Genomic DNA, 115,343 nt, shown 5'->3' with positions numbered 1-115,343 from the left:
TCCCACGGCGCTGGTCGAGGAGGCGGTCCGGCTCGGGCTCCACGGGCTCGCCCTCACCGACCACGACGGGTTCTACGGCGCGCCGCTGTTCGCCGAGGCGGCGCAGCTGGTCTCGACGGGCTCCACCACCGACGAAGCCCGGCTGCGGACGGTGTACGGCGCCGAGCTGTCGCTCGGGCTGACCGCGCCGCAGAACGGCGTGGCCGACCCGGAGGGCTCCCACCTGCTCGTGCTGGCGCGCGGGGTGGAGGGCTACCGCAGCCTCGCCGCGGCGATCACGGATGCCCAGCTGCGCGGCGACGAGAAGGGCCGGCCGGTCTACGACCTCGACGAGCTGGCCGAGTGTGCGGCCGGGAGCTGGCTGGTCCTCACCGGGTGCCGCAAGGGCCACGTCCGCCAGGCCCTCGCGAGCGGTGGTGCTCGTGCGGCCGCGGAGGCCCTCGGCGACCTCACCGACAGGTTCGGCGCGGAGAGCGTCGCCGTCGAGCTCACCGACCGCGGGCACCCGACCGACAGCCGCGACAACGACATCCTGGCCGCCCTCGCTGCCGAGCGGCGCCTCCCGACGGTCGCCACCGGCAACGTCCACTACGCCGGCCCCGACCGCCACTGGGTCGCCGACGCGATGGCGGCGGTCCGCGCCCGACGCTCGCTCCCCGAGATCGCCGGCTGGCTGCCCGCCGCCCCGGCTGCCCACCTCCGCTCCGGTGAGGAGATGGCCCGGCTCTTCGCCCGCTACCCCGGCGCCGTGGCGCGCAGCGTCGAGCTGGCAGAGGAGTGCGCGTTCGACCTGCAGAAGGCGCGGCCGCACCTGCCCAAGCGGGGCATCCCCGACGGCCACACCGCCGCCACCTGGCTCCGCACGCTGGTCGAGGAGGGCTTCACGGAGAGGTACGCCGCGGCGTACGCCCACGACCCCGACCACGTCGCCCGCGCCCGCACGCGGGTGGAGCACGAGCTCGACGTCATCATCCGCAAGGACTTCCCGGGCTACTTCGTGATCGTCCACGACATCGTCGCGTTCGCCCGGTCGCAGCAGATCCTCTGCCAGGGCCGGGGGAGCGCGGCGGCGAGTGCGGTCTGCTACGCGCTCGGGATCACCGCGATCGACCCGGTCTTCTACAACCTGCCGTTCGAGCGGTTCATCTCCGAGCACCGCGAGGAGGAGCCCGACATCGACGTGGACTTCGACTCCGACCGGCGTGAGGAGGTGATCCAGTGGGTCTACGACACCTACGGCCGCCGCAACGCCGCCCAGGTCGCCAACATCGTCGGCTACCGCCCGAAGATGGCGGTCCGCGACGCTGCCAAGGCGCTCGGCCACTCGCCCGGGCAGCAGGACGCCTGGTCGAAGCAGATCCAGAGCTACTCCGAGGTCGAGGCGCCGGACGACTCCGGCGTGCCCGAGCCGGTGCTCGAGCTGGCCCGGCAGCTCCACGGGGCGCCGCGCCACCTCGGCATCCACTCCGGCGGGATGATCCTGACCGAGGAGCCGATCGGCGAGGTCTGCCCCATCGAGCGCGCCCGGATGGACCGGCGGACCGTCCTGCAATGGGACAAGGACGGCTGCGAGTTCATGGGGCTGGTGAAGTTCGACCTGCTCGGGCTCGGGATGCTCGCGGCGCTCGACCACATGATGCGGATCACCGGTGAGCGGCTGGGCGAGCGGTGGGAGCTGGCCACCATCCCGAAGGAGGAGCCGGCGGTCTACGACATGCTCTGCCGGGCCGACTCGATCGGTGTCTTCCAGGTCGAGTCGCGCGCCCAGGTCGGCACCCTGCCGCGTCTCCAGCCGCGCTGCTTCTACGACCTCGCCATCGAGATCGCGCTCATCCGGCCCGGCCCGATCCAGGGCGGCGCCGTCCACCCCTACGTACGCCGGGCGACCGGCCGCGACCCGGTCACCTACGCCCACCCGCTGCTGATCCCGGTGCTGGAGCGCACCCGCGGCGTACCCCTCTTCCAGGAGCAGCTCATGGAGATGGGCCGGGTCCTCGGCGACTTCACCGCCGACGAGGCCGACCTGCTGCGCCGGGCGATGGGGTCCAAGCGCGGCATCGAGCGGATCGAGTCGCTCAAGGAGCGGCTCTTCCGCGGGATGGAGACGAAGGGGCTGGTCGGGGAGACCGCCCGTGCGGTCTACACCCAGATCCTCTCCTTCGCGAACTTCGGCTTCGCCGAGTCACACGCGCTCTCCTTCGCCAAGCTCGTCTACGCCTCCTCGTGGTTCAAGCTGCACTATCCCGGCGCCTTCCTCGCCGGGCTGCTGCGCGCCCAGCCGATGGGGTTCTACTCGCCGCAGTCGCTCACCCAGGACGCGATCCGCCACGGGGTCGAGGTGCGCCGCCCCGACCTGCTCCGCTCCGGCGCCACCGCCGACCTCGAGCCCGCATCGTCGCTCGAGCCCGCATCGTCGGTCGAGCCAGGACACGAAGTGGCCGGTGTCGAGACCACCACAGTCGGCAGGGACGCGTGCCTCCACGACGGTGAGCCGACCCCGTGGGTGCCCGGCACCCCCGACCCGACGCCGGAGCACCGCCGGGACACGCACCTCGCCGTACGCCTCGGGCTCGACTCGGTCCGCGGCATCGGGAAGGAGGTGGCCGAGCGGATCGTGGCGGCACGCGAGGAGCGCCCGTACGCCGACCAGCTCGACCTCTCCCGTCGCGCCGGGCTCGACCGGCGCCAGCTCGAGGCGCTCGCGACGGCCGGCGTACTCGACGACGCCTTCGGCCAGACCCGCCGCCAGGCGCTCTGGCTGGCGGGCTGGACCGAGACCGACGAGCAGCTCGAGGGGCTGCGTCCGGCCGGTCCCGCGCCGGAGCTGCCGGAGATGGACGCGGTGGAGACCACGCTGGCCGACCTGTGGGCGACCGGCGTGACGCCGGGGGAGCACCCGTTCTCCCACCTCCGCGCCACGCTCACCGCCGCAGGCATCCCGGCCGTCGGCGAGCTCCCCGACCTCGAGGCGGGCCGCCGCCTCACGGTCGCCGGGCTCGTCACCCATCGCCAGCGCCCGGGCACCGCCGGCGGCGCCACCTTCCTCAACCTCGAGGACGAGACCGGGATGGTCAACGTCATCTGTACCGCGGGCGTCTGGAAGCGCTATCGCAAGGTGGCGCTGTCGGCCTCGACGATGCTCGTTCGCGGCATCCTCGAGCGCAACGACGGCGTCACCAACCTCGTCGCCGACCGGCTCGCCACCCTCGACGAGGTCCACCCCGACGCCGCCCGCGCTCTCCAGGTCCGGCACCGCTCCCGCGACTTCCGCTGAGCCCGCGGACGTGCCCGGCGCCGCTCGCCCAAAGTGTCACGGTGACCGTTTGCGGCGTCGGTGACAGGGCGGAGCTGGGCGAGGGCCCGACCTGTCACCGACGGCCCGACCTGTCACCGTGACACTTTGGCGCCCGGCGGCGCTCGCGTCAGACTGGCGACGTGCCCTCGACGCTCCCTCCCGGTGACCCCGCGCCGCCCGACGGCGCGCTGCCGGAGCCGGCGTTGAGCGGCTTCGGTGAGAAGGGCTTCGGGTTCTACGTCCACGTGCCGTTCTGCACGGTCCGCTGCGGCTACTGCGACTTCAACACCTACACCGCGACCGAGCTCGGTCCCGGCGTGAGCCGGCAGACGTACGCCGAGCAGGCGATCGAGGAGGTCCGGATCGCGCGCAAGGTCCTCGGCGACGTCGAGCGGAGTGTCGACACGGTCTTCTTCGGCGGTGGTACGCCGACGCTCCTGCCGCCCGCCGACCTGACAGCGGTCGTCGGGGCGATCGAGGCGGAGTTCGGTCTGACGCCCGGCGCCGAGGTCACCACCGAGGCCAACCCCGACAGCGTCACGCTGCGCGACCTCGACGAGCTCCGGGCCGGCGGGCTGACCCGGCTCTCCTTCGGGATGCAGTCGGCCGTGCCCGCCGTACTCGCCACCCTCGATCGCACCCACGACCCCGACCGGGTCCCCGCGGTCGTCGAGTGGGCGCGCGCCGCCGGCTTCGAGCAGGTCTCCCTCGACCTGATCTACGGCACCCCGGGCGAGACGCTCGCGGACTGGCGGACCTCGCTCGACGCCGCGCTGGCCTGCGCGCCCGACCACCTCTCGGCGTACTCCCTCATCGTCGAGGACGGCACGGCCCTCGCCCGCCGGGTCCGCCGCGGCGAGCTGCCGATGCCGGACGAGGACGACCTGGCCGACAAGTACTCCGCCGCCGACGAGATCCTGCGCGACGCCGGCCTGGAGTGGTACGAGGTCTCCAACTGGGCGACCGACGAGGCCCACCGCTGCCGCCACAACCTGCTCTACTGGCGGGGAGGCGACTGGTGGGGCGTCGGACCCGGCGCCCACAGCCACGTCGGTGGCGTGCGGTGGTGGAACGTCAAGCACCCCGCGGCGTACGCCGACCGGATCCACGCCGGCCTCAGCCCCGCGCACGCGCGCGAGGTCCTCACCGCGGAGGACCGCCGCGTCGAGCGGGTCCTGCTCGAGCTGCGGCTGGCCGACGGCCTTCCGCTCGACGCCCTCGACGACGCCGGCCGGGCCGCCGTGCCCGAGCAGGTACGCCGCGGCCTCGTGACGCCGGCAGGAGACCGGCTGGCGCTCACCGACAGCGGCCGGCTCCTCGCCGACGCCGTCGTGCGCGACCTGCTGCCCTGAGTCGGGGGCCGGCGTCAGGGGAGAGTCAGGGCCGACCCCGATTGGGCGGGAGGCTGTGAGGCGGCAGAGTGGGAGCATGACCACCACCACGCTGTCCCGCCCGCGCCAGGGCCGCTGGATCGCCGGCGTCTGCGCCGGGCTCGGCCGCCGCTTCGGCCTCGACCCCAACGTCGTCCGGCTGATCTTCGCGCTCTCCTGCCTGCTGCCGGGGCCGCAGTTCATCGTCTACATCGCGCTCTGGATCATCATGCCGGAGGACGACCGCGGCTACTGATCGCTCCCGGGTCCTCAGTCGACCGTCACGAAGTCGATGAGCTCCTCGACCCGGCCGAGCAGGGCGGGGTCGAGGTCGTTGTAGGACGACACCTTCGACAGGATGTGCTTCCACGCCCGGGCGATGTCGGCCTGGTCGCGGTGGGGCCAGCCGAGGTGCTGGCAGACCCCCTTCTTCCACTCCACGTTGCGCGGGATGGTCGGCCACTCGCGCAGGCCGAGCCGCTCCGGCCTGACCGCCTGCCAGATGTCGATGAACGGGTGGCCGAGGATGAGCACGTGCCGGCCGACGGCCGAGCGACGGATCGACTCGGCGATCCGGGACTCCTTGGAGCCCCTGACGAGGTGGTCGACGAGGACGCCGACCTTCCGCTCCGGGCCCGGCTTGAAGGCGACCAGGTGGTCGGCGAGGTCGTCGACGCCGCCGAGGTACTCGACCACCACGCCCTCGATCCGCAGGTCGTCGCCCCAGACCTTCTCGACCAGCTCGGCGTCGTGGCGGCCCTCCACGAAGATGCGCGACGCCCGCGCCACCCGGGCGGGTGCGCCGTCCACCGCGATCGACCCCGACGCCGTACGCGTGGGCTTTGCGGGCGCCTTCCTCACGACCGGGGGAGTGAGGATGACCGGCCTCCCCTCGAGGAGGAAGCCGGGCCCGAGCGGGAACGTACGCCGCTTGTTGCGCCGGTCCTCGAGGGTGACGGTGTAGAGGTCGCGGTCGACCTTGACGATCTCGCCGACGAAGTCGGTCTCGACCTCCTCGACCACGGCGCCGTACTCCGCCGGCGTCTCCACCGCCCGGCCGCGCTTCGGCTTGCGCCAGTCGCCGGCGAGGACGTCGGACCCGTATCGATCAGCCATGGCGGCGATCTTCCCAGCAGCCCCGCGGATCACGCAGGCAACACGCTGGGCTCAGCAGAGGTCGCGGTGGAGCGCGCGGCGCAGCAGCTCGCCGAGCTGCTCCGGCGTCGTGGCGGTCGCCGGGAAGCGGAGCACGGTGCGGTTGCCGCCGTCGGCGGTGATCCACCGGACCTCGACGCTGCGCGCCGTCAGGTCGGCGAGGTGGACGGCGACGATCGAGCGGGGGCGTACGCCGACCCGCGACGCGACCGCGAGGCGCAGCTCGTCCTGGTGGTGGCCGTTGGCGTGGTCGAGCGAGCGCTGGAGGTAGCCCGGGTTGAGCAGCAGGCCGGGCGCGAGGAACTCCTCGACGGGTACGTCGACCCGCCCGTCGGCGCCGACGACGGCGACCCGGTCGAGGTCGACGCTCAGCCGGTCGCGGACCTCGTCGCAGCACTCGCAGGCCTCCCGTCCCTGGAGGCGGAGGCGTCCGGCGATGGCGAGGCTGGCCGCGCGCAGCGCGGACCTCGGCGCACCGAGGCCGCTGCTCACGGTGATCACGACCGGCAGCCCCTCCGACCCGGCCCGCGAGAGCGCGCCCCCCGGGCGGCAGGCGAAGGTCGGCACGCCGGCGAGGTCCTGCATCGGCAGCGTGGCGTCGTCGGCCAGCGGGTGGGCGACGCCCTCGACGACGAGGTCGACCTCGTCGGGACACGACAGGATGCTGCGGGCGAGCGTCGCGGGGGAGGTCAGGTCGGTCTCCGTGCCCTGCAGGCTCATGATCCCCTCCATCGGTTGATTAGGTGAGCCTAACCTAAACGCCATCGGCGGGCCTGACAAGAGCCCCGGGTGTCGCCTCGACCAGGTGCTCGCCCGGGCGAGTAGGATTGGCACTCGCGAGGAATGAGTGCCAGACGGGAGTGTGAGGCGACGGATGCAGAACGACCGCAGGCTCGCCGTGCTCCGGGCGATCGTCGAGGACTACGTCCGCACCGAGGAGCCGGTCGGGTCGAAGGCGCTCGTCGAGCGGCACGGCCTCGGGGTCTCGCCGGCGACGGTCCGCAACGACATGGCCGCGCTGGAGGACGAGGGCTACATCACTCAGCCCCACACCAGCGCGGGCCGGGTGCCGACCGACAAGGGCTACCGGCTCTTCGTCGACCGGCTCACGACGGTCAAGCCCATGAGCGCGGCGGAGAAGCGGGCGATCGCGAGCTTCCTCGACGGTGCGGTCGACCTCGACGACGTCGTCACCCGCTCCACCCGGCTGCTGTCGCAGCTGACCCGCCAGGTCGCCGTGGTGCAGTACCCCACCCTGAGCCGCTCCACCGTCCGCCACATCGAGCTCGTCGCGCTCGCCCCGACCCGGCTGCTGATGGTCCTCATCCTCAGCACCGGCCGCGTGGAGCAGCGGGTCGTGGAGCTGCCGGAGTCGATCACCGATGAGGCGCTCTTCGACCTCCGCTCCCGGATCAACGGCGCCGCCGGCGGACAGCAGATCAGTACGGCGGCGGACGAGCTCGCCCGCGTGGCGGAGCTGTTCACCGCGCCCGCCGAGCACGCCGACGGCGGTGTCACAGCGGCGGTCGTCGACGCGCTCGTGGAGGCGATGAGCGACCACCGCTCGGACGAGCGGGTCGCGGTCGGCGGCACGAGCAACCTCGCCCGCTTCGGTGACAGCTTCGACACCGCCGTACGCCCGCTCCTCGAGGCCCTCGAGGAGCACGTCGTCCTGCTCAAGCTGATGGGCGAGGCGACCGCGGGCGGTCTGGTGACCGTCCGGATCGGAGCGGAGGGCCCCTACCAGGAGCTCTCCTCGACGAGCGTCGTCGCGACCGGCTACGGCCCGGGTGACGAGGCGGTTGCCACACTGGGTGTGGTCGGCCCCACCCGCATGGACTACCCCGGATCCATGGCGGCGGTGCGCGCGGTTGCGCGCTACCTGTCGCGGATCCTCGACGAGGCCTGACCGCGACCCGGCCAGGCCCCACGAGACCCAGGAAGAGAAAACGTTGGACCCCTACGAGCTGCTCGGTGTCGACCGCGACGCCGACGACGCCGCGATCAAGAAGGCGTACCGCAAGCTGGCCCGCCAGTACCACCCTGACGTCAACCCGGACCCGGTGTCGCAGGAGCGGTTCAAGGAGATCTCGCACGCCTACGAGATCCTGAGCGACCCGCAGAAGCGGGCGGCGTACGACCGCGGCGGCGACCCGTTCGGGGGCGGCTTCGGGGCGCAGGGCGCCGGCTTCTCGTTCACCGACATCATGGACGCCTTCTTCGGCGGCGCGGCCGGGGGCGCCGCGAGCGGTCGCGGCCCGCGTCCGCGCGTACGCCGGGGCCAGGACGCGCTCATCCGGCTCGACGTCGACCTCGCCGAGGCGGCCTTCGGGGTCACCCGGGAGATCAAGGTCGACACCGCGGTCCTCTGCGAGACGTGCCACGGAGAGGGGACGGCGACCGGCAGCCACCCGGTGCCGTGCGAGACGTGCCACGGCGCCGGGGAGGTCGCCTACGTCCAGCGCTCGTTCCTGGGTGAGATCCGCACCCTGCGGCCGTGCGCGGCCTGCCGGGGGTTCGGCACGATCATCACCGACCCGTGCCGCGACTGCGGCGGCGACGGCCGGGTCCGCTCGCACCGCACGCTGACGGTCAAGATCCCCGCGGGGGTCGACAACGGCACCCGCGTCCAGCTCGCCGAGCAGGGCGAGGTCGGGCCGGGCGGCGGCCCCGCCGGCGACCTGTACGTCGAGATCCACGTCGCCAAGCACGAGACCTTCAGCCGGCAGGGCAACGACCTGCACTGCACGGTCACCGTGCCGATGACGGCCGCCGCGCTCGGGACCACCCTCACGCTGCCGACGCTCGAGGCGGACCTGGTCCGCGACAGCGAGCCGAAGACCGACCTCGAGACCACCTTCGACCTCGAGATCCGGCCCGGGACGCAGTCCGGCACCGAGCAGGTGCTGCGCGGGCGCGGGGTGCCCGGCCTGCGCGGCGGACGCGGCGACCTCATCGTCACGATCGCCGTCGAGACGCCCTCGAAGCTGGACCCGGAGCAGGAGGACCTGCTCCGCAGACTCGCGCAGCTGCGCGGCGAGGAGGCTCCGGAGGGCCAGCTCCGCGCCGCACCGAAGGGCGTCTTCGGGCGGCTGCGCGACGCCTTCAACGGGCACTGAGCGGGACGCCGTGTCGCTCCCGGTCCACCTCGTCCCCTCGCTCGCGGGCGTCGTCGCGGGTGACGACGTGACGGTCGAGGGGGACGAGGCCCACCACGCCGTCGCCGTACGCCGGCTGCGGGTCGGCGAGCAGGTCGTGCTGACCGACGGCGAAGGGCTGTCGGCGACCGGCGAGGTCGCCTCGACCGGCAAGCGGCTGATGACCGTGACGGTGTTCGAGACGCACCCCTCGGCGTATCCCCAGCCGGCGTTCACCGTCGTCCAGGCGCTCCCGAAGGGCGACCGCGGCGAGCTCGCCGTCGAGGTCCTGACCGAGATCGGCGTCGCCCGGATCGTGCCGTGGGCCGCCGCACGGTCGGTCGCGGTGTGGAAGGGCGAGCGGGCAGCGAAGTCGCTCGCCCGCTGGCGCGCCACCGCGCGCGAGGCCGCCAAGCAGGCCCGCCGGTCGTGGTTCCCCGGCGTCGACCCGCTCGCCTCGACGGCCGAGGTGACCGGGCTGGTCCGCGCGGCGGCCTCCGCCGTCGTGCTCCACGAGGAGGGCACCCTCCCGCTCGCCTCGGCCTCCCTGCCCGCCGAGGGCGAGGTCGTGGTCGTGGTCGGCCCGGAGGGCGGGCTCACCGACGAGGAGGTCGCCGGGTTCGAGGCGGCCGGCGCGCGCACCGTACGTCTCGGGGCCGAGGTGCTCCGCACCTCCACCGCCGGCCTCGCCGCCGTCGCCGCCCTCCTCTCCCGCACCGACCGCTGGGGCTAGAGACTCAGCAGGTGCTCCACGCGCGCGGTCTCCTCGGCGAGCTCCGCCTCCTCTGCGGGGGAGAGGTCGCGCAGCAGTCGCACGATCCGGACCCGGCCGTCGACCGCCTTCCAGATCCCCTCGAGACGGCCGTCGGCGAGAAGGACGTGGCCGCTGCCGCCGGCCGCACCCATCCAGGCCCGGCGTCCCTCCGGCGTGGTGACGCGGTCCTTGCCGGCGTGGGAGAGCCAGACGTTGTCGTAGGTCCCGAGGAGGCGCACCGGGGCGTGCTCCTCGCCGGTGGCCAGCGGCGCGTCGGGCACGTCGTAGAGGGTGCGCCCGCTCTCGTCCTCGCGTACGACGAGGTCGGGGATCTGCCTGACCAGCGGCGCGAGGCGGGTCACGCCCGACCAGGCCGTCAGGTCGGCCGCGGTCGCCGGCCCGAAGGCGCGGAGATAGCGGCGGACCAGGTCCGGCACGTGCGGCTCGGCCGTCGGACGGCCCAGCCAGCGGTCGACGTACTCGTAGACCACGCCGCCCGAGCTCTTCCAGGCCCCGCGCGGCGGCGCCTGGAGCAACGGCGCCAGCACCCGCGCCAGCTGGCCGAGCGCGCTCGGCCGGTGGCCGGGGAAGCGCTCGGCCAGGGCGTCGCCGAGGCGGCGTACGGGCGTGGGCCCGGTCAGCACGTCGGCCAGCGCTGCCCGGAACTCCTCCGGGTCGATGTCGCGGGCCTCGCCGATCGCCTGGCTCATCCGCCGCTCCCGCTGGCGCACCGGCTCGCACCAGACCGGCATGGTCAGCGCGTCGTCGGGCAGGTGCAGGTGGACGGTGTCGCGCAGGCTCAGGATCCGGACGAGGCGGCGCTCGTACAGGGCCTGGCTGACCGCGTACGGATCGAAGGAGGCGAGTCGCGCGGCGAGCGAGAGGTACGGCGACAGCGGCTCCTGCGCCTGCAGCCCGACCAGGTGGTGGGCGAGCGCCGGCGGGTCCAGGTCGGCCCGGGTCAGCAGGTGCTGGCGGAGGAGCAGGGTCCGGTTCAGCCGCCGGGCGGACAGCCGCTCACCCGCCATGCCCTACTTCACCGTGATGCTCTTGGTGTCCCTCGTCGGCCCGTGGCCCTCGGCTCCGGCCGAGGGGTCGTCGGTGGACGCGGTGAAGGTGTAGTCGCCGGGCGCGAGGCCGGAGAGGTCGATCGACGTCTTCCACGGATAGAGCTTGTCCAGCCAGCCGGTGGCCGTCGCGAAGCCCTTCTTGACGACCTTGCCGTCGCTGTCCTTCACCGTCCACGGCACTGTCGCCTCGGGCGAGCTGGCCAGGCCGCGGGCGGTGATCCTGCCGCTCACCGTGTCGCCCTGGGCGGGCGAGGTGACGTTGACGAGGGCGAGGACGTCCAGCTCGTCGACGGGCCGCAGCCCCTCGGCGGTGTTGACGCCGTACAGCCTCACCGGCTTGCCGTCGGCGACGACCCGGACCGGCGCGTCCTTCGTCTGCTGGACCGCCTCGAGGGTGTAGACCAGCTGCTCCACCGCGATCATCGCCTCGGGCCGGCTGAGACTGCCCGGCTCGGTCAGAGACCGGTCGGTCAGCGCGACGGTGAAGCCCTTCGACTCGTCGTAGCTGACGTCGCCGAAGGCGCCGGCGGCGTACGACGAGCGGTAGTCGGGGTCGGCCGGCTTGCCGCTCATCAGGGTCTGGACGGCGCCGTCGAGCGGGGCGTCGGAGGGCACCTCGGTGGTCTCGCGGAAGAGCCGCGGCCCCTGCGGGGTCTCGCCGACCCAGTACACCGGCACCGTGGCGCTCGGCTGGTCGGAGTCCGACGGTGCGGGCACGGGCGACCCGCTCGCGGTCAGGTCGGGGCTGCTCGCGGGGCTGTTTCCGGTGGAGCCGGAGGTGCTCGCGACCGGGTCGGAGGCGTTGGTGCTGCCTCCGCAGGCCGCGAGGGCGCCGAGCAGCCCGAGGGCCGAGACCGCGCCGGCGGCCAGGCGGAGTCGGCGGTTCTCCCTCTTCGCGTCGCTCATGTCTCCATCCTCACCATGACCGGGCGCCGAGTCGCGCCCCCACGCCGAGGGAGACGCCGCAGCCGGCGGCCACGTTGCACGACAGGGAATCTCAGGTGGGCGCAGGACGTTGGCCTGCGTAGCATGGAGAAGACCCACATCCACACTGAAAGGGCCCGTCCCCGGGCATCCATGACCGACCGCTCAGCCAACGAAGCCGTCAGCGACACCAGCACCCGCGACGGGAACCCTGTCACCAAGCACACGGTCGTGGTGCCGAACAGCGTGGACATGGTCAGCGTCCTCGGCCCGGCCGACGAGTTCCTCGGCATCATCGAGAGCCACTTCGACGCCGACGTCCACGTCCGCGGCAACCGGATCACGCTCCACGGCGCGCCCTCCGAGATCGCGCTCGTCGAGCGCCTCCTCGAGGAGCTCGTGCAGATCATCCGCACCGGCCAGGGCGTCAGCGGCGAGACCGTCGAGCGTGTCATCGGCATGCTCCGCGCCGAGACGACCGAGCGCCCGGCCGACGTGCTCTCGCTCAACATCCTCAGCAACCGCGGCCGCTCGATCCGGCCGAAGACGCTCAACCAGAAGCGGTACGTCGACGCGATCGACAAGCACACGATCACGTTCGGCATCGGCCCCGCCGGGACCGGCAAGACCTACCTCGCCGTCGCGAAGGCGGTCCAGGCGCTGCAGTCCAAGCAGGTCAGCCGGATCATCTTGTCCCGGCCCGCCGTCGAGGCGGGGGAGCGGCTCGGCTACCTGCCCGGCACGCTGACGGAGAAGATCGACCCCTATCTGCGGCCGCTCTACGACGCGCTCCACGACATGATGGACCCCGAGGTCATCCCCAAGCTGATGGCCGCCGGCACCATCGAGGTCGCGCCGCTCGCCTTCCTCCGCGGCCGGTCGCTCAACGACTCCTTCATCATCCTCGACGAGGCCCAGAACACCACGCCCGAGCAGATGAAGATGTTCCTCACCCGGCTCGGGTTCGGCTCCAAGATCGTGGTCACGGGCGACATCACCCAGACCGACCTGCCGAACGGACAGAAGTCCGGCCTGCGGGTCGTCGAGGGCATCCTCGACGAGGTCGAGGACATCAGCTTCAACCGGCTGACCAGCCACGACGTCGTACGCCACCGGCTGGTGGGCAGGATCGTCGCGGCGTACGACGAGTACGACGCGCGCGACCTCACCGTGGCCGACAAGCGGGCCGAGGGGCCCGACAAGCGGGCCGAGAGGCGGCCCGACAGGCGGGCCGAGAAGAGGGCGGACCAGTGAGCATCGAGGTGCTCAACGAGTCGGGCTCCGACGTCGACGTCGACCACCTCGCCAAGCTCGCCCGGTTCGTGATGGACCGGATGCGTGTCCACCCGCAGGCCGAGCTGTGCATCAAGGCCGTCGACGAGGACACCATCGCGCAGCTCAACGAGCAGTGGATGGAGAAGGCGGGCCCGACCGACGTGCTCGCCTTCCCGATGGACGAGCTGCGTCCCGGGCTGCTCGACGAGGAGCCGGAGGAGGGCGTCCTCGGGGACCTGATCCTCGCCCCGACGATCGCCGAGAAGCAGGGCGCGAGCGCCGGCCACGGCACGCTCGCCGAGATCGAGCTGCTCACCACCCACGGCATCCTCCATCTGCTCGGCTACGACCACGCCGAGCCGGATGACCACAAGGAGATGTTCGGCCTGCAGGCCGAGCTGCTCAAGGAGTGGGGCTCCGCGGCGAAGGCGCCTCAGTAGGCCCTGGCCGGGCCTTGGCCGAGGCTCCGTAACCGGCCCGACACGCCGTCGTACGCCGTCGGCGCGTCCGTTGCGGGAGGGTGGGACCCCCACCACCGCGCACCGAAGGAGCCGCCGATGTCGTCCGAGGCCAGCACCGTCACGATCGAGGACCAGCTCGACGCCACGTTCGCGGCGTACGTCGCGGCCGGCCAGGCGCCGGGCCTCGCCTACGGCATCGTCTCCGCCGACGGGCTGGCCCACGCGGCCGGGTTCGGTGTCGCCAACCCGGCCGGCGCGGAGCCGGGGGCGGACACGCCGTTCCCGATCGCGTCGATGTCGAAGAGCTTCTGCGCGGCCGCGGTGCTGCTCGCCCGCGACCGCGGCCTGCTCTCCCTCGACGACCCGATCACCGCGCACGTCCCCGAGTTCCGGGCGACCGGTGCGCCGGACGGCGAGGTCGACCCGCCGACGCTCCGCATGCTGCTCAGCATGTCGGGCGGCCTGACCGAGGACAACGCGTGGGTCGACCCGCAGATCGGGATGACCGAGGAGCAGCTGCTGACGCTGGTCGGCAAAGGGCTGCGCTACAGCCACACGCCCGGGACCGTCTACGAGTACTCCAACACCGGCTTCACCCTCGCCGGTCTCGCGCTGCAGCGCGTGACCGGGCGGCGCTACGAGGAGTTCGTCGCGACCGAGCTGCTCGCTCCGCTCGGTCTCACCTCGACCTGCTTCAGCCCGTCGGCGTACGACGACGGCGTACGCGCCGCCGGCTATTCGCTCGACGGCGACGACGCGTGGGTGCCCTACCCGGTCGCCGAGTCCGGCGCGTTCGCTGCGGCCGGCGGCATCGTGAGCACGGTGCGCGACCTAGCCGGCTGGGTGACCTGGCTGGGCGAGGCGTTCAGGCCGGGCCGTACGACGGGGACCGACGTGCTCAGCCGCGCCTCCCGGCGCGAGCTCCAGCGGCTCGAGACGATGGGCGCGCCGGCCCTCTCGCTGCGTCCCGACGGCGACTGGCGGCTCGCCGCCGGCGGCTACGCGCTCGGACTGCGGGTCGACCACGAGCTGCACCATGGACGGCTGGTCTCCCACGCGGGCGGCCTGCCCGGCTACAAGCTGTTCATGTGCTGGCACCCCGAGACCGGCCACGGTCTGGTGGTCCTCACGAACAGCCACCGGGGGGATCCGGTCACGCTCGCGCGCGAGGGCCTGCTCGGCCTTCTCCACGCCCGGCGGGCGCCGTCGCACACGGTGAGCCTGTGGCCGGAGACGGTCAAGGCACGGCTCGACGTCGAGGCGCTGGTCCGCGGCTGGGACGACGCCGCCGCGGCGAGGATCTTCGCGGCGAACGTCGACTTCGACCGGCCGCTCGCGCAGCGCCGCGCCGAGATCGAGCGCCTCGTCGAGGAGATCGGTCCGCTCCGCCCGCCGCGACCCGTCGACGAGGTCGTCTCCGCGGCCACCGCGGCCGACGTCACCTGGTCGATCCCGGGCGAGAACGGCGAGCTGCTCTGCATGGTCCACCTGACCCCGGTCGATCCGGCGCAGGTGCAGGAGCTCGTCGTACGCGCGGTGCCGTCGGGGACGCCCCGGAGCGCGGCGCCGACCGACATCGCGCCGTACCGCTCGGCGCTGGGGGAGGCCTACCTCACCGCCGCCACCAACGCGGCCGTGGTCGTACCGCCGCCGGCGTGACCGGCCGGAGGGGTCAGGAGCGCAGCGCGCCGGTCCCGAGCCCCTCGGTCCGCGGACCGTCGAGGCGGGGGATCGCTGCGAGCAGCCGCTTGGTGTAGTCGTCGTGCGGGTCGGCGAAGAGGTCGAGGCAGGGGCGCTCCTCGACGATCCGGCCGCGGTAGATGACGGCGACGCGGTCGCAGAGCGTGCGTACGACGGCGAGGTCGTGGGCGATGAACAGGATCGACAGGCCGAGGTCGGCCCGGAGGTCGGCGAGGAGGTTCACGATGCCCGCCTGCACCGAGACGTCGAGCGACGCGACCGCCTCGTCGGCGACGAGGAGCCGCGGCTCGACGGCCAGCGCCCGGGCGATGGCGATGCGCTGGCGCTGGCCGCCCGACATGCCCCCGGGGCGGGAGTCGAGGAGGCGCGGCGGAAGCTGCACGAGGTCCATCAGCTCCTCGCAGCGGGCAGCGAGCCGGTCCTTCGGCACGACCTTGTGCACCCGGAGCACCTCGGCAAGGGTCTGCCGGACGGTCATCCGCGGGTCGAGCGACGCGTACGGGTCCTGGAAGACGAGCTGCACGGCCCGCCGCTCCTGCTTGGTGCGGGTCGCGCGCAGCTCGCGGCGGTCGAAGACGATGCCGCCGGTGTGGTGCTCCTGCAGGCCACAGATGACCCGTGCCATGGTCGACTTGCCGGAGCCGGACTCGCCGACGAGCCCGACGATCTCGCCCCGTCCGACCGCGAGGGTCACCTCGTCCAGCGCCTTGATCACGGTGCCGCGGCGTCGGCCGCCGATCCGGAAGGTGACCGAGATGTCCGTCGCGGACAGGAGCGGGTCCGTCATGATGCCCCCTCCGAGACGGTTGCCGAGACCGGGTGGAGGCAGGCGACCTCCCACGACGCGCCGACCGGCGTACGCGCGATCGGCCCCTCGCGGCACTCCGGCGTGGCGTAGCCGCAGCGCGGCTCGAAGGGGCAGCCCGGCGGGCGGTCCACGACGGAGGTCGCGCTGCCCGGGATAGCCTCCAGCCGGCGTACCTCCCCGTCGATGCGGGGGGTCGCCTTGAGCAGCGCCTCGGTGTAGGGGTGGTGCGGATGGGCGAAGACCGCCTGCAGGTCGTCGGCGGTCTCCATCACGCGGCCTGCGTACAGCACCGTGAGCGAGTCGCAGAGCTGGGCGACCACGGCCAGATCGTGGGTGACGTAGAGCAGGCTGGCGCCGAGCTCGTCACGCAGGTGGGCGAAGAGCCGCAGGATCTGGGCCTGGACGGTCACGTCGAGCGCCGTCGTCGGCTCGTCGCAGAGGATCAGGCGCGGACGGCACGCGACGCCGGCGGCGATCATCACCCGTTGCCGCAGCCCGCCCGACAGCTGGAAGGGGTACGCGTCGAGGCGGGCGGCCGGCTGGTCGATCCCGACGAGCTCCATGAGATGGACGGCCTGGTCGCGCGCCTCGCGGCGCGAGAGCCGGCGGTGCCGGCGGTGCCGGCGGAGCGCGTCGTAGATCTGCTCGCCGACGCGCATGACGGGATTGAGCGCGACCGACGGCTCCTGGAAGATCATCGAGATCCCGGTGCCGCGCACCCGCCGCTGCCGCCTGCCGCCGTCCGCCAGGAGGTCCTCGCCCTCGAAGAGGATGCGTCCGCCGGTGACCCGCGCGCCGTGGGGGAGCAGGCCCATCACCGCCCGGAGGGTCAGGCTCTTGCCCGATCCGGACTCGCCGACGAGTCCGCGCGCCTCGCCCTCGGCGAGCGAGAACGACACACCGTCGAGCGCGGGGTACGGTCGGCCGCCGACGTCGACCGAGACCCGCAGGTCCTCGACGGAGAGGATGGGAGCGTCCACGGGCGTCACCTGTTGATCCGGAGGGCGTGGGCGAGGCCGTCGCCGACGAGCGAGAGGGCGAGGCTGGTCAGCACGACCGCTGCAGCAGGGATGAGGGTCAGCGAGTAGTAGCCGCCGGCCAGGAACTGCTGGCCGTTCGACATCATCCCGCCCCAGTCGGGCGTCGGCGGCACGATGCCGAGCCCGAAGTAGCTCAGCGTGACGATGACCCCGACGTTCATGACGATGTCGCTCATCGAGTAGACGATCGCCTGGGTGACGACGTTGGGCAGGACGTGGCGGAAGACCACCCGCGGGCCGCCGAGCCCGCTCGCCCGGCCGGCCTCGATGAACTCGCGGTTGCGCAGCACCAGCACCTCCGCTCTGACGATGCGGGCGTACGCCACCCAGCTCACGACGCTGATCGCGATGAAGATGCTCTGCCGGCCGCTGCCGAGGACGAAGACCAGGGCGATCACGAGGACGTAGAACGGGAACGCGACCACGATGTCGGCGATCCGCATCACGAGCATGTCCAGCCAGCCGCCGACGTACCCGCACACCGTGCCGATCAGCACCCCGCCGACGAACGGCACGAGGACGGCGATGAACGCGATCGAGAGGTCGACCCGGCCGCCGTACAGCAGGCGCGACCAGGTGTCGCGTCCGAGGTTGTCTGTCCCGAGGAGGTGCCCCGAGCCGGGTCCGAGGAGCGCCGAGGCGGGGTCCGTCTCGGCGGGGTCGTACGACGTGAGCAGCGGCGCGAGCGCCGCGAGCAGCACGATGACGCCCAGCAGCGCGCCGCCGACCCAGAGCTGCAGGTTGTGGCGGCGCAGGAACCCGGGCGCCCAGACGCGCGTCGGCAGGTCGATCGCCTCGGCGACCGGGATCGGCGTGCCGGTCACGATGGCCTCACTCTCGGGTCGAGGACGGCGTAGACGAGGTCGGTGACGAGGTAGACGAGCACGACGAGGACGGCGAAGCAGAGCGTGCAGGCCTGCACGACCGGGTAGTCGCGGTTCAGGATCGCGGTCATCAGCATCGAGCCCATCCCGGGCAGCGCGAAGACCTGCTCGACGACGAGCGTGCCGCCGGCGAGGGCGCCGACCTGGATGCCGAGGATGCTGATGCCCGCGATGCTGCTGTTGCGGACCACGTAGTGCAGCAGGATGCGCGCGCGGTCCAGCCCCTTCGCCCAGCCGAACGCGACGAACTCGCTGCGTGAGATCTCGACCATCGACGCGTTGAGGCTGCGCACGAGCAGCGGCACGATCCCGAGCGCGACGGTGACCGCCGGCAGGACGAGCGCCCACAGCCGGTGCGGGAAGCCCTCCGGGTAGCCGCCGGCGGGGAAGACCCGCGTGCGGAGGCCGAGGAAGAGGATGAGCATGCTGCCGATGAAGAACGTCGGCATCCCCTGCACGACCGCGTTGAACGCCCGCACGGCCGTCGCGGCGTACCCGCGCCTGCTGGCGGTGCTCAGGACCGAGAGCGGGACCGAGATCAGGACGGCGAGGACCGTGCCGAGGAGCATGAGCAGCAGCGTCACCGGCAGGCGTACGCCGAGCAGGTGCGTGATCGGGGAGCCGAAGTAGAGCGACGTGCCGAGATGGCCGGTCGCGGCGTCGCGCAGGAAGTGCAGGTACTGCGCGCCGAGGCTCTGGTCCAGCCCCCATTTGTGGCGGAGCGCGTCGACCGACTGCTGGCTGGCCCGGTCGCCGAGGAAGTCCCGGGCCGGGTCGCCGGGCGTCATGTGCATCAGGAAGAACGAGATGGTCACGACGCCGAGGACCACCGGGACCAGCAACAGCAGCCGGCGTACGACGTAGGCGGTCACGGGTGCCTCCCGACGGTCAGTGCTCGACCCACGTGTCCACGAGGTTGTAGTTGCCGGTGGGGTAGGGGTGGAAGTCGTGCACCTTGGCGCTGTAGGCGTAGACCGACGGCGAGTAGTAGAGCGCGACGTACGGCGTCGCCTCGTTGATCGCCTCCTGGATCTGGGAGTAGATCTTCTTGCGCGCCGCCTGGTCGCTCAGCGTGTCGGCCTTGTCGGCCAGCTTCTCGAGCTCGGCGTCCTTGTAGAACGTGTAGAGCGTGTTCGAGCCGCCGTTGTCGAGGCCGGCGAAGCGGATGATCTCGTCCGGGTCGACGATGTCGGTCGTCTGGTAGGTGAAGCCCATGTCGTAGTTGCCCGCGTGCTTGGCGTCGCTGACCGCGGACGGGTCGAGGGTCTGGAGCTTGACCGTGATCCCGAGCTTCTTGAGGGAGGCCTGGATGAGCTGGGCCGCGGCGATCTCGTCGGCGTCGCCGGAGCCGACCGTCAGCGTCGTGGTGAAGCCGTTCGGCACTGACGACTTGGCGAGCGTGGCCTTCGCCGCGTCCAGGTCGTACGCCGGCGGCTCGATCGAGTCGTCGTACGCCCATAGCGCGGGGGACATGTAGCCCTTCGCCGCTTCGCCGTGACCGAACTGGACGGTCTTGATCAGCGCGTCGCGGTCGATCGCCTGGGCGATCGCGAGTCGGACGTTGCGGTCGTCGAACGGCTTCCGCTTGGTGTTCATGATGAAGTAGTCGACCCGGCTGGACTCGAACGTGCCGACCTTGGTGTTGCCGGCGTCGAGCGCGCTGAGGCTGGAGTACGCCGGGAACTCGTCGACGTCGGCCTGTCCGCTCTGGACCTGCGTCGCGCGGGTGTTGGCGTCGGCGACGACCGTGAACGTCACCGAGTCGAGGTAGGGCTTTCCCGACTGCCAGTAGTGCGGGTTCTTCACCAGCTTGATCGACTCGCCCTTCACCCAGGATGACAGCATGAAGGGGCCGGTGCCGATCGGCTTCTTGTCGAACTCGGCCGCGGTCTTGCCGCCGTAGTCCTTTGGCACGATGGAGTTCCCGAACATCGCCAGGTCGGCGGGCAGCGGCGCCCACGGCTGCTTCGTGGTGATCACCACGGTGTCGTCGTCCGGGGTCGCGATGGACTTGATCACCTGGTTGATGAAGGAGACGTTGGCGTCGGGCTTCATCCCCTGCTCCAGGGAGAACTTCACGTCCGCGGAGGTGAGCGGCTTCCCGTTGGAGAACTCGACGCCCTTGCGGAGCTTGAACGTCCAGGAGAGCTTGTCGGCCGACTGCTTCCACGACGTCGCGAGTGACGCCTCGACGCCCTTGCCGTCCGAGGTCGGGACCAGGAGGGTGTCGTAGATCTCCTCCATCGTCCAGATCGAGGCGTTGTCGAACGGGCCGGTCGGGAGCAGGCTCTGGGTCTCGTCGGCCCGCGCGATCACCAGGTCGCCACCGGCCTGGGGCTCACCGGATCCCGATGACGAGCCCCCGCCGCCGCAGGCGGTCAGGGTGAGCATGAGCGCCGTGGCCGCCGCGGCCAGGACCGTCCTCGTCTTCATCTGTCGCTGCCCTCTTCCCGAAATCTGCGGTCTCCCCTGGGATGGCGAGACCTGGGCAGTCTGACCGTAGTGCGCGCGCGCCCCGTTGCCTGTTCTTTACGTCCGCGTTTCCCCCGGCCGGACGGCTCGGTGCTCCCGCTGCAGCGCCCCTACGATGGAGCGGATGACTGACAGCGAGCGCGGCCGCCGGGCGCCTACGGCGGAGGCCCGCCATGGATGACGCCAGGCTGCTGGTGACGGCGGTGGCGCTCGTCGTACTCGCCGGGCTCTTCTCGGCCGCCGACGCGGCGCTGAACTCGTTCTCCCGCGCCCGCGCGGAGGAGCTCGTGGAGGAGGGCCGGGCGGGCGCGAAGCGGCTGGTGACGCTGCTGGGCGACCCGGCGCGCTACCTCAACACGGTGCTGCTGCTGCGACTGCTGTGCGAGATCGGCGCGACGGTGCTCGTCGCGCTCTGGGTGTACGACGCGTACGACCGGCACTGGTGGCCGGCCGTCGCGACCACGATGGGCGTGATGATCGTGGTCTCGTTCGTCGTCATCGGCGTCTCGCCGCGCACGATCGGCCGTCAGCACCACGAGCGGGTGGCGCTGTGGTCGGCCGCGCCGATCGCCGCGATCACCGCCGTCCTCGGACCGATCCCGACGCTGCTGATCCTCGTCGGCAACGCGCTCACGCCGGGCAAGGGCTTCCGCGAGGGACCGTTCTCGACGGAGACCGAGCTGCGTGAGCTGGTCGACCTGGCCGAGGCCTCCTCGGTGATCGAGGCCGACGAGCGCCGGATGATCCACTCGGTCTTCGAGCTCGGCGACACCACGGCGCGCGAGGTGATGGTGCCGCGCGGCGACATCGTCTTCGTCGAGCGCCACAAGAACCTCCGCCAGACCCTCTCGCTCTTCCTCCGCTCAGGCTTCTCCCGCATCCCGGTCATCGACGACACCCTCGACAACGTCGTGGGCATGTCCTACCTCAAGGACCTCGTACGCCGCGACTTCGAGGCGCCCGACGTCGAGACGGTCCAGCGGGTCGACTCCCTGATGCGGCCGCCGATCTGGGTGCCGGAGTCCAAGCCGGTCGACGAGCTGCTCGCCGAGATGCAGCAGAACCGTCAGCACATCGCCGTCGTCGTCGACGAGTACGGCGGCACCGCCGGCCTCATCACCATCGAGGACATCCTCGAGGAGATCGTCGGCGAGATCACCGACGAGTACGACGTCGAGGACCGCGAGCCGCAGGAGCTCGAGGACGGCTCGTGGCGGGTGCCGTCGCGCTTCCTCGTCAGCGACCTCGAGGACGTCGTGGGGTTCGAGGTCGAGGAGGAGGACGTCGACTCGGTCGGCGGCCTGCTCGCCAAGCATCTCGGCCTCGTCCCGATCCCCGGGTCGGTCGTCGAGGCCCACGGCCTCCGCTTCGAGGCCGAGGAGACCGCCGGACGCCGCAACAAGATCGGCACCGTCCGCATCAGCCTGCTCCCGTCCGCGGCCGGCACTCATGCTCACGGCGCCGCTGAGGAGAATGGCCGCGACCGGGAGAAGGACCGCGAGAAGGACCGCGAGAAGGACCGCGAGAAGGAGAAGGATGCAGCCCGAGCTGACAGCTGAGGACCGCAAGCTGGTGACCCTGGCGCGCGCCACGCGCGCCCGCACCGGCGCGGCCGAGGGCGCCGCCGTGCGCGACCTCGACGGCCGGACGTACGCCGGCGCCACGGTGTCGCTGCCGAGCCTGGCCGTCTCGGCCGTCGGCGTCTGCGTCGCCATGGCCACCGCCTCGGGCTCGAAGGGCCTCGAGGCGGTCGTCGTCCTCGGCGACACGGGCCGGGTCTCCGAGGGCGACCTCGCGATCGTGCGCGACTTCGCCGGCGCCGGCGTACCCGTCCACGCCGGTGACGCCCGCGGCACCGTCACCGCCACGACGGAGTCCTGACCGAGATATCCGTTGACTTTCCCGCCGGGAAAGAGGAGTCTCACTTTCCAACTAGGAAAGTGAGGACGCCATGGCGGAGAGGATCGCTCCGGACGAGGCGCGCGAGGCGCTGGCGGCGGTGACGGGCGCGCGTGAGCGGATGGCCGCGGAGGTCGGCCTGCCGCGGCTCTACTGGTGGGGCATGGCCGCCGGCTGGCTGGTGCTCGGCGTGGCCGGTGACGTCGCTCCGGAGTGGCTCGCCGCCGTCGCGACACTGCTCTTCGGGGCCGGCCACTCGACGGTCGCGTCGCGCCTCCTCGACGGGCGGCAGCGCACGGGGGACGTCCGGGTGAGCGCGGCGGTCGCCGGTCGTCGTACGCCGCTCGTCGTGATCGGGATGCTCCTCGCCCTGGTCGCGCTCACCGTCGCCGCCGCCCTCGCACTGGACGCGGACGGCACCGGCCACCCGGCGATCTGGGCCGCCGCGATCATCGCGGTGCTCGTCGGGTTCGGCGGCCCCGAGATCCTGCGCGTGCTCCGCAGGGCCGTTCGGGCATGACGGCGGCGAGGTTCGACGAGCTCATCCACCCGAGCACCCGGCTCACGCTCGTCGCGACACTGGCCGCCGCCGACTGGGCCGAGTTCGGCTACCTGCGCGAACGGCTCAACCTCTCCGACTCGGCGCTCTCCAAGCAGCTCGCCACCCTCGAGGACGCCGGGTACGTCGCCACCGAGCGCCGCCTCGACGGCAGCCGCCACCGGCTGCGGGCTCGCCTGACCGATCGGGGCCGGGAGGCGTTCGAGGGCCACGTCGCAGCGCTGCGCCAGATCGTGGCCGGCGGCGACCCGGCCAAAGTGTCACCGTGACAGTTTGGAATTGTCACGGTGACACTTTGGCGCTCGGCCGTCCGACCCGCGCCGCCAGCGCTGAGCCGGCGGCTCATTCCAGCGGCAGCGTGCCGAGCTCGATGGTGACGTGGATGCCGTCGTCGTCGCGGTAGGCGGTCAGCCCGGTCATGGTCGCCATGTCGACCTTCTTGTCGCGCATGTGGGCCACGAGCTGGTCGATGGCGAGCGCGAGCCGGGCCTGGCTGACCGGCTTGCTCCGCCACTTCAGCTGGTTCTCGACGAAGTAGGGCGTGGCCTTCTCCGAGAGGGTGGCGACGGCGTCTCGGTGGGCAGCGCTGGACAAGGTGGGGCCTCCAGAGGCATGCGCAGGCTTGTGGTGGGGGTTCCGGAGACTACTCGCCGGTCACGCTCGGGGTCGGACCGCCCCCGAAACCCCGCGGACATCGATGGGGAGTACGTTGACGGTCGTGACAGACCGCTCCGCCTGGAAGCTGCACGAGGCCGCCGTCGCGCGGCTGAGGGCGTCGTACGCCGCGATCCCGGCGGGGGCTCCGGTCCGTCTCGCTAAGCGGACGACCAACCTCTTCCGCCCTCGTGCCGCGTCGACCGCGCCCGGCCTCGACGTGAGCGGCCTGAACGGCGTGATCGAGGTCGACCCGGTCGCCCGGACCGCCGATGTCCAGGGCATGTGCACCTACGAGGACCTCGTCGACGCGACCCTGCCCTCGGGCCTCATCCCGTACGTCGTCCCGCAGCTGCGCACCATCACGCTCGGCGGCGCCGTGACCGGCCTCGGCATCGAGTCGACCAGCTTCCGCAACGGCCTGCCCCACGAGTCGGTGCTCGAGATGGACGTCTTCACCGGCGCCGGCGAGGTCGTGACCACCCGGCCCGGCGACGACCTGTTCGACACCTTCCCGAACTCCTATGGCTCGCTCGGCTACGCCACCCGGTTGAAGATCAGGCTGGAGCCGGTGCCGAGCTACGTCGCGCTGCGCCACGTCCGTTTCGACGACCTCGGCGTCCTCGCCAAGACCATCGCCGACATCGTCGAGACCAAGGAGTACGACGGCACCCGGGTCGACGGGCTCGACGGCGTGGCGTTCGCGCCGGGGGAGTACTTCCTGACCCTCGCCACCTGGTCCGAGCAGGCAACCGACCCTGCCAGCGGCCAGGGCCCGAGCGACTACACCGGCCAGCAGGTCTACTACCGCTCGATCCAGGAGCGTGAGACCGACCTGCTCACGACCTACGATTACCTGTGGCGCTGGGACACCGACTGGTTCTGGTGCTCGCGCGCGTTCGGTGCCCAGAACCCGCTCCTGCGCCGAGTCTGGCCGCGGCGCTGGCGCCGCTCCGACGTCTACATGAAGCTCATCGCCCTCGATCGCCGACTCGACATCGCCGACCGGCTCGACCGGCGCGCCGGACGCCCGCTGCGCGAGCGCGTCATCCAGGACGTCGAGGTGCCGGTCGAGAACCTCCCGGCGTTCCTGGAGTGGTTCGACGACGAGGTCGGCATGCGGCCGGTGTGGCTCTGCCCACTCGTCTCGACCGGGGTCCCGACCGACGCCGCCGACGAGCCGCGGAAGTGGCCGTCGTACCCCCTCGAGCCGGGGAGGCTCTACGTCAACGCCGGATTCTGGGGGACCGTCCACGTCGGCCCCGAGGCGGTCGACGCCCCCAAGAACCGCGCGATCGAGCAGCGCGTCCACGAGCTCGGCGGCCACAAGTCCCTCTACTCCGAGGCCTTCTACGACCGCGAGACCTTCGACGACCTCTACGACGGTGCCAACCTGGCCGCCGTGAAGGCGACGTACGACCCCGACGACAGGCTGACGAGCCTCTACGACAAGGCGGTGAAGCGCCGGTGAGCACTCCGGACCACAAGCAGGGCATCGCAGGAACCATCGACTCGCTGTTCGCCGACGGCATCCCCATCAGGATCAGCGCGTACGACGGCAGCGTCGCGGGCAACGTCGACAGCGAGTTCGGGATGCGGCTGCTGACGCCGCGCGGGCTGTCCTACATCCTCACCGCCCCCGGTGACCTCGGCCTCGCCCGTGCCTACGTCAGCGGCGACCTCGAGCTGGAGGGCACCCACCCGGGCGACCCGTACCCGCTGCTCTCGCTGGTCCTCGACAAGACCGACTTCAAGCTGCCGAAGCCGGCCGAGCTCGTCGGCCTCGTCCGCAGCCTGGGCCTGAAGAACTTCCGCCCGCCGGCCCCGCCGCCGCAGGAGCATCTCCCCGCCTGGCGGCACAAGGTCGAGGGGCTGCGCCACGCCTCCCTCAACGCGCTCACCTGGGGCCGCCACAGCAAGCAGCGCGACGCCGACGCGATCCATCACCACTACGACGTGTCGAACACGTTCTACGAGTACGTCCTCGGCCCGTCGATGACCTACACCTGCGCGCTCTTCCCGACCGAGGACGCGACCCTGGAGGAGGCGCAGGACGCCAAGTACGACCTCATCTGCCGCAAGCTCGACCTCGAGCCCGGACAGCGGCTGCTCGACCTCGGCTGCGGCTGGGGCGGCATGGTCCGGCACGCCGCCAAGCACTACGGCGTGAAGGCGCTCGGCGTCACGCTCTCCCGCGAGCAGGCGACCTGGGCCCAGGAGGAGATCAAGCGGCAGGGGCTCGACGACCTCGCCGAGGTGCGCTTCTCCGACTACCGCAACGTCGCCGAGGGCGACTTCGACGCGGTCAGCTCCATCGGCCTCACCGAGCACATCGGGGTGGCCAACTACCCGGCGTACTTCGGCTTCATCCGGTCCAAGCTCAAGGACCAGGGCCGCCTGCTCAACCACTGCATCACCCGGCCGGAGAACACCTCGCGCGCCAGCGCCGGGGCGTTCATCGACCGCTACGTCTTCCCCGACGGCGAGCTGATCGGCTCCGGCACGATCGTCACCGCGGTGGAGAACGCCGGCCTCGAGGTGCAGCACCACGAGAACATCCGGGTGCACTACGCCAAGACGCTGACCGGCTGGAACAAGAACCTCGTCGACAACTGGGACGCCTGCGTCGACGAGGTCGGCCTCGGCACCGCGAAGGTCTGGGGGCTCTACATGGCCGGCTCGCGGCTCGGCTTCGAGCGCAACCAGATCCAGCTCCACCACGTGCTCGCGACCAAGACCGTCTCCGGCGCCTCGGGCTACCCGCTGCGCCACACGTTCGGGGTCTGAGCGCGGGGCCGGCGGGCTGCCGGCGCCGGCTGCGCAGATTGCCGGGGGAGTGACGCGCGCGGATAGCCTTGGATGCGATGAGCACCAGGGCCCAGCAGTACGCCGCCGTCGTACTCCGTCGCGAGCAGCTCTCGCCTCATCTGGTCCGGCTGGTGCTGGGCGGCGAGGGGCTGGCGGGGTTCGCGTCGACGGGCGTCCCCGACGAGTGGGTCGGCCTCGTGGTCCCCGGGCAGTTCCAATCCCGCTACTACACGGTGAGGTCCTGGACTCCGCCCGGCCCCGGTTCCGGTGACGCCGAGCTGACCGTCGACGTCGTCGTCCACGAGGTCGGCCTCGTCACCGAGTGGGCAAGCCGGCCGGACGTCGTGGGGGAGACGGTGACGATCACCGAGCCGAAGGGGTCGTACGCCGAGCCCGACGGCGCCTCGTGGCTGCTGCTGGTCGGCGATCTGACGGCGATGCCGGCGATGGCCCGGATCGCCGAGACCACTACCCTGCCGACCCGGATCTGGGCCGAGGTGCCCGACGACCTGCCGGGCTACCTGCCCGACGTCCCCGACGTCACCTGGCTGGCGCCGCCCGCCGAGGGCACGAGCGCGCTGGCGGAGGTCGTCGAGGGGATCGACTGGCCCGAGGGCGACGGCTACTTCTGGATGGCCGGGGAGTCGTCGCAGATGCGGGCGATCCGCAAGCACCTCATGCGCGAGCGGCGGCTCGACCCGCACGCCTACGACGTCATGGGCTACTGGCGGGGCGGCGCCGTACGCCGGCCACGCGCCGTCGATCCCGGGCCGATCTACCGCGCCGGGAAGGCCGCCGGGCTGTCGGACGAACAGATCTGGCAGAGGTACGACGAGGCGCAGGAGCAGCAGTGAGCGACACCGACCCGGCCCCGGCGTTCCGCAGTGGGTTCGCCTCCTTCGTCGGCCGGCCCAACGCCGGCAAGTCGACGCTCACCAACGCGCTGGTCGGCCGGAAGGTGGCGATCACCTCCGACAAGCCGCAGACGACGCGCTCCGTCGTACGCGGCATCGTCCACCGGCCCGACGCCCAGCTGGTCCTCGTCGACACACCCGGCTTCCACCGCCCGCGCACGCTGCTGGGCGAGCGGCTCAACGACCTCGTGCAGACGACCTGGTCCGAGGTCGACGTCGTCGCGATGTGCTTCCCGTGCAACGAGAAGGTCGGCCCCGGAGATCGGTTCATCGCGACCGAGCTCGCCAAGCTGAAGCGGGTGAAGAAGGTCGCGGTCGCGACGAAGACCGACCTCGCGAGCCCCGAGCGGATCGCCGAGCACCTGCTCTCGATCCAGGCGCTCGGCGACGAGCTCGGCATCCAGTGGGAGGAGCTGGTGCCCGTCTCCAGCACGGTGGGCGACCAGGTCACCCTCCTCGAGGACCTGCTCGTCGGGCTCCTGCCGGAGGGGCCGCCGCTGTACCCCGAGGGCGAGCTGACCGACAGCCCCGACGAGGTCCTCGTCGCGGAGCTGATCCGTGAGGCGGCCCTCGACGGCGTACGCGACGAGCTCCCGCACTCCATCGCCGTGGTCGTCGAGGAGATGGGCCTTCGCGAGGGCCGCGACGAGGACCGCCCGCTGATGGACGTCCACGCGACGCTGTACGTCGAGCGGGACTCGCAGAAGGGGATCGTCATCGGCCACCGCGGTACCCGGCTCAAGGACGTCGGCAAGCGGGCCCGCCTGCAGATCGCCGACCTGCTCGGCGTGCCCGTCTACCTCGACCTGCACGTCAAGATCGCCAAGGACTGGCAGCGCGACCCCCGCCAGCTGCGCCGGCTGGGCTTCTGACCGTCGTACGCTCGTCACAGCGGCCCCACTGGTCACAACGCCCAGGCAATGACGGAACTTCCGGGGCGAAATGGTGCCCGGGAAGCTCCGGAGTCCCCGGTGAACCGGGGACTCCTGCCCGCCCGACACCTCGGCCTTCGCCGAGGGTTGGCAACTGGGCGTCCGCTTCGAGCGGGTCAGTGCGCCTTGGGCCTGAGGATCCCGGCCTCGCGCAGGACGTCCTCGACCATGATCACGACGAGGGCCGCGACGCAGACCCAGGCGAAGACCGAGGCGACGTGGAGCAGCGTGACGTAGCCGCCGAGGTCGGGGGTGCCGCCGGCCGCCGCCTTGGCCGACTCGTTGCTGATGCCGCGGAACCCGAGGCCCGCCGTGACGCACATGACGATGATCGAGCCGAACGCGACGACGAAGGGCCACACCCTGCTGAGCACGGCCGGGATCATGATGACGACGAGCGGCAGGACCAGGCCGAAGAGGAACCACGCGGCGGACATCGGGGGCGCCTCCTCGTCCCGGGCGAGCAGGAAGAACCCGACCAGCCAGAGCCCGAACATCGAGGCGATCTGGCCGCGGTAGCCCTCCCCGCGGAAGAAGCAGATGACGCCGGCGGTGAACTGCGCGATGCCGGCGACGAGCAGGGAGTACTCGTTGGCTGCGGCGACGCCGCTCTTGCCGATGGTGGCGACGTCGGTGTTCCACCACTCGACGCCGAAGAGGAGGAGCTGGAAGGCGAGCAGCCCGACGGCGATCGGCATCGGGTTGCCTATCCGCGTGGCGGCGGGCTGCTCCAGGGGGACCCGTCGCTCGCGTACGTCGGCGAGCATCCCGGGGTGCGTCTCGATGTGCTCGGTCGTGGCCATGTCGGGCCCTTTCGTGTGGTGAGAGAGGACCGCCCTCCCTTCGTGTGACGCAGTTCACCAAGGCTGTGCCGTAGGCCACAAAGACCGCATGCCGATCGGACCTATCGCCCAAGGCTATGCAGGCACGCTAAGGAACCTCGGTGGGGACGTGGATCAGAGGACGAGCTCGGCCATGGTGCGCAGCGTCGTCTCGTCAGCGCCGATGTTCATCGTGGTGACCGGCGACTCCAGCCAGGGTGCGAGGTCATCGCGGATCTTCTCCTTCGGCCCGACCAGCGCGATCTTCTCGACGAGCTCGGTGGGCACGAGCGCGGCCGCCTCGTCCTTGCGGCCCTCGAGGTAGAGGTCCTGGATCTTCGCGCACACGTCCTCGTAGCCGAGGCGGGCGACCGCCTCGTGGTGGAAGTTGGCCCCCTTCGCGCCCATCCCGCCGACGTACAGCGCGAGATAGGGGCGTACGGCGTCGGCCGCCCGCTCCACGTCGTCGTCCACGACGACGGTGACCGGGCAGATGATCTCGAAGTCCGCAGGCCCACGCCGGGCGCCGGGCCGGCCGAACCCCTCGGCGAGCGCGTCGTCGTAGAAGCCGGTGTCGTGCGGGCTGTAGAAGAGCGGCAGCCAGCCGTCGGCGATCTCGGCCGCGAGCGCGACGTTCTTCGGTCCCTCGGCGGCGAGCATGATCGGGAGGTCCTCGCGCACCGGGTGGAGGGTCGAGCGCAGCGGCTTGCCGAGCCCGGAGGAGGGCAGGCCGTAGCCGCCGGCGTACGGGATCTGGTACTGCGCCCCGTCGTGCACCACCTTCTCGCGGCGGATCGTCGCGCGCAGGATCTCGACGTACTCCCGAGTCCGCGCCAGCGGCCTCGGGTAGGGCTGGCCGTACCAGCCCTCGACCACCTGCGGGCCGGACGCGCCGACGCCGAGCACCATCCGGCCGCCTGAGAGCTGGTCCATCGTCATCGCCGCCATGGCTGTCGCCGTCGGCGTCCGCGCAGAGAGCTGCACGATGCCGGTACCGAGCCGCAGCCGCGTCGTCGAGGCGCCCAGCCACGCGAGCGGCGTGAGGGCGTCGGAGCCGTACGCCTCCGCGGTCCAGACCGAGTCGTAGCCCAGCTGCTCGGCCAGCGCGACCGTCCCGGTCGGCCCGGTGAGCCCGCCCGGCATGCGCGCGCCCCAGTAGCCCAGTGAGAGTCCCAGCTTCATGTGCCCCATCCTTGCGGTCCTGTGGTTGCCGTCACACCAACGGGAGGCTAACTTAACGATCGTTCAACGCCACCACCGAGGGAGATCCATGGGTCGCTATCTGCCGGCGGGGATGCCGGGCTTCCACCTCGACTACCCCGAGGGGGCCACCGTCGGCGACCTGCTGGCGGGGTCGGCCCGGCGGTTCCCCGACCACGTCGCGCTCCGCGACGGCGACCTGACCCTGACGTACGCCGAGCTGTACGCCGCTGCCCGGCGCGTGGCCGGTGGCCTGCGCGGCCTCGGTGTGGGGCGCGGCGAGACGGTGGCACTGCACCTGCCGAACTCGGCGTGGTTCACCGTCGGCTACTACGGCATCCTGCTGGCCGGCGCGGTCGTCACGCCGGTCAACCCGGCGCTCCCGGCCGCCCTGCTGCGCGACCAGCTCGACGAGGCCGGCGTCGTCGCGGTGCTCTCCCACCCGACCACGGTCGCGCGGCTGGCCGAGGCCGCCGCCCCCGGCGTACGCCTGGTCGTGCTGGTGCCGGCGACCCACGCGGCGCCGGGCGAGGTGCCGGACGGCCTGCCGGCGACGACGTACGCGCGGTTCGAGGACCTGCTCGACGCCGAGCCGATGCACGACCGCGAGGTCGGTCCCGACGACGTCGCGCAGCTCTCCTTCACCGGTGGCACGACCGGCCGGTCGAAGGCGGTGATCGCACTGCACCGCAACGTCGTGGCCAACACCATCCAGACGGTCTGCTTCCGCGGCGGCGCGCTGCCGGCGGTCGACGAGGAGGGCGGGATCTACGTCGAGCCGGTCCCGGGGGCGGCCAACCCGCACATCTCGGCACCCGGCGCGGGGACGGTCGTCGCGCTGGCGCCGCTCTTCCACGCGATGGGGCTGATCTCGCAGAACACCAACGTGCTGGGCGGCGCCGAGGTGATCATGTTCGGCCGGTTCGAGCCGAGTCGCTTCGTCGAGACGATCGAGCAGCGCGGCGTCACCGGGCTGCCCGGCTCCCCGGCGCTGTTCCATGCCCTGCTCGCGGTGCCCGGCATCGAGGACCATGACCTCTCCTCGGTCAAGGTGGTCAACTCCGGTGCCGCGCCGATCGAGACCGCGACCCTCGAGCGGCTCTCCGAGGTGTTCCCCAACGCGCTGGTCGTCGAGGGCTACGGCCTCACCGAGGCGACCATGTGCCTCACCCTCCACCCGCTCGAGCCCGGGGTCGTGCCGAAGGGGTCGGTCGGGGCGCCGGTCTTCGACACCGAGCTGTCGATCCACGAGCTCGGCGGCGGCCCCGAGCTCCCGGTCGGGGAGACCGGCGAGGTGTGGGCCCGCGGCCCGCAGATCACCGTCGGCTACCGCAACCACCCCGAGCTCACCGCGGAGCAGTACGTCGACGGCTGGCTGCGCACCGGCGACCTCGGCCGCCTCGACGAGGACGGTTGGCTCTACCTCGTCGGCCGGGCGAAGGACATGCTGATCTACAAGGGCTACAACGTCTACCCCAGTCCGCTCGAGGAGCTGCTCGTGCGCCACCCCGCCGTCGCGCAGGCCAGCGTCATCGGTGCGCCGCAGCCGGACGTCGGCGAGATCCCGGTCGCGTTCGTGGTCCCGGCCCCGTCGTACGCCGGGCGCGCCGACAGCCTGGCCGAGGAGCTGATGGCCTACGTCGCCGAGCGGGTCGCGCCGTACTCCCGGATCCGCGAGGTCGTCCTCGTCGACGCCCTGCCGACGTCCGCGGCGGGCAAGGTTCTCAAGACCGAGCTGCGCGCGAGCTACCAGAGGGTCGGGGTGCCGGGGTGACCAGCGTGTCGGTCGAGTCCCCCCACGGCGGCACCGCCGCCGGGATCGTCTACGGCGACATCGTCGACCTGACCCGGGCGGGGGAGGGGCGCTACACCGGCGTCTGCCACGGCGGCTACGTCCTGTCCCGTGCCTACGGCGGCTCGGTGCTCGCGCACGCGCTCGCGGCGGCCTACGACGACGTGCCGCCGGACCGGCAGGTCCACTCGTTGCACGCCTACTTCCTGTACGCCGTCGACGCGAGCGGGCCGGCGGAGTTCGCGACGACGCATGTCCGCGACGGCTCGAGCTACTCCGTGCGCCGCGTCGACCTCGAGCAGAGGGGCCGGGAGGCGTTCATGATGACCGCCTCCTTCAAGCGGCCCGACCGGGCCGGCGGCGTGCGCCGGCAGCCCCGGCTGCTCGACGAGCCGCCCGGCCCCGAGGGGCTGCACGACGGCTTCGCCGACCGCGGCGCCGACTCGCCGATCAAGCACCGGCTGGCCTGGCGCGAGGTGCCGCCCGAGATGCGCGAGGCGCCGCGCCACGCGGGGCCCGACGGCGCCCTCGAGCGCGACGGCTGGCTCCGGATCCTCGGCGACCTCGGCGACCTGGGCGCCGCCCACGCCTGCGGGATGGCCTACCTGACCGACGTCACGCTCGCGCCGACGGCCTTCCTGCGCTTCCCCGGAGGGGAGCGACCGGAGGGCGGGTCGATCGCCTCGCTCGACCACGCGATCTGGTTCCACCGGCCCGTCCGCGCCGACGAGTGGCTGCTGTTCCGGATGAGCAGCCGCCTCGAGGCCGACGGCCGCACGTTCGCCCGCGGCGAGGTGTGGAGCGCCGCCGGTGAGCTGGTCGCCTCGACCGCCCAGGAGGCGGTCTTCCGGATGCCCGACTGACCCGACGACGTACGACAGGAGAACGACCAGTGAAGCGCACGATCTACAACGAGGACCACCAGGCGTTCCGCGCCATGGTGCGCGACTTCATCGAGAAGGAGGTCGTGCCGGTCCACCACGAGTGGGAGGAGGCCGGCCACCCGCCGCGGGAGTTCTACCACCGGCTCGGCGAGGTCGGCCTGCTCGGCATCCAGGTCCCCGAGGAGTACGGCGGCGGTGGGGAGAAGAGCTTCAAGTTCAACGCGATCATCATCGAGGAGTGCGCCCGCGCGGGCGTCGGCTTCGGCAGCTCCTCGGTGCACGCCAACCTGATCCTGCCCTACCTGATGGCGTACGCCACCGACGAGCAGAAGAAGCGCTGGCTGCCCGGGTTCGCGACCGGCGAGATCATGACCGCCATCGCGATGACCGAGCCCGGCACCGGCTCCGACCTCGCCAACATCAGCACCAAGGCGGTGCTCTCCGACGACGGCTCCCACTACATCCTCAACGGCGCGAAGACCTTCATCACCGGCGGCGCCCTCGCCGACCTGATCCTGGTCGTCTGCCGGACCAGCCCGTTCGACCCGGGCAACCGCCGGGCCGGCCTCTCGATCCTCTGCGTCGACACGACGTCCGAGGGGTTCGCGGTCGGCAAGAAGCTGCAGAAGATCGGGCTGAAGACCTCCGACACCGCCGAGCTCTCGTTCACCGACGTGCGGGTGCCGGTCGACAACCTGCTCGGCGAGGAGGGCCAGGGCTTCTCCTACCTCGGCCACAACCTGCCGCAGGAGCGGCTCTCGATCGCGCTCGGCGGCGCGGCGGCGGCCGAGGCGGCGATCGCCCACGCGACGGCGTACGTGAAGGAACGGACCGTCTTCGGCCAGCCGGTCGCAGCGTTCCAGAACTCCAAGTTCGTGCTCGCCGAGTGCGCCACCGAGACCGAGGCGGCCCGGCTGATGGCCGACCGTGCCCTCGAGCTGCTCGACGAGGGCGAGCTCAGCGTCGCCGACGCGGCCAAGGCCAAGCTGTTCTGCACCGAGGTGGCCGGCCGGGTCATCGACAAGTGCCTGCAGCTGCACGGCGGCTACGGCTACATCACCGAGTACCCCATCGCCCGCCTGTACGCCGACACCCGGGTCTCCCGGATCTACGGCGGCACCAGCGAGGTCATGAAGACCATCATCAGCAAGTCGCTCGGACTCTGAGCGGCGGAAGGGACACCACCATGCGTGACGCAGTCATCGTCGACGCCGTACGAACCCCCGTCGGGAAGGGCAAGCCCGGCGGCGCGCTCTCCGGCATCCACCCGGCCGACCTCTCGGCCCACGTCCTCAGGACCCTCGCCGAGCGCAACGGCCTCGACCCCGTCACCGTCGACGACGTTGTCTGGGGCTGCGTGTCGCAGGTCGGCGAGCAGACCGGCTCGATCGGCCGTTACTCCGTCCTCGCCGCCGGCTGGCCCGAGTCGGTCCCCGGCCTCACCATCGACCGGCAGTGCGGCTCCTCGCAGCAGGCGGTCCACCAGGTCGCCGCCGGGGTCATCGCCGGCCAGTACGACATCGCCGTCGCCGGCGGCGTCGAGTCGATGTCGCGGGTCCCGATGGGCTCGACCCGCGCCGGCGGCCAGTTCGGTGAGCCATACGGCCCGCTCGTCAAGGAGCGCTATCAGGTCAACGGCTTCAACCAGGGCCTCGGGGCCGAGATGATCGCGGAGGAGTTCGGGCTCACCCGCGAGGAGCTCGACCAGCACGCGCTCGACTCCCACGCCCGCGCGGCCGCCGCCATCGACGAGGGCAGGTTCAAGGACCAGCTCGCGCCGGTCGAGGTCACCGACCCGAACGACCCCGCGGGCGGCACCCGGCTGTTCGACACCGACGAGGGCGTACGCCGCGGCGGCACGCTGGAGAAGATGGCCGGGCTCAAGACCGTGTTCAAGGAGGACGGCGTCATCCACGCCGGCAACTCCTCGCAGATCTCCGACGGCGCCGCCGCCCTGCTGATCACGACCTCCGAGATCGCAGCCAGGAACGGCTGGACCCCGATCGCGCGCTTCCACACCGGCACCGTCGTGGGCGTCGACCCGATCACGATGCTGAAGGGGCCGATCCCGGGCACGAAGAAGGTGCTCGAGCGGTCCGGGCTCTCGCTCGAGGAGATCGGCGCCTTCGAGATCAACGAGGCGTTCGCCAGCGTCACGATGGCCTGGCTGAAGGAGACCGGCGCCGACTACGCCAAGCTCAACCCCAACGGCGGCGCCATCGCCCTCGGCCACCCGCTCGGAGGCTCCGGCGCCCGGCTGATGACGACCCTGGTGCACCACATGAGGGACCAGGGCATCCGCTACGGTCTGCAGTCCATGTGCGAGGGCGGCGGCATGGCCAACGCCACCATCCTCGAGCTGCTCTGAGGAGATCCGGGGAATCCATGCGGCCAGGGCGCCAGGGGCTGGTCTCGGCAGCCCGCCAGGAGTTCGCCGAGCGCGGGTACGCCGCCGCGTCGGTGCGCGACATCGCGCACCGCGCGGGGGTGAGCCTGTCCGCGCTCTACTACTGGTACCCCGGCAAGCACGACCTCCTGGCCGCGATCCTCGACGAGGACCTCGACCACTACTTCGCCGCCTGCCGCGACGCGCTCGCGGCAGGCGGCGAGACCGCCGCCGAGCAGCTGGCCGCGCTGGTCGGCGCCACCGTGCGCTACCGCGTCGACCATCCGGTCCGCAGCTCGGTGGTCCTCTCGGAGGGCCGCAGCCTCCAGCCCGAGCAGCAGGCGGCGTACCGGCGCCGCCTCGACGAGGCCGCCGACCAGTTCCGCACCGTGATCGAGCGCGGCGTCGCGAGCGGTGAGTTCTCCACGCCCTACCCCGACGACGCGCGGCGGGCCATCATCGCCGCCTGCAACGACATCACCCAGTGGTACCGCCCCGACGGCGCCATCGGCGTCGACGAGCTCGCCCGTCGCTACGCCGACCTCGCGCTCACCATCGTCGGCGCCTCCGTCCCCGCCCGCCGGCGAGGGCATAGGCCCGACCTAACGAGCGGATCGGACAGGGGTCTTTGTGCTGGTGGTCACTCCGGGACTTGAATGGTCGGGTGCCGGAGACTGCTACTGGCCCACTGGCGGGCCTGCGGATCGTGGAGCTGTCGAGCTACGTCGCCACGCCGCTGTCGGGGATGGTGCTCGGGCAGCTGGGGGCGGAGGTCATCCGCGTCGAGCAGCTCGGGGGCGCCCCGGACCGGACGCGGCTGCCGAGGGCGGCGAGCGGGACCAGTCTCTACTGGAGCGGTCTCAACAAGGGCAAGAGGGCCGTCGCGGTCGACCTGACCCGGCCCGAGGGACGCGCGTTGGTGGCCGAGCTGATCGTCGCCGGTGACGGCATCGTGGTGAGCAACAGCGAGCGCTGGCCCGACCTGGCGTACGCCGGCCTGCGTGAGCGCCGCGAGGACGTGATCCACGTGCTGCTGACCGGGCGGCGCGACGGCGGGACGGCGGTGGACTACACGGTGCAGGCCGAGACCGGCTTCCCCTACGTCACCGGGCCCGCGGACGGTCCCGGCGACCGAGCGCGGCGACCGGTCAACCACGTCCTGCCGGCGTGGGACGTCGCGGCCGGGCTCTACCTCGCGACCGGACTGCTGGCCGCGGAGCGGGAGCGCCGGCTGACCGGGAAGGGGCAGCAGGTGCGGCTGGCCCTGGAGGACGTCGCGCTGGCGACCGCGGGTGCGCTGGGCTACCTCGCCGAGGCGCAGCTGGGCGGGGTCGGCCGAGGCGCGTCCGGCAACGACGTCTACGGCACCTACGGGCGCGACTTCGTGTCGGCCGACGGGGTGCGCTTCATGCTCGTGGTGCTGACCGGCTCGCACTGGCGTCGGCTGCTCGAGGCGACCGGCCTGGTGGACGCGATGCACGCCGTGGAGAAGGCGCTGGACGCCGACCTGGAGGACGAGGCGGAGCGGTACCGCTGCCGCGGCGTCATCTCCGGCCTGCTCGAGGGGGTCTTCTCGAGGACGCCGTGGGCGGAGCTCGAGCCGCTGCTGCGGGGCACACGGGCGCTGGTCTCGGCGTACCGCACCTTCGACGACCTCGCCGCGGACGACGCGGCCGCGCTGCGCGGCAGCCCGCTGTTCGCAGAGCTGGACCAGCCCGGCGTCGGCCCCCATCTGGCGCCGGGCTCGCCGCTCGTGATGGACGGCCGGCAGGCGCCGGCCGGACCCGCGCCGCGGGTGGGCGAGCACACCGACGAGGTGCTCGCCGAGAGCCTCGGCCTCGACGCCGACCGGCTCGCCGCGCTGCACGCGGACGGGATCCTCGGATGACCGGACCCGCGCCCGACCTCACGAGCTCCGCGCGAGCGCTGCTGTTCGTCCCCGGTAACCGGCCGGAGCGGTTCGCGAAGGCGGCCGCCGCGGGGGCGGACGTGGTGGTCGTCGACCTCGAGGACGCCGTGCCGGCGGGGGAGAAGGAGAGCGCCCGGGAGGCGGTGGCGGCCTGGCTGGGCGACGGGGCTCTGCCGCATGGGATGGGTGCCGCCGTACGCGTCAACGCGGTCGGTACGCCGTGGCACGAGGCGGACGTCGCGGCCGTGGCCGGTCATGCCGCCGCGGTCGTCCTGCCGAAGGCCGAGCCCGGAGAGGCGCTGGAGTCCCTGGCCGCGCGTACGCCGGTGGTCGCGCTCGTGGAGACCGCGACCGGGATCCTCGACGCGCGGGAGGTCGCCGGCGTGCCCGGCGTCGTGCGGCTGGCGATCGGCACCTTCGACCTCGCCGTCGAGCTGGGCGTCGACCCGCTCGACCGGGAGGCGCTCCTGGCCGCACGCTCGGCGGTCGTGCTTGCCTCGGCGGTCGCCGGCCTGCCGGGGCCGGTCGACGGCGTACGAGCCGCGATCGACGACGACGCCGGTCTCCACGAGGAGGCCACCGCCGCCCGCCGGCTCGGCTACGCCGGCAAGCTCTGCATCCACCCACGCCAGGTCCCAACCGTGCTCGGCGTCTTCCGGCCGACCGACGAGGAGGCGGCCTGGGCGAGGAGTGTCCTCGCCGCCGTCGACCCCGGCACCGGGGTCGCGAGGGTCGATGGCGCCATGGTCGACAAGCCGGTGCTCGACCGGGCCCGGCGGATCCTCGAGCAGCTCGGACAGAAGGAGAACGCATGACCAGCCTCAGTGCGGACGAGGAGGAGATGATCGCGCTCGTCCGGGAGTTCGTGGACGAGCGGGTGAAGCCGGAGGTGCGCCGGTTCGAGGAGTCGGACACGTATCCGGAGCCGTTGATCGAGGAGATGAAGAAGCTGGGCTTCTTCGGGCTGCTGGCGCCGGCGGAGCACGGCGGGGTGGACGTGAGCACGGCGGCGTTCGCGCGGGTGACCGAGGAGCTGGCGCGGGGCTGGATGAGCCTGGCGGGGGCGATCGGCGGGCACTCGGTGATCACCTACCTGATCAAGACGTTCGGCACGCCCGAGCAGCAGTCGACCTACCTGCCGCGGATGGCGACCGGGGAGCTGCGGGCGACGATGGCGCTGACCGAGCCGAGCGGTGGCTCGGACCTGCAGAACATGCGCACCTACGCCGTACGGGAGTCGGGCGCGGACGGGGACGACCTGGTCATCAACGGCTCGAAGACGTGGATCTCGAACGCCGCCCACTCCGGGCTGGTCGGGCTGCTGTGCCGCACCGACCGGGACGCGAACCCGGCGCACGCCGGGATGAGCGTGGTGCTGGTCGAGACCGGCGGCGAGCACGGTCCGGCGCCGGCGGGTTTCGAGGTCAGCCCGAAGATCCCGAAGCTGGGCTACAAGGGTGTGGAGGCGTGCACGCTCTCCTTCGACGGGATGCGGGTGCCGGCCACCGCGGTGCTCGGCGGGGTGCCGGACCGGGGCTGGGGGCAGATGATGCGCGGCCTCGAGGTCGGGCGGGTGCAGGTCGCCGCTCGGGCGCTCGGGGTGGGTCAGGCGGCGCTGGAGGCCGCGGTGGCCTACGCCCAGCAGCGGGAGTCATTCGGCAAGCCGATCTGGAAGCACCAGTCGGTGGGCAACCTGATCGCCGACATGGCCACCAAGATGCGGGCGGCCCGGCTGCTGACCCTGGACGCCGCCGACCGGCTGGACTCCGGCGTACGCGCCGATCTGGAGGCCGGGATGGCCAAGTTGTTCGCCTCCGAGACGGCGATGGAGGTGGCGCTGGACGCGATGCGGGTGCACGGCGGCTACGGGTTCTCCCGCGAGTTCGACGTCGAGCGCTACTTCCGCGACGCCCCGCTGATGATCCTCGGCGAGGGCACCAACGAGATCCAGCGCAACGTGATCGCGGCGCAGGTGATCGCCCGCGACGCCAAGAACGAGAAGTACTGAACGAGAAGTACTGGGACGAGAGGCATCCACACATGGGACTGCTGGAGGGCAAGGTCGCCGTCGTCACCGGCGGCGCGCAGGGCATCGGACTGGCGATCGCGACGCGGTACGTCGCCGAGGGCGCCCGGGTCGTCATCGGCGACCTGAACGAGGAGGCGATGGCCAAGGCCGTCGCCGAGCTGAACGGGCTGGCCGGTGGTGACGAGGTCGCGAAGGCGGTGCGCTGCGACGTCACCGTCTACGACGAGGTGGAAGTCCTCCTCAAGGCCGCGGTGGAGACGTGGGGCTCGCTCGACGTGCTGGTCAACAACGCCGGCATCACCCGCGACGCGACCATGCGCAACATGACCGAGGAGCAGTTCGACACCGTGATCTCGGTGCACCTCAAGGGCTGCTGGAACGGCACGAAGCTCGCCTCGCTGATCATGCGGGAGCAGAGGAGCGGCGCGATCGTGAACATCTCCTCGCTCTCGGGCAAGGTCGGGATGGTCGGCCAGACCAACTACTCCGCCGCCAAGGCCGGCATCGTGGGGCTCACCAAGGCGGCGGCCAAGGAGGTCGCCCACCACGGCGTACGCGTCAACGCCATCCAGCCCGGCCTGATCCGCTCGGCCATGACCGAGGCCATGCCCCAGAAGGCGTGGGACCAGAAGATGGCCGAGATCCCGATGGGCCGCGCCGGCGAGCCCGAGGAGGTCGCCAAGGTCGCCCTGTTCTACGCCTCGGACCTGTCCTCCTACATGACCGGCACCGTCGCCGAGGTCACCGGCGGGAGGCTCATGTGACCTGGGCTCCCCACACCGTCGTCGACGAGGCGTACGCCGACCCCGCCCCGGTGGCGGCGCTGCACGCGCTGCTCGACGACGGTCTGCCGCCCGTCGGTCCCGGCGACCCGCTGCCGCCGCTGTGGCACTGGGTCGCGCTGCCGCGCTGGTCGCCCTCCTCGGTGCTCGGACCCGACGGCCACCCGGCACGCGGGGGCTTCCTGCCGCCGGTGGAGCTGCCGAGGCGGATGTTCGCCGGCGGGGAGGTGACCTTCCGCGCCCCGCTGGCCGTCGGCGACGTCGTACGCCGGGAGGCGACCGTCACCTCGGTCGAGCGGAAGCACGGGCGGAGCGGCGAGCTCGTCGTCGTCACGGTCGTGACCAGGCTCTTCGCCGGCGGGGAGCTCGCGGTCGAGGAGACCCAGGACCTGATCTACCGCGGTCCCGGTGCCCGCTCCGAGCCGCAGCTGGTGGCCGACCTCGCGCCCGCCCCGCCGCTGACGCGGACGGGGGAGTGGGAGTGGGCGCTCCACACCGACCCCACCCTGCTGATGCGGTTCAGCGCGGCGACGGCCAACGCCCACCGGATCCACTACGACCACCCCTACGCCACCCAGGTCGAGGGCTACCCGGGGCTGGTCGTCCACGGGCCGCTGATGACCATCGTCCTGGCGGAGGTGGCGCGGCTGGAGGGCCTGACCGGTGTGACCCGGCTGGCGCACCGCAACCTCGCACCGCTGTTCTGTGGCGCGGCGGCCACGCTTCGTCGTACCTCGACCGATGAGGGCACCACGATCCGACTCCTCTCCGAGGACACCCCCCGAACCACCCTGACCCTCTGGGTCGACTGAACTGAGAGGCATGTGCCATGAGTGACCAGCGTGAGGTCGTCGTCTGCGAGCCGGTCCGGACCGCGATCGGCGGGTACGGCGGGATGTTCAAGAGCGTGACCGCTGTGGACCTGGGGGTCGCGGCGCTGAGGGGGCTGCTGGACCGTACCGGCCTGGCTCCCGAGGTAATTGAGGAGGTGATCCTGGGTCAGTGCAACGCCTCCTCGGAGGCGCCGGCCTCGGCGCGGGTGGTGGCGCTGGACACGGGGCTGCCGATCACGACGACCGGCTACCACCTCGACCGGCGCTGCGGGTCGGGGCTGCAGGCGATCGTCAACGCGATCATGACGGTGGCTTCGGGCGGTGCCGAGGTGGTGGCCGCGGGCGGCATCGAGTCGATGAGCCAGGCGATCTTCTACTCCACCGACATGCGCTGGGGCGCCGCGCGCACCGGCGTCCGCGTCCACGACGCGCTGGTCCGGGCCCGGTCCACCGCGGGCGGGCGGGACCACCCGGTGCCGGGCGGCATGATCGAGACCGCGGAGAACCTGCGCAGGCAGTACGCCATCTCGCGCGAGGAGCAGGACCGGCTCGCGCTGCAGTCCCACCAGCGGGCGGTGGCGGCCCAGAAGGACGGGATCCTGGCCGAGGAGATCGTCCCGGTCACCGTGAAGACCCGTGCCGGCGAGGAGGTGATCGTCACCGACGAGCACCCCCGCCCGGACGCGAGCCTGGAGACGATGGCGAAGCTCAAGCCGATCATGGGCAAGCAGGACCCCGAGGCCACCGTGACCGCGGGCAACGCGAGCGGGCAGAACGACGCTGCCGCGCTGGCCATCGTGACGACCCGGGCGAAGGCCGAGGAGCTGGGGCTGAGGCCGCTGGTGAAGCTGGTGTCGTGGGGGGTGGCCGGTGTGGAGCCCAAGATCATGGGGATCGGCCCGGTCCCCGCGACCGAGGCCGCACTCGGCCGGGCCGGGCTGACGCTGGACCAGATCGACCTGATCGAGCTCAACGAGGCCTTCGCCGCCCAGGCGCTGGCGGTGATGCGGGAGTGGAAGGTCGACCCGTTCGCCGATGAGCGGATCAACGTCCACGGCTCCGGGATCTCGCTGGGTCACCCGGTCGGGGCGACCGGCGGCCGGATGGTGGCCTCGCTGGCCCGCGAGCTGGCCCGGCGTGAGGACGCGACGTACGGCCTCACCACGATGTGCATCGGGGGCGGCCAGGGTCTCGCGGCGGTCTGGGAGAAGGTCTCGGCATGAGCACCACGAGCACCGCACGGCCCGGCGTGGGCGACGAGCCCGGCATCGAGCAGGTCTCCGCGGAGGACTTCGCCGAGATCCTCGAGGCGACCCGCGAGTTCGTCCGGGAGCGGGTCGTCCCGCGGGAGAACGAGATCATGGAGGCCGACGAGATCCCCGCCGACCTGCGGCAGGCGGCCGCTGAGCTGGGGCTGTTCGGCTACGCGATCCCGCAGGAGTGGGGCGGCCTCGGGCTCAACCTCACCCAGGACGTCGAGCTGGCCATGGAGCTGGGCTACACCAGCCTGGCGCTGCGGTCGATGTTTGGCACCAACAACGGCATCGCCGGGCAGGTACTGGTCGGCTACGGCACCGACGAGCAGCGCAAGGAGTGGCTCGAGCCGATCGCCTCCGGGGAGGTCGTGGCCTCGTTCGCGCTCACCGAACCGGGTGCCGGCTCCAGCCCGGCGGGGCTGAAGACCAAGGCGGTCCAGAACGGCGATGAGTGGGTGATCGACGGCGCCAAGCGGTTCATCACCAACGCGCCGATCGCCGGCCTGTTCGTGGTCTTCGCCCGCACCCGCGAGGCGGCCGGGAAGGACCCGGGCATCGCGGTCTTCCTGGTCCCGGCCGACACCCCCGGGGTCGAGGTCGGTCCTCACGACCGCAAGATGGGGCAGGAGGGCGCCTGGACCGCCGACGTCACCTTCACCGGCGTACGCGTCCCCCGCGGCGCCCTCGTCGGCGGCTCCGAGCAGGTCGGCTACAAGGCAGCGATGTCCTCGCTGGCCCGCGGCCGGGTCCACATCGCCGCCCTCGCCGTCGGGGCTGCCCGCCGCGCCCTGGACGAGTCGGTCGCCTATGCGGCCGCGGCCACCCAGGGCGGCACCCCGATCGGCGACTTCCAGCTCGTGCAGGCCCACCTCGCCGACATGCAGACCGGCGTCCTGGCCGGCGAGGCGCTGGTCCGCGAGTGCGCCCGCAAGTACCACATCGGCGAGGACCGCCGCATCGCCCCCAGCGTCGCCAAGCTGTTCTGCACCGAGATGGCCGGCCAGGTCGCCGACAAGGCCGTCCAGGTCCACGGAGGCACCGGCTACATGCGCGAGGTCCCCGTCGAGCGGATCTACCGCGAGGTCCGCCTCCTCCGCCTCTACGAGGGCACCAGCGAGATCCAGCGGCTCATCATCGGCGGCGGGCTGGTCAGGGCCGAGCAGAAGCGCCAGCGAGCCTGACGTCTCTGGCATAGGCAGCGCCGAACGGTCGGTATCGGTCTGGGTCTTTGCGCCTGAGTGACGCAGGCCACACGATGAACTCCAAGGGATCTGCGGAGACAGCGGTCGTCGAGGAGGATGCACGTGTCGGCAGGGCAGGCGTACGAGGAGCGGACCGCTCCGGAGCTGAGCGTCCACGGCCAGGGCCAGACGCTGAGCGCGCAGGTCGGGCGGCACGCCCGCAGCGCCCCCCGGGCTCGGGCGCTGACGTTCGTCGGAGCGCAGCGCCCCGACACGACGTACGCCGAGCTGCACGACCGCGCCGGGAGGCTGGCAACGGTCCTCGCCGACCGCGGCGTGCGCGCGGGCGAGCGGGTCGCGCTGCTGATGACCAACCGGCCGCAGTACGCCGAGGCGCTGGTCGCCTGCAGCAGGCTCGGCGCGATCGCCGTACCGCTGAGCTTCCGGCTCGTCCCTGCCGAGCTGACCTACCAGCTGGCCGACAGCGGCGCGTGCGCCCTGCTCGTCGACACCGGGCTGCTGGCGAACGCCACGGAGGCGCTGCCCGGGACCGCGGTGACGGCGACGCTGGTGACCGACACCGACGACTACGAGGCGGAGCTGGCGGCCGCGGGGCCGCACCCGGAGATCCCGGTGGACGAGGACACCGCCGCGGTCATCCTCTACACCTCGGGCACGACCGGGCGGCCCAAGGGCGCGATGCTCAGCCACCGCAACCTGCACTCTTGGGTGGCCTCCCGCTACGCGCACATGGGGTTCCCGAGCAGCTGCCGGGTGAGCCTGTGCGCGGTGCCGATGTTCCACGTCGCCGGCTACGCGACGTACCTCTCGACGATGTTCACCGGCGGCCGGATGGTGCTGATGCCGAGCGGCGCGTTCGACGCCGCGGAGGTGATCGACGTGCTCGACCGGGAGCAGGTCAGCCTGGCGTTCTTCGTGCCCGCCCAGTGGCAGGCGATCGTGCGCCACCCCGCGCTCGCGGGACGGAGCTTCCCGCACTTCGTGGCCGCCAACTGGGGCGCGGCTCCGGCCAGCGCTCAGCTGGTCCGCGAGATCCGGGCGGCGTTCCCAACGGTCAGCCTCACCTCTGCCTTCGGCCAGACCGAGACCTGCTCCTCGGCGCTGGTGCTGATGCCGGAGGACGCCGCCGAACGGCCCGACTCGGTCGGGAAGCCGATGCTCGGCGTCGAGGCCCGGGTGGTCGACCCGGAGATGAACGACGTGCCGCCCGGAGAAGTCGGCGAGATCGTCTACCGCGGGCCGACGGTGATGACGGGCTACTGGAACGCGCCCGAGAAGACGGCCGAGGCGTTCCGTGGTGGCTGGTTCCACTCCGGCGATCTCGTCCGCGTCGACGAGGACGGCTTCTACTACGTCGTCGACCGGATCAAGGACATGATCATCAGCGGCGGGGAGAACGTCTACTGCGCCGAGGTCGAGAACGTCCTCGCCGGCCATCCCAAGGTCGGCAGCGTCGCCGTCGTCGGCGCCCCGCACGCGCGCTGGGGCGAGGTCCCGGTGGCGGTCGTGGTGCCGCGCGGCGACGAGGCGCCGACGGCCGAGGAGCTGGAGGCGTACGGCCGCCGGTTCCTGGCGGGCTACAAGGTGCCGAAGCGGATCACCGTGGTGCCGGCGATGCCGATGAACGCCAGCGGCAAGATCCTCAAGGGCGAGCTCCGCAGCCTGGTCAGGAGCGGCGCGTGACGCTCCACGTGAAGGACGAGGGCGCCGTACGCACGCTCACGTTCGACAACCCCGGCAAGAAGAACGCGCTCGACCACCTGACGCTGCGGTCCCTGGGGGAGACCCTCCGCGCGACGGCGTACGACGAGAGCGTGCGGGTCGTCGTGCTGACCGGTGCGGGTGGCGACTTCAGCTCCGGCGCGGACGTGAGCCGGCTCGGCGCGCGCGCCGCCCACCCGTACTACGGCATGCGGCTCACCGGCGAGGCGGCCATCGCGCTCCACACCATGCCGCAGCCCACGGTGGCGCGGATCGACGGCGTGGCGGTCGGGGCGGCCGCCAACCTCGCGCTGGGCTGCGACTTCGTGGTCGCCTCCACCGCTGCCCGATTCAGCGAGATCTTCCCCAGGCGTGGGCTCTCCCTCGACGCCGGCGGCTCCTGGCTGCTTCCGCGCGCTGTGGGGATGCTGCAGGCCAAGCGGCTCGCGCTGCTCGGCGACATCGTCGGCGCGGAGGAGATGCTCGCGCTCGGTCTTGCGACCTGGGTGAAGGAGCCGGACGAGCTCGACGGCTTCATGGCCGAGCTCTGCGACCGGCTCGCTGCCGGGCCGCCGATCGCGCTGGCGCAGACCAAGGAGCTGCTCCACCGGTCGGCGCTGGGCTCCCTCGAGCAGGCGCTGGTCCACGAGGGCGCCGCGCAGGCCGTCAACTTCGGTACCGACGCACCGGCGGCGCGGAAGGCGTTCGCCGACAGGAGCGAGCCGGAGTTCACCGGCGAGTGGCACCTCGACCGCGGCGACGACGCGGGCGAGCACAGGGAGAGCGAGTAGATGAAGCGGCTGATCTTCGACGACGACCACGAGGCGTTCCGCGACTCGGTGCGCACCTTCTTCGAGAAGGAGGCGGTCCCGCACTATGCCGACTGGGAGAAGCAGGGCCGCCCCGACAAGGGCTTCTACGAGAAGGCCGGGGCGATGGGGTTCCTCGGCCTCCAGATCCCCGAGGAGTACGGCGGGTCCGGGGTCGAGTCCTACAAGTTCAACGCGATCGTCACCGAGGAGGCCGCCCGGCTGGGGCTGAGCCTCGGCCCGCTGCGCGTCCACCTCGACCTGGTGCTGCCGTACCTGCTCCGCATCGCGAACGACGAGCAGAAGGCGCGCTGGCTCCCGGGCTTCGCGGCCGGTACGACGATGTTCGCGATCGCGATGACCGAGCCCGGCACCGGCTCCGACCTCGCCGGCATCCGGACGAGCGCGCGGCTCTCCGAGGACGGTACTCACTACATCCTCAACGGCGCGAAGACCTTCATCACCGGCGGCTACAACGCCGACCGCGTGCTCGTGGTCTGTCGTACGTCGCCCCCGGCGGAGCGGAACCGGCGAGCCGGCCTCTCGATCCTGGTCGTCGACACCACCTCCGAGGGCTACGAGGTCGGCCGGGTTCTGGAGAAGATGGGGCTGAAGGCGCAGGACACCTGCGAGCTCTCCTTCACCGACGTACGCGTGCCCGTCGAGGACCTGCTCGGCGAGGAGGGCGAGGGGTTCTCCTACCTCGGCCACAACCTCGCCCAGGAGCGGCTCATCCTCGCGGTCAGCGCGGTCGCGATGGCGGGAGCGGCGATCGACCTTGCCCGCGACTACACCCAGCAGCGGATCGTGTTCGGCCAGCCTGTCGCGGCGTTCCAGAACTCCAAGTTCGTGCTCGCCGAGTGCTCGGCGGACCTCCAGGCCGGCCAGGCGATGGTCGACCAGGCGCTCGAGCTCAACGACCGCGGCGAGCTGACGGCCGCCGACGCGGCCGCGGTGAAGCTGTGGACCACCGAGATGCAGGCCCGGGTCATCGACAAGTGCCTGCAGCTGCACGGCGGCTACGGCTACATGAGCGAGTACACCATCTCGAAGCTCTACACCGACGCTCGGGTCTCCCGGATCTACGGCGGTACGAGCGAGGTCATGAAGACGATCATCGCCAAGGCGATGGGACTGTGAAGGGACCCCGATGACGACCACGCAGCAGACCGGCGGGACCACGACAGACCAGCCCGAGGTGCTCGTCACCAGCGACGGCGGCGTCATGGTCATCACGATCAACCGGCCCCAGGCGAAGAACGCCGTGACGCTGGCCGTCTCGGAGGGGGTCGCGGCCGCGCTCGACGAGCTCGACGGCCGCGACGACCTCGCCGTCGGCGTGATCACCGGCGCCGGCGGGACGTTCTGCGCAGGGATGGACCTGAAGGGCTTCCTGCGCGGGGAGCGGCCCTCCATCCCCGGCCGCGGCTTCGCCGGCATCACCCAGGCGCCACCGGCCAAGCCGATGATCGCGGCCGTCGAGGGCTACGCCCTGGCGGGCGGCTGCGAGATCGTCCTGGCCTGCGACATGGTGACCGCGGGCCGCGGGGCGAAGCTCGGCATCCCGGAGGTGAAGCGCGGGCTCGTCGCCGCCGCGGGCGGCCTCTTCCGGCTCCCGCAGCGGATCCCGCAGAACGTCGCGATGGAGCTCGCGCTCACCGGCGACTTCCTGGACGCACCGCGGGCCGCCGAGCTCGGCCTCGTCAACCGGCTCGTCGACGACGGCGGCGCCCTCGACGCTGCGCTCGAGCTGGCCGGCCGGATCGCCGCCAACGGCCCGCTGGCGGTCCAGGCGAGCAAGCAGATCGTGGTCGGCTCACCCGACTGGACCAGCGACCAGCTCTGGACCGAGCAGGGCTCGATCATCGAGCCCGTCTTCGCCTCCGAGGACGCCAAGGAGGGCGCACGCGCCTTCGCCGAGAAGCGCGCCCCGAAGTGGAAGGGCCGATGAGCGGGCCGCTCGCCGGCGTTTCCGTCGTGGAGCTCGGCGGGATCGGACCGGGACCGTTCTGCGCGATGGTCCTCGCCGACCTCGGCGCCGACGTCGTACGCGTCCACCGCCCGGCCGAGGTCGGCACCGACCCGAACCCGGTCCTCGACCGGGGCCGCCGGTCGCTGGCCGTCGACCTCAAGTCGGAGGCCGGCCGCGCCGTCGTACGCCGGCTGGTGGACGGTGCCGACGCGCTCATCGAGGGTTTCCGGCCGGGCGTGCTGGAGCGGCTCGGGCTCGCGCCCGCCACCCTGCGCGCCACCAACCCCGCCCTCGTCGTCGGCCGGATGACCGGCTTCGGCCAGGACGGTCCGCTGGCAGCCCGGGCCGGGCACGACATCAACTACATAGCGCTCTCCGGGGTACTCGGCTCGATCGGGCGCACGGGCGAGCGGCCGGTGCCGCCGCTCAACCTGGTCGGCGACTTCGGCGGCGGCGGGATGCTGCTCGCGCTCGGCGTCGTCTCGGCGGTGCTGCACGCCCGCGCGACCGGCGTCGGACAGGACGTCGACGCCGCCATGGTCGACGGCTCGGCGCTGCTGATGGCGATGACGTACGGCTTCGCCGCGCAGGGCCGGTGGACGCCCGACCGGGGCAGCAACATGTTCGACGGGTCGATGCCGTTCTACGACACCTACGAGTGCGCCGACGGGCGGTACGTCGCCGTCGGCGCCGTCGAGCCGCAGTTCTACGCCGCGCTCATCGAGACGCTCGGGGTCGACGTGGATCCGAGGGACCAGCGCGACCCGGAGACCTTCGCGCGCACCCGGAAGACGTTTGCGGAGGCGTTCCGGACGCGCACCCGCGACGCGTGGGCGGAGGTCTTCACCGGCGTCGACGCCTGCGTCACGCCGGTGCTCGACATCGCCGAGGCGCCGTCGGACCCGCACCTGGCCGGGCGGTCGACGTACGTCACCGACGAGGCGGGCGTCGTCCACCCCGCACCGGCGCCGCGGTTCGCCGCGACGCCGCTTGCGCCGCCGGCGGTGCCGCCCGCGCCCGGCGCACACACCGACGAGATCCTCGCCGGGATCGGTCTGACCTCCGAGGAGATCGCCCGGCTGCACCAGGAAGGGGCTGTCGCATGACCTCGACCTACTGGCCAGAGGGCGTCCCGCGCCACCTCGACTACCCGGACGTGTCCGTGGGTGAGCTGCTCGCGGCGGTCTGCCGCCGCTTCGCCGACCACGTCGCGGTCGAGGACGGCGACGAGGAGACCACCTTCGCCCGGCTGCTCGCCGAGGCATCGGCCTTCGCGCACGCGCTCCGGGACGAGGGGGTGGGCCCCGGCGACACGGTCCTGGTCCACCTGCCCAACAGCCGCTGGTTCCTGGTGGCGTACGCCGGCGTACAGCTCGCCGGGGCCGCGATCTCGCCAGCGAACCCGCTCTACCCGCCCGCCGGCCTGCGCCACCAGCTCGTCGAGGCCGCTGCGACGGTCGTGGTCAGCCACCCCGACCACGTTTCCAACGTCGTCGAGGCGCGGGAGGGGACCGACGTCCGCACGATCGTCGTGGTCCCGGGGACCGGCGCCGCGCCGGCGACCGCCGGCGTACCCGAGGCCGACGGTCTCGTCACGATGGCCGACTTCGTCGCAGGCCGCCCGACGGAGCCCCCGGTCCCGAAGGGGACCTCCGAGGACGTTGCCCACCTCGCGTTCACCGGCGGCACGACCGGTGTCTCCAAGGGCGTACGCGTCCTCAACCGGAACGTCATCGCCAACGTCACCCAGGCGGTCTCGTGGCGCGGTGGCCTCAGCGTCGCCCTCGACGCCGGCGACCTGGTGCTCGGCGGCTTCGGGCGCGACGACATGGGTGTCGAGGAGGGGCGCTGCGTCACGCTCGTCGCGGGGCCGATGTATCACGCCCAGGCGCTCATCAACACCCTCTTCATGCTGACCACCGGGGCGCGGATCGTCGTCCTCGGCCGGTTCAGCCCGGAGCGGATGATCGAGCTCATCGAGTCGCGCCGCGCGACCTACATCACCGGCAGCCCCACCATGTGGCACGCCCTGCTCAACTGCCCGGCCGCCCGCGAGCACGACCTCAGCTCCTTGCAGGTGTCGCCTCGGGCGCGGCGCCGATCGACCTCGAGACGATGCGCGGGCTCCGGGAGATCTTCCCGTCGGCGATGCTCAACGAGGGCTACGGGCTCACCGAGGGCACCTGCCTGGTCACCTCCGCACCCGGCTTCCACGGCGCCCGGCGCAAGCTCGGCAGCGTCGGCCTACCGGTGCCCGACACGGAGGTCGAGATCCGCGACGCCGTCGGCCGGGTGCTGCCCGCCGGTGAGCCGGGCGAGCTCTGGGTCCGCGGACCGCAGGTCACCGCCGGCTACCAGGGCCACCCCGAGCTGACCCGCGAGCAGTACGCCGACGGCTGGCTCCGGACAGGCGACGTCGGCTACATCGACGAGGAGGGCTTCGTCTTCATCAGCGACCGGCTGAAGGACATGCTCATCTACAAGGGCTACAACGTCTATCCGCGCGAGCTCGAGGAGCTGCTCGTCCAGCACCCGGCCGTCACCTCGGCCGCCGTCGTCGGGCGCTCTGACCCGTCCGTCGGCCAGATCCCGGTCGCGTTCGTCGTCGCCCGCCCTCGCGCCGAGGTCGATCCCGAGGAGCTCAAGGCGTACGTCGCCGAGCGGGTCCTGCCCTACAAGAAGGTCCGCGAGGTCCACCTCGTCCCCTCGTTGCCCGCCAACCCCGCCGGCAAGATCCTGAAGACCGAGCTCCGCAGCCGCCTCGGCGGTTGAGTCGGGGGTTCTGCCCGGTCGAGTCGGGGGTTCTGCCCGGTCGAGTCGGGGGTTCTGCCCGGTCGAGTCGGGGTTGTGGTCACCAGCGGCGCGGGGAGTACGACGGGCAGAGCGCCGCGCGCAGCTCCCCGATCCAGCGGTCGAGGGCGTCGCCGGTGAAGTCGCCGAGGCGTACGACGATGACCGTCCAGCCGTTGGCGCGCAGCCATGCGCGGCGCTCTTCGTCGTACCTGCGCTGCTCCTCCGACTGCTCGTGGGCCTCCCAGCCGTCGTACTCAACGCAGACCCGGAGGTGCACGTAGGCGAAGTCGAGGCGGTAGGTCCGCACCCCGTCGATCTCGATCCAGTGCTGGGGCGTGGGCGGCGGTAGCCCGGCGTCGAGTATCGCGAGGAGCGTCCACGACTCGCGAGGCGACTCCAGGCGCGGATCGACGAGTGGGACCAGCTTGCGGGCCTGGACGACGCCGCGACGTCGGCGGAACCGGGGGAGCAGGCGATGGAGCTCGGCGGAGGTGAACCCGTGCTCGCGCGCCAGACCGTTGAGAGCGGCGAACGCCTCCCGGCGCCGGAGGTGGCAGGCAAGGTCGAGGGCGGTGCGCATCGGGGTGGTCACGCGGACACCGCCGACGACCAGGATGTCGTCGGCGGTGAGGTCGCGGGTGCGGCCGTCGACACCGACGCGATCCGCGGGCTGGTGTCCACGCAGGGCGCAGGTCTCGACGACCGGCCCGAGCTCGTGCTCGGCCGGCGTGTAGGCGTTGAACCCATGGAGCCACGCGGCGGTTCGGTCCACGACGACGTGTCCGTCGGCGACCACGAGCGCGACCGCGGCCACCCGAAGGTCGAAGGAGTCGGGGACGTGGGCTGACACGTAGACACCCCGGACGATCCGGCGGAGCCTGCCGCTCTTCAGACCTCGGCGGAGCATGGCTCGGCTCAGGCCGAGCTCGTCGAGGCCATCGCTGGTGAACGGCCGATCGGGGATACTCACGGGTGGCATGCCGGCAAGCGTGCGCGCTCGGGGCGCGATCCGTGCCGCGCCGTACGGCGACCTGTGGGAACAGCCGGCCGGAAGCGTCGATGTGGACGGAAAGCGGCCCACCCGGGGATCGAAATCTCCGACTCGACGGGTCACAACCCCCACTCGACGGGTCACAACCCCCGACTCAACGGGTCACAACCCCCGACTCAACGGGTGACGAGCGCCCAGAGGCCGTTGGGGTCATCGGCACCCGCGGACCGAGCGAGCTCGGCGACGCGGCGGTCCCAGGTCTGGGTGGAGCCGTACTCCGAGCGCCAGGCGAGCGCCGGCAGGGTGAAGCGGTGGAGGTCGTGCTCGAGGGTCGTGCCGATGGCGCCGTGCAGCTGGTGGGCGTGGCGTACGACGACGGAGGCGGCGTGACCCGTGCACGACCGCGCGACGGCGACCGGGAAGGCCAGGTCCTCGGCGGTGCCGCCGGCGTCCCGGGCGGCGGCGGAGCGTACGGCGGCGTCGACGGCGGCCCGGGCGAGCGAGGCCTCCGCGGCAACGTCGGCGAGCAGGTGCTGGACCGCCTGGAAGCGCGAGATCGGCCGGCCGAACTGGACCCGCGTCGTGGTGTGCTCGAGCGCCAGCGACAGACAGCGCTCGAGCGCGCCGGCGACCTGGATCGCACGGACCAGTCCGGCGCGCAGGAAGAGCTCTTCGGCGACGTCCTGTGAGACCGGCGCACCCGTGAGGGCCTCTGCCGGCACCAGCAGGTCGTCGCGCGGCTCGCCCGCCAGGTTGAGCCCCTCGGTCAGCTCGAGATCGGCGACGGCCACGTCGGTGACGACCCGCCCGTCGCCGGACGAGGACAGCAGGACGACCGAGTCGGCGTGGCGCGCCCACGGCACGGCGCGGGCGACCTCCCGGCCCTCCGAGTCCCACTCGACCAGCCCCATCGTCCGGATCCGACCGTCCACGGGCAGCCCGGCGGTGCGCAGCAGCCACCCCGCGAGCAGGTCGTGCTCGGCGACCGGCAGGGCGACGGCGTGCGACGCCAGCTCGGTCAGCAGCGCCGCCGACTCGTGCCAGGTGGCGCCGCTCCCGCCCTCGGCCTCGTCGCCTGTGAGCCGGGCGAGGCCGAGCGACTCGAGCTTGTCCCAGAGGGCGACGTCGAGGCCGACGCCGGAACCGGGGTCGCGCGGCGTCGGCGCACTGGCGGAGAGCACGTCCCGGATCGTCGCGACCAGGTCGGGATCGACGGTGTAGGGGTCGGCAGTCATCTCAGGCCCAGCTCCCTCGCGATCACGCCGCGCAGCACCTCGCTGGTGCCGCCGCGGAGGGTGAACCCCGGCCGGTGGAAGACCGCGCGCGAGACCAGCGCGCGCAGCTCCGGGTCGTACGGGTCGTCCTCGGTCAGCAGGTCGGCGAGGTCCGCGATGTCACCCTCGAGCGCGGTGCCGAGCACCTTCACCACGGCCGCCGCCGACAACACGTCCCGGCCCTGCTCCAGCCCGCCGGCCACCGCTGACGACATCTGGTGCAGGCCGGCGAGCCGGGCGACGTACGCCCCCGTCGACGGCCCGCCGAGACCGCGCCGGGCCAGCGCCGCGAGCAGCCGGTAGGTGGAGAGGAACCGCTCGGGCCCGCTGCGCTCGTAGGACAGCTCGGAGGTGACCTGCTGCCAGCCCTCGCCGATCGTGCCCATGACCAGCTCGTCGGGCACGAAGACGCCGTCGAAGTGCACCTCGTTGAAGTGGTGGGCGCCGTTCATCGAGAGGATCGGCGAGATCTCGACGCCGGGGGAGTCAAGCTCGACGATGAACTGCGAGAGCCCGGCGTGGCGGTGCTCCGGGTCGAGGGGCGAGGTCCGCGCGAGTGCGAAGAAGGCATGAGCGACGTGCGCCCCGGACGTCCACACCTTGGTGCCCGTGATCCGCCAGCCGCCGTCGACCCGCTCCCCGCGGGTGCGGACGCTGGCCAGGTCGGAGCCGGAGTCCGGCTCGCTCATCCCGATCGCCCAGTAGAGCTCGCCGGCGGCGATCCGGGGCAGGTAGCGGCGCTTCTGCTCCTCGGTGCCGTACCTCAGCAGTGACGGCGCCGCCTGCCGGTCGGCGATCCAGTGCGCGGCGACCGGCGCGCCGGCCGCGAGCAGCTCCTCGGTGACGACGAAGCGCTCCATGAACGAGCGGCCGTGGCCGCCGTACTCCTGCGGGATCGTCATCCCCAGCCAGCCCCGCCGGGCCAGCGACCTGGTGAAGTCCGGGTTGAAGCCGTTGAGCCACGTGTCGACGTCCGGGGTGAAGACCCCGGCGGCGACCTGCGCGTCGAGGAAGTCGCGTACGTCGGCGCGCAGCTGCGCCAGCTCGGGGGTGTCGGCGACGGGCGGGGGAAGCAGGTCGGTCATTCGCCCGTGAACTCCGGGGAGCGCTTCTCGAGCATCGCCGCGACCGCCTCGTGGTGGTCCTTGGTCTGGTGGGCGATCGCCTGCATCGCTGCCGACAGCTCGAGCACGGTGTCGAGGCTGCGGCCCTGCGCCTCGCGGAGCAGCTTCTTGGCCATGCGTACGGCGTGGGGCGGGTTCGCCGCGACCCGCGCGGCCAGCGCGTGCGCCTCGTCGAGGAGCTTCTCGGGCTCGACGACCCGCGACACGAGGCCCCACTCGAGCGCGGTCGCGGCGTCCACCCGGTCGCCGGTGAGCGCCATCTCGGCGGCCCTGGCGTAGCCGACCGCGCGGGGCAGGAAGTACGCACCGCCGTCGCCGGGGATGATGCCGAGCTTCACGAACGACTCGGCGAAGAACGCCGTGGTCGAGGCGATCCGCAGGTCGCACATCATCGCCAGGTCGCAGCCGGCGCCGACGGCCGGACCGTTGACCGCTGCGATGAGCGGCACCTCGCACTGGTGCAGCGCCCGCGGGATCCGCTGGATGCCGTCGCGGTAGGCGGTCCGCTGCCGGTGCGGGGCATGGCCGAAGAGGCCCTCGCCGCTGGCCATGTCCTTGACGTTGCCGCCGGAGGAGAACGCCGTCCCGGCGCCGGTGATGATGACCGCGCGCACTGCGTCGTCGCGGTTGACCCGGTCGGCGGCCCCGACCAGCGCGTCGATCATCTCCGTGCTCGAGATCGGGTTGCGCGACTCCGGCAGGTCGAGGGTCCAGGTCTCGACGTTCTCCGTACGGTCGATCGCCAATGGGGCGCTCATCGGGCTCCTGTCCTCCGGGCAACGCTGGCTACGGCGTGGTCCACTCTGTCCCTCGCAGCCGCCGACGGCAAAGACCACGGCGCGAAGACGGTGATAGTCGTCACCTATGCCCCCTCTATGCTGGCCGTCGTGGACCTGCGGCTGGTGGAGTACTTCGTGGCCGTGGTCGACCACGGCGGCATCACCAGGGCCGCCAACGCGCTCTACATCGCGCAGCCGTCGCTGTCGCAGGCGATCAAGTCGCTCGAGCGTGAGGTGGGCGCAGAGCTCTTCGACCGCTCGGGTCGCCAGCTCGCGCTCACCGAGGCGGGACGGGTCTTCGAGGTGTCCGCGCGGCGGGTGGTGCGCGACGTGGCGCTGGCCCGCGAACGGGTCGAGGCGGTCCGCGAGCTCCGTGCGGGCCGGCTGCAGCTGGCCGCCATCGCCGACCTGACGCTGCACCCGCTGCCGGGGCTCGTCCAGGCGTTCCGCGACCGCTATCCCGACGTCGAGGTGCGGATCAGCGATCCCGGCCACGCCGGCGGGGTCGTGGCCGCCGTACGCCAGGGCCAGGCGGAGATCGGCCTCACCACGCTCCCGGTCAAGGCCGAGGCGCTCACGGTGCTCCCGATCGCAGCACAGCGGATGGTCCTCGCCATGGCGCCCGGGCTGGCCGAGGACCTGCCCGACCCGGTGCCGCAGAAGCTGCTCGGCGAGCTGCCGCTCATCCGCAGCATGGAGGACCGGCTCGCCGACCTCGTCGCCGAGCCCGATCTCCTGCCGCCGGCCGAGGGGGCGGCGCTGCGCTCCGGCTTCCGTCAGGTGACCTGGGAGCTCGTCATGGCCGGCGCGGGGATCGCCGTGCTGCCCGAGGGCATCGCGAGGACGCAGCTCACCGGCGTCGTACTCCGCCCGCTCGACCCCGAGATCCGGCGCGAGGTCGCCGCGGTCTTCCGGGCCGATCAGCTCCCGCCGGCCGCCTCGGCGTTCCTCGCGACGCTGCTGCCCTCGGAGGCGGCCGGGGACCCCGAGGACGCCGACGTGTCGGTCTCCGCGAGCTGAGCGGCGAGCTCCACGAACGCCGCCGCGGCGGGGGAGAGGCTGTCGGAGTCGTAGACCAGGCCGTACGGCGCCGGCAGCGGCGGCTCCATCGTCCTGATCCGCGCGCCGCGCTGGAGCGCGACCTCGGTCGCCGACTGCTCGATCCACGTCGGCCCGACGCCGGCGAGGGCGAAGGCGAGGCGCGCCTCGCGGTTCTGGAGTACGACGGCGGGCCGGCGCGCCTGCTGCTGCGGGCTCATCGCGCGGAAGAGCTGCCCGGCGTGGTAGGTGCCCTGGGGTACGACGACCATGGGGCTGTCGAGCTCGTCCCACCGCAGCGTGCCCCGGGCGGGCGAGCCCTCCTCCGGCGGCAGCGCGATCGCGTAGACCTGCGTCCCGAGCTCCAGGACGTCCAGCTCCCGCTCGTCGGCGGCGTGCTCGCGCTCGCCGCCCGCTCCGAGCGGCAGATGGGTGACCACGATCTCGCAGACCGCGTTCCGGAGCAGCGACGCGACCCGGCTCTCGTCGTACATCGTCCCGATCGTCACCCGCACCTTCGGGTGCCTCCGGTGGAACTCCGCCACCAGCCGCGGCAGCAGGCCCGTGCTCACCGCCGGGTGCGCCCGGACGTCGACCCGCCCGCGCAGGTGGCCCTCCGCGTCGGGGACGGAGCCTGCCGCGGTCGCGATGTCCCGCAGCACCTTCCGTGCCGGGCTCACCAGTGCGTGACCGGCCGAGGTCGGCACCATCCCGCGGCCGATCCGGTGGAACAGCGGCGTCTTCAGCTCCCGCTCCAGCGACCGCATCGCCTGGCTGATGGTCGGCTGCGCCACCCCGACGGCGTTCGCCGCGGCGTTGATGCTGCCGTGGTCGATCACCGCCAGGTAATAGCGGAGATGCTGAGGATCCACGAAGGCGATCCTAGTGACCGTCAGCGAGGGGCCATCCGGATCGCACCGTCGAGGCGGATGGTCTCGCCGTTGAGGTAGCCGTTCTCGAGCAGGTGCGCGGCGAGGCCGGCGTACTCCTCGGTGCGGCCGAGCCGGTGCGGGTTGGGCACGCTGGCGGCCAGCGAGGCGCGTACGTCGTCGCGCAGCCGCCCCAGGAGCGGGGTGTCCATGATGCCCGGCGCGATCGTGTTGACCCGGATGTTCTTCGACGCCAGGTCGCGGGCGGCGACGATCGTCATGCCGACGACGCCGCCCTTGGAGGCGGAGTAGTTGATCTGGCCGATCTGGCCCTCGTACGCCGCGACGGAGGCGGTCATGACGATCGCGCCGCGCTCGCCGTCGACGGGCTCTCGCCTCGCCATGCGTACGGCGCCGAGGCGCAGCGCGTTGAAGCTGCCGATCAGGTTGAGCCGGATGACGAACTCGAAGTCCTCGAGCGAGCCGGGGGAGCCGTCCTTCTCGATGATCCGCATCCGGCGGCCGGCGCCGGCGCAGTGGACGAGCCCGCGCAGCCCCTCGCCCTGGGCGTCGGCGGCGTCGAGCGCGGCGGCGAACGACTCCTCGTCCGTCACGTCGCCGGCGACGAACTGGGCCCGCTCGCCGAGCTCCTTCGCGACCTGCTCGCCGTCGGAGGTCGGCAGGTCGATGACCGTGACATGGCCGCCCTCCTTGACCAGCTTCTGCGCGGTGGCCAGGCCGAGGCCTGAGGCGCCGCCGGTGATTGCGGTGGTGAGACCTTCGAGTCGCATGGTGTCTTCCTGTCTGTCAGAGGAGCTCGAGGATGGTGGCGTTGGCCATCCCGCCGGCCTCGCACATGGTCTGCAGGCCGAACCTGATGCCGTTGTCCCTCATGTGGTGGACGAGCCGGGTCATGAGGATCGCGCCGGAGCCGCCGAGCGGGTGGCCGACGGAGATCGCACCGCCGAGGGGGTTGAGCGCCTCGTCGGGGACACCGACCTCCGCCTGCCACGCGAGCGGGACCGGGGCGAAGGCCTCGTTGACCTCGAACGCGCCGATGTCGCCGATGGCGAGGCCGGACCGCTCGAGCGCCTTCTCGGTGGCCGGGATCGGTCCGGTGAGCATGATGACGGGGTCGTCGCCTGCGACGACGGTGGTGTGGATGCGGGCCAGCGGCGTCCAGCCGTGCTGGGCCGCGATCTCGGAGGTGGTGATGAGCAGCGCCCCGGCGCCGTCGGAGATCTGCGAGGAGTTCCCGGCGGTGATGACGCCGTCGTCCTTGAAGGCGGTCCGCAGCCCGGCGAGCGTGTCGACGGTCGTGCCGCGGCGCAGGCCCTCGTCGGCGGTCAACCCGCCGATCGGGGCGATCTGCGCGTCGAACGCGCCGGCGTCGGCCGCGGCGGCCGTGCGCTCGTGGGAGCGGGCGGAGTACTCGTCGAGCTGCGCGCGGGAGAGGCCCCACTTCTCGGCCACCATCTCGGCTCCGATGCCCTGGTTGAACCGCTCGACGTCGTACCGCTGCAGGACGGTGTCCGGGTACGGCGCGCCGCCGGCGGTGTTGGAGCCCATCGCCGAGCGCGACATCGACTCGACCCCGCCGGCCACGGCGAGGTCGTACTGACCGCTGATCACGCCCGCCGCCGCGAACGCCACGGCCTGCTGTGAGGACCCGCACTTGCGGTCGATGGTGGTGCCGGGCACGGACTCCGGCCAGCCGGCGGCGAGCAGGCCGACCCTGCCGACGTTGCCGGACTGGTCGCCGACCTGGGTGACGCAGCCCCAGACGACGTCGTCGACCTCGGCCGGGTCGAGCCCGGTCCGCTCGACGAGCGCACGCAGGACGTGGGCCGTCAGGTCGGCGGGGTGGATGCCGGCGAGGCTCCCGTTGCGCTTCCCGATCGGGGTGCGGCAGGCGTCGACGATGACCGCATCACGCATGGCGTGCTCCTGGGGCAGACGGTTCGGTGGGTGACGCGCACCACAGAACCACCGCCGTCGTCGGCGGCGCAAAGACCGCGTGCCGATGCACCAGTGAGGCGCTGCCTATGGATCGGTGAGCCTCAGTTCGCCTCGCTCAGTCCGGCGCCCAGCAGATCCCGTAGGTCTGGCCGCTGGCCCACTCGTCCTTGGTGGGCCACTCATAGCCCCACTGGTAGTCGAGCGCATCGTCGGCGACGTCCCGGCCGGCGTCGCGGCAGATCGTCTGGCCGGCCGCCTTCGCCTTCTCCTCGCCGGGGTAGGCGCCGGCCGGCAGCGCGACGGTGCGCAGCGCCTTCCAGGAGTGGTCCTCGCTGCAGGCCACCCGCTGGAACCCGTCGGTGCCGGGCTGGGCGGTGCTGCACATCGCGTAGTCGTCGGCCCGGTCGGTGGTCAGGATCCCCTTGAGCTGCCCGTCGAGCGGCAGCAGCCGGTCGGGGCCGCCGACGGCGATGACGTCGCAGCGGTACCAGCTCGCGCCCGCGTCGGATTGCTCGACGGTCGGCGTGAACCAAACAGCGCGCAGCATCGAGAGGCGTACGTCGTCGACGGACCCGCCGAGGTAGCCGGCGAGCCTGGCCGGGCACGTCTGCGCGACCTGCCGGCGTACGGCGTCGGAGTCGACGGCCAGGAGGTGTCCGTCGACCACGGTGCTGAGCCGGCCGACGGCGTACGTCTGGGTGGTGTGGGGCCTCGTGCAGGGCACCGACCCGGTCTGGGTCGTGGGTGCGAGCGCCTGGTCGAAGGTGAGCCGGTAGCAGGCGTCGTCGGCGGGGCTCGGCGGCGGCGTCGCCGACGTGGGGGTCGTCGACGGGCTGGCCGAGGAGCTGACCGAGGAGCTGGCCGACGGGGACGGCGCGGGGGAGGAGTCGTCGGAGGTCCCGCAGCCGGCGAGGGCGGCGAGCGTGAGCAGGGCGGCCGTGACCAGCAGGCCCGCCCGGGAGAGCGTGCGGGTCACTTGTCTGTCTTCGCCCAGCACACGGAGCGTCGGTTGCCGGCGTCCCACTCGTCCTCCCCGAACCACGTGTAGCCGTAGTCGTAGCTCTCGGGGTACCCCAGCCAGGCCTTGACCGAGTCGGCGCAGTAGCTGCGCGTCTTCGTCTTCACCGTGTCGTCCCCCGGGTAGGAGTCCTTCGGCTCGCCGAGCTTGATGGTGGTCACGGCTCGCCACGCGTGCTTCTCCGAGCACGGTACCTTCGTGCTGTTCACCGAGGCGCCGCGGGCGCAGACCATCCAGCGGTCGTCGATGTTCTTGCCCCGTAGCATGTTCGTGGTGTTCGTCGGCAGGTCGACGTACGGCGCACCCGACTCCCCGCCGCCGACGAGGTCGCAGCGGAACCACCGGGCGCCCTTCTCCCACGCGCGGTCGGAGGGCCCGAACCACACCCAGCTGAGCATCGACCGCATCAGCAGGCTCTGGTCGGCGCCAAGGTGCTTCTCCAGGAGCACGGTGCACCGGTCGTAGACCCAGTCCGAGAGGGCGTCGTCGTCGGGCTTCACGTCGGCGAAGCGCTTGGGCAGACGACCGGCGGCGTACGTCTCGGCGTTGTGCGGGTCGTCGCACGCGACGAGCGGGCTGGCGTTGGTCGGCCGGGCGACGTCGGCGCGGGTGAGGTTGCGGCAGGTCCCCACGCTCGGCACCTCGGTCGAGTCGACCTGGGCAGGGTCGGCGCCGTGGCTCGTGCCTCCGCCGGAGCACCCCGCCAGCAGGAACGCTGCCAGCAGGACGGGAAGCGCCAGAGGTACGGCGACGTACGGGCGGGGGCGGATCACGCCGCCCGATGGTACGTGCCCGCTGGTCGCGTGCCGAAAGCGTGGGGGCCGGTGGTCAGGCGGCTTCGCCGAGGGCGACCCGGAGGTCGCGCAGGATCCGGGTCAGCAGCCGCGACACCTGCATCTGGGTCACGCCGAGCTCCTGGCCGATCTCCTCCTGGGTCTGGTCCTCGAAGAAGCGCAGGTAGAGGATCCGCCGGTCGCGCTCGGGGAGCCCCTTGAGCACCGGCTCCAGCGTCGTCCGGGCCTCCGCGGCGTCGGCGTCGGTGCTCTCGTCGGGGATCAGGTCGGCGACCGTGGCCGTCTGCTGGCTCCCGGCCCGGTCCAGCGGCTGGTCCAGCGACGTCGGCGTGAAGCAGCCGAACGCGACGACCGCCTCGTCGTACTCCTCGCGGCTCAGGTCGAGCGTCTCCCGCACCTGGTCGTCGCTCGGCTCGTGGCCGAGCTCCTGGGTCAGGTCGTCGATGCAGCGGTTCACCCGCCACTGCAGCTCCTGGACCCGGCGCGGCGGCCGGACGGTCCAGCTGTGGTCGCGGAAGTGCCGCTGCAGCTCCCCGCGGATCGTGGGGACGGCGTACGTCAGCAGGTCCTTGTTGCGCTCGGGGTCGAAGCGGAAGACGGCCTTCACCAGACCCTCGTACGCCGCCTGGTCGAGGTCCTCCTGCGCGACGCCGCGTCGCCGGTAGCGCGTCGCGACCGCCTCGGCGACGCCGCGATTGATGAGGACGACCTCCTCGAGGAGGTGCCGTCGAGCGGTCGGGTCGGGGGTCTCGTGGGCGCGTGCGATGAGATCGTCGGTGGTCCGGGCGCGCTCGGCGCGGGTCAGTCCGCGGTCACCGTCGGGGACCGCGACCGGGCCCCGGCCGCCCGTCGGAGGCTGCGTCCGCTGTGTCGTCGTTGCTGCCATTTCCAGCCTCCATCCCGAGTGTGGTGGTGGGGGTGTGCCGTGGCTGTGCGGGTCGGTTCGCGGTCTGTCCTGGTCGGTCCAGGGGCGGACGGACCGTCGTTGCGCCGTTCGTCCCCGGTCACCTCTGAACCTAGCGAAGTGAGCACCAGCATCAAGTTTCCGGCGCGTCCTCACTAGCAGGCGTGACCCAAAGCACGGTACGAAGGACCCAGACGCCGACAGGGGGAGAAACCATGCTGGACGAGCAGGAGCTGACCCGGATCGATCGCTGGTGGCGCGCCGCGAACTACCTGTCCGTCGGCCAGATCTACCTGATGGACAACCCGCTCCTCCGTGAGCCGCTCGTCGCCGAGCACGTCAAGCCCCGGCTCCTCGGCCACTGGGGCACCACCCCCGGCCTCAACTTCATCTACGCGCACATGAACCGCGCGATCATGGCCCGGGACCTCGACTCGATCTTCATCACCGGCCCCGGCCACGGTGGTCCGGGACTGGTCGCCGCGTCGTACCTCGAGGGCACCTACACCGAGAACTACCCCGACATCGGCCACGACGTCGCCGGGCTGAAGCGGCTCTTCACCCAGTTCTCCTTCCCGGGCGGCATCCCGAGCCACGTCGCGCCCGAGACCCCCGGCTCGATCCACGAGGGAGGAGAGCTCGGCTACGCCCTCTCGCACGCCTACGGCGCCGCCTTCGACAACCCGGACCTCGTCGTCTGCGCGGTCGTCGGCGACGGCGAGGCCGAGACCGGCCCGCTCGCCACCAGCTGGCACAGCACCAAGTTCGTCGACCCGCGCCGCGACGGCGCCGTACTCCCGATCCTCCACCTCAACGGCTTCAAGATCGCGAACCCGACGGTGCTCGCCCGGATCTCCGACGAGGAGCTGGTCGACCTGATGAAGGGCTACGGCCACAAGCCGTACGTCGTCGCCGGCTCCGACCCCACCGAGATGCACCACGCCTTCTCCGAGACCCTCGACGCCGCGCTCGACGAGATCAGGGACATCCAGGCCGAGGCGAGGTCCGGGGGAGCGCTTCCAGCGCGTCGGCCGTGGCCGATGATCGTGCTCCGCTCGCCGAAGGGCTGGACCGGACCGAAGGAGGTCGACGGCAAGCCGGTGGAGGGCTACTGGCGCTCCCACCAGGTGCCGTTCGCCGACGCACGCGGCAACGACGAGCACCGGGCCATCCTCGAGGAGTGGATGAAGTCGTACGCGCCGGAGGAGCTCTTCGACGAGGCCGGCGCGCCGATGGAGGACATCCGCACCCTCCACCCGCAGGGCACGAAGCGGATGAGCGGCAGTCCCCACGCCAACGGCGGCATGCTCCTGCAGGAGCTCAAGCTCCCCGACTTCACCGAGTACGCCGTCGACGTGGTGCCGGGCACCGGTGCCGTGGAGTCGACCCGGGTCCTCGGCGAATGGCTCCGCGACGTGATGCGGGCCAACATGGAGAACTTCCGGATGTTCGCGCCCGACGAGAACTCCTCCAACCGGCTGCAGGACGTCATGGAGGTCACCAACCGGACCTGGAACGCCCGGATCGTCGGCGACGGGCCCCTCGCGGACGACCACCTCGCGCCGGACGGCCGGATCATGGAGATCCTCTCCGAGCACACCTGCGAGGGCTGGCTGGAGGGCTATCTCCTCACCGGGCGGCACGGGTTCTTCTCGTGCTACGAGGCCTTCATCCACATCATCGACTCGATGTTCAACCAGCACGCGAAGTGGCTGAACACCACCCGCCACATCGACTGGCGCAAGCCGATCGCGTCGCTCAACATCCTCCTGACCAGCCACGTCTGGCGGCAGGACCACAACGGCTTCTCGCACCAGGACCCGGGCTTCATCGACCACGTCGTCAACAAGAAGGCCGACGTCGTCCGCGTCTACCTCCCGCCGGACGCCAACACCCTGCTCTCGGTGGCCGACCACTGCCTGAAGTCGCGCAACTACGTCAACGTGGTCGTCGCGGGCAAGCAGCCGGCGCTCCAGTACCTCTCGATGGACGACGCGATCACCCACTGCACCAAGGGGATCGGCATCTGGGACTGGGCGTCCAACGACGACGGCGAGGAGCCCGACATCGTGATGGCCTGCGCCGGCGACGTCCCCACCCAGGAGACCCTCGCGGCGGTCTCGATCCTGCGCGAGAAGGTGCCCGGTCTGAGGATCCGGCTGGTCAACGTCGTCGACCTGATGCGCCTCCAGCCCGAGCAGGAGCACCCGCACGGGCTCTCGGACGCCGACTTCGACGCCCTGTTCACCACGAACAAGCCGGTGATCTTCGCCTACCACGGCTACCCGTGGCTGATCCACCGGCTGACCTACCGGCGTACGAACCACCAGAACATCCACGTCCGCGGCTACAAGGAGGAGGGCACCACCACGACGCCCTTCGACATGTGCGTGCTCAACCAGCTCGACCGGTTCGACCTGGCGCTCGACGTGCTCGACCGGGTGCCCGGGCTGCTCAGCCGCACCGGCCACGTCCACGAGTGGCTCAAGGACAAGCTGATCGAGCACAAGACCTACGTCCGCACCCACGGCCAGGACATGCCCGAGGTCCGGGGCTGGAGCTGGACCGGCGAGGCCAGCTATACCGACGCCGCCGAGGACGACACCAAGTGAGCGCCGCCCATCACGCACGCTGGCGGCGTTGCCGCCGCTCGACGACCGCTCCGCTCAAAGGTCGCCTTCGCGACGGCGCCTTGCCAGCGCACGCACTGGACGACGCTCACACCCGCGACCAGTGATGAGGGTCTTGGTCATCAACCCCGGGTCGAGCACGCTCAAGGCGGCATTGGTGGCCGACGGGGAGACGGTCGAGAACGCCAACGTCTCGATCACCGACTGCGTCGCCGAGGTGCAGCAGGTCGTCGCGGGCTGGACACCGGTGGACGCCGTCGGCGTCCGGTTCGTCCACGGCGGGCCGGACCATCTCGAGCCGGTGGCCGTCGACGACGCCGTCCTCGCCGACCTGGAGGCCTCCGTCGGCCTCGCCCCGCTGCACAACCCGTCGGCGGTCGCGGCCACGAAGGCGGTCAGGGAGAGCTACCCGGACCTGCCCGTCGTCGCCTGCTTCGACACCGCCTTCCACCGCACGATGCCGCCGGAGGCGACGACGTACGCCATCCCCAAGGAGTGGAACGCGCGCTTCCAGCTGCGCCGCTACGGCTTCCACGGCCTCTCGCACGAGTACGCCGCCCAGCACGCCGCCGCGCTCATCGGCCGCCCCCTCGGCGAGCTGAAGATCGTCACCTGCCACCTCGGCGGCGGCGCGTCGCTGTGCGCCGTGGACGGCGGCCGGTCGGTGGACACCACGATGGGCTTCACCCCGATGGCCGGGCTGGTGATGCAGGTCCGCAGCGGCTCGGTCGACCCCGGGCTGCTGCTCTGGCTGCTCAACGACGGCGGGCTCTCGGTCGAGGAGCTGTACGACGGGCTCGAGCACAACGCCGGCCTCAAGGGACTGACCGACACCTCGGGCGACATGCGCGAGATCCTCGCCGGTGCCGACGCCGGCGACGATGAGTGCCGGCTCGCGTTCGAGGTCTACGTCCACCGGCTGGTCCGCGAGATCGGGGCGATGGTCGCCTCCCTCGACGGTCTCGACGTGCTGGTCTTCACCGGCGGCGTGGGGGAGCACACCGACCGCGTCCGCTTCCGGGTCGCCGAGGGACTGCGCTTCTTCGGTGTCGAGATCGACCCGGCACTCAACGTCCCGGAGGAGGGCGGCGACCGCGTGCTCACCGGTCCCGGCTCCAAGGTCGAGGTCCTCGTCGTGGAGGCCCGCGAGGACCTCCAGATCGCCGCCGACGTCACCGCCGTCCTCGGCTCCTGAGCCCTCGCCAAAGACTTTCCCGAACGGCGTGCATGTGGCCGGGATCGTTCGGGTACCTCGGGGCCCCGCTGGCGGCTCCCGGGACTTACGCAGCCCCGATCAGAGCCGCCAGCGCTCGGTCCGGGACGGCCGTCGGCTCACTTGATGGCCCCCATCGACAGGCCGCGGACCAGCTGCTTCTGCGCGATCCAGCCCGCGATCACGACCGGCAGCGCGGCCATCGAGGCAGCCGCCGAGAGCTGGGCGAAGAAGAGCCCCTCGCTGGTGATGAAGCCGACCAGGAAGACCGGCACGGTGCCGGCCCGGGCGGCGGTGAGGTTCACCGAGAAGAAGAACTCGTTCCAGCTGAAGATCACGCAGATCAGCGCGGTCGAGGCGATCCCCGGCGTGATCATCGGCATCAGCACGTGACGGAACGACGCCATCAGCCCGGCCCCGTCGACCTGGGCGGCCTCGAGCACCTCACCGGGCACCTCGAGCATGAACGAGCGCAGCATCCAGACCGCGATCGGCAGGTTCATCGCCGTGAACAGCACGACCATCGTCCAGATGTTGTCGAGCATGTGGATCTGCTGGGTGATGACGTACAGCGGCACGATCACCGCGACGACCGGCAGCATCTTCGTGGAGATGAAGAAGAAGAGCACGTCGGAGGTCTTCTGGACCGGCCTGATCGAGAGGGCGTACGCCGCGGGGATGGCCAGCGCCAGGACGAGCAGCGTCGACACGACGGTCGCGAAGGCGGAGTTCCCGACGTACGGCCAGAACCCGGAGTGGAAGACGTTGGAGAACTGCTCCAGCGTCGGCTTGAACGCGATCTTCGGGGTGTCGGTCGAGGCGTCCACCTCGTGCTTGAAGGCCGTGAGCACCATCCAGGCGATCGGGAAGAAGAAGAACAGCCCGATGATCCAGGTGACGAGCGTCGTGGCCCGGCCGCCCCAGTGCCAGCGGCCTCGGTGGGAGGCGAGGAACGTGTCGGCCATCAGCTTTTCTCCAGCTCGAAGCTCTTGAAGATCGTGCGCAGGGCGACCGTGGCGACGATGATCGTGCCGATGACGACCACGACGCCCATCGCGGCCGACTGGCCGACGTCGAAGCCGAGGAACGCCCGCTGGTAGATGTAGAACGGCAGGTTCGAGCTCGCCGTCCCCGGCCCGCCCTGGGTCAGCATGTAGATCTGGTCAAAGGTGTTGACCACGTAGATCGCGCCCAGCAGCGTGGACAGCTCGATGTAGCGGCGCAGGTGCGGCAGCGTGATGTGGACGAAGGTCCGCCACCGGCTCGCGCCGTCGACCGAGGCCGCCTCGAGGACGTCCCGCGGCTGGGCCTGCAGCCCGGCGAGGAGCAGCAGCATCATGAACGGCGTCCACTGCCAGACGAGCACGAGGATCACCGACCACATCGGGTGGCTGACGACCCAGTCCTCGTCGCCGGCGCCGAACGGCGAGAGCGCCCAGTTCACGATCCCGTAGACGGGGTCGAGCATCATGTACTTCCACAGCAGCGCGCTCGCCACCGGCATCACCAGGAACGGCGTGATGAGCAGCGTGCGTACGACGCCGCGGCCGATGAACCTCCGGTCCAGCAGGAGCGCCAGGCCGAGACCGACGAGCAACGAGATCACCACGCAGCCGGCCGTGATGAGCACGGTGTGCACCACGGCGCCACGGAAGACCGAGTCGGCGAACACGTCGGCGTAGTTGCGGAGGCCGACGAAGTGGCGGGACCCGGGCCGGACGAGGTTCCAGGACTGCAGGCTGTACCAGAGCGTCAGCAGGAACGGCAGCTGCGTGACGACGATCGTGAAGATCAGCGCCGGCAGCAGCGGCGCCCGCCGCGACCAGCGCGCGGCACGCTCCTCGGAACGGCTCGGCGTCGTCGTACGTGCCCCCGGGGCGGTCAGGACGGCCATCGACTCACTCCTCCTGGTAGGACTCGCCGACGCTCTTCGCGTAGCGCTGCGACTGCTCGAGGGCCTTGTCGACGCTGATCTGCCCGGCGATGGCCGCCGAGATCTGCTGTGCGACGCGGGTGCCGAGGTCCTGGAACTCCGGGATCCCGACGAACTGGATGCCCGGGTAGGGGACCGGCTCGGTCATGGTCTTGTCCTGAGAGGCGTTGTTGAGCGCCTCGAGGGTCGGGCCGGCGTACTCCTTGGCGACCTTGGCGTACTGCGGGATCTTGTACGTCGACTCGCGGCTCCCGGGCGGGACCCGCTCCCACCCGAGGCGGTCACCGACCAGCTTGATGTAGTCCTTGCTGGTCACCCAGGAGAGGAACTTCCACGCCGTCTCCGGGTCGTCGTTGCTCTTCGGGATCGCGAGCGACCACGAGTAGAGCCAGCCCGAGGACGGGGTCTTCTCGACCGGGGCCTGGACGTAGCCGTTCTTGCCTACGACCTTGCTGTCGGTCGGCGACTCGACCGTGCTGACCATCGCGGTGGCGTCGTACCACATCGCCGCCTGGCCCTGGCTGTAGCGCGTGCTGCACTCGGCGTAGCCCGCGGCGGCCGCGCCGGGGATGCCGTACTTGCGCACGAGGTCGACGTAGAACTTCGTCGCCTTGACGAACGCCGGCGACTCCAGCTGGGCGTTCCAGTCCTGGTCGAACCAGCGCCCGCCGAAGGTGTTGACGACGGTGTCCATCGGCGCGAGGTTCTCGCCCCAGCCCGGCAGGCCGCGCAGGCAGATGCCGGTCATGCCGTGCTCGGGGTCGTTCAGCTTCGCGGCGAGGTCGCGGACCTGCTCCCAGGTGGGGTGCTCGGGCATCGTCAGCCCGGCCTTCTGGAAGAGGTCCTTGCGGTAGACGAGGAAGGAGGACTCGCCGTAGAAGGGCACGGAGTACATGTCGCCCTTGTAGGAGAGCGCGTCCCGGATCGAGGGGATGAAGTCCTGGTCGTCGTAGCCGGGCGTCTTGTCGATGAGCGGCTGGAGGTCGGTCAGCCAGCCGTCCTTCGCCCACTGCGGCGTCTCGTAGTTGCTGATCATCACCGCGTCGAACTCGCCGCCGCCGGTGGCCACCGACGCGGTGATCTTGGCGCGCGCCTCGTTCTCCGGCAGCGAGATGAACTTCAGCGAGATGCCGGGGTTCTCCTTCTCGAACTCCTTCGACAGGTCGATCGCGTCGGTCATCTGCGGGTTGGAGACGATCGCGATGACCAGCTGGTCCTTCGCCCCGCCGAGCTCGCCGGCGCCCGCCGCGCAGCCGCTCGCGACCAGTGCGAGCGAGGCGGCGGCCACCACCGCCTTCGTCGTACGCCGCCACCGCGCGCGCATCAGACGGTCCCTGACGCCTGGGGGAGGACATGCGACTTGACGCCGGCGCCGCCGCGGACCGTCTCGATCGCGTCGGGGTAGCCCTCGAGCGGGAACCGGTGGGTCACCAGCCTCGAGGTGTCGACCGCCCCGCTCGCGATCAGGTCGAGCGCCGTGCCGAAGCTGTGCAGGACAGCCATCGATCCGACCACGGTGATCTCCTCGTTGTAGACGCGGAAGGGGGAGAGCGCGACCCGGGCCTCCTCGGGCGCGACCCCGAAGACCAGGAACCGGCCGCCGCGGGCCACCGAGCCGAGCGCCTCCTCGATGACCGGCGCCACCCCGGTCACGTCGACCACGGCGTCGTACTGCCGGCCGTCGAGCTCCTCCAGCGACGTCGCGGTGGTGCTCGCGCCCATCCGCCCGGCCAGCTCGAGCTTGGCCGGCACCCGGTCGACGGCGGTGACGTCGAGGCCGGAGCGCTGGAGCAGCGAGACGAGGAGGAGCCCCATGGTGCCGACGCCGACGACGAGCGCCGACTCGCCGACCTCGGTCCCGAGCCGGCGTACGCCGTGGACGGCGCAGGAGAGCGGCTCGACCAGGGCGCCCTGCTCGAAGCTGAGGTGGTCGGGCAGGCGGTAGGCCTGTCCGGCGGGAACGGCGACGAGCTCGGCGAACGCTCCGTCGACGGTGTCGCCGGTCGCGCCCCAGTTGGCGCAGAGGTTGCCCCGCCCGCGGCGGCAGGCGGGGCAGTGGCCGCAGAACAGCGACGGGTCGACGGCCACCCGGTCGCCCACGGCGATGCCGGTGCTGACCTCGTCGCCGAGCGCGACGACGGTGCCCGAGAACTCGTGGCCCGGGATGATCGGGTACGGCGTCGGCGCGAAGTGGCCGTCCGCGATGTGGAGGTCGGTGCCGCAGACTCCGCAGGCCTCGACGGCCACGACGACCTGTCCCTTCCCGGGAGTGGGGTCGGGGAACTGCCCGACCTCGAACTGACCCGGCTTCACGACCTGAACGGCGCGCACGCGACCCCTCGCTCTGCTCTTGATCTGGTCTGCTCATATGAGCATTGTCATGCTCTGATGAGCGAGCCTATGATGCGGATCACAGCACCTGTCAACCCCTGACCCGGCCCGGGACGGGGCCCACCGCTGCGACGAAGGGGGGCTCGTGACGCCGTCGCGCCCGAACGAGCAGTACGGACCGACCTGGCAGCTGCAGGCGGCGACCGTCGCGCGGATGTTCTTCCTCGAGGACCGGTCGAAGGTCGAGATCGCCCAGGAGCTCGGGCTCTCGCGGTTCAAGGTCGCCCGGATCCTCGAGGAGGCGCGCGCCCGGGGCCTGGTCGAGGTGACCGTCCGGCTGCCCTCGCCGGTCGACGCCGACGCCTCGGTCGGGCTGGCCCGCCACCTCGGCCTGTCCCGCACGCTCGTCCTCGACGGCTCCACCGGGGACGACGTCGGCCAGCTCGGCCGGCTGGCCGCCGAGCTGCTCACCGAGTCGGTCTCGGAGAGCGACGTCCTCGGACTCAGCTGCAGCCGCAGCGTCACCGCGATGACCCACTCGCTGCGCTCGCTCGCTGCGTGCGACGTCGTCCAGCTGACCGGCACCCTGGCCGGCTTCGACGGCGGGGCCGGAAGCGTCGAGAGCGTCCGCCGGGCCGCCGAGATCGGCGGAGGTACGGCGTACCCCGTCTACGCGCCGATGCTCCTGCCCGACGCCGCCACGGCCGCCTCGATGGCCGCCCACGAGGAGGTACGCCGGACCTTCGACCGGATCAGGGACGTGACGGTCGCGGCGATCGCCGTCGGCGCCTGGGGCGAGGGCCTGTCGACGGTCTGGGCGGCCGCGACGCCCGCGGAGCGGGCGGCCGGTGCCGCAGCCGGGGTGGTCGGGGAGATCAGCGGGCGCGGGTTCGACGAGCACGGCCGCGGGCTCGCCGCCGGTGTCGACGCGCGGGTGCTCGGGCTGACCCTCGACCAGCTGCGCGCGATCCCCGAGGTCATCGCGCTCTCCCGCGGTGCTGCCCGGGCCCGCGCCGTGCGCGCCGCCGCCGAGGGCGGCCTGATGACCACGCTCGTCTGCGACCGGGCGCTCGGCCAGGCGCTGCTCGGCCTGCCCGCCGTCGTACGCGACGCCGGCGCTGCCTCCTGAGCCCTTGACCGGTCGGCGACCAGCCGGTCACCCGGCGAGGAGGGCGGCGAGAGTCGCCCCGAGCTCGTACGCCGCCTCCGTGTGCGACTCCTCGACGTCGCCGAGCACGTCGAGCACGTCGTACGCCTGCTGCCAGCCGAGCGCCTGCACGATCGACTGGACGGACCGGACCGCGCCGGTGGTGTCGTACCTCCCGTGGACGTAGAGGCCGTACGGCCGCTTCGCCGTCTCGCCCGACGACTCGCCCGCGCCGCCCGAGGCGTCGAGGGCGCCGCCGACCTCGAGGAAGGTCGAGTCGAAGAAGTGCTTGAGCGCGCCCGACATGTAGCCGAAGTTGGCGCTCGTCCCGAGCACGTAGCCGTCGGCGCGGAGCACGTCGTCGGCCGTGGCCTCGAGCGCGGGGCGTACGACGACGTCGACGCCCTCGATCGCGTCGTCCCCCGCCCCGGCGACGACGGCGTCGGTCAGCCGCCGGAGCGAGCCCGTGGGGGAGTGGTGGACGATCAGCAGCTGCGTCACCCTCGTCACGTTAACGGGTCGGTAGCGAAGCCCTAGAGTGCGCACGTGCGCATCGGGACGTGGAACCTCGGGGGCCGCTGGTCCTCCGACCACGCCCACGTCCTCGCCGAGCTCGACTGCGATCTGTGGCTGCTGACCGAGGTGCGGCCGAGGGTGGTGCTGGAGGGCTACCACCAGCACCTGACCACGGCACCGATGAGCGAGTCGAGGCACTGGGCCGGAATCTCTACCGGGTCGACGCGGTGGTGCCCAGCGAGCTCGCCGCCGGCGTCGTTGACAGTGTCGCTGCCGGTGTCGCTGCCGGTGTCGAGATATCAGTCAGCTACCAGTCGGCGGCCGTTGACGTCCTTCGGGGTCAGCCGCACCCAGAGCGGCCGAGGACCGCTCGGCCAGCTGTGCAGCGCGCGGACGTGCTCCGGCACCTGCTCCTCGCGGTAGAGCACGTCGGCGTGACCGCGGAACTGGACCGACCAGCCCAGGTGGGTGGCCGGGTCGAGGTCGTCGACGAGGACGGCCACGTTGCTCTCGTCGATCTCCTCGGCCATCGAGGAGTGGGCCGAGGTCCGGATCCAGACGGTGCCCTCGTGGACGACGTGGTTGACCGGGAGCACGACCGGCCCGGCCGGCCCGGTCCAGCCGATCCTGGCGAGCCCGCTGCCCGCCGCGAGCTTCCAGCACTCGTCGACAGACAGTTCCTCCAGGTGGGCCACGATCCCGCTCCTTCCTCGCACCGGTTGGGCTGGGCCGCCGCGGGCGGCCCGTCGTCAGTCTGTCAGGCCGGTGGGCGGCTGGCGAGGACCTCTGTTATCGTGATCGGCGTCATGATGCGCAGCCTCCTCCTTAGCTGCCGCAGCGGGGCCACAGACTTCTAGGCCGGACCCCCTCGCTGCGGAGTTCTTCGTGCGCCCGGCTCCCCGGATGACCAGCACCCAGCGAGGCGGAACCCATGACCAACCTGAGCAACACGCGCAATCAGCAGAAGCCCTCGGGCATGCCCTTCGAGCGCTACCACGCGTTCGTCCCCGTCGACCTCCCCGACCGGACCTGGCCGGCGAAGAAGATCACCCACGCGCCGCGGTGGCTCTCCACCGACCTGCGTGACGGCAACCAGGCGCTCATCGACCCGATGACGCCCGCCCGCAAGCTCACCATGTTCGAGCTGCTGGTGCGGATGGGCTACAAGGAGATCGAGGTCGGCTTCCCGAGCGCGAGCCAGACCGACTTCGACTTCGTACGCAAGCTGATCGAAGAGGACCGGATCCCCGACGATGTCCAGATCTCGGTCCTGACCCAGGCCCGCGAGGACCTCATCGAGCGCACGGTCCAGTCGCTGGTCGGCGCGCCCCGCGCGACCGTCCACCTCTACAACGCCACCGCGCCGCTGTTCCGCCGGGTCGTCTTCGGGGTCACGCCCGAGGAGTGCATCGGGATCGCGACCCGAGGCACCGAGATGGTGATGAAGTACGCCGAGTCGCTGCTCGGCGACATCGTCGGCAGCGAGGACTTCGGCTACCAGTACAGCCCGGAGATCTTCACCCAGACCCCGACCGACTTCGCGCTCGAGGTCTGCGAGCGGGTCTCCGACGTGTGGCAGCCGGAGGAGGGCCGGGAGATCATCCTCAACCTGCCGGCGACGGTCGAGATGTCCACGCCCAACACCTACGCCGACCAGATCGAGTACTTCTCCCGCGGCCTGACCCGGCGCGAGCACTCCGCGGTCTCGCTCCACCCGCACAACGACCGCGGCACCGCCGTCGCCGCCACCGAGCTGGCGCTCATGGCCGGCGCCGATCGGGTCGAGGGCTGCCTGTTCGGTCACGGCGAGCGCACCGGCAACGTCGACCTGGTCACGCTGGGGATGAACCTGTTCAGCCAGGGCATCGACCCGATGATCAACTTCGCCGACATCGACGAGATCCGTCGTACGGTCGAGTACGCCACCAACCTGCCGGTCCACCCGCGCCACCCGTACGCCGGCGACCTGGTCTACACCGCCTTCTCCGGCTCCCACCAGGATGCGATCAAGAAGGGCCTCGAGGACCTCGACCGGATCGCCGCCGAGCAGGGCAGGCCGGTGAGCGAGATCCCGTGGGAGGCGCCGTACCTCCCGATCGACCCCCACGACGTCGGCCGCACCTACGAGGCGGTCATCCGGGTCAACAGCCAGTCCGGCAAGGGGGGTGTCGCCTACCTTCTCAAGTCCGAGCACAAGCTGGAGCTGCCCCGCCGCGCCCAGATCGAGTTCAGCCGGGTGATCCAGCAGCACACCGACACCGAGGGCGGCGAGATCTCCTCTGAGGAGATCTGGTCGGTCTTCTCCGCCGAGTACCTCGACAAGGACACGCCGCTGAAGCTCAACTCGGTCCACACCTCCGCGGCCGCCGGCGCCAAGGACGCTCTCACCGTCAACGTGTACGTCGACGGCGAGCTGCGCACGCTCGAGGGCTCCGGAAACGGACCGCTCTCCGCGTTCGTCGAGGCGCTCAACGGCGTCGAGGGCAGGGACTGGGACGTCCGGGTCCTCGACTACGCCGAGCATGCCCTCTCCGCCGGCGGCGACGCCCTCGCGGCGGCGTACGTCGAGTGCTCGGTCCGCGACCAGATCTTCTGGGGCGTCGGCATCGACGCCAACATCGTCACCGCCTCGCTCAAGGCGGTCATCTCCGCGGTCAACCGCGCCGGCTGACCGGAGACGTGCCGCGTCCCTGACGTCCTGCGCGCGCACCTCGGCGTGTCGCGCAGGGCGTCAGGGGACATGGGGCCGTCACACCAGCGACTCGGTGCGTGGTCGCTCGACCGTGGCGATAGAAGGCTGCCGGTGGGCGACCGCCCAGACCCCGAAGACGAGCAGCCAGATCAGGTAGACGCCGGCGGTGAAGTAGAGCGCCGCGGTGATCGCGCACAGTCCGGCCGGCACGGTGAAGACGCGCAGCCAGCCGGGCATCTCGGCCCGTGCCGCCAGCAGGAGGGCGATGACCCCGACGAGGATCGCAGGAGCCGGCCCCGAGACCAGGTGGCCGATCGTGCCGATCGTGTAGGCGACCGACTGCGGGACCGCCTGCGCCTGCTCCCCGCCCTCGCTCATCGCGACCTGGAAGCCGCCGAGCAGGAAGAGCCCGGAGACCTCGGTCGCCGTGCCGGCCACCGAGAGGCCCCACACCAGCTCGCCGATCCGGCCGAGCCGGTCGCGGAGGGCCCAGCCGAAGACCAGCAGTCCGACCGAGCTGACGGCCCCGATGGTGTAGAGCGCGAAGTCGAGGTTCCGATGGTGGCCGGCGATGAAGTCGGCGACCTCGGACTCGTGGAAGGTGCCGCCCATCGTGCCTGCGAGGCTCCAGGTGACGATGCCGGCGAGGAAGACGAGCAGGCCGAGCCCTGCGCTCCGAGGAATGGTGTTCATGGTTCCCCCAAGGTGATTCGGATGGGTGCTGTGGATCGGTTCGACGCTAGGAACCGACCGACCCCCGCGTCGTCGTGCGCAGGTATCGGATCTCCGGTCGTGAGGACGAGGAGGCGGATCCTCCGGAAGGAGGACGCGCCGGCGGGCGTCCGGACGTAGTGTCGGCACGTGACCCGCAGGCAGTGGGCCTTCGACATCGCTCTCGGGGCCGCGGTGGGGGTCCAGGGGCAGCTCGAGGCCTGGTGGGGGATCGGAGAGACCCACCGGCAGGGTCCGCTGTGGGCGCAGTCGGCGCTCTACGCCGTCCTCGCCGTGCTCCTTGTGTTCCGCCGGGTGAGCCCGCTCGGCTGCCGGGTGGCGATGCTCCTGCCGAGCACTGCCGAGGCGGCGGCGTACGGCTCTCCCGAGGGGTTCGCCATCGCCCTGCCGGCGCTCGTCACGACCTACACCGCCGCGCGCTGGCTGGCGTGGCGGCGATCGTGGGTGGCTCTGGCACTCGCCCCGGTGGGCTGGCTGGCGTGGTCGGCGCTCGACCCGATGAACCACACGGTCTCGGAGTGGTTGGAGACCAGCGTCTGGATGTCGGTCTACATCATCGCCTGGCTGGTGGGCGCGCTGGTGCGCTCCACCCGGCAGGGCGCCGAGCAGCGGCGCCTGACCCGGGAGCAGCGCGAGGCCCGGGCCGTCGCGCAGGAGCGGAACCGGATCGCCCGCGAGCTCCACGACGTGATCGGGCACAGCGTGAGCGTGATGACAGTGCAGGCCTCCGCCGTACGACGCCGGCTGGCGCCGGAGCAGGTGCTCGAGCGGCAAGCGCTGGAGACGGTCGAGGCGGTCGGCCGGGAGGCGCTCTCGGAGATGCGCCGGATGGTGGGGGTGCTCCGGCAGGAGGGGGACCGGACCGACCTCGAGCCCCCGCCCGGGCTCGACCAGCTCGGCCGGCTGGCCGAGCAGTTCCGCTCCTCGGGGCTGCCGGTCGATCTCGCGGTGTCGGGTGCGCCGCGGCCGCTCGCCCCGGGGCTCGACCTGACGGCGTACCGCCTCGTCCAGGAGGGCCTCACCAACGCCCTGCGCCACGCGCGCAACCCGATGGCCGCGCAGGTCTGCGTCGACTACGGCGATGACGCGCTCCGGCTGTCGGTGCGCGACGACGGCGAACCCATGGGGACGACACACGCGGCGGAGCCGGGCAGCGGGCTCCTGGGGATGCGCGAGCGCGTCGCGGTGTACGGCGGCGAGCTGGTCGCCCGGCCGTGCCCCGACCGTGGCTTCGAGCTGGTCGCGACGCTTCCCCTCGAGCCCGCATGAGCACCGAGGCTCGCATCGGCGTCCTGGTCGTCGACGACCAGGCGCTGGTCCGTACCGGGTTCCGGATGATCCTCGAGATCGAGCCCGACCTCGAGGTGGTCGGCGAGGCGGCCGACGGCGACGAGGCGGTCGCCCTGGCCGAGCGGCTCCACCCCGACGTCGTACTCATGGACGTCCGCATGCCCGGCACCGACGGGATCGCGGCCGCCAGAAGGATCGTCGGGGCGGGCCCGTCGTCCAGGGTGGTGATGCTGACGACGTTCGACATGGACGAGTACGTCTTCGAGGCCCTGCGCGCGGGTGCCAGCGGCTTCCTGATCAAGGACGTGCAGCCGGAGCTCCTCGTCGCGGGGATCCGCGCGGTGCACGGCGGCGAGTCGCTGCTCGCGCCGTCGGTGACGAAGCGGATGATCGAGTCCTTCCTGGACCGGCCACCGGCCGTCGACCCGCACGCCCGGGCGCGGCTCGACACGCTCACCGACCGCGAGCGCGAGACGCTGCTGCTCGTGGCGCGCGGTCTGAGCAACGCCGAGATTGCCGCCGAGCTCTTCGTCTCGGAGACGACGGTGAAGACACACGTCGGGCGGATCCTCACCAAGCTCGGCCTGCGCGACCGGGTCCAGGCCGTGATCGTGGCGTACGAGTGCGGGGTGGTGCGGCCGGCGTAGCCGACGGACGGCCGGGGCTACCGCGGGCAGGGCGGGCGGCAGGGCAGCAGGTCCTTGCAGATGACGTACTGCGGGCAGAGCACGTGTGTGCTCGCCGTCACCGTCGTCGTGCCGTCCGGTGCCGGGTGGACCTTGGCCCACACCTGGATGGTGGGCGTGTCGGCCGTCACGGCGGTCATCGCGAGCGCCGTCGCCGTGCCACCGGTCAGCAGTACGCCGGCCGCGGTCGCGGCGGCCGTCATGGTCATGGTCCTCATCGTGAGCTCCCTTCGTGCTGGGTGCCCCGAGAAGCGCCGTCTCGACGCTACGAACCGCGGGCCGGTCCCCACCATGCGCAGGTGCACGTAGGTGACGGCAGGGCGCAGCGACTAGGTATACGGAGCTGACGGCCGGAGGGTGAGGCGGTTACGTCTCCTCGTCGCGGATCGCCTGGCGCAGCTGGGTCGCGGAGTTGCGGATGACGTCGCTGATCAGCTCGGTGGTGCGAGGGTCGTCCAGCGCTCCGTTGACGATCCGCAGGACGGTGTCGGCGATCAGCCGGACGAGGTCGTCGTGGAACGGGAGGTACTTCAGCTTGCCGGTCGCCTGGTCCTCGCGGATCAGCTCGAGCACCATGGCCTCGAGCTCGGCGTGGTTCTCGTCGAGGGCGTTGCGGACATTGGCGGCGTAGGTGCCGGTCTTGATGACGTCGATGACCTCGTCGAGCACGGCGATCGTGATCGGCCGCTTGATCGTCTCGACGATCGGGTCGGTGAAGTGTGCGATCAGCCACTCGGTGACCCGGTCGCCGAAGACGACGTCGCCCTCCTCGATCAGCCGCGCCACGCGGGCGACGCCGACGACGACCAGGGGCACCGCGTGGTCACCCACCCACGGCGTGAGCAGCGGGACCATCGCGACCAGCTCCCACCACGACGCCTTGAGGAAGCGGCCGCGCGGACGGGCCCGCACCAACCGCCAGCACCACTCGACGAGGAACAGCCCCGCGATCGCCGCGTCGACGCCGAGGAGCCGGTCGCGCCACGGGTCCGCCGGCTCATGGAAGAGCATCCACAGCAGCGCGGCCACCGAGAGCAGCGCAGCGAGCGCGAGCAGCCAGGAGAGCAGGCCCGGCTGGCGGCGTACGGGCGGACGGTGGCGGACCTGTCCGGGCGCGGCGGCGCGGTACCCGACCTCCGGGGGCAGCGCCCGTCCCGGCGTCCTGTCCGTCGGGCGGGCCGGAGTGGCAGGCGACACTGTGTCGCCGGGCGCGGGCGTGCTCATGCGCGGCACAATAGACGGGTGCCTCTCTACCGCGACGAGGCGATCGTGCTGCGCACCCACAAGCTGGGCGAGGCCGATCGCATCATCACCCTGCTGACCCGCCACCACGGGCGGGTCCGCGCGGTGGCCAAGGGAGTGCGGCGTACGACGTCGAAGTTCGGCTCCCGACTGGAGCCGTTCACCCACGTCGACCTGCAGCTGGCCGAGGGGCGCAACCTGGACACGATCACCCAGGCCGAGACCCTGACCCCCCCTCCATTTCTGCACAGCCATGCCGGGATCGGCCTCGACTACGACCGCTACACCGCGGGCACCTGCATGCTCGAGACCGCCGACCGGCTGGTGGCCGAGGAGCGCGAGCCCTCGACGCAGCACTATCTCCTGCTCGTCGGCGGCCTGCGCGTCCTCGCGCAGGGGGAGCGGACCCCGCGACACGTGCTCGACTCCTACCTTCTCCGCTCACTCGCGGTGGCCGGCTACGCGCCGAGCTTCGAGCACTGCGCCAGGTGCGGGCTGGAGGGCCCGCACCGGTGGTTCAACCCGTCGATGGGCGGCGTCCTGTGCGCCACCTGCCGGGTGCCCGGCTCCGCCTCGCCGGCCGCGGAGACCGTCGCCCTGCTCGGTGCGCTCCTCGCCGGCGACTGGGACACCGTCGGCGGTGCCGAGGAGCGGCACAGCAGGGAGGCGAGCGGCCTGGTCGCGGCGTACCTCGCCTGGCATCTCGGCATCGAGGGCCACGGCCGCGGACTGCGGTCCCTGGAGTACGTCGAGCGCTGACCGGCGCCGAGGCCCACGCCGGTCGACCGAACCGCGCGCCGCTAGGCTCGGCCGACGTGAGGAAGCCCGCCGCCACGCCGCCCAGGCCGCCGTCGCCCCACCCGTCCGGAGCCAGGCCGCCGGCGATCCCGAGGGAGCTCGTCCCCGAGCACGTCGCGATCATCATGGACGGCAACGGCCGCTGGGCCAAGCAGCGCGGGCTGCCCCGGACCAAGGGTCACGAGGAGGGCGAGAGCAGCCTGCTCGACGTCGTCGAGGGTGCGATCGAGATCGGCGTGAAGGCGATCAGCGCGTACGCCTTCTCGACCGAGAACTGGACGCGCAGTGCCGACGAGGTGAAGTTCCTGATGGGCTTCAACCGGGACGTCATCCGGCGCCGCCGCGACTACATGAACGAGCTCGGCGTACGCGTCCGCTGGGCCGGCCGCACCCCGCGACTGTGGAAGTCGGTCATCACCGAGCTCCAGGTCGCCGAGGAGCTCACGAAGGACAACGACGTCTGCACGCTCACGATGTGCGTCAACTACGGCGGCAGGGCCGAGCTCGCCGACGCGGCGAAGCGGATCGCCCTGGACGTGGCCGCAGGGCGGCTCAACCCGAACCGCGTCGACGAGCGGGTCTTCGCCCGTTACCTCTACGTGCCCGAGCTGCCCGACGCCGACCTGGTCTGGCGTACCAGCGGCGAGCAGCGGCTGTCCAACTACATGCTCTGGCAGGCGGCCTACAGCGAGTTCGTCTTCACCGACGTGCTGTGGCCCGACGTCGACCGGCGGCACCTGTGGCAGGCGATCGAGACGTACGCCGCCCGCGACCGCCGCTACGGCGGCGCGCTGCCGAACCAGGCCTGATCAGCGGCAGTCCGCGCAGGTCCCGAAGATCTCCAGCGTGTGGGAGACGTCGGCGAAGCCGTGCCGGTCGGCGATCGACCGGGTCCACCGCTCGACGGCCGGCCCCTCGACCTCGACGGTGCGGCCGCAGGCGCGGCAGACGAGGTGGTGGTGATGGCTGTCGGAGCAGCGGCGGTAGATCGCCTCGCCGTCCTCGGTGCGCATCATGTCGATCTCGCCGGCGTCGGCGAGCCGCTGCAGGGTGCGGTAGACCGTGGCCAGGCCGACCGCCTCACCGCGCCTGCCGAGCAGGTCGTGGATCTCCTGGGCGGAGTGGAACCCCTCGGCGCTGTCGAGGGTCTCGACGACGGCGAGGCGCTGACGGGTCGGCCGCAGCCCCGGTGACCCGGTCGACTCAGACACCAGCGGCCCCCTCCGAGGCGAGCTCGACGCGGTCGGGCGACGCGGCGAGCCGGCGCCGTCGGCGTACGAGCGTCCCGAGCGGCCAGGCCACGACGAAGAAGGCCAGGGCCAGCAGCACGATCGTCGGGCCGGGCGCCACGGTGGCGTGGTAGGAGGCGAAGGACGAGATCACCAGCCCGCCGAGCGAGGCGACGGTCCCGATCACCATCGCGGCCGCGAGGGTGGTGCGGAACGACGACGTCAGCTGCTGGGCCGTCGCGACCGGGATGACCATGAGCGCCGACACGAGCAGCAGCCCGACCGTGTGCATGGCCACCGTCACGCTCACCGCCGCGAGCGCGGCGACGGCCATGTTGTAGAGCCGGACATGCAGGCCCGCCACCTGGGCGTACTCCTGGTCCTGCGCCACCGCGAACAGCTGGGGCGCCAACCCGACGCCGACCACGAGGACCGTGGCGGCGAGCGCCATCGTCACGATCACGTCGTCGACGCCGATGGTCGTGATCGACCCGAAGAGGTACTCCTGCAGCGTCGAGGCGGACTTCCCGCCCAGCCCGGAGAGGAGTACGCCGCCGGCCAGCCCGCCGTAGAACAGCAGAGCGAGCGCGACGTCACCGCCGGCGCGTCCGCGCTCGCGGATCAGCTCGATCACGACGGCACCGAGCACGCAGACGATCACGGCGGTCCAGGTGGGCGAGGTGCCGGTGAGGAGCCCGAGCGCGACGCCGGTGACGGCGACGTGCCCGATCCCGTCGCCCATCAGCGAGAGACGCCGCTGGACGAGGTAGATCCCGACCGCCGGCGCCGCAAGGCCGGTGAACACGGCGGCGATCAGGGCGCGCTGCATGAAGCCGTACTGGAAGAGGTCGAGCTCGCTCATCGAGGCTCCTCGATCACTGCGTCCAGGGGCGTGCTGACCTGAGGCGTGTGGGTGTCGTGCGGGTGGTCGGTGCCGTGGTCCTGGGGGTCGTGGTGGTGGCTCGCCAGCCACCCGAAGTCCGATGCGTGCACGTCGGTGTCGGTCAGGCAGGCGCCGTCGTACACCTTCCGGCCGTTTCGCAGGACGACGGAACGGTCGACGAGCGGGCCGAGCGCGCCGAGCTCGTGGGCGACGAGGACGATCGTCGCGCCGCGCTCCTTGAGCCGGCCGAGCGCCTCGGCGAGGGCCTGCTGGTTGGGCAGGTCGACGCCGGCCGTGGGCTCGTCGAGGAAGAACAGGTCGGGCTCCCCGGCGAGCGCCCGCGCGATCAACGTCCGCTGCTGCTGGCCGCCGCTGAGCGTCGAGACCGCCTCCTTGGCCTTGGCGCTGAGGCCGACGACCTCGAGGGCGTCGTCGACGATCGCCCGGTCGGCCCGCGACAGCGGACGGAACAGCCTCCGGCGGGTCAGGCGTCCGGACGCGACGACCTCCCGTACGGACGCCGGTACGCCGGAGGCTGCCCCCGCCCGCTGCGGCACGTAGCCCACGCGCCGCCAGTCCCTGAACTGCTCGTACGGCGTGCCGAACAGCCGCAGCGCGCCGGCCGACAGCGGCCGCAGCCCGGTGAGCGCGCGGACGAGCGTCGTCTTGCCGGAGCCGTTGGCGCCCATGAGCGCGACGAAGTCGCCGGTGCGGACCGTGAGATCGATGTCGCGCAGGATCGGGACGCCGCCGATCTCGACCTCGCCGCCGGTGAGCTCGAGGGGCGTCTGGTCTGTCGTCGTCACTGGCACGAGTTCGCCTTCTTCAGCGCCGCGAGGTTGGCGTGCATCAGGGAGAGGTAGTCGTCGTCGGACGTCTCGGAGGTGAGTCCCTCGATCGGGTCGAGGATCGCCGCCGTCACGTGCATGTCGCTGGCCAGCGTATCGGCGAGCTTCGGGGACACCAGCCGCTCGCCGAAGACCGTGGTGATGCCGTCCTTCTTGATGAGCTCGTGCAGGCGGGCCAGATCGGCCGGGGTCGGCTCGGCGTCGGGGGAGAGCCCCGCGATCGGCTCGACGTAGAGGCCGTAGCGGCCGAGGTAGCCGAACGCGTTGTGGCTGACGACGATCGTGTCGCGCTGGCAGTGCGCGAGCCCGGTGGAGTACTCCCCGTCGAGCGCCTTCAGCTCGGCGACCACCTTCTTCGCGTTGGCGGCGTACGTCGAGGCGTGGTCGGGGTCCACATCGGAGAGCTGGTCGGCCACGGCGTCGGCGACGTCGGCCATCCGGAGCGGGTCCTGCCAGAAGTGCGGGTCGAGGTCGCCCATCGACTCCTGTGCCTCCTGGGCCTCCTCGTCGGTGGTCTCGCCGGCGCGGTGGTCGACGTCGTCGTGCCCGTTGTGCCCCACCGGCTCGAGCCGGGCGACCTTGCTCACGTCGAGCGCCGTGCCGGTCGAGGTCTGGTCGACCGCGTTGTCGATGGCGGCCTGCAGCCCCTTCTCGTAGACGACGAGGTCGGCGCTCGCCACGTCGGCGGTCTCCTTCGGCGAGAGCTCGAGGTCGTGCGGCTCCTGCCCCGGCTGGGTGAGGTCCTCGACCTCCACCTCGTCGCCGGCGACCTGCTGCGTCACCCACTGGAGCGGGTAGAGCCCGGCCACGACGCGGAGCTCGCCGTCGCTGGCCGAGTCGTCGTCGGAGAACGCGGCGCATCCGCTGGCGATGAGCGCCGAGGCGGCGATGACAGCGGGAAGGGTCAGGGCCTTGAGCATGAGAATCATTCTCAGACGAGTTGAGAACGATTGTCAACTGAGGTGGCCGGGAGCGGTGCGGAGTCGCGAAACTCGCGCGACAGCGCTGTGTCCGATGTCTAGGTTCGAGGCCGTGGAGATCCGTGCCGCCATCCCTGCGGACCAGCCGGAGATCGAGGCCGTCGTGGGGGCCGCGTTCGAGGAACCGGCCGACGGCCGGGTGGTCCGGATGGTCCGTGCGCTCGATGCGTCGGGCGCGACCCGGGTGTCCCTCGTGGCGGTCGACCGCGGCGACGTGATCGGCCACGTGCAGCTCTCGCGCTGCTGGGTCGACGCGCGCGAGGCGCTCGTCGGCGTACTCGTCCTCAGCCCGCTCTCCATCCGGCCCGACCGGCAGCGATCCGGCATCGGCACCGCCCTCCTCGCCGCCGCCCTCGCAGACGCCGAGCGCCGGGGCGCACCCGCGGTCTTCCTGGAAGGAGCGTGGGACTACTACGGCACCCGCGGCTTCTCGGCAGCGGTTCCGCTCGGGTTCACCGCACCGTCCACCCGGATCCCGGTGCCCGCGTTCCAGGTTGCGCTGCTGCCGGCGTACGAGCCGTGGATGACCGGCGCCCTCGTCTACTGCGATGCGTTCTGGACCAGCGACTGCGTCGGGCTCCGCGACCCGGTCCTCGCGCAGGTGGAGCAGCACGCCGCCCGCACCTGACGGCGCGCCCGCCGTGCGCGCGGTGGCCGGGCTGCGAGGATGCGGCGATGACCGTCGGATCGGTGCTGTTCCGCGTCTCGCACACCCGCCTCGCCGGGGCGACGGTGCGCTTCGTCTTCGCCCGGGCCGTGTGGCTGCTGCCGGTGCGGTTCGTCGTGAAGACCCCCCGCGTGGTCGTCTTCCCACACCCGCGGCCGGTGGACTCGCCGCACCTGCTGGTCGTGCCGCGGAGGGCGATCCGGGGTGTACGCACCGTGACCGCCGCAGACCGGCCGTGGCTCGACGAGGCATGGCGTCTGGGCCGCGAGCAGGCGCTCGCCGCCGGAGTGCCCGCCGTCCTCGTCTTCAACGGCGGCCGCTGGCAGGACGTGCCGCAGCTGCACGGCCACGTGCTGCCTGCCGAGCGCTTCGGCATCAGCGGCGCTGGCCTCGACGAGACGCCGCTCTTCGAGATCGTCGAGCACCCGCAGCCGGCTCGCGCGGGCCATCTCGCCTTCCGCTTCGACGACGCCGCCGCGGCGTTCGATCTGGCGCGCGACCTGGCCCGGGAGAACGTCACGGGCGGCCGCGGGTTCTCGTTCGTGCTCGAGCCCGGCCCGTGCGTCGCCCATCTGCTGTGGGGCTCCCGCACTGATGCGCCTCGGACGGCCTAGGTCCGTCGGTGGAATCTGATGCTGCCGTCGGGGTGTCTTGTGAGGGCGTAGTTGGGTTTGTGGGCGAGTCGGTGGTGGTGGCGGCAGAAGAGGACGGCGTTGTTCATGTCGGAGAGGCCGCCGTCTGCCCAGGGGTGGAGGTGGTGGGCGTCGGTCCAGGGGGCGGGGACCTCGCAGCCCTCGACCGCGCAGGTCGGGTATCTGATCCGGAGGGCTTTGCGTTGGGCGGGGGTGAACAGCCGGGTCTTGCGGCCGAGGTCCAACACCTCGCTGTGGGTGTCGAGGACGGCGGGGATGATCCCGGCCTGGCAGGCGAGCCGGCGGGCCTCGGCGGCGGGGATCTCTCCTCCTTCTGCCAGTGAGGCGGTGCCGAGCTCCTTGTTCAGTTGGTTGACGTCGATGGTGACGATGAGGGTGAAGGCGTCGAGGTAGGTCTTCAACCGGACCCCGGTGGCCCTGGGCAGCCGGGCTCGCAGGAACATCGTCCCGTCGCCGGGGTCGGTGATGGTCAGGGAGGTCCGCCGGTGGGCTCTCTCTTCCTCGGCGAGGAGTCTCTTGCCGAGGACCTCCTCGGCGCGTTGGGGGTCGAGGACCTCGAGCAGGTGGGCCCCGACCCTGCGGAGCCGGGCCGGGTCGAGCCGTGCTGCTTCGTCGACCATCAGCTGCTCGGCCTTCGCGACCTCTCCGGGGGTGAGGTCGTCGGGCAGCGCCTGGAGGGCTCGGGTGGTCACGCGGGCCTGGTCGACCGAGACGGTGCCGTCGGCCAGCGCGGCGGCCAGCACCTCGTACCGGTCCAGCGCGCGGGCGAGCTTGAGGTCGGCGCGAGCGGCGCGGTGGTCGGCGCGCAGGGCGTCGGCCCACCAGGCCCCGATGTCGCGGGCGCCGGTCTGCTCGGCGACCGGCCCGGCCGACGCCATGACCCGCAGCCGCAGTGCGGTGGTCTGGGCCTCGAGGGCGGCCAGCTCCCGCAGTGTCGCCTCGACCTCGTCGGGGCGCGGGAACGGTCCGGTGAGGTGGCTGGCGCGGGCGATCTCGCGGCGGGCGTGCCGCACCGAGGCGAGCACCGCCGGCACCGGCGTCAGCTCGGCCATGACACACCTCCTCGACCACGAGACCGGTTTCGATCTGGTGTTCCCAAAGCTAGCCGCGACCACCGACAGTCCTGCCCGGGCGGGCAGTCTCGTCCACGCAAGAGCCCGGGGCGTCGTACGGATGCGTAAACCTGTCGACCCGCTCGATAGGCTTGCACGGACATCCGGACCCACCGGAGCACCCGAAGAAGAGAGAGCGAAACCCGTGGCAAAGCCGCCCGCATCCACCGTCGACCTCGTCGTCTCCCTCGCCAAGCGGCGAGGTTTCGTTTACCCGAGCGGCGAGATCTACGGAGGCAGCCGGAGCGCCTGGGACTACGGCCCGCTCGGCGTCGAGCTGAAGGAGAACATCAAGCGCCAGTGGTGGCGTGCGATGGTGACCAGCCGCGACGACGTCGTCGGCCTCGACTCCAGCATCATCCTGCCGCGACAGGTCTGGGAGGCGTCCGGCCACGTGGCGACCTTCAACGACCCGCTCGTCGAGTGTCAGTCCTGCCACCGCCGCTTCCGCGCCGACCACCTCCAGGAGGACTACGCGGAGAAGAAGTCGCGCGGCGGCGAAGAGATCGATCCGGACTCCGTCGATCTCAACGAGTCGGTCGCCTGCCCCAACTGCGGCACCCGCGGCGCCTGGACCGAGCCGCGTCAGTTCAACATGATGCTCAAGACCTACCTGGGCGTCATCGAGGACGAGTCCGGCCTCGCCTACCTGCGCCCCGAGACCGCGCAGGGCATCTTCATCAACTTCGCCAACGTGGTCACCAGCCAGCGGATGAAGCCGCCGTTCGGCATCGCCCAGTACGGCAAGTCCTTCCGCAACGAGATCACCCCCGGCAACTTCATCTTCCGGACGCGCGAGTTCGAGCAGATGGAGATGGAGTTCTTCGTCAAGCCCGGCGAGGACGCCGAGTGGCACCAGTACTGGATCGACGAGCGCACCCGCTGGTACGTCGACCTCGGGATCAACCCCGACAACCTGCGCCAGTTCGAGCACCCGAAGGACAAGCTGAGCCACTACTCGACGCGCACCGTCGACATCGAGTACCGCTTCAACTTCGCGGGCTCCGAGTGGGGCGAGCTCGAGGGCATCGCCAACCGCACCGACTTCGACCTCTCCACCCACGCGAAGCACAGCGGCGCCGACCTGAGCTTCTTCGACCAGGCCAACAACGAGCGCTACGTGCCGTACGTCATCGAGCCGGCGGCCGGCCTCTCGCGCAGCCTGATGACCTTCCTCGTGGACGCCTACACCGAGGACGAGGCGCCCAACACCAAGGGCGGCGTCGACAAGAGGGTCGTGCTGCGGCTCGACAAGCGGATCGCGCCGGTCAAGGTGGCCGTGCTCCCGCTCAGCCGCAACGCCGACCTCTCGCCGAAGGCGCGCGACCTGGCCACGGAGCTGCGCCAGAACTGGAACGTCGACTTCGACGACGCCGGGGCGATCGGCCGGCGCTACCGCCGCCAGGACGAGATCGGTACGCCGTACTGCGTGACCGTCGACTTCGACACGCTCGAGGACGACGCCGTCACCGTGCGCGAGCGCGACAGCATGAAGCAGGAGCGGATCCCGCTCGCCGGCATCAGCAGCTACTTCGCCGAGCGCCTGCTCGGCTGCTGAGCGGGCTTGGGGAGGGCGGCCGAGCTCGCGCCCGGCCGCCCGCCGCCGAGCGGCTACTGCGCGGCGATGTCGAAGACGTGGAGCTGGCCGCGGCTGACGCTGCTGGGGAGGGTGACGCTGGCGACCGTCTTCGACGGGTCGATCGGCACCCGCTGCGAGAAGACGTACATCTTGTCGTTGCTGCGAGTCCCGTCGCTCTTGTTGCGGTAGGGGAGCGTGACGACGACGACGTTGCCGAACTGCGGGGTCCCGCCGAAGCCGAGGGCGTACCCGCTCAGGCCGAGCGGCTCGGTGGAGGTCGTGCCGTCGGTGTAGGTGATCGTCAGGTCGCCCTCGGAGCCCACGGTGCCCGAGTTCGAGCCCGTGCCGAGGAAGCCGAGGTACGCCGAGCCGGCCGGCGTGTCGGGGACGACGGTCTGCCCGGCGGTCTGGACGTTGTCCGGCCGGCCGGAGGGGACGTCGGGCCAGGTGTAGTCGAAGCCGTCGGCGTGAACCGCGCCGCCGGGCACGATCCCGGCCGCAGCCAGGGCCTGGGCGGAGTAGCTGTAGCCCCCGCCGTCGAGGTTGCCCTCGCCGACCGCGCCGTCGTCGCTGATCCCGGTGTTGTTGTAGAACGGCGACAGGTCGCCCGGCTTCTGCACGACGACCGCGAACTGCGTGGCCAGCGCGCTGGTGTCCCCTAGCGACAGGTTGATGCGGACCACGTCGCTCCCTGTGGTCGCGCCGCCGACGACGGTCAGCGGTAGCTGTGCGGTCGCGCCGGCGCCGAGCCTCAGGATGCCCGCGGCGGGCTGCACGCTGACGGTCCCCGAGGTCTCGGCCCGCCAGTGCAGCGTGACCGACCGACCGGCGTACGACGTGATGGCGACCGACTGGTCCGAGGTCGACCCGGTGCCGAGTGTCAGGCTGGTCGTGCTCGGCCGGGCCGTCCCCCAGAAGGAGGCCTGTTCGCCCTGGCCGGCGAACAGGGCCAGGTTGATGGTGTCGGCGATCTGCTGGTAGCCGGTGTCGTTGGGATGGAGGTGGTCCCCGCTGTCGTACGCCGGGAGCATCCGCTTCGGGTCGGCCGGATCGAGCAGCGCGCGGTCGAAGTCCGCGACCCCGTCGAAGGCCCCACTCGTCCGGATCCAGTCGTTGACGTCCTCCCGGACCGCGTCACCGGCGGGCGTGTAGTAGCCGGCGCCCTCGTCGGGCTGGAGGGTGGCGCCGATGACACGGATGCCGCGGGCGTGGGCGGCGTCGATCAGCTGCTGGTACTCGTCGGTGAGGTCCCCAGGTGTGTACTCGGGATGGTTGCCGATGTCGTTGCTGCCCTCCCACAGGATGATCGCCTTCACGCCTGTCTGGTCGAGCGCGTCGCGCTGCCAGCGGTGCCCCGCGCTCTGGCCGTTGGTGGTGCCGTCCGCGAGCAGCTGGTTGGCGGAGATCCCGGCGTTGAGCACCGAGAGCTGCTCCCCGGCCGGGAGGGCGAGGAGCCGCCGGGCGAGGTCGTCGGAGTATCTGCGGTTGGCGTCGCGGGTCGAAGCATCCCCGTCGGTCGTCGACGGCCCGAAGGTCACCACGGCTCCCTTCACCGCCGGATTGTTTACGTCGACGCCGTCGAGCACGAACCACGACGTGTCGGTGTGCGTGTACGCCGCCGGGTCGGTGTCCGAGGCGTGGTCGCCGTCCGCGTAGTAGTTCGTCGACTGGGCGTTCGGGTGCCACGTCAGCGGACCCGTGGCGGCGTCCACGTAGATGCTGACGACGAGGTCGGAGGCGGGCTCGACCGACAGACTGATCGGGTCGCTCGTGATCCTCTCGCCCGCGGGGATCGTGACGGTCGTGTCACCGGCGAACGACACCGCTCGCTCGGTGCCGGCGCGGACACCGGCGCCGGTGGAACGCACACCGACGTACACCTTGTCCAGGACGAGCGGCGTCGTGCCGAAGACGTTGGAGAAGCGCAGCCGGACCCGATCGCCTCCGACGCTGGTGTGCACGACGTTGCGGATCGTCTGGTCGGTGAAGCCGGTGTGTGACAGGCCGCTGCCGCCGGGCTGGACGGTCGCCGTCGACCAGGTCCCGACCCAGCCGGACCCGGAAGCGGCCTGCGTCGCTGCGTCCGGAGCGGCGACGTGGGCCGGTCCGGCCAGCGCCGGTCCGGCCAGCCCGGCGAGCACGGCCAGGGGAAGTGCGGTCACGCCGAGAGCATGCCCGAGCAGTCTCAGAAGGGGAGTCATGGGCCAGTGATACCACAGAAAGTTAGGAAAACTACTGGTCTTTTGTCCGGCGGATGAGGCGCCCGGCCCCGCCTCCCGGGCGATCCCCGGCCACGGGCATGATGTGCGCATGAGAAGACCGGGCGCCCTGCTCTCCGTGGTCGGCATCGTCGCGCTGCTCGCCGCGCTTGCCGGCTGCGGGTCATCCGACGACGGCAGCTCGCCCTCGCCGTCGGGTCCGGGCTCGGCGTCGTCGAGCGCATCGCCGTCGCCCACCGGCCCGGCGATCACCCCCGAGGGCACCAAGCTCACGGTCGGGAGCCCGGCAACCATCGAGTGGAAGCCGAAGCAGAGCGTCCAGGGGATCGTCCGCATCAACGTGACGCAGCTGCAGAGCACGACGTACGCCCAGACGTTCCAGGGCTGGAAGCTCAACGACGACGCGAAGAGCCGGTCGCCGTACTTCGTCCGCGCCCGCGTCACCAACCTCGGCAAGACCGGGCTCGGCGGCTACGCCGTCCCGCTGTACGGCGTCGACGCTGCGGACAACCTCGTCGAGGCCTCGCAGTTCACCAGCGCGTTCAAGCCGTGCCAGCCCGGGACGCTGCCGAAGAGGTTCGCCCCCGGCGCCAGCGCGAACGTCTGCCTCGTGGTCCTCGTGCCCGACAAGGGCAAGCTGACCGGGGTGAGCTACCGGCGCGACGAGGACTACGACCCGATCACGTGGACCGGCAAGGTCACGCCGTACGCCCCGGCCGCGCCGAAGTCCGGGAAGCCGGGCACGAAGGGCAGGGGCGCCAAGAAGGGCTGACCGTACGCCGGCGCGGCGGGATTCGCCGTCCGTGCGCCGGGTCGCGGACAATGGGAGGTATGTCCCACCCGACCACGCCGTACGCCGGACTCACGCTCGGCGGCCTCCACGTCGAGACCCCCGTGGTGCTCGCGCCGATGGCGGGCATCACCAACGCGGCGTACCGCCGGCTGTGCGCGGAGCAGGGCGCGGGACTCTACGTCTGCGAGATGATCACGTCCCGCGGCCTGGTCGAGGGCGACGAGCACACCAAGGACATGCTGGTCTTCGACGACGCGGAGACCGTGCGGTCGGTGCAGCTCTACGGCACCGACCCGGTCTATGTCGGCAAGGCCGCCGAGATCCTCTGCGCCGAGTACGGCGTCGCCCACATCGACCTCAACTTCGGCTGCCCGGTGCCGAAGGTCACCCGCAAGGGCGGCGGGGGAGCGCTGCCGTGGAAGCGCGGGCTGCTCGCCGAGATCCTGGAGTACGCCGTGAGGGCTGCGGCGCCGTACGACGTGCCGGTGACGATGAAGACCCGCAAGGGCATCGACGACGACCACCTCACCTACCTCGAGGCGGGTCGGATCGCCCAGGAGTCGGGTGCGGCGGCGATCGCCCTGCACGGGCGCACCGTCGCACAGGCCTACTCCGGCACCGCCGACTGGGACGCGATCGGCGAGCTCGTCGCCAGCGTCGGCATCCCGGTGCTCGGCAACGGCGACATCTGGGAGGCCGCCGACGCGCTCCGGATGGTCGAGCAGACCGGCGCGGCCGGTGTCGTCGTCGGCCGCGGCTGCCTGGGCCGCCCGTGGCTCTTCCGCGACTTGGCTGCCGTCTTCTCCGGCCGCGAGGTCACCACCCTCCCGAGGCTCGGCGAGGTCGCCGCGATGATGCGCCGCCACGCCGAGCTGCTCTGCGAGCACATGGGCGAGGAGCGCGGCTGCAAGGAGATCCGCAAGCACATCAGCTGGTACCTCAAGGGCTTCCGCGCCGGCGGCGAGCTGCGTCGCTCGCTCGCCCTCGTCGACAGCCTCGCCGCCCTCGACGCGCTCCTCGAGCGGCTCGACCCGGACGAGCCGTTCCCGGTCTCCGAGCTCGGCGCACCGCGTGGCCGGCAGGGGTCGCCGCGCGACCGCGTAGCGCTGCCCGAGGGCTGGCTCGACGACGCCGACGGGCGGGGCTGCGGCTTCACCGAGGACGCCTCCGAGACGTCCGGGGGCTAGGGCCGAGATCTACGGATCACGCAAAGAAACACGCCTGAATCCGCAGATTTCCACAGGTGAGATTGGGATACCCCCTCGGGATTGTGTTCTACTCGTCCGACGTGCGCTCGCCATCCGCCTCCTTGGACCGACGGGGATGACGTCGCACAGTCCCCGAGAACGCAGTAGTCGACGCAAAGGATCAGCGCTGTGGCCAACAGCCACAAGCGGGACACCGATGCCCGCCCCAAGCCCTCCGCCGTCAAGATCGCCGGCACGGTCGCGGTCTTCGCGACCGGCGCGGCAGTGGTCGCCGGAGTGGCCCTGAAGACCCCCGACAACCAGAACCTCGTCGCCGAGGACACCGCCGCGAAGCAGTCGGCGTCGGCGACCCCCACGATGCGCGCGACGGCCGAGCCGCGGCGCGAGGCCAGGAGCGTCTCCCGCTCCTTCAGCCGCTCGTCGGTGGCCGCCGCGGAGTCGCTGGTCACCGGCGACACCCGCGCCCGCACGGTGCGCGAGACGGCCACCAAGATGTGGACCACGACCGACCTCAACCTGTGGACGCTCGCCGGCATCGGCTCCCGCATGCTCGACGTCGTCCCCGAGGGCAGCCCGGTTTCGTGGACCGGCCGCACGGTAGCCGGCCGCGACGAGATCGTGGTCGACGGCGTCGTCCGTTGGGTGACCCACGGCTACCTCAGCAAGGACAAGCCCGAGCCGGAGACGGCTGGTGCCTCCGCCGGTGCGTCGGCCGGTGGCTCCGCCGGCCTGTCGATGGCGCCCTGCCCCGACTCCTCGGTCGAGAACGGCCTCACCGACGAGGCCGTCCACGTCTACCGGTCGGTGTGCCACGCCTTCCCGATGATCACCACCTACCTTGGCTGGGACGATCACGGCGAGCACTCGTCCGGCAAGGCGATCGACATCATGACCAACGACAAGGCGCTCGGCGACCAGATCGCCGCCTTCCTGCAGGCGCACGCCTCCGAACTCGACCTCTACGACGTCATCTGGTGGGACCGCATCTGGACACCCGTGCGGGCATCCGAGGGATGGCGAGCGTACGGCGACCACGGCTCGGCCACCGCCAACCACATGGACCACGTCCATGTCTCAACGAACGGCTGAGCTCCGCCCGAGCCCCTAGAGTCGGCAGCGATGGACGAGCTGTACGACGCATCCGACCGGGAGCGCCTGGTCGCGGAGCCACCCAAGCGAGTGGTCGCGCCCGAGCGGACGCCGTTCGAGCGCGACCGCGCGCGGGTGGTCCATGCGGCGTCCTCGCGCCGGCTCGCGGCCAAGACCCAGGTGGTGGGCCCGCAGTCGGACGACTTCGTCCGCAACCGGCTGACCCACAGCCTCGAGGTCGCGCAGGTCGCGCGCGACCTCGCCCGGGCGCTGACCGGCCCCGACAGCAGCCAGCCCGACATCGCCGAGACCGCGGCGCTCGCGCATGACCTCGGCCACCCGCCGTTCGGCCACAACGGTGAGGCCGCGCTCGCCCGGCTGAGCGAGGGGTGCGGGGGCTTCGAGGGCAACGCCCAGACGCTGCGGCTGCTCACCCGCCTGGAGGCCAAGACCATCGCCCCGGACGGCACCTCCGCGGGCCTCAACCTCACCCGGGCCACGCTCGACGCCTGCACCAAGTACCCCTGGCGCCGCGCCGAGGCTCCCGCGACCCGGAGCGCCCCGAAGTTCGGCGTCTACGAGGACGACCTGCCGGTCTTCCGCTGGATGCGCCCTCCCGAGACCGGGCGGCGGCAGTGCCTCGAGGCGCAGATCATGGATCTCGCCGACGATGTCGCCTACTCGGTCCACGACGTCGAGGACGGCATCGTCGCGGGCCGGCTCGACCTGGCCCGGCTCGACCTCGACGCGCTCGCCGAGACGACCGCCGTCTGGTACGTCCCCGGCCTCGATCGCGCGACCGTCGCCGCCACCATCGACGGCCTGCGCGAGGGCGGGTGCTGGCTGACCGAGAGCACCACCGGGCCGGCGTACGACGGGACGAGGCGGAGCCTCGCCGCGCTCAAGAACCTCACCTCCGACCTGATCGGCCGGTTCTGCGGTGCGGTCCAGGAGGCGACGTACGCCGCCGGCGGCGGTCCGTTCGTGCGCTACCGCGGCGACCTCGTGGTGCCCGAGGAGACCCGGCTCGAGATCGCGGTCCTCAAGGGCATCGCTGCGCACTACGTCATGCAGGCCGACGACCGGCTGGCGTCGATGAGGCGCCAGCGCGAGCTGCTCGCCGAGCTGGTGACGGCGCTCGCCGACCGGGCGCCCGACGTGCTCGACCGGCCGTACGCCGACGACTGGCGCGCCGCGGCCGACGACGCGGGCCGGCTGCGCGTCGTGATCGACCAGGTCGCCTCGCTCACCGACGTCACCGCGGTCGCCTGGCACGCTCGCCTCGGTGGTTGAGGAGGGCCACCTCGGTGGTTGAGGAGGGCCGCCAGGCCCGTCTCGAAACCGCCGGTAGTCTCCGGAGCGTGAGCGAACCCCTCGTCTGGCTGCCGTTCGACCCCTCCGAGCTCTGGCCGGACGGCCCGCCGCCCGGGCTGCGCATCGAGGTCGTCGACCCGACCAAGCACGTGCCTGACTCGGTCTCCCAGGTGCGGTTCTACGTGACGCCGTACGCCGCGGGAGCCGCCGTCGGCGACGTCCTCGACGAGATGACCGAGCTCGAGGTCGTCCAGACGATGACCGCCGGCGTCGACAATCTCCGCGGCCGGATCCCCGAGGGCGTGAAGCTGTGCAACGGCCGCGGCATCCACGACACCTCGACAGCCGAGCTCGCGGCCACCCTGGTGCTGGCCAGCCTGCGCGACATCCCCGGCTTCGTCCGCGACCAGGGGAACCACCGGTGGAACCAGGGCTACCGCCAGTCACTGGCCGACAAGCGCGTGCTGATCGTCGGGTACGGCGCGATCGGCGCCGCCATCGAGGCACGGCTGCTGCCCTTCGAGTGCGACGTCGTCAGGGTCGCCCGCACCGCGCGCGAGACTGAGGCCGGCCCGGTCCACGCCTTCGACGAGCTCCCGGCGCTGCTGCCGGACGCCGACGTCGTCATGCTCGTCGTACCCCTCACCGAGCAGACCAGGGGCATGGTCGACGCCGGCTTCCTCGCGGCGATGAAGGACGGCGCGCTGCTGGTCAACGTCGCTCGCGGCGGTGTCGTCGTCACCGACGACCTGCTCGCCGAGCTCCGGTCGGAGCGCCTCCACGCGGCCCTGGACGTCGTGGACCCCGAGCCGCTCCCCGCTGATCACCCGCTCTGGGACGCGCCCAACCTCCTCCTCACGCCCCACGTGGGCGGCCCCAGCAGCGCCTTCTGGCCGCGGGCCACCCGGTTCATCCGCGAGCAGCTGGAGAGGTACGCCGCCGGCGAGCCGCTCGCCAATGTGATGACGGGCGAATACTGACCGCGCCGGACCTGTGGAGTCGGTCCGGCGCCGTCCCCGCCGGACCGTAGGATCGTGCTCGTGGCAGGCCGGATCCGGGAGCAGAGCATCCAGGAGGTGCGCGAGAAGGCGCGCATCGACGATGTGGTGTCTCAGTACGTCACGCTCCGCCGCGCCGGCACCGGCGCGCTCAAGGGCCTCTGCCCGTTCCACGACGAGAAGTCCCCGTCGTTCAACGTCACGCCGAGTCGCGGATTCTTCAAATGCTTCGGTTGCCAAGAGGGCGGCGACGTCATCGACTTCGTCATGAAGATCGACGCCCTCAGCTTCACCGAGGCGGTGGAGCGGCTCGCGGAGAAGTACGCCGTCGACCTCCAGCGCGAGGAGGGTGACCGCGACGACCGCCCGCGCGGCCCGAGCCGCGGCAAGCTGGTCGAGGCCCACAAGATCGCCCAGGAGTTCTACGCCGAACAGCTGCTGGCGCCGGACGCCCTGATCGCCCGGCAGTTCCTCGCCGAGCGCGACTTCGACCGCGAGGCCGCCGAGCGGTTCGGGGTCGGCTTCGCGCCGCGCGACGGCGACGCCCTCTTCAAGCACCTCCGCGCGCGCGGCTTCACGGCCGACGAGCTGGCCATCGCCGGTCTTGTCGGCCGCAGCCAGCGCGGGTCGGCGTACGACCGGTTCCGCGGCCGGCTGCTGTGGCCGATCCGCGACGCCAGCGGCGACGTCATCGGCTTCGGTGCGCGCCGGCTCTTCGACGACGATCGGATCGAGGCGAAGTACCTCAACACCGCCGAGACCCCGATCTACAAGAAGTCCCACGTGCTCTACGGCATCGACCTCGCCCGCAAGGAGATGGCGAAGAGCGGACAGGCCGTGGTCGTGGAGGGCTACACCGACGTGATGGCGTGCCACCTCGCGGGCGTCTCCACCGCGGTCGCGACCTGCGGCACCGCCTTCGGCGACGACCACGCCAAGGTGCTGCGCCGGTTCATCGACGACCGCGACGGGATGCGCGGCGAGGTGGTCTTCACCTTCGACGGCGACGCCGCCGGCCAGGCCGCCGCGCTCAAGGCGTTCAAGGGCGACCAGAACTTCGTGTCCCAGACCTACGTCGCCATCGAGCCGGACGGGCTCGACCCCTGCGACCTGCGGATCAAGAAGGGCGACGAGGCGGTCCGCGAGCTCGTGGGGAAGCGGCAGCCCCTCTACTCGTTCGTGCTCCGCAACGTCGTCGGCAAGTACGACCTCGCCCGCGCCGACAGCCGCGTCGACGCGGTCCGAGAGGCCGCCGGGCTCGTCGCCTCGATCCGCGACCAGGCCAAGGTGACCGCCTTCGCCCAGGAGATCTCGCGGCTGGTCGGCGCCGACGTCGACACGAACGCCGTCCTCCGAGAGGTGCGCCGGGCGTCGAGCCGTCCGAGCGCGCCCCAGCAGCAGCGGCCGAGGCAGCCCGCCGCGACGGCACCGGCTGCGTCCGCCGAGCCGCCGCGGCGGGCGCCGATGCCCCATCCACGGGAGCCGCGCTTCGGGGTGGAGCGCGAGACGCTCAAGCTCGCGGTCCAGCACCCGCTGGTCGTGGGCCGGACCACGGCCGACGTCGGCCCCGACGACTTCACCCACCCGCTCTACCGCGCGGTGTGGCAGCTGGTGGCCGACGCGGGCGGGCCCGCCGCGGGCGCCGGCGACCACGGCTGGGCCGCCCGGCTGCGCGACGCGGCCGCTGACCCGATGGTGTCGGCGATGGTCGCCGAGCTCGCCGTCGAGCCGCTGCCCACCGCGAAGGAGCCGGACGCGGCCTACGTCCTCCAGCACGTCGTACGCCTGCTCGAGCTCACCGACCAGCGCCGGATCGCCGACGTGAAGTCCCGGCTCCAGCGTGCCGACGCCGCTGCCGACCCCGAGGCCTACCGGCAGCTGTTCGCCGAGCTGGCCAGGCTCGAGCAGCACCGCCGCTCGCTGCGCGACCGGGTCGTCTCGGACTGACCGCGGAGCAACCGTCGGAATAGTCCCGCGCGGGGCCGGGGTTGCGCCGACATGAACCCCTTCGGAGTCCGCGGAGCCTGGCTACGCCGACAGCAGCCGCCCGACGAGCTGGTGACGACCGCGCGGGGTCTCGAGGAGCTCGGCTACGACACCGTCTGGATCTCGGGCGGCGGCGAGCCGGGGATCTTCGACATCCTCGAGGCGGTCCTCGACGGCACCGAGCGGATCCTCGTCGCTCCCGGCATCGTCAACATCTGGGTCGAGACGCCCGAGTCGGTCACCGACGGCTGGCACCGGCTCGAGGAGAGGCACCCCGGTCGGCTCTACGTCGGCCTCGGCATCAGTCACGGCCGGCTGGTCGAGGGGATGGGGCTCGACTACTCCCGGCCCGTCGCCACGACGCGGGCCTTCCTCGACGGGCTCGACGCGCAGACCGACCCGCTGCCGGTCGACCGGCGGATCGTGGCGGCTCTCGGCCCGAAGATGCTCCGGCTGGCCGCCGAGCGCTCGCTGGGCACCCACCCGTACCTCACCACCGTCGACAACACCGTCGCCGCCCGGGCGGGTGTCGGGCCCGGCAAGGTGGTCGCGACCGAGCTCGGGGTCGTGCTCGAGCCGGATCTCGCCGCTGCGCGGGCGCAGGGCAAGGAGGCGATCGCCTACTACCTCGGCCTGCCCAACTACACGAACAACTGGCGACGCGCCGGCTTCACCGACGAGGACCTCGGCGACGGCACTCCCGCGACGGTCAGCGACCGCCTCGTCGACGCGCTCCTGGGGCTCGGCGACGCCGCCGCGGTCAGCGAGCGCATCAGGGCGCACCGCGATGCCGGCGCCGACCACGTCTGCGTCCAGGTCCTCGGCTCGGCGCCAGACCCGCTGGCGGTCTTCGCGGCGCTGAAGGACGCCTGACTCCTGGTGCGGCGCGCGGCCCCGTCGTACACGACCTCGATTTCGGTGCGGCTCGGATGAGTTGCTAATGTTCCCTGCGCACCACAGCGATCCCCTGTAGCTCAACTGGCAGAGCATTCGGCTGTTAACCGGAGGGTTGTTGGTTCGAGTCCAACCGGGGGAGCCACACGACGAGGCCCCGATCTGCGGATCGGGGCCTCTCGTCATCCCACGGCGCCGAACCGTGTCGACGCGTCGCGGTGCGTCAGCCGTTCAGCAGTCGCCGCGTCACGACGCCAGGGCCGCAGCCAGTGAGGCACGAGTGTCGACGCCCAGCTTGCGGAACACCTTGTGGAGGTGGTTCTCGACGGTGCGGATGCTGATGCTGAGCCGGGCCGCGATGGCCTGGTTCGACAGCCCGACCGACGGCAGCTGGGCGATCTCGTACTCCCGCCCGGTCAACACCGGCGCCGCGGCCACGTCGAGAGCCGCGAGAGCATCAGGGCCGTATCGGGTCAGCCGCTGCCGAGCCTGTTCGCGCGCCGCGCCGGCCCGCGTGGTCGACCCGGCCGAGCGGAGCGCCCGGATGCCGGCGATGTAAGCGTTGACGGCCAGGAAGACCAGACCCGCGTCGGCGAGCTCGCCCGCGCCCCGGAGCGTGTCTTCGGGGTCGTCCGCTGCGAGCGCGGAGAGGAACGTCTCGAAGTGGCGGGCGACGCCGGCGGGGATGGTGGCGGCGAGCTTCGCGAGCACGCGTATGCGCTTCGGATCGGGATGGTCGGCGAGGGAGAGCACGCCCACCACGAGGGCCGAGCTGAGCAGGTCGCGTCCGCGCAGATCCTCGTACTCTGCCCACAGGCGGTCACCCGCGAGCTTGCGCGCCTCGCCCGGCGGCAGGTCGGCGCCGTCGAGGTGGGCGAGGGTGTACGTCGGGCTGGCCAGTGGATACCAGCTCGGACCGTAGTGGAGCGCGCGGGCCTGCTCGGCGAGGTTGCGCGCGGCGGTGGGCCGGTCGGTGTCGAGCGCGAGCGAGGCCGCGATCGAGAGCAGGCCCATCTCGGCGGGCCGCTGTAGCGCCGAGTAGACGCCCGTGGACAGCACCGACGTGAGCAGGGTGCGCAGCTCGGCGAAGCGCAGCTGGAGCCGGAGGACGACCGCGATGAAGTAGGCCTGCGAGGTGATCCCGTCGATGTCGTTCCGCGTACGAGCCAGCTCGAGCTGCGTGGTCGCCCACACGACCAGCTCGTCGAAACGACCCTCGAGCAGCAGCCCGAGCCCATACGCCGCCTGCTGGATCTTCGCGAACGGCTCCTCGGACAGGGACGGTTGGTCGAGCACCTCGAGTGCCTCCGCGGTGCGGCCGTGCGCAACCAGCAGCGCGGCGTGGACCGACAGGGACGCCTGGTCGAGGGTGATGTCGCGCCCGTCGCCCCGGTCCACCGCCACGCTCTCGGGCGCTTGGGCATGGTCGATCAGCAGCGTCACGTACGCCTCGACCGCCGCCAGGACCGGCATCCACTCGTCCGGCTCTGCCCGGGAGCGGTCGAGGATGGCGCGGACCCGGTCGAGGTCGTGATCGACCAGTCCGACGGCGAGCGCAGCCCAGTCGTCGAAGAGCACGACGCCGCGCCGGTCGCCCGAGCGGGGCGTCGTCTCGATGACCACATGGACCGTCTCGGGGTCCGCGTTGGTGACGAGCAGGGTCCGCAGGTACGCGGCGCCCGTCCGCGGCGTGGGGTTGGCCTGCCACTCGCTGCGACGTACGAGGGTCTCGCGGTGCCAGTGCTCGAGGAGCAGCCGGTTGACGATCGCAGCGCTGGTCAGCGACGGCGGGTGCACGTCCTCGTGCCCGTCCGCCCACGTGCCCACCGGCGCGGTGCGGGGTGGCAGCCCGGGCACGCCGCCTAGGGCGAGGGCCACCTCCTCGTCCACCCGGAGGTGGCGGGCGCCGATGTCGATCTGCCGGAACCGCTCGGCCAGCAGCGGCGGGTAGGTGCCGACGAGCATCTCGCCCCCGCGCGGCACGAAGCGCAGCAGGCCGAAGCCGTCGAGCTCCTCGAGGACCTCCCAGTCGGCGAGCTTGCGCGCCGTGGCCACGTCCACCACGCCCGCCAGGGAGAGCGCGTGCAGGCCGTCCAGCGCCGGCGGGCTGAGGTGCTGGAGCAGGGGCTCGAGCGTACGCAGCAGCCCTGGCGTCCACATGTCGGTGGAAGCCGTCCAGACCCCCTTCACCTTGGTGAGGCTGCCGGCTTGGCGGGCGCCGTCCACGATCGCCAGCTCGATGCCGGGCAGCCCGCCGGAGGCGGTGAAGATCCGGTTGACCACCGCAGCGTCGACCTGGGCGCCGAGGACGGTCCCGATGAGGCTCTGCGTCTCGACGTACCCCAGCGTCGGCACCGGCAGGATGACCCCGGGCTGCACCTCGGCCGGGACGCGGTAGGGGCGGCGCGTACGCCGGGGGCGCGGCGCCGTCGCGGAGAGCACCGGAAAGGGGTGGTCCGCGTGGGCGGCGACCAGTACGCCGGCCGAGGTCTCGTCCAGGTCGTCGGCGTCGTCGACCGCGATGACCGTACGCCCGTCGCGTACTGCCTCGATCACCGCCAGCGTCGCCGCGGCGACCGCGGTGGTCGCCTGCGCCGCCTGCCGGCGTCCGATCAGCCCGGCGATCGCCAGCGCCTCGAGCGGCCGGTCCTGGAGCGCGGCGACGCCGCGGACCCGCAGCAGCCGGTGCTCCCGGTCCTCCAGCTCCTTGCCGATCGTCCGCAGGAGCTGTGAGCGACCGGAGCCGGGCAGACCGAACAGGTCGACGCTGGTGCCCGCGAGCAGATGACTGGTCGCCTCGTCCCTGACGGCGTTGTGCAGAGGCACCTCGGCGCTCATGGGTCGATCCTCGCACCGATCCACTCACGAATTGAGCCTCACCACTCATTGATCTGCCGTTTACCACTCAAGCCAGCCGTCTCGCGGGTGAGTAGGCACCTACGCGCGCGTTAAGTGGGCGTATCCACTCAATTTCCGGGTGTCCTGCCCGGTGGAAGGTGTCGAAGTTGCCCAGGAACGCGTACGCGCACCGCTCCTCGCTACCGCTCGCGACCCGTCGCTGGCTCCGAGTAGCGCTCGTACCGCTGGTTGCTCTTGCCCTGTCGGTCACCGCGATGCCCGTCGCGGCGGCGGACGAAGGCGACCAGACCGGCGACCAGAGCAGCGTGACTCTGGTCGAGCCCTCGGGCGACCCGACCTCCAACACCGAGGCGAATGGGGAGGATGAGGATTCCTCCGGCGGTGCGGGCACGACGGAACAGGACGGTTCTGACGACGCGTCCGACCCGCCCACCGGGACCGGGGAGTCAACCGACTCCGACGTGCCGTCTGGGTCGTCCGGTGGCTCGTCCGGCACCAAGAGTCGAGGCGACCTCGTGCGCGCCGGTGAGACCGAGACCGGGGACGCGGAGGGCCCGGACCCCGTCGACCTGCCGAACCTGGTCGGCCTGACGGCGGCCGATGCCGAAGTCACCCTGACGGATCTCGGCCTGGAGTGGACCGTCGAGTACGTGTGGACCCTCGACTCGACGCAGGCCGGCAAGGTCGTCGAGCAGACGCCCGCGACCGGCACCACCGTCGCTGCTGGGACAACGGTCGTCCTCGGGATCGGTGTCAGCGACAAGAACGTCGTGAACCTCGGCGTCAACCGCATCAAGGTCGCACCCCTCAATACCGACTGCTTCGACGACGAGCACTTCCTGAACCAGGAGTCCCGCGGCGGCACGACCAACGCGATCGAGCTGAACCGGATCCAGTGCATCAGCACCTTGGACGGCTCTGTCACGCAGGTCGTGGACTTCTCGGGCCTCATCCCGGAGGAGACCAACGGCCTGGCGGCGTACCTCGACGAGAACGACCACCAGATCGTGTACTTCACCTCGCACTACCTCACCGGGCACGCGAACGCCCCCGAGGGCGGCTCGCGCATCTACCGGTACGACTTCACCACCGGCGAACTCCAGTGGTGGTCCACGCCCGGCACCCCTTCAGGCACCGGCGACAACCTCCGCGTCCGCCGCGGCGCCGCCGACCCGACCACCGGCGTGTACTACTTCTCGACCTCGAACGACGACCCGACGACGACCGCCGAAGACTACGTCACGCATAACCTCTACGCGTTCAGGTACGCCGGTTCCGGCTCGCAGGCCTGGTACGTGGGCACGATCAGGACCCCTTCGTACGGCGGCCAGAGCGGCGACTTCGACTTCACTGCCAGCGGCGACCTGATCTTCGTCACCGGCGGTCAGGAGAGCGGCGGCAACTACGCCGCGCACATCCTCGTGGTGTCCGGCCAGCACGTGCCGAGCGCACCGGGGTCGGCAATCGACGTGTCCGCGACCTGGGTCGCCACGATCCATAAGACGGGCAACGGCGCCGGGGTCGCGTTCGGAGCGGACGGCAGCCTGTACCTCTCGGACACCGACGGTCACATCTGGATCTTCGACCCCGCCGACTGGAGCGCGACTCCAAAGGAGCTGATCCAGAACGGGCTGGGTGGCAAGGGCTACTCCGTGGACCTGTCGACGATGCCGCCGTACTTCCCGTCCTCGCTCGGCAGCAAGCCGCTGACGGGCGCGGTCACCGGATCGGCAACGTTCAGCCGCGACTACGACTGGAAGGTCGAGAAGCTGGTCAAGGACGGCGACACCTGGGTGTCGGCGGCGGAGCGCAAGTCCATGCCGAACGCCGGCCAGACCTTCGACTACAAGGTCGTTGTGACCCCGGCCGGTCCGCAGGACTCTGGTTACGTCGCCACGGGCACGGTCACGCTGACCAACCCCAACACCGCGGACGTGCCCGTCACCGCCCTGACGGTGAAGATCGGCGACGAGACGTTCACGGTCGCGGTTCCAGAGGGCACGACGGTCCCGGCCAAGGGCTCGAAGACGCTCGACTTCAAGGTCACGCTGACTTCCGCCCCGGCCACGAACGCCACCATCACGGCCTCGGCGGTCAGCGGGACCGGTAGGACGTCGGCCTCCGGCGCCCTCACACTGGCCGAGTCGCCCACGACGGTGACCGACCGGTACGCGACCGTCACCGACGTGTTCGACAACGGCACGCCGAGCGTGACCACCGATGACGTCACCGACGCCCTCGCCGCCAGCAACGCGCGCCTCGACGCCACGAAGGGCGCGAAGACGTACGAGTACGAGCGGACGGTGACCGCCGGCGCCGCTGGCGCGACGTTCACCGGGCTCAACGAGGTCACCGTCACCCCCTCGGGTGTCCCGGCAACCGAGGATGACCCGACCGGGGAGCAGCCCACGCCGGGCGACGACCAGAAGTCCGGTGATCTGACCGACGACGCCAAGGTCGTCGTACGCTCCGGTCAGGACCTCAGCGTGGTCAAGGACGTGGACGCGAGCCTGGTCCGTACGTACGGGTGGGACCTAGAGAAGTGGGTCCAGGACGCCGACGGCACCTGGGTCGAGTCCACCGAGAAGCAGGCCGGCGCCGACAACAAGGCGAGCTTCGACTACAAGGTCGGCGTCTCGCTGGACGACCCGGACCACGCCGACTCCGACTACGTCATGAAGGGGACCATCTCGGTCACCAACCCGAATTCGTGGCCGGTGACCGTCACGAAGGTCATCGACACGCCGTCCTTCGGTGACGCCGTGACTGGCTGCGCCGTCGACGGAGTCGACGCGCAGGGCGGTGCAGTGATCCCCGCCGGCAAGACGGTCGAGTTCGACTACACCTGCGACATTGCGGAGGGCCAGGCCCCGAGCCTCGTCGGTACCAACAACGCCGCCATCGAGTGGAACCAGGCCGAGGCGTACTCCTCGAGCGCGTCCGACGACTACACCGTGACCGTCACCGAGGACGATATCGACGACGCGTGGACGATCGCTCCGGTCAACCAGACGGTCACGGTCGTGGACGACAAGACCGACCCGGAGCACCCGGTCGTGCTGGGCACGGTGACCCGCCAGGCCGACGCGACGCTGAGTTCGGTCGCTGCGCAGGGCGTGACCACGGACGGTGCGGGTGTGTTCATGTACTCGCTGGCGCAGGCCGGTCCTGCCCAGACGGGGATCTACACCGACGACTATGTCAACACGGCGTGGCTGACGACGACCCCGGACACCCCGGCCGCGCCCAGCACACCGGGGGTGAAGCTCCCCGACACCGAGGACTCGACGACCGTGAAGGTCTGGACGCCGTCCGGTGCGATCGACAAGAGGGTAGTCAGCGTCAGCCAGAACGCCGACTTCACCTGGACGATCGTCTACGCCATCGACGTCTCCAACGACTCGACAGCGAACGTCCCGCTGACCTACGACGTGAAGGACAAGCCGGACTTCGGCGACGGGGTCACGGTGAACTCGGTGAAGCGGATTGATCTGCTGACGGCGACGACGCTGACGCCGGACGCGGACGGTATCTACACCGTCGCGCAGGCTCAGACCCTGCGGCGTGGGCAGCACCACGTCTACCTGATCTCCGTCAACGCCTCGATCTCGGCCGGCGCGAGCGCGGTCGGGTTCGACAACGACGCCACGGTGCTCAACCACGACACGGGTGTCAAGGTCGACGAGGATGACGCGACCGCGACGCCGAGGGCGCCCGAGGTCACCAAGGTGGCCAAGGGGGCGGTCCGCGTCGAGGGGACCAACAAGTGGACCGTCACCTACGAGGTGAAGGTCACCAACCCGACCGGCCAGCTGCTGGCGTACGACCTCAACGACACCCCGACGAGTGTCGACGGCACCACGGCGACGTGGTCCGTCTCCGGGCCGCAGGAGCTCTTCGGGCTGTGGAGCGTCCTGCCTGGTCGAGGGACCTCGGCCCTGAAGACGGACTGGAACGGCACTGCAGGGCACACCCAGATCGCCACCGGCACGCTGCCTCCGGGCCAGACCCACACGTACACCGTGACGGGTGTCCTCACCGTCGCCGCCGGCGCTGACTTCCAGTCCCTGGGGACCGACGGGCTGAAGAACACCGCCGTGGTGACCAACGGGGTCGGCACCGACAACGACAACGCAGAGGTGAAGATCGACGTCGACCCGGCCAACTGGTCGCTGACCAAGGAGTCCGACCCGCCGACCGGCTCGGTCGTCCAGCCCGGTGACACGGTGACCTACACCGTCACCGTCACCAACGACGACCCGACCAATCCCCGGCGGCCGCAGGACGTGGTCATCACCGATGACCTGTCGAAGGTTCTGGAGTACGCCACGTTCAACGATGGCAGCATCACGACGTCGATCGGCCGGGCGAAGCTGTCCGCTGACGGGAGCAAGCTCGTGTGGAAGCTCCGCGCGCTCACCGGCCAGGCAACTCTCGAGTACACCGTCACGATCCACAATGACGAGGACGCGTACGGCAAGACCATCAACAACCTGGTCACCGGCACGGCGACCACGCCCGACGGTCCTGACGAGGGTACAGATCCTGACCCGCTGCCGCCGACCGACGACGAGCCGCGCACCACGACGCACAGCACGCCGGTGCCGGTGACCGCTGCGGTGACCGCGGCGGCTGACTACAGCCGCGACTACGACTGGAAGGTCGAGAAGTTCGTCAAGGACGGAGTCGACGAAGACGGCACCGACGTGTGGGTGCCGGCGGCGGAGCGGAAGTCGACGCCGGGCGCCGAGCATGCCTTCGAGTACAAGGTCGTGGTGACCCCGACCGGTCCGCAGGACTCCGGCTATGTCGCCACGGGCACGGTCACTCTGATCAACCCCAACGACGACGCTGTGCCGGTGACTGCGCTGACCGTGAAGGTCGGCGAGAAGACCGTCACCGTCCCGGTCGCTGAGGGCACGACCGTCCCGGCCAACGGCTCGAAGACGTTCGACTTCACGGTCGAGCTGCCCGGGCGCCCCGCGGCGGATACCGCGGTGTCGGCGACGGCGGTCACCGGCACGGGCACGGCCCCGGCCACCGGTGCGCTGCCTGTCGCGTCGAAGCCGACGACGGTGACCGACCAGTACGCCACGGTGACCGACGTCTTCGACAGGGCCACCCCCGAGGTGAAGGACGACGACATCACCAAGACGTTGGCCGCCGGCGACGCCCGGCTCGACGCCACCAAGGGTGCCCAGACGCTGACCTACGGCAACTCCGTGACTGCAGGTGCTGCCGGAACCACGCTCACCGGGCTCAACGAGGTCACCGTCACCCCGTCGGGTGTCCCGACGACCGAGGGTGACCCGACCGGGGGCCAGCCCACGCCCGGCGACGACCAGAAGTCCGTCGACCTGACCGATGACGCCAAGGTCGTCGTACGGTCCGGTCAGGACCTCGACGTGACCAAGACGGCGGTGGGCAGTCTGACCCGGACCTACGGGTGGGATCTGGAGAAGTGGGTCCAGGACGCCGACGGCACCTGGGTCGAGACCACCGAGAAGCAGGCCAGCGCGCGCAACAGGGCGAGGTTCGACTACAAGGTGGTCGTCACGCCGAACAGCGGCAAGAACGCCGACTCGAACTGGTTCCTGACCGGTGAGATCACGGTGGTCAACCCCAACAGCTGGGATGTCGCCGCGTCGATCTCCGACGTGCCGGACTTCGGCGTGGACGATTTCGCCTGCACGCTGGCCACGGACTTCACAGTCCCGGCCAACGACAAGGTCACCGTCGAGTACACGTGCGTCTTCCCCAGCAAGCCCAGCCTGACGGGGACGAACACCGCAACCGTCATCTGGAACGCGGCAGAGGCGTTCTCCACCGGCTCGAAGGACACCCACGTCGTCGACGTCAGCGCGGCCCAGTGGATCACCACTCCCGCCAACTCCACCGTCACGATGGTCGACGACAAGACCGACCCGGAGCACCCGGTCGTGCTGGGCACCGTCACGCGCAACGACGACGGCACCGTGAGCTCGGCCGCTGCGCGGCGCGTGATCACGAACGGTGCGGGGGTGTTCACCTACTCGCTGCCGAAGCATGGTCCTGCCCAGGCGGGGACCTACACCGACGGCTACGTCAACAAGGCGTGGCTGACGACTCCGGACACCCCGGAGACGCCGGGCGAGCCGGCCGCCCCGGGCACCAAGATCCCTGGCACCGAGGACTCGACGACCGTCAAGGTCTACAGCCCCGCTGGTGAGGTCGAGAAGTCGGTCGTGAGCACGACTCAGAACGCGGACAAGACCTGGACGGTGGTGTACGACGTCGTGGTGACCAACACCTCGACGGAGGGTGTGCCGCTGACCTACGACCTGCGGGACCGGTTCGACTTCGGTGCCGGCGTTACCGCGGTGAACAGCCACGGCGTGGAGGTCGACACGGATGCGGTCAAGGCGCACCTGGTCGCCGGCTGGGACGGCAGGGCCAACACCCTGCTGGCCGACGCCGTCACGCTGGCGGCGAACGAGGAGGGCACCGCCAGCCACACCTACACCGTCACGGTGAACCTCACCGTCAACGCCGATGTGCGCTTCCGCAACATCGCGACGGTGTCGGACGACGCCACCGACGAGCCGCTCGACAGGGACCGCGCGACCGCGAAGCCGGCTTCGCCGAGCGTGAACAAGGTCGCGGGTGTGCCGACGCGGGTCGGCACCACCGACACCTGGCGAGTGGTCTACATGGTCGAGGTGGAGAACCCCTCCGACCAGCAGCTGGCCTACACCCTGACCGACACCCCGGCCGCCCTTCCCAAGGGCGTCACCCTGACCGGGTCGTGGCAGACCTGGGGCGCGGTGGAGTTCTGGGTCGGGCAGTCCGCGCGGAACACCGCCTGGAACGGCGACACCGTGACCGAGCTGGCCACCGGTGTACTGCCTGCCGGCGGGAAGCACACCTACACCATCACCGGTACGGTGCGCGTGGCCCCGGGGGCCGACCTCACCGCGCTCGCGACCGAAAATGGCGGCCTGCTCAACGATGCGGTCGTCACCAACGGCGTCGGCAAGGACGAGGACGACGCGGTCGTCAAGATCGACGTCGACCCGGCCAACTGGTCGCTGACCAAGACCTCCGACCCGACGACGGGCTCGGTCGTCAAGCCGGGTGACACCGTCACCTACACCGTGACGGCGGAGAACCTGGACAAGGACAACCCGGCCCGGCCGCAGGACCTGGTCATCACCGATGACCTGACAGAGGTTCTGAAGTACGCCGACTTCGACGACGACAGCATCGAGCCGTCGGTCGGCGCGGCCAACCGCTCCGGCACCGAGCTCGTGTGGACGATCCGCGAACTCGCGGGCGAGGCGACACTGAAGTACACCGTCACGATCCACAAGAACGAGGACGCGTACGGCAAGACCATCAGCAACGTTGTCACGGCGACCATGCCCGACGGTGACGACGCGGGTACGGATCCGGACCCGCTGCCCCCCGCGGACGACGAGCCGCGTTCCACGACGCACAACACCCCCGTGCCGATGACCGCCGAGATCGACGCGGCCGCATCCTTCGCTCGTGACTACGACTGGAAGGTGGAGAAGTCGGTCGACAAGCACAGTGCGGTGGTTGCTGAGGGCGATGATGCGACGTTCACCTACCAGGTGACGGCGACGCCGACCGGTCCGCAGGACTCGGCCGCGAAGCTGACCGGCAACGTGACGCTGTCGAACACCAACGCGGACCCGATGACGGTCGGTGTGAAGGTGACGGTGCCCGGTGGGAAGAGCGAGGAGATCGCACCGGTGACGGTGCCGGCCAACGGCAGCATCAAGGTGCCCTACGTCGTCGACCTGGCGTCGGTGCCGACCGAGGCCGTGGTCGCGACCGTGACCGTCACCCAGCCGGGTGCCGGTGGCACGACCGAGGCGGACTCCTCCGGGACGGAGTTCGCCACTCCGACGGTGGTCACCGATCGGTACGTGAGCGTGTCCGACGTGTTCGAGAAGGGGACGCCGACGGTGATCGACGACCAGCTCGACGCCGAGGAGATCCTCGCGTCCGAGTCCGGGACGTGGACCTCCGAGGAGTACACCCAGAAGGTGGGCTCCGAGCTCGCCGCGGGCAACTCCGAGGACTACACCAACGTCGCCACGCTGACCCCGGTCGACGAGGACGGCGACCCGGTGCTCGACGATGGTGGCAAGCCGGCCTGGACCGACGAGCCCACCGACGAGGACGGGAAGCCGACCCTGCCAAAGGACGACACCGAGACCGTCGAGGTCAACGTGCCCTCGCAGTGGACGCTGACCAAGGAGTCCGACCCGAAGTCGGGTTCGACGGTCAAGCCGGGTGACACGGTGACCTACACGGTGACCGCGACCAACATCGGCCGCGACGGCAAGGCTGCGATCCAGGACGTGAAAATCACCGACGACCTGTCCGACGTCCTGAAGGACGCCGATCTCGTAGACGACGGCGGGGCGACCTTCGACAAGGATGCCAAGACGCTGACGTGGACGATCGCGAGCCTGGCCCACAAGGAGACCCTGACCTACCAGGTCAAGGTCAAGGACGGTGCGTACGGCAAGACCATCGGCAACGTGGTCACCGGTACGGCGGCGACGTCGGACGGCTCGGACCCGGACGAGACGCCTGACCCGCTGCCGCCGACGAACGACCGGCCGAGCACCACGACGCACGACACGCCCGGCCTGCCGAGCGTCGAGAAGCACGGGTACAAGGCCACCGACAACGGCGACACGACGTTCGGGATCAGCTACGACGTGACGGTCGCCAACAAGTACGACGAGGATGCGCCGTACGTCCTGACCGACGAGCCGCAGCCGCCGACGGGTCTGCTCCTGGCCGGCGACGAGAAGTGGCACGCCAACGTCGTCAACGCCGATGGCAGTCTCGGCAGCGAGATCGCCACGTGGAGCAACGGCGAGATGACGATCGCGACAGGGACGCTGGCTCCTGATGAGTCCGTCACCTACCGCGTGTCGGCGACTGTCGCGTGGGACGCCCAGGTGCGGCCGCCGGCGGAGCAGCACAGCGCTGACGCGGGCACCGACGGCGTACTCGTCCCGAACACCGCGACGGTGGCCGCGGACTTCGACGGGGACGGCAAGCCGGACCTCGACGCGAAGGGCAAGGCGGTCTTCGAAGCCAGTGACGACGGCGACACGACCATCACCACGCCGGTGTACGACGTGGCGCTCCGCGAGTGGACGTGCGGGATCTGGCGTGACGGCGAGCTGCTGTACGACAACCTGCACCACCAGCACTCGCACGACGGCCCGGACTACTACATCGCCGCGCTCGAGACCCAGGTGGGCGATATCTTCCACAAGCAGGTCCGCGTGTTCAACCAGGGCACGGAGACGGTCCAGATCGAGGAAGTCGTCGACTACCTGCCCACAGGTGTCGCGCTCTACACCGACCCGGTCCCGAACCCGAAGGACGACGAGTACGAGAACCTCGAGGTCGCCCAGGGCTGGACGATGCGCGACGGGATGGCGGTCTACACGCCGAGCGAGCCGATCGTGCTGGAGCCGGGAGCGATGGTGGCCATCGGCATGACCACGCAGATCACAGACGCGGTCGCACGTGACACCGAGGTGGCCTCGTACTACGAGGTCAGCAAGTTCAGCGCCGTCGTCCCGGTCACGGAGAACAACCAGGCCCTGTACGAGGACGCCACCGAGGCGGACCCGACCAGCGCCCCGGACGACGTGACGGTCTCGAGCTCGGACGCCACCGTGTCCAGTTCCAAGTCGAGCGACATGAGCGACATGGGCCGTGCGGTGAGCAACGCGCAGGTCGTCACGCTGTCCACCAAGGTGGCCAGGGTCATCACCGGGATCCTGCCGATGGCGGATGACGGACTCGAGGTCGGTGACTACGCCGCGATCGCGGCCACCGACGTGGACTCGATCTCGAACGCCGTCAACGACGAGCTCGATCAGGGCGCCGTCAAGATGAACGAGATCAACGAGCACGGCGTCCACACCGCCAGCGGCATGCTGATGGCCGACCAGGACGAGGACGACCACGACTACAACCTGATCCGGGTCGTCACGGCGGACACCTCGGTGGACACCTCCGATGAGGCTGCGACCGCGGGCTCCGACACGCCGGACGCCAGCTCGACCGCGTACCAGACGGGCAGTTCGGCCGAGCCGACCAGCGGTAGCAAGACAGGAGGGTTCCTGCCGAACACCGGCAACCCGGTCAGCCTCGCCCTGATCGGAGCGAGCCTCCTGACGATGGTCGTCGGGTCCGTGCTCCTGCTGATCTCCCGCCGGAAGCGGGACGAGCAGGAGGCTGAGCAGGAGCAGTAGCCGAAAGGCGCGCTGGGAGCCGCAGGACGAGGTCCTGCGGCTCCCGCACCGTCGTCTGAGGCCGCCCGGCGCCGCATCGGTGGGGCGTACGGGGTAGGTTGCCGCAGCGAGGGGCGGTAGCTCAGTCGGTCAGAGCAGAGGACTCATAATCCTTGGGTCGTGGGTTCGAGCCCCACCCGCCCCACCGGCCCCACCGGCCCCACCCGACGCCCGCCGCGCACACCGTCGTACGCGCGACGCGTGCCTCCGTCAGCCCCAGACGCCGACCGCCACCAGGAAGACGAAGACGACCAGCACGAGCGTCATCGCGCCGAGCAGGACTTGGGAGACCACCGGGATCCTGCTCTCGGCCGTCAGGTGGTCGGCCGGGTCGGGGGAGGGCCCGTCGACCTCGGCCGGCTCGAGCAGCGAGCGCTGGGCGATGGTCGTCCCGAGCAGGGCGGCGAGCACCAGCGCGGCGAAGGTCGCCCAGGCGAACGCCGTGTCGCCGTACGCCTTCCAGCCGATCCACAGCAGCGCGGCGAGGATCGACAGCAGCAGGTGCCCGATCACCACGCCGGGGGTGAGCCGGGTCGCCCGGGCGTTGCTCTCCGGGCGGTCGGCGTCGACGACGTAGGTGAACTGGTAGACCACGAGCAGGAGCTGGACCAGGAAGAGTCCCATCACGAAGTTCGCCACGGCCCCGAACCTAGCCCTGCTCCGCCAGGAGTCGCTACATCGACACAGCGTGTGGCACGTACGGCGCGGCGAGCTCGGCGTACTCCTCCTCGGTGAGCCTCAGCTCGGCCGCGGCGACCGCGTCGGCGAGGTGCTCCGGCTTGGTCACGCCGACGATGGGTGCCGTGACGGCCGGGTTGGCCATCACCCACGCGAGCCCGATCTGCGCGCGCGAGACGCCGCGACGTCCGGCCACCTCGCCGACCTTGTCGACGATGGCGCGGTCGGAGTCGACGTAGAGCCCGGTGGCCCGCTCGTCGGTCTCCTGCCGGGCCGTCGACTCGTCCCACGGCCGGGTCACCCGGCCACGGGCGAGCGGCGACCACGGGATCACCCCGACGCCCTGGTCGAGGCAGAGGGGGAGCATCTCCCGCTCCTCCTCGCGGTAGAGCAGGTTGTAGTGCGGCTGCATCGAGACGAACCTCGTCCAGCCGTTCCTCTCGGCGACGTGCTGCGCCTTGGCGAACTGCCAGGCGTACATCGACGACGCGCCGATGTAGCGCGCCTTCCCCGCCTTCACGACGTCGTGGAGGGCCTCCATCGTCTCCTCGATCGGCGTCGAGTCGTCCCACCGGTGGATCTGGTAGAGGTCGACGTAGTCGGTGCCGAGCCGGGTGAGCGAGGCGTCGATCTCGTGCATGATCGCCTTCCGCGACAGCCCGCGGCCGTACGGGCCCGGCCGCATCGGCATGTAGACCTTCGTCGCCAGTACGACGTCGGCCCGGTCGGCCACGGACCACAGCGCCTTCGCGGTGTACTCCTCGCTGCTGCCGCCGTTGTAGGCGTTCGCGGTGTCGAATGTCGTGATGCCGGCCTCGAGCGCCTGCTCGATGAGCCGCTGGCCCTCCTGCTCGCCGAGCACCCACTGGTGCCCGCCGCGGCTCGGGTCGCCCCAGCTCATGCAGCCGAGGACGACCTTGGAGACCTTGAGGCCGGTGTTGCCGAGGTTCACGTAGTCCATGCGCGCTCTCTCGTTGGGTTGCCGTCGGGTGGTGGTCGATCAGTCGCCGTCGATGAGGTAGCGCCCGTCCTGGTAGACGAGGCGCAGGTGGACCTCCTCGGTCCGCGTCTTCCCGTCGTCGTAGGTGTAGGTGTAGCGGTAGGTCACGCCCAGGTCGTCACCGAGCTCGGGGGTCACCTCGTGGATGCCGTCGATCCGGACGACGTGGCCCCAGAAGCCGGAGTAGCCGGCGAGGCCGCCGCTGGCCTGCTGGAACGCGGGCGTCAGCATCTGGTAGCCACTGGCGGGGTCGCTCGACGCGGTGCGCAGGTAGTCGTCGACGAACGAGGTGACCCCGTCGGCGGTCGGGCCGGCGGAGGCGGACGGCGACGCGCTCGGCGACGAGGACGGATCGCCGCCCGCTCCGCCCGCTCCACCGGCGTTGTCGCGGCCGTCGTCGGACGGCCCGCCGCGTCCCAGCAGCGCGACGGCGATCACGACGGCGGCGAGTACGACGGCGGCCGCGGCCAGCAGGGGCAGCAGCTGTCGCCCCCGGCCGCCACGCGTGCGCGGCCGCCGGCGTACGCCCGGCTCGGGGGCGATCCGGGCCGGCGGCGTGGTGGGTGGTGGGCCCGGCGGTGCACCGGCTGGTGCGCCCGACGGTGCGCCCGACGGTGCGCCCGACGGCGCGCTCAGCGGTGCGGCCTGCGAGGCCACCGGACCGGCCGGGCCGGACGCTGCGGGGGCTGCCGACATACCTGCCGAGCCGGCGAGGCCGGGGAGCACGGCGGTCGCCTCGGTCGACCGCGCCGGCTCGGCGTACGGCTTCCCGGCGAGGAACGCGTGCACACGCGCCATCGGCCAGCGCTGGGCCGGGTGGCGCACCATGGTGTGCTCCAGCACCGGTGCGAGCCGTCCGGCCAACCCGGTCCGGGGCGGGGCCTCGTGGACGATCCGGTAGAGCGCCCCGAGGACATTGTCCCCGACGTCGTACGGCGGTCGGCCCGTCACCGCATGGAAGAGCGTGGCCCCCAGCGACCAGACGTCGCTCGCCGGCGTGGCGGCGTGGCCGGAGGCCACCTCGGGGGCGAGGTACGCCGGCGACCCGGTGACCTGCCCGGTCTGCGTGAGCGTCATGTCGGTGTCCGTGCCGCGGGCGATCCCGAAGTCGGTCAACTTCGCCTGTCCATAGCGGTCGACGAGGATGTTGGACGGCTTGACGTCCCGGTGCACGACCCCGGCCGTGTGCGCGGCACGGAGTCCGTCGGCGACCTGGGCCAGGATCGGCGCCGCGTCCTCCGGGGAGAGCGGACCCCTGGCGGCCACCAGTCCGGAGAGCGTCGTGCCCTCGACGTACTCCATGACGAGCCACGGCTGGTCGCCCTCCGAGACCAGGTCGAAGACGGCGACCAGGTGCGGGTGGCTGAGTCGGGCCGCGAGCCGGGCCTCGCGCTCCGCCCGGGCCGTCGGCGCGCCGCCCGCGCTGACCGGGGTGAGCTGCTTGAGCGCCACGGACCTGCCGAGCACCGTGTCGGTGCCGAGCCACACCGCACCCATCCCGCCGCGCCCGAGCTCCCGCTCGAGCGCGTATCTACCTGCGATCACGCTTTTGCCTCCTGACTCGAATGACCCTAGACAGTCGCGCCAACGTGGCCGCACCCGGTCATGGAGGTACCCGTACGCGGGCGCGCAGGTGAACCGAATGGTCCGGGCGTGGTGGCATGCGGCAGGCTTGGACACGGTGCGTCCCGCCGGGGACCGCCGAGAATCATCCGAGAAAGGCTCATCGTGTCCATCGATCCCACTCTCCTCGACGACCTCGAGTGGCGCGGTCTCCTCGTCGACTCGACGGACCGGGACGCGCTCCGCGAAGCGCTCACCTCGGGGAGCGTGAAGTTCTATGTGGGCTTCGACCCGACCGCCCCGAGCCTGCACCTGGGCCATCTCGTGCAGGTCGTGACCGCGAAGCGGCTCCAGCTGGCGGGGCACACGCCGTACGCCCTGGTCGGTGGCGCCACCGGGATGATCGGCGACCCGAGGGAGTCCGGCGAGCGCACGCTCAACTCTCTCGACACGGTGAAGGACTGGACCGACCGCGTACGCCGCCAGATCGAGCCGTTCCTCGACTTCGAGGGCGAGAACGCAGCGACGATGGTCAACAACTACGACTGGACGGCGCCCCTGTCGACGATCGACTTCCTGCGCGACATCGGCAAGCACTTCCCGGTCAACCGGATGTTGGCCCGCGACGTCGTGGCCCGACGGCTCGAGCAGGGGATCAGCTACACCGAGTTCAGCTACGTGCTCCTGCAGTCGTGGGACTTCCTGAACCTCTACCGCGACTTCGGCGTCACGCTGCAGTTCGGCGGCTCCGACCAGTGGGGCAACCTGACCGCCGGCGTCGAGCTCATCCGCCGCGCCCAGGGCGGCCACGCCCACGCCTTCTGTACGCCGCTGCTCACGAAGAGCGACGGCACCAAGTACGGCAAGACCGAGGGCGGTGCCCTGTGGCTGGATCCCGAGATGATGTCGCCGTACGCGTTCCACCAGTTCTGGCTCAACGTCGAGGACGCCAAGGTCGGCGAGATGCTGCGGGTCTTCACCTTCCTCACGCGCGAGGAGATCGAGGACCTCGAGCAGCAGACGGCGGAGAAGCCGTTCCTGCGCGCTGCCCAGAAGGCGCTCGCCGACCACATGACGACGCTCGTCCACGGTGCGGGGGAGACCGAACAGGCCAAGCAGGCGGCCGCGGCTCTCTTCGGGGGTGGCGATCTCGCCACCTTGAGCAGCACGACGCTCGCCGCCGCGCTGCAGGAGGCGGGCGCGACTGACGTCAGCCGGGTGGACGGGCTTCCCGCAGTGGTGGACCTCTTCCTCGCCACTGGACTGGTGAGCAGCAAGAGCGAGGCCCGTCGGACGATCGCCGAGGGCGGCGCCTACCTCAACAACGAGCGGATCGAGGATCCCGAGGCAGTCGTCGACGAGAAGGATCTGCTCGGTGACGGGTGGCTGGTGCTGCGCCGCGGCAAGAAGCGCTTCGCCGGCGTACACCTCGTCTGACCTGCGAAGACACCGTGCCGACCGGGCCGGGAGAGGGCTCCGCACAGGGGCCCCTCCCGGCCCGACGCGTCCAAGGCTCGTTCCGATTTGGCATGCGCGACCGCGTCCCGTAATGTTCTCCGGGTCGCCAGGGAGCGGCGGGGAGCAAGCCCAGGGGGATGGGCTCCCGGCCCCGGGTCGACCACTTCCACTTCTCACTCACACCGAAGCCGGTGCGCGAGCTCAGGCTCACCACCAGGTTCCGGTCGCTGAGTCGCGTCGTGGCGGTGAGGATCTCGAAGACCCGCTGAATTGGAGCGGGCAATCGGATCCGATAACCTACCTCCGGCCGAGGCGAAAAGGCTTCGAGGCAGCAGCAAGAAAGCGCGGAAAGCGCCGAATTGCGAAAGCCGAAGAAAGTCCGCTAAGGTTGAGACAACAAGCTCCCGCAGGGGAGAGCGAAAAGCTCGAGCCACGGTGCGCGTGTGATTCTTGAGAACTCAACAGTGTGTCAATAGTCGACGAATTAGTTTGTTGTGCCCTGTCTTCTGCGCCTTTGTGGTGTGGGGGATGGTTTCTTTGACAGTGATTCTGATGGAC

The 115,343-nt window shown here is 71.4% G+C and carries 97 protein-coding genes, 2 tRNA genes and 1 pseudogene (1 of these 100 running past the window's edge); 59 read left to right on the top strand and 41 right to left on the bottom strand.

Features of this window, described 5'->3' with window-relative positions:
* The 3 genes from ABLE53_RS22310 to ABLE53_RS22300 form a co-directional block, all read left to right on the top strand.
* Window positions 1-3,274, top strand: partial view of an error-prone DNA polymerase gene (locus tag ABLE53_RS22310; RefSeq protein WP_348861360.1) — the 3' portion only. 206 nt of this gene lie to the left of the window's left edge; the window shows 3,274 of its 3,480 coding nt (coding positions 207-3,480); its start codon lies beyond the left edge, outside the window; the stop codon is at window positions 3,272-3,274.
* Between the two features lie 161 nt (window positions 3,275-3,435).
* Complete coding sequence (gene hemW, locus ABLE53_RS22305) at window positions 3,436-4,647, top strand: radical SAM family heme chaperone HemW (protein WP_348861359.1); 1,212 nt, start codon at window positions 3,436-3,438, stop codon at window positions 4,645-4,647.
* Between the two features lie 76 nt (window positions 4,648-4,723).
* Window positions 4,724-4,921, top strand: a complete 198-nt coding sequence (locus tag ABLE53_RS22300; protein ID WP_348861358.1) for a PspC domain-containing protein — start codon at window positions 4,724-4,726, stop codon at window positions 4,919-4,921.
* 14 nt (window positions 4,922-4,935) lie between these two features.
* Here the strand turns inward: ABLE53_RS22300 and ABLE53_RS22295 are convergent, their stop codons facing one another.
* Window positions 4,936-5,781 carry a DUF3097 domain-containing protein gene (locus ABLE53_RS22295; RefSeq protein ID WP_348861357.1) on the bottom strand — a complete coding sequence of 282 codons (846 nt, stop codon included), beginning with the start codon at window positions 5,779-5,781 and terminating at the stop codon, window positions 4,936-4,938.
* Between the two features lie 51 nt (window positions 5,782-5,832).
* Window positions 5,833-6,540, bottom strand: a complete 708-nt coding sequence (locus ABLE53_RS22290) for a hypothetical protein (RefSeq protein ID WP_348861356.1) — start codon at window positions 6,538-6,540, stop codon at window positions 5,833-5,835.
* A gap of 154 nt (window positions 6,541-6,694) precedes the next feature.
* On the opposite strand from ABLE53_RS22290, the gene hrcA reads away from it, so the two are divergent.
* The 3 genes from hrcA to ABLE53_RS22275 are packed head-to-tail and all read left to right on the top strand — an operon-like array spanning window position 6,695 to window position 9,690.
* The gene (gene hrcA, locus ABLE53_RS22285; protein ID WP_348861355.1) at window positions 6,695-7,729 is read left to right on the top strand and encodes a heat-inducible transcriptional repressor HrcA; all 1,035 of its coding nucleotides are present in this window, start codon (window positions 6,695-6,697) and stop codon (window positions 7,727-7,729) included.
* Between the two features lie 43 nt (window positions 7,730-7,772).
* Complete coding sequence (gene dnaJ / locus ABLE53_RS22280) at window positions 7,773-8,939, top strand: molecular chaperone DnaJ (RefSeq protein ID WP_348861354.1); 1,167 nt, start codon at window positions 7,773-7,775, stop codon at window positions 8,937-8,939.
* A 10-nt stretch (window positions 8,940-8,949) separates the two neighbouring features.
* Complete coding sequence (locus ABLE53_RS22275; RefSeq protein ID WP_348861353.1) at window positions 8,950-9,690, top strand: 16S rRNA (uracil(1498)-N(3))-methyltransferase; 741 nt, start codon at window positions 8,950-8,952, stop codon at window positions 9,688-9,690.
* On the opposite strand, the gene ABLE53_RS22270 is transcribed toward ABLE53_RS22275, so the two are convergent.
* On the bottom strand, window positions 9,687-10,739 hold the full coding sequence (locus ABLE53_RS22270; RefSeq protein WP_348861352.1) for a winged helix DNA-binding domain-containing protein: 1,053 nt from the start codon (window positions 10,737-10,739) through the stop codon (window positions 9,687-9,689). The two genes, ABLE53_RS22275 and ABLE53_RS22270, sit on opposite strands and share 4 nt — an antisense overlap.
* A 3-nt stretch (window positions 10,740-10,742) precedes the next feature.
* Window positions 10,743-11,687, bottom strand: coding sequence for a Gmad2 immunoglobulin-like domain-containing protein (locus tag ABLE53_RS22265; protein ID WP_348861351.1), 945 nt, complete (start codon window positions 11,685-11,687; stop codon window positions 10,743-10,745).
* 171 nt (window positions 11,688-11,858) lie between these two features.
* Here ABLE53_RS22265 and ABLE53_RS22260 point away from each other — a divergent pair, with 171 nt between their 5' ends.
* The 3 genes from ABLE53_RS22260 (at window position 11,859) to ABLE53_RS22250 (ending at window position 15,100) form a co-directional block, all read left to right on the top strand.
* The gene (locus ABLE53_RS22260; RefSeq protein ID WP_425474904.1) at window positions 11,859-12,959 is read left to right on the top strand and encodes a PhoH family protein; all 1,101 of its coding nucleotides are present in this window, start codon (window positions 11,859-11,861) and stop codon (window positions 12,957-12,959) included.
* On the top strand, window positions 12,956-13,420 hold the full coding sequence (gene ybeY / locus ABLE53_RS22255) for an rRNA maturation RNase YbeY (RefSeq protein ID WP_348861350.1): 465 nt from the start codon (window positions 12,956-12,958) through the stop codon (window positions 13,418-13,420). The genes ABLE53_RS22260 and ybeY overlap by 4 nt, the downstream gene beginning before the upstream one ends.
* 117 nt (window positions 13,421-13,537) lie before the next feature.
* The gene (locus ABLE53_RS22250; protein WP_348861349.1) at window positions 13,538-15,100 is read left to right on the top strand and encodes a serine hydrolase domain-containing protein; all 1,563 of its coding nucleotides are present in this window, start codon (window positions 13,538-13,540) and stop codon (window positions 15,098-15,100) included.
* A 13-nt stretch (window positions 15,101-15,113) separates the two neighbouring features.
* Here the strand turns inward: ABLE53_RS22250 and ABLE53_RS22245 are convergent, their stop codons facing one another.
* Genes ABLE53_RS22245 through ABLE53_RS22225 form a run of 5 tightly spaced genes read right to left on the bottom strand, consistent with a single transcriptional unit; the run spans window position 15,114 to window position 20,307 of the window.
* Window positions 15,114-15,929 carry an ATP-binding cassette domain-containing protein gene (locus tag ABLE53_RS22245; RefSeq protein ID WP_348861348.1) on the bottom strand — a complete coding sequence of 272 codons (816 nt, stop codon included), beginning with the start codon at window positions 15,927-15,929 and terminating at the stop codon, window positions 15,114-15,116.
* A complete protein-coding gene (locus ABLE53_RS22240) occupies window positions 15,926-16,930 on the bottom strand; it encodes an ABC transporter ATP-binding protein (protein ID WP_348861347.1) in 1,005 nt (334 codons plus the stop codon). Before ABLE53_RS22240 ends, ABLE53_RS22245 begins: the two co-directional genes overlap by 4 nt.
* A gap of 5 nt (window positions 16,931-16,935) precedes the next feature.
* Entirely contained in the window at window positions 16,936-17,814 is an 879-nt protein-coding gene (locus tag ABLE53_RS22235; protein ID WP_348861346.1) for an ABC transporter permease, read from the bottom strand.
* Window positions 17,811-18,746 carry an ABC transporter permease gene (locus ABLE53_RS22230; protein WP_348861345.1) on the bottom strand — a complete coding sequence of 312 codons (936 nt, stop codon included), beginning with the start codon at window positions 18,744-18,746 and terminating at the stop codon, window positions 17,811-17,813. Before ABLE53_RS22230 ends, ABLE53_RS22235 begins: the two co-directional genes overlap by 4 nt.
* Window positions 18,747-18,762: 16 nt before the next feature.
* Window positions 18,763-20,307: an ABC transporter substrate-binding protein gene (locus tag ABLE53_RS22225; RefSeq protein ID WP_348861344.1), complete on the bottom strand. Its 1,545-nt coding sequence runs from the start codon at window positions 20,305-20,307 to the stop codon at window positions 18,763-18,765.
* Between the two features lie 212 nt (window positions 20,308-20,519).
* On the opposite strand from ABLE53_RS22225, the gene ABLE53_RS22220 reads away from it, so the two are divergent.
* The 4 genes from ABLE53_RS22220 (at window position 20,520) to ABLE53_RS22205 (ending at window position 23,073) form a co-directional block, all read left to right on the top strand.
* On the top strand, window positions 20,520-21,905 hold the full coding sequence (locus tag ABLE53_RS22220) for a hemolysin family protein (RefSeq protein WP_348861343.1): 1,386 nt from the start codon (window positions 20,520-20,522) through the stop codon (window positions 21,903-21,905).
* Window positions 21,883-22,227 carry a cytidine deaminase gene (locus ABLE53_RS22215; protein WP_348861342.1) on the top strand — a complete coding sequence of 115 codons (345 nt, stop codon included), beginning with the start codon at window positions 21,883-21,885 and terminating at the stop codon, window positions 22,225-22,227. Before ABLE53_RS22220 ends, ABLE53_RS22215 begins: the two co-directional genes overlap by 23 nt.
* A 70-nt stretch (window positions 22,228-22,297) precedes the next feature.
* Window positions 22,298-22,765, top strand: a complete 468-nt coding sequence (locus ABLE53_RS22210; protein ID WP_348861341.1) for a hypothetical protein — start codon at window positions 22,298-22,300, stop codon at window positions 22,763-22,765.
* Entirely contained in the window at window positions 22,762-23,073 is a 312-nt protein-coding gene (locus tag ABLE53_RS22205) for a transcriptional regulator (RefSeq protein WP_348861340.1), read from the top strand. The genes ABLE53_RS22210 and ABLE53_RS22205 overlap by 4 nt, the downstream gene beginning before the upstream one ends.
* Before the next feature lie 73 nt (window positions 23,074-23,146).
* Here the strand turns inward: ABLE53_RS22205 and ABLE53_RS22200 are convergent, their stop codons facing one another.
* The gene (locus tag ABLE53_RS22200; RefSeq protein WP_348861339.1) at window positions 23,147-23,398 is read right to left on the bottom strand and encodes a hypothetical protein; all 252 of its coding nucleotides are present in this window, start codon (window positions 23,396-23,398) and stop codon (window positions 23,147-23,149) included.
* A 124-nt stretch (window positions 23,399-23,522) separates the two neighbouring features.
* Here ABLE53_RS22200 and ABLE53_RS22195 point away from each other — a divergent pair, with 124 nt between their 5' ends.
* From ABLE53_RS22195 to era, 4 genes are all read left to right on the top strand, one after another.
* The gene (locus ABLE53_RS22195; RefSeq protein ID WP_348861338.1) at window positions 23,523-24,929 is read left to right on the top strand and encodes an FAD-binding oxidoreductase; all 1,407 of its coding nucleotides are present in this window, start codon (window positions 23,523-23,525) and stop codon (window positions 24,927-24,929) included.
* Complete coding sequence (locus ABLE53_RS22190) at window positions 24,926-26,245, top strand: class I SAM-dependent methyltransferase (protein ID WP_348861337.1); 1,320 nt, start codon at window positions 24,926-24,928, stop codon at window positions 26,243-26,245. Before ABLE53_RS22195 ends, ABLE53_RS22190 begins: the two co-directional genes overlap by 4 nt.
* Window positions 26,246-26,322: 77 nt before the next feature.
* The gene (locus ABLE53_RS22185; RefSeq protein WP_348861336.1) at window positions 26,323-27,120 is read left to right on the top strand and encodes a siderophore-interacting protein; all 798 of its coding nucleotides are present in this window, start codon (window positions 26,323-26,325) and stop codon (window positions 27,118-27,120) included.
* Complete coding sequence (gene era, locus ABLE53_RS22180) at window positions 27,084-28,052, top strand: GTPase Era (RefSeq protein WP_425474908.1); 969 nt, start codon at window positions 27,084-27,086, stop codon at window positions 28,050-28,052. Before ABLE53_RS22185 ends, era begins: the two co-directional genes overlap by 37 nt.
* A 176-nt stretch (window positions 28,053-28,228) precedes the next feature.
* Here the strand turns inward: era and ABLE53_RS22175 are convergent, their stop codons facing one another.
* Together ABLE53_RS22175 and ABLE53_RS22170 are read right to left on the bottom strand one after the other, a co-directional pair.
* Window positions 28,229-28,915: a hypothetical protein gene (locus ABLE53_RS22175; protein ID WP_348861334.1), complete on the bottom strand. Its 687-nt coding sequence runs from the start codon at window positions 28,913-28,915 to the stop codon at window positions 28,229-28,231.
* A 153-nt stretch (window positions 28,916-29,068) separates the two neighbouring features.
* The gene (locus ABLE53_RS22170; RefSeq protein WP_348861333.1) at window positions 29,069-30,115 is read right to left on the bottom strand and encodes an LLM class F420-dependent oxidoreductase; all 1,047 of its coding nucleotides are present in this window, start codon (window positions 30,113-30,115) and stop codon (window positions 29,069-29,071) included.
* 88 nt (window positions 30,116-30,203) lie between these two features.
* Between ABLE53_RS22170 and ABLE53_RS22165 the strand changes: the two genes are divergently transcribed.
* The 19 genes and pseudogenes from ABLE53_RS22165 to ABLE53_RS24870 all read left to right on the top strand — a co-directional run bounded on the left by ABLE53_RS22165 (window position 30,204) and on the right by ABLE53_RS24870 (window position 50,460).
* A complete protein-coding gene (locus ABLE53_RS22165) occupies window positions 30,204-31,907 on the top strand; it encodes a class I adenylate-forming enzyme family protein (protein ID WP_348861332.1) in 1,704 nt (567 codons plus the stop codon).
* A complete protein-coding gene (locus ABLE53_RS22160; protein ID WP_348861331.1) occupies window positions 31,904-32,788 on the top strand; it encodes an acyl-CoA thioesterase in 885 nt (294 codons plus the stop codon). The genes ABLE53_RS22165 and ABLE53_RS22160 overlap by 4 nt, the downstream gene beginning before the upstream one ends.
* 29 nt (window positions 32,789-32,817) lie before the next feature.
* On the top strand, window positions 32,818-33,975 hold the full coding sequence (locus tag ABLE53_RS22155) for an acyl-CoA dehydrogenase family protein (protein WP_348861330.1): 1,158 nt from the start codon (window positions 32,818-32,820) through the stop codon (window positions 33,973-33,975).
* A gap of 20 nt (window positions 33,976-33,995) precedes the next feature.
* Window positions 33,996-35,177, top strand: coding sequence for a thiolase family protein (locus tag ABLE53_RS22150; protein WP_348861329.1), 1,182 nt, complete (start codon window positions 33,996-33,998; stop codon window positions 35,175-35,177).
* A 17-nt stretch (window positions 35,178-35,194) separates the two neighbouring features.
* Window positions 35,195-35,851, top strand: coding sequence for a TetR/AcrR family transcriptional regulator (locus tag ABLE53_RS22145; RefSeq protein ID WP_348861328.1), 657 nt, complete (start codon window positions 35,195-35,197; stop codon window positions 35,849-35,851).
* Between the two features lie 8 nt (window positions 35,852-35,859).
* The gene (locus ABLE53_RS22140) at window positions 35,860-37,083 is read left to right on the top strand and encodes a CoA transferase (protein ID WP_348861327.1); all 1,224 of its coding nucleotides are present in this window, start codon (window positions 35,860-35,862) and stop codon (window positions 37,081-37,083) included.
* A complete protein-coding gene (locus tag ABLE53_RS22135; protein ID WP_348861326.1) occupies window positions 37,080-37,919 on the top strand; it encodes an HpcH/HpaI aldolase/citrate lyase family protein in 840 nt (279 codons plus the stop codon). The genes ABLE53_RS22140 and ABLE53_RS22135 overlap by 4 nt, the downstream gene beginning before the upstream one ends.
* The gene (locus ABLE53_RS22130; RefSeq protein WP_348861325.1) at window positions 37,916-39,112 is read left to right on the top strand and encodes an acyl-CoA dehydrogenase family protein; all 1,197 of its coding nucleotides are present in this window, start codon (window positions 37,916-37,918) and stop codon (window positions 39,110-39,112) included. The genes ABLE53_RS22135 and ABLE53_RS22130 overlap by 4 nt, the downstream gene beginning before the upstream one ends.
* Window positions 39,113-39,144: 32 nt before the next feature.
* The gene (gene fabG / locus ABLE53_RS22125) at window positions 39,145-39,897 is read left to right on the top strand and encodes a 3-oxoacyl-ACP reductase FabG (RefSeq protein WP_348861324.1); all 753 of its coding nucleotides are present in this window, start codon (window positions 39,145-39,147) and stop codon (window positions 39,895-39,897) included.
* Window positions 39,894-40,727, top strand: a complete 834-nt coding sequence (locus ABLE53_RS22120) for an HTD2 family dehydratase (RefSeq protein ID WP_348861323.1) — start codon at window positions 39,894-39,896, stop codon at window positions 40,725-40,727. Before fabG ends, ABLE53_RS22120 begins: the two co-directional genes overlap by 4 nt.
* A 17-nt stretch (window positions 40,728-40,744) precedes the next feature.
* Complete coding sequence (locus ABLE53_RS22115) at window positions 40,745-41,971, top strand: acetyl-CoA C-acetyltransferase (protein ID WP_348861322.1); 1,227 nt, start codon at window positions 40,745-40,747, stop codon at window positions 41,969-41,971.
* Window positions 41,968-43,185: an acyl-CoA dehydrogenase family protein gene (locus ABLE53_RS22110; RefSeq protein ID WP_348861321.1), complete on the top strand. Its 1,218-nt coding sequence runs from the start codon at window positions 41,968-41,970 to the stop codon at window positions 43,183-43,185. Before ABLE53_RS22115 ends, ABLE53_RS22110 begins: the two co-directional genes overlap by 4 nt.
* Window positions 43,186-43,308: 123 nt before the next feature.
* Entirely contained in the window at window positions 43,309-44,889 is a 1,581-nt protein-coding gene (locus ABLE53_RS22105) for a long-chain-fatty-acid--CoA ligase (RefSeq protein ID WP_348861320.1), read from the top strand.
* A complete protein-coding gene (locus ABLE53_RS22100; protein WP_348861319.1) occupies window positions 44,886-45,698 on the top strand; it encodes an enoyl-CoA hydratase/isomerase family protein in 813 nt (270 codons plus the stop codon). The genes ABLE53_RS22105 and ABLE53_RS22100 overlap by 4 nt, the downstream gene beginning before the upstream one ends.
* Entirely contained in the window at window positions 45,699-46,856 is a 1,158-nt protein-coding gene (locus ABLE53_RS22095) for an acyl-CoA dehydrogenase family protein (RefSeq protein WP_348861318.1), read from the top strand. It begins immediately after the preceding gene.
* A 10-nt stretch (window positions 46,857-46,866) separates the two neighbouring features.
* The gene (locus tag ABLE53_RS22090) at window positions 46,867-47,667 is read left to right on the top strand and encodes a crotonase/enoyl-CoA hydratase family protein (protein ID WP_348861317.1); all 801 of its coding nucleotides are present in this window, start codon (window positions 46,867-46,869) and stop codon (window positions 47,665-47,667) included.
* On the top strand, window positions 47,664-48,794 hold the full coding sequence (locus ABLE53_RS22085) for a CaiB/BaiF CoA transferase family protein (RefSeq protein WP_348861316.1): 1,131 nt from the start codon (window positions 47,664-47,666) through the stop codon (window positions 48,792-48,794). Before ABLE53_RS22090 ends, ABLE53_RS22085 begins: the two co-directional genes overlap by 4 nt.
* A pseudogene (locus ABLE53_RS22080) lies at window positions 48,791-49,983 on the top strand (class I adenylate-forming enzyme family protein); the annotation flags it as partial. The gene ABLE53_RS22085 and the pseudogene ABLE53_RS22080, both read left to right, overlap by 4 nt.
* Window positions 49,984-50,157: 174 nt before the next feature.
* Window positions 50,158-50,460, top strand: coding sequence for an AMP-binding enzyme (locus tag ABLE53_RS24870; RefSeq protein WP_425474907.1), 303 nt, complete (start codon window positions 50,158-50,160; stop codon window positions 50,458-50,460).
* Between the two features lie 79 nt (window positions 50,461-50,539).
* On the opposite strand, the gene ABLE53_RS22070 is transcribed toward ABLE53_RS24870, so the two are convergent.
* The 4 genes from ABLE53_RS22070 to ABLE53_RS22055 all read right to left on the bottom strand — a co-directional run bounded on the left by ABLE53_RS22070 (window position 50,540) and on the right by ABLE53_RS22055 (window position 54,628).
* A complete protein-coding gene (locus tag ABLE53_RS22070) occupies window positions 50,540-51,460 on the bottom strand; it encodes a type IV toxin-antitoxin system AbiEi family antitoxin domain-containing protein (RefSeq protein ID WP_348861314.1) in 921 nt (306 codons plus the stop codon).
* Between the two features lie 188 nt (window positions 51,461-51,648).
* On the bottom strand, window positions 51,649-52,707 hold the full coding sequence (locus ABLE53_RS22065; RefSeq protein ID WP_348861313.1) for an acyl-CoA dehydrogenase family protein: 1,059 nt from the start codon (window positions 52,705-52,707) through the stop codon (window positions 51,649-51,651).
* Window positions 52,704-53,831, bottom strand: a complete 1,128-nt coding sequence (locus tag ABLE53_RS22060; protein WP_348861312.1) for an acyl-CoA dehydrogenase family protein — start codon at window positions 53,829-53,831, stop codon at window positions 52,704-52,706. Before ABLE53_RS22060 ends, ABLE53_RS22065 begins: the two co-directional genes overlap by 4 nt.
* Window positions 53,828-54,628 (bottom strand): crotonase/enoyl-CoA hydratase family protein, encoded by an 801-nt coding sequence (locus ABLE53_RS22055; RefSeq protein ID WP_348861311.1) that lies wholly within the window; start codon window positions 54,626-54,628, stop codon window positions 53,828-53,830. Before ABLE53_RS22055 ends, ABLE53_RS22060 begins: the two co-directional genes overlap by 4 nt.
* A 129-nt stretch (window positions 54,629-54,757) precedes the next feature.
* Here ABLE53_RS22055 and ABLE53_RS22050 point away from each other — a divergent pair, with 129 nt between their 5' ends.
* Complete coding sequence (locus ABLE53_RS22050) at window positions 54,758-55,669, top strand: LysR family transcriptional regulator (protein WP_348861310.1); 912 nt, start codon at window positions 54,758-54,760, stop codon at window positions 55,667-55,669.
* Here ABLE53_RS22050 and ABLE53_RS22045 read toward each other — a convergent pair.
* The 6 genes from ABLE53_RS22045 to ABLE53_RS22020 form a co-directional block, all read right to left on the bottom strand.
* The gene (locus ABLE53_RS22045; protein WP_348861309.1) at window positions 55,570-56,559 is read right to left on the bottom strand and encodes a LysR family transcriptional regulator; all 990 of its coding nucleotides are present in this window, start codon (window positions 56,557-56,559) and stop codon (window positions 55,570-55,572) included. The genes ABLE53_RS22050 and ABLE53_RS22045 overlap by 100 nt on opposite strands.
* A 20-nt stretch (window positions 56,560-56,579) precedes the next feature.
* Window positions 56,580-57,347 (bottom strand): SDR family NAD(P)-dependent oxidoreductase, encoded by a 768-nt coding sequence (locus tag ABLE53_RS22040; RefSeq protein ID WP_348861308.1) that lies wholly within the window; start codon window positions 57,345-57,347, stop codon window positions 56,580-56,582.
* Window positions 57,348-57,363: 16 nt separating this feature from the next.
* On the bottom strand, window positions 57,364-58,494 hold the full coding sequence (locus tag ABLE53_RS22035; protein WP_348861307.1) for a thiolase family protein: 1,131 nt from the start codon (window positions 58,492-58,494) through the stop codon (window positions 57,364-57,366).
* Window positions 58,495-58,630: 136 nt separating this feature from the next.
* Window positions 58,631-59,491 carry a septum formation family protein gene (locus tag ABLE53_RS22030; protein ID WP_348861306.1) on the bottom strand — a complete coding sequence of 287 codons (861 nt, stop codon included), beginning with the start codon at window positions 59,489-59,491 and terminating at the stop codon, window positions 58,631-58,633.
* The gene (locus ABLE53_RS22025) at window positions 59,488-60,306 is read right to left on the bottom strand and encodes a septum formation family protein (RefSeq protein WP_348861305.1); all 819 of its coding nucleotides are present in this window, start codon (window positions 60,304-60,306) and stop codon (window positions 59,488-59,490) included. The genes ABLE53_RS22030 and ABLE53_RS22025 overlap by 4 nt, the downstream gene beginning before the upstream one ends.
* A 55-nt stretch (window positions 60,307-60,361) precedes the next feature.
* A complete protein-coding gene (locus tag ABLE53_RS22020; RefSeq protein WP_348861304.1) occupies window positions 60,362-61,213 on the bottom strand; it encodes a sigma-70 family RNA polymerase sigma factor in 852 nt (283 codons plus the stop codon).
* 182 nt (window positions 61,214-61,395) lie between these two features.
* Here ABLE53_RS22020 and ABLE53_RS22015 point away from each other — a divergent pair, with 182 nt between their 5' ends.
* Window positions 61,396-63,843: a phosphoketolase family protein gene (locus ABLE53_RS22015; protein ID WP_348861303.1), complete on the top strand. Its 2,448-nt coding sequence runs from the start codon at window positions 61,396-61,398 to the stop codon at window positions 63,841-63,843.
* Window positions 63,844-63,967: 124 nt separating this feature from the next.
* Window positions 63,968-65,056: an acetate/propionate family kinase gene (locus ABLE53_RS22010; RefSeq protein ID WP_348861302.1), complete on the top strand. Its 1,089-nt coding sequence runs from the start codon at window positions 63,968-63,970 to the stop codon at window positions 65,054-65,056.
* Between the two features lie 137 nt (window positions 65,057-65,193).
* Here the strand turns inward: ABLE53_RS22010 and ABLE53_RS22005 are convergent, their stop codons facing one another.
* The 4 genes from ABLE53_RS22005 to ABLE53_RS21990 are packed head-to-tail and all read right to left on the bottom strand — an operon-like array spanning window position 65,194 to window position 69,338.
* Window positions 65,194-66,039 (bottom strand): carbohydrate ABC transporter permease, encoded by an 846-nt coding sequence (locus ABLE53_RS22005; protein WP_348861301.1) that lies wholly within the window; start codon window positions 66,037-66,039, stop codon window positions 65,194-65,196.
* The gene (locus ABLE53_RS22000) at window positions 66,039-66,968 is read right to left on the bottom strand and encodes a carbohydrate ABC transporter permease (protein ID WP_348861300.1); all 930 of its coding nucleotides are present in this window, start codon (window positions 66,966-66,968) and stop codon (window positions 66,039-66,041) included. Before ABLE53_RS22000 ends, ABLE53_RS22005 begins: the two co-directional genes overlap by 1 nt.
* Before the next feature lie 4 nt (window positions 66,969-66,972).
* Window positions 66,973-68,331 (bottom strand): ABC transporter substrate-binding protein, encoded by a 1,359-nt coding sequence (locus ABLE53_RS21995; protein WP_348861299.1) that lies wholly within the window; start codon window positions 68,329-68,331, stop codon window positions 66,973-66,975.
* Complete coding sequence (locus tag ABLE53_RS21990) at window positions 68,331-69,338, bottom strand: zinc-dependent alcohol dehydrogenase family protein (protein ID WP_348861298.1); 1,008 nt, start codon at window positions 69,336-69,338, stop codon at window positions 68,331-68,333. Before ABLE53_RS21990 ends, ABLE53_RS21995 begins: the two co-directional genes overlap by 1 nt.
* A gap of 145 nt (window positions 69,339-69,483) precedes the next feature.
* Here ABLE53_RS21990 and ABLE53_RS21985 point away from each other — a divergent pair, with 145 nt between their 5' ends.
* Window positions 69,484-70,467 carry a sugar-binding domain-containing protein gene (locus tag ABLE53_RS21985; RefSeq protein WP_348861297.1) on the top strand — a complete coding sequence of 328 codons (984 nt, stop codon included), beginning with the start codon at window positions 69,484-69,486 and terminating at the stop codon, window positions 70,465-70,467.
* Between the two features lie 27 nt (window positions 70,468-70,494).
* On the opposite strand, the gene ABLE53_RS21980 is transcribed toward ABLE53_RS21985, so the two are convergent.
* Both ABLE53_RS21980 and ABLE53_RS21975 read right to left on the bottom strand, forming a co-directional pair.
* A complete protein-coding gene (locus ABLE53_RS21980) occupies window positions 70,495-70,986 on the bottom strand; it encodes a flavodoxin family protein (protein WP_348861296.1) in 492 nt (163 codons plus the stop codon).
* Between the two features lie 314 nt (window positions 70,987-71,300).
* Window positions 71,301-71,696, bottom strand: a complete 396-nt coding sequence (locus tag ABLE53_RS21975; RefSeq protein ID WP_348861295.1) for a pyridoxamine 5'-phosphate oxidase family protein — start codon at window positions 71,694-71,696, stop codon at window positions 71,301-71,303.
* 236 nt (window positions 71,697-71,932) lie between these two features.
* On the opposite strand from ABLE53_RS21975, the gene leuA reads away from it, so the two are divergent.
* Window positions 71,933-73,672, top strand: a complete 1,740-nt coding sequence (gene leuA, locus ABLE53_RS21970; protein ID WP_348861294.1) for a 2-isopropylmalate synthase — start codon at window positions 71,933-71,935, stop codon at window positions 73,670-73,672.
* Window positions 73,673-73,750: 78 nt separating this feature from the next.
* On the opposite strand, the gene ABLE53_RS21965 is transcribed toward leuA, so the two are convergent.
* Window positions 73,751-74,386, bottom strand: coding sequence for a hypothetical protein (locus tag ABLE53_RS21965; protein ID WP_348861293.1), 636 nt, complete (start codon window positions 74,384-74,386; stop codon window positions 73,751-73,753).
* A 168-nt stretch (window positions 74,387-74,554) separates the two neighbouring features.
* On the opposite strand from ABLE53_RS21965, the gene ABLE53_RS21960 reads away from it, so the two are divergent.
* Window positions 74,555-75,694 carry a sensor histidine kinase gene (locus tag ABLE53_RS21960; protein WP_348861292.1) on the top strand — a complete coding sequence of 380 codons (1,140 nt, stop codon included), beginning with the start codon at window positions 74,555-74,557 and terminating at the stop codon, window positions 75,692-75,694.
* Window positions 75,691-76,362, top strand: coding sequence for a response regulator (locus ABLE53_RS21955; protein ID WP_348861291.1), 672 nt, complete (start codon window positions 75,691-75,693; stop codon window positions 76,360-76,362). The genes ABLE53_RS21960 and ABLE53_RS21955 overlap by 4 nt, the downstream gene beginning before the upstream one ends.
* Window positions 76,363-76,379: 17 nt before the next feature.
* On the opposite strand, the gene ABLE53_RS21950 is transcribed toward ABLE53_RS21955, so the two are convergent.
* On the bottom strand, window positions 76,380-76,619 hold the full coding sequence (locus tag ABLE53_RS21950; RefSeq protein WP_348861290.1) for a hypothetical protein: 240 nt from the start codon (window positions 76,617-76,619) through the stop codon (window positions 76,380-76,382).
* Window positions 76,620-76,767: 148 nt separating this feature from the next.
* A complete protein-coding gene (locus ABLE53_RS21945; RefSeq protein WP_348861289.1) occupies window positions 76,768-77,625 on the bottom strand; it encodes an ion transporter in 858 nt (285 codons plus the stop codon).
* 18 nt (window positions 77,626-77,643) lie between these two features.
* On the opposite strand from ABLE53_RS21945, the gene recO reads away from it, so the two are divergent.
* Complete coding sequence (gene recO, locus ABLE53_RS21940; protein WP_348861288.1) at window positions 77,644-78,402, top strand: DNA repair protein RecO; 759 nt, start codon at window positions 77,644-77,646, stop codon at window positions 78,400-78,402.
* Window positions 78,403-78,458: 56 nt separating this feature from the next.
* The gene (locus ABLE53_RS21935; RefSeq protein WP_348861287.1) at window positions 78,459-79,250 is read left to right on the top strand and encodes an isoprenyl transferase; all 792 of its coding nucleotides are present in this window, start codon (window positions 78,459-78,461) and stop codon (window positions 79,248-79,250) included.
* On the opposite strand, the gene ABLE53_RS21930 is transcribed toward ABLE53_RS21935, so the two are convergent.
* From ABLE53_RS21930 to ABLE53_RS21915, 4 genes are read right to left on the bottom strand one after another with little or no spacing between them, the layout of a single operon-like run.
* A complete protein-coding gene (locus tag ABLE53_RS21930; protein ID WP_425474903.1) occupies window positions 79,251-79,652 on the bottom strand; it encodes a Fur family transcriptional regulator in 402 nt (133 codons plus the stop codon).
* On the bottom strand, window positions 79,645-80,532 hold the full coding sequence (locus ABLE53_RS21925; RefSeq protein WP_348861286.1) for a metal ABC transporter permease: 888 nt from the start codon (window positions 80,530-80,532) through the stop codon (window positions 79,645-79,647). Before ABLE53_RS21925 ends, ABLE53_RS21930 begins: the two co-directional genes overlap by 8 nt.
* The gene (locus ABLE53_RS21920; RefSeq protein WP_348861285.1) at window positions 80,529-81,359 is read right to left on the bottom strand and encodes a metal ABC transporter ATP-binding protein; all 831 of its coding nucleotides are present in this window, start codon (window positions 81,357-81,359) and stop codon (window positions 80,529-80,531) included. Before ABLE53_RS21920 ends, ABLE53_RS21925 begins: the two co-directional genes overlap by 4 nt.
* Entirely contained in the window at window positions 81,356-82,321 is a 966-nt protein-coding gene (locus tag ABLE53_RS21915) for a metal ABC transporter substrate-binding protein (RefSeq protein ID WP_348861284.1), read from the bottom strand. The genes ABLE53_RS21920 and ABLE53_RS21915 overlap by 4 nt, the downstream gene beginning before the upstream one ends.
* A gap of 112 nt (window positions 82,322-82,433) precedes the next feature.
* Between ABLE53_RS21915 and ABLE53_RS21910 the strand changes: the two genes are divergently transcribed.
* Both ABLE53_RS21910 and ABLE53_RS21905 read left to right on the top strand, forming a co-directional pair.
* Window positions 82,434-83,009 carry a GNAT family N-acetyltransferase gene (locus ABLE53_RS21910; RefSeq protein ID WP_348861283.1) on the top strand — a complete coding sequence of 192 codons (576 nt, stop codon included), beginning with the start codon at window positions 82,434-82,436 and terminating at the stop codon, window positions 83,007-83,009.
* Window positions 83,010-83,056: 47 nt separating this feature from the next.
* Window positions 83,057-83,662: an HIT domain-containing protein gene (locus ABLE53_RS21905; protein ID WP_348861282.1), complete on the top strand. Its 606-nt coding sequence runs from the start codon at window positions 83,057-83,059 to the stop codon at window positions 83,660-83,662.
* Here the strand turns inward: ABLE53_RS21905 and ABLE53_RS21900 are convergent.
* Window positions 83,659-84,753 carry an HNH endonuclease signature motif containing protein gene (locus ABLE53_RS21900; protein ID WP_348861281.1) on the bottom strand — a complete coding sequence of 365 codons (1,095 nt, stop codon included), beginning with the start codon at window positions 84,751-84,753 and terminating at the stop codon, window positions 83,659-83,661. The genes ABLE53_RS21905 and ABLE53_RS21900 overlap by 4 nt on opposite strands.
* 205 nt (window positions 84,754-84,958) lie before the next feature.
* Here ABLE53_RS21900 and ABLE53_RS21895 point away from each other — a divergent pair, with 205 nt between their 5' ends.
* Window positions 84,959-86,371 (top strand): glycine--tRNA ligase, encoded by a 1,413-nt coding sequence (locus ABLE53_RS21895; protein WP_348861280.1) that lies wholly within the window; start codon window positions 84,959-84,961, stop codon window positions 86,369-86,371.
* A 53-nt stretch (window positions 86,372-86,424) separates the two neighbouring features.
* Here the strand turns inward: ABLE53_RS21895 and ABLE53_RS21890 are convergent, their stop codons facing one another.
* Entirely contained in the window at window positions 86,425-88,554 is a 2,130-nt protein-coding gene (locus ABLE53_RS21890) for an SGNH/GDSL hydrolase family protein (RefSeq protein ID WP_348861279.1), read from the bottom strand.
* A gap of 148 nt (window positions 88,555-88,702) precedes the next feature.
* Between ABLE53_RS21890 and ABLE53_RS21885 the strand changes: the two genes are divergently transcribed.
* The 8 genes from ABLE53_RS21885 (at window position 88,703) to ABLE53_RS21850 (ending at window position 97,038) form a co-directional block, all read left to right on the top strand.
* Window positions 88,703-89,383 (top strand): hypothetical protein, encoded by a 681-nt coding sequence (locus ABLE53_RS21885; RefSeq protein ID WP_348861278.1) that lies wholly within the window; start codon window positions 88,703-88,705, stop codon window positions 89,381-89,383.
* A gap of 59 nt (window positions 89,384-89,442) precedes the next feature.
* On the top strand, window positions 89,443-90,591 hold the full coding sequence (dusB, locus tag ABLE53_RS21880; protein WP_348861277.1) for a tRNA dihydrouridine synthase DusB: 1,149 nt from the start codon (window positions 89,443-89,445) through the stop codon (window positions 90,589-90,591).
* A gap of 189 nt (window positions 90,592-90,780) precedes the next feature.
* A complete protein-coding gene (locus ABLE53_RS21875; protein ID WP_348861276.1) occupies window positions 90,781-91,701 on the top strand; it encodes a VldE C-terminal domain-containing protein in 921 nt (306 codons plus the stop codon).
* A gap of 30 nt (window positions 91,702-91,731) precedes the next feature.
* Window positions 91,732-92,994 (top strand): deoxyguanosinetriphosphate triphosphohydrolase, encoded by a 1,263-nt coding sequence (locus ABLE53_RS21870; protein ID WP_348861275.1) that lies wholly within the window; start codon window positions 91,732-91,734, stop codon window positions 92,992-92,994.
* A 68-nt stretch (window positions 92,995-93,062) separates the two neighbouring features.
* The gene (locus tag ABLE53_RS21865) at window positions 93,063-93,995 is read left to right on the top strand and encodes a 2-hydroxyacid dehydrogenase (RefSeq protein WP_348861274.1); all 933 of its coding nucleotides are present in this window, start codon (window positions 93,063-93,065) and stop codon (window positions 93,993-93,995) included.
* A gap of 60 nt (window positions 93,996-94,055) precedes the next feature.
* Window positions 94,056-95,960 (top strand): DNA primase, encoded by a 1,905-nt coding sequence (dnaG, locus tag ABLE53_RS21860; RefSeq protein WP_348861273.1) that lies wholly within the window; start codon window positions 94,056-94,058, stop codon window positions 95,958-95,960.
* A 51-nt stretch (window positions 95,961-96,011) separates the two neighbouring features.
* On the top strand, window positions 96,012-96,872 hold the full coding sequence (locus ABLE53_RS21855; protein WP_348861272.1) for a TIGR03620 family F420-dependent LLM class oxidoreductase: 861 nt from the start codon (window positions 96,012-96,014) through the stop codon (window positions 96,870-96,872).
* Window positions 96,873-96,962: 90 nt separating this feature from the next.
* A tRNA-Asn gene (locus ABLE53_RS21850) sits at window positions 96,963-97,038 on the top strand.
* Window positions 97,039-97,139: 101 nt separating this feature from the next.
* Here the strand turns inward: ABLE53_RS21850 and ABLE53_RS21845 are convergent.
* The gene (locus ABLE53_RS21845; RefSeq protein WP_348861271.1) at window positions 97,140-99,731 is read right to left on the bottom strand and encodes a helix-turn-helix transcriptional regulator; all 2,592 of its coding nucleotides are present in this window, start codon (window positions 99,729-99,731) and stop codon (window positions 97,140-97,142) included.
* A 167-nt stretch (window positions 99,732-99,898) separates the two neighbouring features.
* Here ABLE53_RS21845 and ABLE53_RS21840 point away from each other — a divergent pair, with 167 nt between their 5' ends.
* Window positions 99,899-110,047, top strand: coding sequence for a DUF7927 domain-containing protein (locus ABLE53_RS21840; protein ID WP_348861270.1), 10,149 nt, complete (start codon window positions 99,899-99,901; stop codon window positions 110,045-110,047).
* A 110-nt stretch (window positions 110,048-110,157) separates the two neighbouring features.
* Window positions 110,158-110,231, top strand: a tRNA-Ile gene (locus ABLE53_RS21835).
* 65 nt (window positions 110,232-110,296) lie between these two features.
* On the opposite strand, the gene ABLE53_RS21830 is transcribed toward ABLE53_RS21835, so the two are convergent.
* From ABLE53_RS21830 to ABLE53_RS21820, 3 genes are read right to left on the bottom strand one after another with little or no spacing between them, the layout of a single operon-like run.
* Complete coding sequence (locus ABLE53_RS21830) at window positions 110,297-110,725, bottom strand: hypothetical protein (RefSeq protein ID WP_348861269.1); 429 nt, start codon at window positions 110,723-110,725, stop codon at window positions 110,297-110,299.
* Window positions 110,726-110,759: 34 nt separating this feature from the next.
* A complete protein-coding gene (locus tag ABLE53_RS21825) occupies window positions 110,760-111,725 on the bottom strand; it encodes an aldo/keto reductase (RefSeq protein WP_348861268.1) in 966 nt (321 codons plus the stop codon).
* 39 nt (window positions 111,726-111,764) lie between these two features.
* Window positions 111,765-113,309: a serine/threonine-protein kinase gene (locus ABLE53_RS21820; protein WP_348861267.1), complete on the bottom strand. Its 1,545-nt coding sequence runs from the start codon at window positions 113,307-113,309 to the stop codon at window positions 111,765-111,767.
* A 183-nt stretch (window positions 113,310-113,492) separates the two neighbouring features.
* Between ABLE53_RS21820 and tyrS the strand changes: the two genes are divergently transcribed.
* Window positions 113,493-114,764: a tyrosine--tRNA ligase gene (tyrS, locus tag ABLE53_RS21815; RefSeq protein ID WP_348861266.1), complete on the top strand. Its 1,272-nt coding sequence runs from the start codon at window positions 113,493-113,495 to the stop codon at window positions 114,762-114,764.
* Window positions 114,765-115,343: the final 579 nt, after the last annotated feature.

It is taken from the genome of Nocardioides asiaticus, assembly GCF_040049175.1.
In the GTDB taxonomy this organism is placed as follows: domain Bacteria; phylum Actinomycetota; class Actinomycetes; order Propionibacteriales; family Nocardioidaceae; genus Nocardioides; species Nocardioides cheoyonin.
Note: the sequence above shows the minus strand (reverse complement) of the source record. Positions and strands in the feature narration are given on the sequence as shown.

What these genes read in the sequence shown, in the direction of transcription:
- ABLE53_RS22035 (WP_348861307.1), bottom strand. Translation starts at nt 58,494, where the DNA reads ATGCGTGATGCGGTCATCGTCGACGCCTGCCGCACCCCGATCGGGAAG.
- ABLE53_RS22175 (WP_348861334.1), bottom strand. Translation starts at nt 28,915, where the DNA reads ATGGCCACGACCGAGCACATCGAGACGCACCCCGGGATGCTCGCCGAC.
- ABLE53_RS22055 (WP_348861311.1), bottom strand. Translation starts at nt 54,628, where the DNA reads ATGAGCGCCCCATTGGCGATCGACCGTACGGAGAACGTCGAGACCTGG.
- ABLE53_RS22265 (WP_348861351.1), bottom strand. Translation starts at nt 11,687, where the DNA reads ATGAGCGACGCGAAGAGGGAGAACCGCCGACTCCGCCTGGCCGCCGGC.
- ABLE53_RS22085 (WP_348861316.1), top strand. Translation starts at nt 47,664, where the DNA reads ATGAGCGGGCCGCTCGCCGGCGTTTCCGTCGTGGAGCTCGGCGGGATC.
- ABLE53_RS21905 (WP_348861282.1), top strand. Translation starts at nt 83,057, where the DNA reads ATGACCGTCGGATCGGTGCTGTTCCGCGTCTCGCACACCCGCCTCGCC.
- ABLE53_RS22220 (WP_348861343.1), top strand. Translation starts at nt 20,520, where the DNA reads ATGGATGACGCCAGGCTGCTGGTGACGGCGGTGGCGCTCGTCGTACTC.
- ABLE53_RS22270 (WP_348861352.1), bottom strand. Translation starts at nt 10,739, where the DNA reads ATGGCGGGTGAGCGGCTGTCCGCCCGGCGGCTGAACCGGACCCTGCTC.
- ABLE53_RS22130 (WP_348861325.1), top strand. Translation starts at nt 37,916, where the DNA reads ATGACCAGCCTCAGTGCGGACGAGGAGGAGATGATCGCGCTCGTCCGG.
- ABLE53_RS21825 (WP_348861268.1), bottom strand. Translation starts at nt 111,725, where the DNA reads ATGGACTACGTGAACCTCGGCAACACCGGCCTCAAGGTCTCCAAGGTC.
- ABLE53_RS22060 (WP_348861312.1), bottom strand. Translation starts at nt 53,831, where the DNA reads ATGACCGACCTGCTTCCCCCGCCCGTCGCCGACACCCCCGAGCTGGCG.
- ABLE53_RS21870 (WP_348861275.1), top strand. Translation starts at nt 91,732, where the DNA reads ATGGACGAGCTGTACGACGCATCCGACCGGGAGCGCCTGGTCGCGGAG.
- ABLE53_RS21845 (WP_348861271.1), bottom strand. Translation starts at nt 99,731, where the DNA reads ATGAGCGCCGAGGTGCCTCTGCACAACGCCGTCAGGGACGAGGCGACC.
- ABLE53_RS22210 (WP_348861341.1), top strand. Translation starts at nt 22,298, where the DNA reads ATGGCGGAGAGGATCGCTCCGGACGAGGCGCGCGAGGCGCTGGCGGCG.
- ABLE53_RS22225 (WP_348861344.1), bottom strand. Translation starts at nt 20,307, where the DNA reads ATGAAGACGAGGACGGTCCTGGCCGCGGCGGCCACGGCGCTCATGCTC.
- ABLE53_RS22300 (WP_348861358.1), top strand. Translation starts at nt 4,724, where the DNA reads ATGACCACCACCACGCTGTCCCGCCCGCGCCAGGGCCGCTGGATCGCC.
- ABLE53_RS22095 (WP_348861318.1), top strand. Translation starts at nt 45,699, where the DNA reads ATGAAGCGGCTGATCTTCGACGACGACCACGAGGCGTTCCGCGACTCG.
- leuA (WP_348861294.1), top strand. Translation starts at nt 71,933, where the DNA reads ATGACCAACCTGAGCAACACGCGCAATCAGCAGAAGCCCTCGGGCATG.
- ABLE53_RS22165 (WP_348861332.1), top strand. Translation starts at nt 30,204, where the DNA reads ATGGGTCGCTATCTGCCGGCGGGGATGCCGGGCTTCCACCTCGACTAC.
- ABLE53_RS22245 (WP_348861348.1), bottom strand. Translation starts at nt 15,929, where the DNA reads ATGACGGACCCGCTCCTGTCCGCGACGGACATCTCGGTCACCTTCCGG.
- ABLE53_RS21995 (WP_348861299.1), bottom strand. Translation starts at nt 68,331, where the DNA reads ATGCGCGCGCGGTGGCGGCGTACGACGAAGGCGGTGGTGGCCGCCGCC.
- ABLE53_RS21900 (WP_348861281.1), bottom strand. Translation starts at nt 84,753, where the DNA reads ATGGCCGAGCTGACGCCGGTGCCGGCGGTGCTCGCCTCGGTGCGGCAC.
- ABLE53_RS22070 (WP_348861314.1), bottom strand. Translation starts at nt 51,460, where the DNA reads ATGCCACCCGTGAGTATCCCCGATCGGCCGTTCACCAGCGATGGCCTC.
- ABLE53_RS22115 (WP_348861322.1), top strand. Translation starts at nt 40,745, where the DNA reads ATGAGTGACCAGCGTGAGGTCGTCGTCTGCGAGCCGGTCCGGACCGCG.
- ABLE53_RS22185 (WP_348861336.1), top strand. Translation starts at nt 26,323, where the DNA reads ATGAGCACCAGGGCCCAGCAGTACGCCGCCGTCGTACTCCGTCGCGAG.
- ABLE53_RS22205 (WP_348861340.1), top strand. Translation starts at nt 22,762, where the DNA reads ATGACGGCGGCGAGGTTCGACGAGCTCATCCACCCGAGCACCCGGCTC.
- ABLE53_RS22295 (WP_348861357.1), bottom strand. Translation starts at nt 5,781, where the DNA reads ATGGCTGATCGATACGGGTCCGACGTCCTCGCCGGCGACTGGCGCAAG.
- ABLE53_RS22250 (WP_348861349.1), top strand. Translation starts at nt 13,538, where the DNA reads ATGTCGTCCGAGGCCAGCACCGTCACGATCGAGGACCAGCTCGACGCC.
- ABLE53_RS22090 (WP_348861317.1), top strand. Translation starts at nt 46,867, where the DNA reads ATGACGACCACGCAGCAGACCGGCGGGACCACGACAGACCAGCCCGAG.
- ABLE53_RS22020 (WP_348861304.1), bottom strand. Translation starts at nt 61,213, where the DNA reads ATGGCAGCAACGACGACACAGCGGACGCAGCCTCCGACGGGCGGCCGG.
- ABLE53_RS21955 (WP_348861291.1), top strand. Translation starts at nt 75,691, where the DNA reads ATGAGCACCGAGGCTCGCATCGGCGTCCTGGTCGTCGACGACCAGGCG.
- ABLE53_RS22215 (WP_348861342.1), top strand. Translation starts at nt 21,883, where the DNA reads ATGCAGCCCGAGCTGACAGCTGAGGACCGCAAGCTGGTGACCCTGGCG.
- ABLE53_RS22005 (WP_348861301.1), bottom strand. Translation starts at nt 66,039, where the DNA reads ATGGCCGACACGTTCCTCGCCTCCCACCGAGGCCGCTGGCACTGGGGC.
- ABLE53_RS21885 (WP_348861278.1), top strand. Translation starts at nt 88,703, where the DNA reads ATGAGAAGACCGGGCGCCCTGCTCTCCGTGGTCGGCATCGTCGCGCTG.
- ABLE53_RS22145 (WP_348861328.1), top strand. Translation starts at nt 35,195, where the DNA reads ATGCGGCCAGGGCGCCAGGGGCTGGTCTCGGCAGCCCGCCAGGAGTTC.
- dusB (WP_348861277.1), top strand. Translation starts at nt 89,443, where the DNA reads ATGTCCCACCCGACCACGCCGTACGCCGGACTCACGCTCGGCGGCCTC.
- ABLE53_RS22040 (WP_348861308.1), bottom strand. Translation starts at nt 57,347, where the DNA reads ATGCGACTCGAAGGTCTCACCACCGCAATCACCGGCGGCGCCTCAGGC.
- ABLE53_RS24870 (WP_425474907.1), top strand. Translation starts at nt 50,158, where the DNA reads ATGCTCATCTACAAGGGCTACAACGTCTATCCGCGCGAGCTCGAGGAG.
- fabG (WP_348861324.1), top strand. Translation starts at nt 39,145, where the DNA reads ATGGGACTGCTGGAGGGCAAGGTCGCCGTCGTCACCGGCGGCGCGCAG.
- ABLE53_RS22110 (WP_348861321.1), top strand. Translation starts at nt 41,968, where the DNA reads ATGAGCACCACGAGCACCGCACGGCCCGGCGTGGGCGACGAGCCCGGC.
- ABLE53_RS21950 (WP_348861290.1), bottom strand. Translation starts at nt 76,619, where the DNA reads ATGAGGACCATGACCATGACGGCCGCCGCGACCGCGGCCGGCGTACTG.
- ABLE53_RS21965 (WP_348861293.1), bottom strand. Translation starts at nt 74,386, where the DNA reads ATGAACACCATTCCTCGGAGCGCAGGGCTCGGCCTGCTCGTCTTCCTC.
- ABLE53_RS21915 (WP_348861284.1), bottom strand. Translation starts at nt 82,321, where the DNA reads ATGCTCAAGGCCCTGACCCTTCCCGCTGTCATCGCCGCCTCGGCGCTC.
- ABLE53_RS22010 (WP_348861302.1), top strand. Translation starts at nt 63,968, where the DNA reads ATGAGGGTCTTGGTCATCAACCCCGGGTCGAGCACGCTCAAGGCGGCA.
- ABLE53_RS21925 (WP_348861286.1), bottom strand. Translation starts at nt 80,532, where the DNA reads ATGAGCGAGCTCGACCTCTTCCAGTACGGCTTCATGCAGCGCGCCCTG.
- ABLE53_RS21945 (WP_348861289.1), bottom strand. Translation starts at nt 77,625, where the DNA reads ATGAGCACGCCCGCGCCCGGCGACACAGTGTCGCCTGCCACTCCGGCC.
- ABLE53_RS22170 (WP_348861333.1), bottom strand. Translation starts at nt 30,115, where the DNA reads ATGAAGCTGGGACTCTCACTGGGCTACTGGGGCGCGCGCATGCCGGGC.
- ABLE53_RS22000 (WP_348861300.1), bottom strand. Translation starts at nt 66,968, where the DNA reads ATGGCCGTCCTGACCGCCCCGGGGGCACGTACGACGACGCCGAGCCGT.
- ABLE53_RS22135 (WP_348861326.1), top strand. Translation starts at nt 37,080, where the DNA reads ATGACCGGACCCGCGCCCGACCTCACGAGCTCCGCGCGAGCGCTGCTG.
- ABLE53_RS22290 (WP_348861356.1), bottom strand. Translation starts at nt 6,540, where the DNA reads ATGAGCCTGCAGGGCACGGAGACCGACCTGACCTCCCCCGCGACGCTC.
- ABLE53_RS22260 (WP_425474904.1), top strand. Translation starts at nt 11,859, where the DNA reads ATGACCGACCGCTCAGCCAACGAAGCCGTCAGCGACACCAGCACCCGC.
- ABLE53_RS22150 (WP_348861329.1), top strand. Translation starts at nt 33,996, where the DNA reads ATGCGTGACGCAGTCATCGTCGACGCCGTACGAACCCCCGTCGGGAAG.
- ABLE53_RS22065 (WP_348861313.1), bottom strand. Translation starts at nt 52,707, where the DNA reads ATGACTGCCGACCCCTACACCGTCGATCCCGACCTGGTCGCGACGATC.
- hrcA (WP_348861355.1), top strand. Translation starts at nt 6,695, where the DNA reads ATGCAGAACGACCGCAGGCTCGCCGTGCTCCGGGCGATCGTCGAGGAC.
- ABLE53_RS21855 (WP_348861272.1), top strand. Translation starts at nt 96,012, where the DNA reads ATGAACCCCTTCGGAGTCCGCGGAGCCTGGCTACGCCGACAGCAGCCG.